106 protein-coding genes and 1 pseudogene (1 of these 107 only partly in view) are annotated in these 114039 nt (G+C 64.0%); 44 read left to right on the top strand and 63 right to left on the bottom strand.

Annotation, left to right across the window (positions count from 1 at the left end):
* The 11 genes from E5X88_RS05850 to E5X88_RS05800 form a co-directional block, all read right to left on the bottom strand.
* Positions 1 to 635 carry the 5' portion of an ABC transporter permease gene (locus tag E5X88_RS05850; protein WP_292159186.1) on the bottom strand. The gene continues 355 nt to the left of window position 1, outside the view, so only the first 635 of its 990 coding nucleotides appear in the window; it begins with the start codon at positions 633 to 635; its stop codon lies beyond the left edge, outside the window.
* Complete coding sequence (locus E5X88_RS05845; RefSeq protein ID WP_292159473.1) at positions 632 to 1666, bottom strand: ABC transporter permease; 1035 nt, start codon at positions 1664 to 1666, stop codon at positions 632 to 634. Before E5X88_RS05845 ends, E5X88_RS05850 begins: the two co-directional genes overlap by 4 nt.
* An 11-nt stretch (positions 1667 to 1677) precedes the next feature.
* On the bottom strand, positions 1678 to 3210 hold the full coding sequence (locus E5X88_RS05840) for a sugar ABC transporter ATP-binding protein (protein WP_292159183.1): 1533 nt from the start codon (positions 3208 to 3210) through the stop codon (positions 1678 to 1680).
* Between the two features lie 200 nt (positions 3211 to 3410).
* Positions 3411 to 4424 (bottom strand): sugar ABC transporter substrate-binding protein, encoded by a 1014-nt coding sequence (locus E5X88_RS05835; RefSeq protein ID WP_292159181.1) that lies wholly within the window; start codon positions 4422 to 4424, stop codon positions 3411 to 3413.
* A gap of 140 nt (positions 4425 to 4564) precedes the next feature.
* Positions 4565 to 5224, bottom strand: coding sequence for an L-fuculose-phosphate aldolase (locus tag E5X88_RS05830; protein WP_292159179.1), 660 nt, complete (start codon positions 5222 to 5224; stop codon positions 4565 to 4567).
* 25 nt (positions 5225 to 5249) lie between these two features.
* Positions 5250 to 6026, bottom strand: a complete 777-nt coding sequence (locus E5X88_RS05825; protein WP_292159176.1) for an SDR family oxidoreductase — start codon at positions 6024 to 6026, stop codon at positions 5250 to 5252.
* Between the two features lie 296 nt (positions 6027 to 6322).
* A complete protein-coding gene (locus E5X88_RS05820) occupies positions 6323 to 7153 on the bottom strand; it encodes a GntR family transcriptional regulator (RefSeq protein WP_292159174.1) in 831 nt (276 codons plus the stop codon).
* 137 nt (positions 7154 to 7290) lie between these two features.
* Positions 7291 to 8547 carry a nitrate/nitrite transporter gene (locus E5X88_RS05815; protein WP_292159171.1) on the bottom strand — a complete coding sequence of 419 codons (1257 nt, stop codon included), beginning with the start codon at positions 8545 to 8547 and terminating at the stop codon, positions 7291 to 7293.
* 8 nt (positions 8548 to 8555) lie between these two features.
* Positions 8556 to 9464, bottom strand: a complete 909-nt coding sequence (locus tag E5X88_RS05810; RefSeq protein ID WP_292159169.1) for a MaoC/PaaZ C-terminal domain-containing protein — start codon at positions 9462 to 9464, stop codon at positions 8556 to 8558.
* On the bottom strand, positions 9461 to 10621 hold the full coding sequence (locus E5X88_RS05805; RefSeq protein ID WP_292159167.1) for a thiolase family protein: 1161 nt from the start codon (positions 10619 to 10621) through the stop codon (positions 9461 to 9463). The genes E5X88_RS05810 and E5X88_RS05805 overlap by 4 nt, the downstream gene beginning before the upstream one ends.
* A complete protein-coding gene (locus tag E5X88_RS05800) occupies positions 10618 to 12570 on the bottom strand; it encodes an acetoacetate--CoA ligase (RefSeq protein WP_292159165.1) in 1953 nt (650 codons plus the stop codon). The genes E5X88_RS05805 and E5X88_RS05800 overlap by 4 nt, the downstream gene beginning before the upstream one ends.
* Before the next feature lie 136 nt (positions 12571 to 12706).
* Here E5X88_RS05800 and E5X88_RS05795 point away from each other — a divergent pair, with 136 nt between their 5' ends.
* Positions 12707 to 13882, top strand: a complete 1176-nt coding sequence (locus tag E5X88_RS05795; RefSeq protein ID WP_292159162.1) for an acetyl-CoA C-acetyltransferase — start codon at positions 12707 to 12709, stop codon at positions 13880 to 13882.
* Positions 13883 to 14020: 138 nt separating this feature from the next.
* On the opposite strand, the gene E5X88_RS05790 is transcribed toward E5X88_RS05795, so the two are convergent.
* Positions 14021 to 14827, bottom strand: a complete 807-nt coding sequence (locus E5X88_RS05790) for an SDR family NAD(P)-dependent oxidoreductase (protein ID WP_292159160.1) — start codon at positions 14825 to 14827, stop codon at positions 14021 to 14023.
* A complete protein-coding gene (locus E5X88_RS05785; protein ID WP_292159158.1) occupies positions 14824 to 15678 on the bottom strand; it encodes an NAD(P)-dependent oxidoreductase in 855 nt (284 codons plus the stop codon). Before E5X88_RS05785 ends, E5X88_RS05790 begins: the two co-directional genes overlap by 4 nt.
* Positions 15679 to 15911: 233 nt before the next feature.
* On the opposite strand from E5X88_RS05785, the gene E5X88_RS05780 reads away from it, so the two are divergent.
* Genes E5X88_RS05780 through E5X88_RS05770 form a run of 3 tightly spaced genes read left to right on the top strand, consistent with a single transcriptional unit; the run spans position 15912 to position 18389 of the window.
* Positions 15912 to 16556 carry an isochorismatase family cysteine hydrolase gene (locus E5X88_RS05780; RefSeq protein WP_292159156.1) on the top strand — a complete coding sequence of 215 codons (645 nt, stop codon included), beginning with the start codon at positions 15912 to 15914 and terminating at the stop codon, positions 16554 to 16556.
* Between the two features lie 48 nt (positions 16557 to 16604).
* Complete coding sequence (locus E5X88_RS05775) at positions 16605 to 17159, top strand: MarR family winged helix-turn-helix transcriptional regulator (RefSeq protein ID WP_292159154.1); 555 nt, start codon at positions 16605 to 16607, stop codon at positions 17157 to 17159.
* Between the two features lie 24 nt (positions 17160 to 17183).
* A complete protein-coding gene (locus tag E5X88_RS05770) occupies positions 17184 to 18389 on the top strand; it encodes an amidohydrolase family protein (RefSeq protein WP_292159152.1) in 1206 nt (401 codons plus the stop codon).
* 7 nt (positions 18390 to 18396) lie between these two features.
* Here E5X88_RS05770 and E5X88_RS05765 read toward each other — a convergent pair whose 3' ends face one another.
* Complete coding sequence (locus E5X88_RS05765) at positions 18397 to 18981, bottom strand: amino acid synthesis family protein (protein WP_292159150.1); 585 nt, start codon at positions 18979 to 18981, stop codon at positions 18397 to 18399.
* Positions 18978 to 19562 carry an amino acid synthesis family protein gene (locus E5X88_RS05760; RefSeq protein WP_292159148.1) on the bottom strand — a complete coding sequence of 195 codons (585 nt, stop codon included), beginning with the start codon at positions 19560 to 19562 and terminating at the stop codon, positions 18978 to 18980. The genes E5X88_RS05765 and E5X88_RS05760 overlap by 4 nt, the downstream gene beginning before the upstream one ends.
* A 252-nt stretch (positions 19563 to 19814) precedes the next feature.
* Here E5X88_RS05760 and E5X88_RS05755 point away from each other — a divergent pair, with 252 nt between their 5' ends.
* From E5X88_RS05755 to E5X88_RS05730, 6 genes are all read left to right on the top strand, one after another.
* The gene (locus E5X88_RS05755) at positions 19815 to 20819 is read left to right on the top strand and encodes a BMP family protein (RefSeq protein WP_292159146.1); all 1005 of its coding nucleotides are present in this window, start codon (positions 19815 to 19817) and stop codon (positions 20817 to 20819) included.
* Between the two features lie 87 nt (positions 20820 to 20906).
* Positions 20907 to 22514, top strand: a complete 1608-nt coding sequence (locus E5X88_RS05750) for an ABC transporter ATP-binding protein (protein WP_292159144.1) — start codon at positions 20907 to 20909, stop codon at positions 22512 to 22514.
* Positions 22515 to 22527: 13 nt separating this feature from the next.
* Complete coding sequence (locus tag E5X88_RS05745) at positions 22528 to 23571, top strand: ABC transporter permease (RefSeq protein ID WP_292159143.1); 1044 nt, start codon at positions 22528 to 22530, stop codon at positions 23569 to 23571.
* On the top strand, positions 23559 to 24545 hold the full coding sequence (locus E5X88_RS05740) for an ABC transporter permease (RefSeq protein ID WP_292159141.1): 987 nt from the start codon (positions 23559 to 23561) through the stop codon (positions 24543 to 24545). The genes E5X88_RS05745 and E5X88_RS05740 overlap by 13 nt, the downstream gene beginning before the upstream one ends.
* 11 nt (positions 24546 to 24556) lie before the next feature.
* Positions 24557 to 25570, top strand: a complete 1014-nt coding sequence (locus tag E5X88_RS05735) for a nucleoside hydrolase (RefSeq protein ID WP_292159140.1) — start codon at positions 24557 to 24559, stop codon at positions 25568 to 25570.
* A 14-nt stretch (positions 25571 to 25584) separates the two neighbouring features.
* A complete protein-coding gene (locus E5X88_RS05730) occupies positions 25585 to 26517 on the top strand; it encodes a nucleoside hydrolase (protein WP_292159139.1) in 933 nt (310 codons plus the stop codon).
* 583 nt (positions 26518 to 27100) lie between these two features.
* Here the strand turns inward: E5X88_RS05730 and E5X88_RS05725 are convergent.
* The 14 genes from E5X88_RS05725 to E5X88_RS05660 all read right to left on the bottom strand — a co-directional run bounded on the left by E5X88_RS05725 (position 27101) and on the right by E5X88_RS05660 (position 44547).
* A complete protein-coding gene (locus tag E5X88_RS05725) occupies positions 27101 to 27481 on the bottom strand; it encodes a hypothetical protein (protein ID WP_292159138.1) in 381 nt (126 codons plus the stop codon).
* Positions 27482 to 27635: 154 nt separating this feature from the next.
* Positions 27636 to 30269 (bottom strand): AAA family ATPase, encoded by a 2634-nt coding sequence (locus E5X88_RS05720; protein WP_292159135.1) that lies wholly within the window; start codon positions 30267 to 30269, stop codon positions 27636 to 27638.
* Positions 30270 to 30462: 193 nt separating this feature from the next.
* On the bottom strand, positions 30463 to 31548 hold the full coding sequence (locus E5X88_RS05715) for an ABC transporter ATP-binding protein (protein WP_292159133.1): 1086 nt from the start codon (positions 31546 to 31548) through the stop codon (positions 30463 to 30465).
* A gap of 12 nt (positions 31549 to 31560) precedes the next feature.
* On the bottom strand, positions 31561 to 32349 hold the full coding sequence (locus E5X88_RS05710; RefSeq protein WP_292159131.1) for an ABC transporter permease: 789 nt from the start codon (positions 32347 to 32349) through the stop codon (positions 31561 to 31563).
* Positions 32350 to 32353: 4 nt separating this feature from the next.
* Positions 32354 to 33232 (bottom strand): ABC transporter permease, encoded by an 879-nt coding sequence (locus E5X88_RS05705; RefSeq protein WP_292159129.1) that lies wholly within the window; start codon positions 33230 to 33232, stop codon positions 32354 to 32356.
* Positions 33233 to 33309: 77 nt separating this feature from the next.
* Entirely contained in the window at positions 33310 to 34464 is a 1155-nt protein-coding gene (locus E5X88_RS05700; RefSeq protein WP_292159127.1) for a PotD/PotF family extracellular solute-binding protein, read from the bottom strand.
* Positions 34465 to 34708: 244 nt separating this feature from the next.
* Positions 34709 to 35389 carry a GntR family transcriptional regulator gene (locus E5X88_RS05695; protein ID WP_292159125.1) on the bottom strand — a complete coding sequence of 227 codons (681 nt, stop codon included), beginning with the start codon at positions 35387 to 35389 and terminating at the stop codon, positions 34709 to 34711.
* Between the two features lie 98 nt (positions 35390 to 35487).
* Positions 35488 to 37125 carry a choline dehydrogenase gene (locus tag E5X88_RS05690; RefSeq protein WP_292159123.1) on the bottom strand — a complete coding sequence of 546 codons (1638 nt, stop codon included), beginning with the start codon at positions 37123 to 37125 and terminating at the stop codon, positions 35488 to 35490.
* Positions 37126 to 37174: 49 nt separating this feature from the next.
* Entirely contained in the window at positions 37175 to 38671 is a 1497-nt protein-coding gene (locus E5X88_RS05685) for an aldehyde dehydrogenase family protein (RefSeq protein ID WP_292159121.1), read from the bottom strand.
* Between the two features lie 82 nt (positions 38672 to 38753).
* A complete protein-coding gene (locus tag E5X88_RS05680) occupies positions 38754 to 39665 on the bottom strand; it encodes a dihydrodipicolinate synthase family protein (RefSeq protein ID WP_292159120.1) in 912 nt (303 codons plus the stop codon).
* A gap of 112 nt (positions 39666 to 39777) precedes the next feature.
* Positions 39778 to 40851, bottom strand: a complete 1074-nt coding sequence (locus E5X88_RS05675) for a Gfo/Idh/MocA family oxidoreductase (protein ID WP_292159118.1) — start codon at positions 40849 to 40851, stop codon at positions 39778 to 39780.
* Positions 40844 to 41428: a DUF1349 domain-containing protein gene (locus tag E5X88_RS05670; protein WP_292159116.1), complete on the bottom strand. Its 585-nt coding sequence runs from the start codon at positions 41426 to 41428 to the stop codon at positions 40844 to 40846. The genes E5X88_RS05675 and E5X88_RS05670 overlap by 8 nt, the downstream gene beginning before the upstream one ends.
* A gap of 42 nt (positions 41429 to 41470) precedes the next feature.
* The gene (locus E5X88_RS05665; RefSeq protein WP_292159114.1) at positions 41471 to 42499 is read right to left on the bottom strand and encodes a proline racemase family protein; all 1029 of its coding nucleotides are present in this window, start codon (positions 42497 to 42499) and stop codon (positions 41471 to 41473) included.
* Positions 42500 to 43029: 530 nt separating this feature from the next.
* Positions 43030 to 44547 (bottom strand): alpha/beta hydrolase, encoded by a 1518-nt coding sequence (locus E5X88_RS05660; RefSeq protein ID WP_292159112.1) that lies wholly within the window; start codon positions 44545 to 44547, stop codon positions 43030 to 43032.
* 372 nt (positions 44548 to 44919) lie between these two features.
* Here E5X88_RS05660 and E5X88_RS05655 point away from each other — a divergent pair, with 372 nt between their 5' ends.
* From E5X88_RS05655 to E5X88_RS05640, 4 genes are all read left to right on the top strand, one after another.
* Positions 44920 to 45480, top strand: a complete 561-nt coding sequence (locus tag E5X88_RS05655) for a response regulator transcription factor (RefSeq protein WP_292159110.1) — start codon at positions 44920 to 44922, stop codon at positions 45478 to 45480.
* A 370-nt stretch (positions 45481 to 45850) separates the two neighbouring features.
* On the top strand, positions 45851 to 49456 hold the full coding sequence (locus E5X88_RS05650) for a DUF5801 repeats-in-toxin domain-containing protein (protein WP_292159108.1): 3606 nt from the start codon (positions 45851 to 45853) through the stop codon (positions 49454 to 49456).
* Positions 49457 to 49560: 104 nt separating this feature from the next.
* On the top strand, positions 49561 to 51273 hold the full coding sequence (locus E5X88_RS05645; protein WP_292159106.1) for a type I secretion system permease/ATPase: 1713 nt from the start codon (positions 49561 to 49563) through the stop codon (positions 51271 to 51273).
* Between the two features lie 3 nt (positions 51274 to 51276).
* The gene (locus E5X88_RS05640) at positions 51277 to 52791 is read left to right on the top strand and encodes an HlyD family type I secretion periplasmic adaptor subunit (RefSeq protein WP_292159104.1); all 1515 of its coding nucleotides are present in this window, start codon (positions 51277 to 51279) and stop codon (positions 52789 to 52791) included.
* A 131-nt stretch (positions 52792 to 52922) separates the two neighbouring features.
* On the opposite strand, the gene E5X88_RS05635 is transcribed toward E5X88_RS05640, so the two are convergent.
* Positions 52923 to 54020, bottom strand: coding sequence for a lactonase family protein (locus tag E5X88_RS05635; protein WP_292159102.1), 1098 nt, complete (start codon positions 54018 to 54020; stop codon positions 52923 to 52925).
* 192 nt (positions 54021 to 54212) lie between these two features.
* On the opposite strand from E5X88_RS05635, the gene E5X88_RS05630 reads away from it, so the two are divergent.
* Genes E5X88_RS05630 through E5X88_RS05595 form a run of 8 tightly spaced genes read left to right on the top strand, consistent with a single transcriptional unit; the run spans position 54213 to position 61752 of the window.
* Positions 54213 to 54764 (top strand): MaoC family dehydratase, encoded by a 552-nt coding sequence (locus tag E5X88_RS05630; RefSeq protein ID WP_095484001.1) that lies wholly within the window; start codon positions 54213 to 54215, stop codon positions 54762 to 54764.
* A gap of 3 nt (positions 54765 to 54767) precedes the next feature.
* On the top strand, positions 54768 to 55928 hold the full coding sequence (locus E5X88_RS05625; protein WP_292159097.1) for a CaiB/BaiF CoA-transferase family protein: 1161 nt from the start codon (positions 54768 to 54770) through the stop codon (positions 55926 to 55928).
* Between the two features lie 5 nt (positions 55929 to 55933).
* Positions 55934 to 57091: an extracellular solute-binding protein gene (locus E5X88_RS05620; RefSeq protein ID WP_292159471.1), complete on the top strand. Its 1158-nt coding sequence runs from the start codon at positions 55934 to 55936 to the stop codon at positions 57089 to 57091.
* A gap of 24 nt (positions 57092 to 57115) precedes the next feature.
* Positions 57116 to 58303: an ABC transporter substrate-binding protein gene (locus E5X88_RS05615; RefSeq protein ID WP_292159095.1), complete on the top strand. Its 1188-nt coding sequence runs from the start codon at positions 57116 to 57118 to the stop codon at positions 58301 to 58303.
* Between the two features lie 57 nt (positions 58304 to 58360).
* Complete coding sequence (locus E5X88_RS05610; protein ID WP_292159093.1) at positions 58361 to 59098, top strand: ATP-binding cassette domain-containing protein; 738 nt, start codon at positions 58361 to 58363, stop codon at positions 59096 to 59098.
* On the top strand, positions 59091 to 59834 hold the full coding sequence (locus tag E5X88_RS05605) for an ATP-binding cassette domain-containing protein (protein WP_292159091.1): 744 nt from the start codon (positions 59091 to 59093) through the stop codon (positions 59832 to 59834). The genes E5X88_RS05610 and E5X88_RS05605 overlap by 8 nt, the downstream gene beginning before the upstream one ends.
* Positions 59831 to 60781, top strand: coding sequence for an ABC transporter permease (locus tag E5X88_RS05600; protein WP_292159088.1), 951 nt, complete (start codon positions 59831 to 59833; stop codon positions 60779 to 60781). The genes E5X88_RS05605 and E5X88_RS05600 overlap by 4 nt, the downstream gene beginning before the upstream one ends.
* A gap of 5 nt (positions 60782 to 60786) precedes the next feature.
* Complete coding sequence (locus tag E5X88_RS05595; RefSeq protein ID WP_292159086.1) at positions 60787 to 61752, top strand: ABC transporter permease; 966 nt, start codon at positions 60787 to 60789, stop codon at positions 61750 to 61752.
* A gap of 6 nt (positions 61753 to 61758) precedes the next feature.
* Here the strand turns inward: E5X88_RS05595 and E5X88_RS05590 are convergent, their stop codons facing one another.
* Both E5X88_RS05590 and E5X88_RS05585 read right to left on the bottom strand, forming a co-directional pair.
* A complete protein-coding gene (locus tag E5X88_RS05590; protein WP_292159084.1) occupies positions 61759 to 62595 on the bottom strand; it encodes an amidohydrolase in 837 nt (278 codons plus the stop codon).
* Positions 62596 to 62661: 66 nt separating this feature from the next.
* Positions 62662 to 63450 carry an IclR family transcriptional regulator gene (locus E5X88_RS05585; RefSeq protein WP_292159082.1) on the bottom strand — a complete coding sequence of 263 codons (789 nt, stop codon included), beginning with the start codon at positions 63448 to 63450 and terminating at the stop codon, positions 62662 to 62664.
* 163 nt (positions 63451 to 63613) lie between these two features.
* Between E5X88_RS05585 and E5X88_RS05580 the strand changes: the two genes are divergently transcribed.
* The 8 genes from E5X88_RS05580 to E5X88_RS05545 all read left to right on the top strand — a co-directional run bounded on the left by E5X88_RS05580 (position 63614) and on the right by E5X88_RS05545 (position 70931).
* Positions 63614 to 64933 (top strand): sugar ABC transporter substrate-binding protein, encoded by a 1320-nt coding sequence (locus E5X88_RS05580; protein WP_292159080.1) that lies wholly within the window; start codon positions 63614 to 63616, stop codon positions 64931 to 64933.
* A gap of 146 nt (positions 64934 to 65079) precedes the next feature.
* On the top strand, positions 65080 to 65976 hold the full coding sequence (locus E5X88_RS05575) for a carbohydrate ABC transporter permease (RefSeq protein ID WP_292159078.1): 897 nt from the start codon (positions 65080 to 65082) through the stop codon (positions 65974 to 65976).
* 2 nt (positions 65977 to 65978) lie between these two features.
* Entirely contained in the window at positions 65979 to 66845 is an 867-nt protein-coding gene (locus E5X88_RS05570) for a carbohydrate ABC transporter permease (protein WP_292159076.1), read from the top strand.
* A gap of 1 nt (position 66846) precedes the next feature.
* A complete protein-coding gene (ugpC, locus tag E5X88_RS05565; protein WP_292159074.1) occupies positions 66847 to 67944 on the top strand; it encodes a sn-glycerol-3-phosphate ABC transporter ATP-binding protein UgpC in 1098 nt (365 codons plus the stop codon).
* Positions 67945 to 67948: 4 nt separating this feature from the next.
* Positions 67949 to 69061 carry a mandelate racemase/muconate lactonizing enzyme family protein gene (locus E5X88_RS05560; RefSeq protein WP_292159072.1) on the top strand — a complete coding sequence of 371 codons (1113 nt, stop codon included), beginning with the start codon at positions 67949 to 67951 and terminating at the stop codon, positions 69059 to 69061.
* 11 nt (positions 69062 to 69072) lie between these two features.
* Complete coding sequence (locus E5X88_RS05555) at positions 69073 to 69402, top strand: L-rhamnose mutarotase (protein ID WP_292159070.1); 330 nt, start codon at positions 69073 to 69075, stop codon at positions 69400 to 69402.
* Positions 69395 to 70471: a Gfo/Idh/MocA family oxidoreductase gene (locus tag E5X88_RS05550; RefSeq protein ID WP_292159068.1), complete on the top strand. Its 1077-nt coding sequence runs from the start codon at positions 69395 to 69397 to the stop codon at positions 70469 to 70471. The genes E5X88_RS05555 and E5X88_RS05550 overlap by 8 nt, the downstream gene beginning before the upstream one ends.
* 1 nt (position 70472) lies before the next feature.
* The gene (locus E5X88_RS05545; protein ID WP_292159067.1) at positions 70473 to 70931 is read left to right on the top strand and encodes a MaoC/PaaZ C-terminal domain-containing protein; all 459 of its coding nucleotides are present in this window, start codon (positions 70473 to 70475) and stop codon (positions 70929 to 70931) included.
* Between the two features lie 21 nt (positions 70932 to 70952).
* Here the strand turns inward: E5X88_RS05545 and E5X88_RS05540 are convergent, their stop codons facing one another.
* The 11 genes from E5X88_RS05540 to E5X88_RS05490 all read right to left on the bottom strand — a co-directional run bounded on the left by E5X88_RS05540 (position 70953) and on the right by E5X88_RS05490 (position 81049).
* On the bottom strand, positions 70953 to 71909 hold the full coding sequence (locus E5X88_RS05540; RefSeq protein ID WP_292159065.1) for a C-terminal binding protein: 957 nt from the start codon (positions 71907 to 71909) through the stop codon (positions 70953 to 70955).
* A gap of 15 nt (positions 71910 to 71924) precedes the next feature.
* The gene (locus E5X88_RS05535; protein WP_292159063.1) at positions 71925 to 72680 is read right to left on the bottom strand and encodes an aldolase/citrate lyase family protein; all 756 of its coding nucleotides are present in this window, start codon (positions 72678 to 72680) and stop codon (positions 71925 to 71927) included.
* A 42-nt stretch (positions 72681 to 72722) separates the two neighbouring features.
* The gene (locus E5X88_RS05530; protein ID WP_292159061.1) at positions 72723 to 73442 is read right to left on the bottom strand and encodes a hypothetical protein; all 720 of its coding nucleotides are present in this window, start codon (positions 73440 to 73442) and stop codon (positions 72723 to 72725) included.
* 20 nt (positions 73443 to 73462) lie between these two features.
* Positions 73463 to 74773: a TRAP transporter large permease subunit gene (locus E5X88_RS05525; protein ID WP_292159059.1), complete on the bottom strand. Its 1311-nt coding sequence runs from the start codon at positions 74771 to 74773 to the stop codon at positions 73463 to 73465.
* Between the two features lie 3 nt (positions 74774 to 74776).
* Positions 74777 to 75289, bottom strand: a complete 513-nt coding sequence (locus E5X88_RS05520; protein WP_292159057.1) for a TRAP transporter small permease — start codon at positions 75287 to 75289, stop codon at positions 74777 to 74779.
* 58 nt (positions 75290 to 75347) lie between these two features.
* Entirely contained in the window at positions 75348 to 76325 is a 978-nt protein-coding gene (gene dctP, locus E5X88_RS05515; protein ID WP_292159055.1) for a TRAP transporter substrate-binding protein DctP, read from the bottom strand.
* Between the two features lie 99 nt (positions 76326 to 76424).
* Complete coding sequence (locus E5X88_RS05510; protein ID WP_292159053.1) at positions 76425 to 76970, bottom strand: flavin reductase family protein; 546 nt, start codon at positions 76968 to 76970, stop codon at positions 76425 to 76427.
* Entirely contained in the window at positions 76970 to 78064 is a 1095-nt protein-coding gene (locus E5X88_RS05505) for an LLM class flavin-dependent oxidoreductase (RefSeq protein ID WP_292159469.1), read from the bottom strand. The genes E5X88_RS05510 and E5X88_RS05505 overlap by 1 nt, the downstream gene beginning before the upstream one ends.
* Positions 78064 to 78780 carry a GntR family transcriptional regulator gene (locus tag E5X88_RS05500; RefSeq protein ID WP_292159051.1) on the bottom strand — a complete coding sequence of 239 codons (717 nt, stop codon included), beginning with the start codon at positions 78778 to 78780 and terminating at the stop codon, positions 78064 to 78066. The genes E5X88_RS05505 and E5X88_RS05500 overlap by 1 nt, the downstream gene beginning before the upstream one ends.
* Positions 78781 to 79150: 370 nt before the next feature.
* Positions 79151 to 79819 carry a glutamine cyclotransferase gene (locus E5X88_RS05495; protein ID WP_292159049.1) on the bottom strand — a complete coding sequence of 223 codons (669 nt, stop codon included), beginning with the start codon at positions 79817 to 79819 and terminating at the stop codon, positions 79151 to 79153.
* Positions 79820 to 79828: 9 nt separating this feature from the next.
* Positions 79829 to 81049 (bottom strand): helix-turn-helix domain-containing protein, encoded by a 1221-nt coding sequence (locus tag E5X88_RS05490; protein ID WP_292159047.1) that lies wholly within the window; start codon positions 81047 to 81049, stop codon positions 79829 to 79831.
* Between the two features lie 138 nt (positions 81050 to 81187).
* On the opposite strand from E5X88_RS05490, the gene E5X88_RS05485 reads away from it, so the two are divergent.
* On the top strand, positions 81188 to 81502 hold the full coding sequence (locus E5X88_RS05485; protein WP_292159045.1) for a hypothetical protein: 315 nt from the start codon (positions 81188 to 81190) through the stop codon (positions 81500 to 81502).
* A gap of 52 nt (positions 81503 to 81554) precedes the next feature.
* On the opposite strand, the gene E5X88_RS05480 is transcribed toward E5X88_RS05485, so the two are convergent.
* The 9 genes from E5X88_RS05480 to E5X88_RS05440 form a co-directional block, all read right to left on the bottom strand.
* On the bottom strand, positions 81555 to 82592 hold the full coding sequence (locus E5X88_RS05480; RefSeq protein WP_292159042.1) for a phosphotransferase family protein: 1038 nt from the start codon (positions 82590 to 82592) through the stop codon (positions 81555 to 81557).
* 31 nt (positions 82593 to 82623) lie between these two features.
* Positions 82624 to 83835 (bottom strand): acyl-CoA dehydrogenase family protein, encoded by a 1212-nt coding sequence (locus E5X88_RS05475; RefSeq protein ID WP_292159040.1) that lies wholly within the window; start codon positions 83833 to 83835, stop codon positions 82624 to 82626.
* Positions 83836 to 83975: 140 nt separating this feature from the next.
* On the bottom strand, positions 83976 to 84854 hold the full coding sequence (locus E5X88_RS05470) for an SMP-30/gluconolactonase/LRE family protein (protein ID WP_292159038.1): 879 nt from the start codon (positions 84852 to 84854) through the stop codon (positions 83976 to 83978).
* Between the two features lie 45 nt (positions 84855 to 84899).
* Complete coding sequence (locus E5X88_RS05465; RefSeq protein WP_292159036.1) at positions 84900 to 85862, bottom strand: 3-keto-5-aminohexanoate cleavage protein; 963 nt, start codon at positions 85860 to 85862, stop codon at positions 84900 to 84902.
* The gene (locus E5X88_RS05460; RefSeq protein WP_292159034.1) at positions 85859 to 86806 is read right to left on the bottom strand and encodes a 3-hydroxyacyl-CoA dehydrogenase; all 948 of its coding nucleotides are present in this window, start codon (positions 86804 to 86806) and stop codon (positions 85859 to 85861) included. Before E5X88_RS05460 ends, E5X88_RS05465 begins: the two co-directional genes overlap by 4 nt.
* A gap of 10 nt (positions 86807 to 86816) precedes the next feature.
* Positions 86817 to 87623, bottom strand: a complete 807-nt coding sequence (locus E5X88_RS05455; RefSeq protein ID WP_292159031.1) for an SDR family oxidoreductase — start codon at positions 87621 to 87623, stop codon at positions 86817 to 86819.
* Between the two features lie 14 nt (positions 87624 to 87637).
* Entirely contained in the window at positions 87638 to 89710 is a 2073-nt protein-coding gene (locus tag E5X88_RS05450; RefSeq protein WP_292159029.1) for an ABC transporter permease, read from the bottom strand.
* A complete protein-coding gene (locus E5X88_RS05445) occupies positions 89707 to 91248 on the bottom strand; it encodes a sugar ABC transporter ATP-binding protein (RefSeq protein WP_292159467.1) in 1542 nt (513 codons plus the stop codon). Before E5X88_RS05445 ends, E5X88_RS05450 begins: the two co-directional genes overlap by 4 nt.
* Positions 91249 to 91327: 79 nt before the next feature.
* The gene (locus E5X88_RS05440; RefSeq protein WP_292159027.1) at positions 91328 to 92455 is read right to left on the bottom strand and encodes a sugar ABC transporter substrate-binding protein; all 1128 of its coding nucleotides are present in this window, start codon (positions 92453 to 92455) and stop codon (positions 91328 to 91330) included.
* A 234-nt stretch (positions 92456 to 92689) separates the two neighbouring features.
* On the opposite strand from E5X88_RS05440, the gene E5X88_RS05435 reads away from it, so the two are divergent.
* Positions 92690 to 93370, top strand: a complete 681-nt coding sequence (locus E5X88_RS05435; RefSeq protein WP_292159025.1) for a GntR family transcriptional regulator — start codon at positions 92690 to 92692, stop codon at positions 93368 to 93370.
* Positions 93371 to 93413: 43 nt separating this feature from the next.
* On the opposite strand, the gene E5X88_RS05430 is transcribed toward E5X88_RS05435, so the two are convergent.
* On the bottom strand, positions 93414 to 94085 hold the full coding sequence (locus E5X88_RS05430) for a GntR family transcriptional regulator (protein ID WP_292159465.1): 672 nt from the start codon (positions 94083 to 94085) through the stop codon (positions 93414 to 93416).
* Between the two features lie 147 nt (positions 94086 to 94232).
* Between E5X88_RS05430 and E5X88_RS05425 the strand changes: the two genes are divergently transcribed.
* The 8 genes from E5X88_RS05425 (at position 94233) to E5X88_RS05390 (ending at position 103028) form a co-directional block, all read left to right on the top strand.
* Positions 94233 to 94820: an amino acid synthesis family protein gene (locus E5X88_RS05425; protein WP_292159022.1), complete on the top strand. Its 588-nt coding sequence runs from the start codon at positions 94233 to 94235 to the stop codon at positions 94818 to 94820.
* A complete protein-coding gene (locus E5X88_RS05420; RefSeq protein WP_292159020.1) occupies positions 94813 to 96618 on the top strand; it encodes an alpha/beta fold hydrolase in 1806 nt (601 codons plus the stop codon). The genes E5X88_RS05425 and E5X88_RS05420 overlap by 8 nt, the downstream gene beginning before the upstream one ends.
* Positions 96619 to 96624: 6 nt before the next feature.
* Positions 96625 to 97677: an LLM class flavin-dependent oxidoreductase gene (locus tag E5X88_RS05415; RefSeq protein ID WP_292159018.1), complete on the top strand. Its 1053-nt coding sequence runs from the start codon at positions 96625 to 96627 to the stop codon at positions 97675 to 97677.
* Positions 97674 to 99149 carry an aldehyde dehydrogenase gene (locus tag E5X88_RS05410; protein ID WP_292159016.1) on the top strand — a complete coding sequence of 492 codons (1476 nt, stop codon included), beginning with the start codon at positions 97674 to 97676 and terminating at the stop codon, positions 99147 to 99149. Before E5X88_RS05415 ends, E5X88_RS05410 begins: the two co-directional genes overlap by 4 nt.
* A 66-nt stretch (positions 99150 to 99215) precedes the next feature.
* The gene (locus E5X88_RS05405) at positions 99216 to 100220 is read left to right on the top strand and encodes an ABC transporter substrate-binding protein (RefSeq protein WP_292159014.1); all 1005 of its coding nucleotides are present in this window, start codon (positions 99216 to 99218) and stop codon (positions 100218 to 100220) included.
* A 69-nt stretch (positions 100221 to 100289) separates the two neighbouring features.
* Positions 100290 to 101150 carry an ABC transporter permease gene (locus E5X88_RS05400; RefSeq protein WP_292159012.1) on the top strand — a complete coding sequence of 287 codons (861 nt, stop codon included), beginning with the start codon at positions 100290 to 100292 and terminating at the stop codon, positions 101148 to 101150.
* Position 101151: 1 nt separating this feature from the next.
* Positions 101152 to 101952, top strand: coding sequence for an ABC transporter permease (locus E5X88_RS05395; protein ID WP_292159010.1), 801 nt, complete (start codon positions 101152 to 101154; stop codon positions 101950 to 101952).
* Entirely contained in the window at positions 101949 to 103028 is a 1080-nt protein-coding gene (locus E5X88_RS05390; RefSeq protein WP_292159007.1) for an ABC transporter ATP-binding protein, read from the top strand. Before E5X88_RS05395 ends, E5X88_RS05390 begins: the two co-directional genes overlap by 4 nt.
* A 197-nt stretch (positions 103029 to 103225) precedes the next feature.
* Here E5X88_RS05390 and soxA read toward each other — a convergent pair whose 3' ends face one another.
* The 8 genes from soxA to E5X88_RS05350 are packed head-to-tail and all read right to left on the bottom strand — an operon-like array spanning position 103226 to position 109513.
* Positions 103226 to 104005: a sulfur oxidation c-type cytochrome SoxA gene (gene soxA, locus E5X88_RS05385; RefSeq protein ID WP_292159005.1), complete on the bottom strand. Its 780-nt coding sequence runs from the start codon at positions 104003 to 104005 to the stop codon at positions 103226 to 103228.
* A complete protein-coding gene (gene soxZ / locus E5X88_RS05380; protein WP_292159003.1) occupies positions 104005 to 104325 on the bottom strand; it encodes a thiosulfate oxidation carrier complex protein SoxZ in 321 nt (106 codons plus the stop codon). Before soxZ ends, soxA begins: the two co-directional genes overlap by 1 nt.
* Positions 104325 to 104807 (bottom strand): SoxY-related AACIE arm protein, encoded by a 483-nt coding sequence (locus E5X88_RS05375; protein WP_292159001.1) that lies wholly within the window; start codon positions 104805 to 104807, stop codon positions 104325 to 104327. The genes soxZ and E5X88_RS05375 overlap by 1 nt, the downstream gene beginning before the upstream one ends.
* Positions 104808 to 104809: 2 nt before the next feature.
* Positions 104810 to 105259 carry a sulfur oxidation c-type cytochrome SoxX gene (soxX, locus tag E5X88_RS05370; RefSeq protein ID WP_292159463.1) on the bottom strand — a complete coding sequence of 150 codons (450 nt, stop codon included), beginning with the start codon at positions 105257 to 105259 and terminating at the stop codon, positions 104810 to 104812.
* Positions 105259 to 106521 carry an NAD(P)/FAD-dependent oxidoreductase gene (locus tag E5X88_RS05365; RefSeq protein ID WP_292158999.1) on the bottom strand — a complete coding sequence of 421 codons (1263 nt, stop codon included), beginning with the start codon at positions 106519 to 106521 and terminating at the stop codon, positions 105259 to 105261. The genes soxX and E5X88_RS05365 overlap by 1 nt, the downstream gene beginning before the upstream one ends.
* Positions 106508 to 106870 (bottom strand): c-type cytochrome, encoded by a 363-nt coding sequence (locus tag E5X88_RS05360; protein WP_292158997.1) that lies wholly within the window; start codon positions 106868 to 106870, stop codon positions 106508 to 106510. The genes E5X88_RS05365 and E5X88_RS05360 overlap by 14 nt, the downstream gene beginning before the upstream one ends.
* Complete coding sequence (locus E5X88_RS05355; protein ID WP_292158995.1) at positions 106857 to 109031, bottom strand: molybdopterin cofactor-binding domain-containing protein; 2175 nt, start codon at positions 109029 to 109031, stop codon at positions 106857 to 106859. Before E5X88_RS05355 ends, E5X88_RS05360 begins: the two co-directional genes overlap by 14 nt.
* An 11-nt stretch (positions 109032 to 109042) precedes the next feature.
* The gene (locus E5X88_RS05350) at positions 109043 to 109513 is read right to left on the bottom strand and encodes a (2Fe-2S)-binding protein (RefSeq protein WP_292158994.1); all 471 of its coding nucleotides are present in this window, start codon (positions 109511 to 109513) and stop codon (positions 109043 to 109045) included.
* Between the two features lie 315 nt (positions 109514 to 109828).
* Between E5X88_RS05350 and E5X88_RS05345 the strand changes: the two genes are divergently transcribed.
* From E5X88_RS05345 to E5X88_RS05335, 3 genes are all read left to right on the top strand, one after another.
* On the top strand, positions 109829 to 110548 hold the full coding sequence (locus E5X88_RS05345) for a response regulator (RefSeq protein WP_145721355.1): 720 nt from the start codon (positions 109829 to 109831) through the stop codon (positions 110546 to 110548).
* Positions 110545 to 112026: an ATP-binding protein gene (locus E5X88_RS05340; protein WP_292158992.1), complete on the top strand. Its 1482-nt coding sequence runs from the start codon at positions 110545 to 110547 to the stop codon at positions 112024 to 112026. Before E5X88_RS05345 ends, E5X88_RS05340 begins: the two co-directional genes overlap by 4 nt.
* Positions 112027 to 112229: 203 nt before the next feature.
* Positions 112230 to 112685, top strand: coding sequence for a c-type cytochrome (locus E5X88_RS05335; RefSeq protein ID WP_292158990.1), 456 nt, complete (start codon positions 112230 to 112232; stop codon positions 112683 to 112685).
* A 134-nt stretch (positions 112686 to 112819) separates the two neighbouring features.
* On the opposite strand, the gene E5X88_RS05330 is transcribed toward E5X88_RS05335, so the two are convergent.
* Positions 112820 to 113059 (bottom strand): hypothetical protein, encoded by a 240-nt coding sequence (locus E5X88_RS05330; RefSeq protein WP_292158988.1) that lies wholly within the window; start codon positions 113057 to 113059, stop codon positions 112820 to 112822.
* A 257-nt stretch (positions 113060 to 113316) separates the two neighbouring features.
* Positions 113317 to 113448, bottom strand: a pseudogene (locus E5X88_RS05325) (alpha/beta hydrolase); the annotation flags it as partial.
* Positions 113449 to 113535: 87 nt separating this feature from the next.
* Between E5X88_RS05325 and E5X88_RS05320 the strand changes: the two are divergent.
* The coding region (locus tag E5X88_RS05320) for a radical SAM protein (RefSeq protein ID WP_292158986.1) at positions 113536 to 114039 on the top strand (504 nt) is incomplete at its 3' end.

The following is a 114039-nucleotide window of genomic DNA, read 5'->3' as shown; positions in this document are numbered from 1 at the left end:
ACCCCCGGCTGCGCGCCCATCGCCTGTACCGCGCGGCCGAAGACCGAACGGTGCAGCAGCAGGTAGACAACGACGATGCAGGCGACTAGCACCAGCACTGGCATCGGGACGCCCAGCAGCGAGGTTCTGGCGATGGCGTTGAACTGGGCGCCGGCATAGCCTGTTATCAGGTAGATCGGCTGGCCGCCGCTGGTCGCCAGCTGCTGCGTGCTCTGGCCGATGAACAGCACGCCGAGCGTCGCCAGGAACGGGCTGATCTTCAGCCTGGTGATCAGGATCGCATTGAGCACGCCGACGGCGACGGCCGCCAGCAGCCCGACGGTGACGCCGAAGACGCCGCCATAGCCGGCGGCCAGCAGCATGACGAACACCATCGAGGCCATGTCGACCGAGACGCCGACCGACAGGTCGATGCCGCCCGACGAGATGACGATGGTCAGCCCAAGCGCGACGATGGCGAGCATCACCACATTGTTGACCAGCACATTGTAGAGGTTCGCCCCGGTCAGGAAGGTCGGGCTGGCCATCGCGAAGAACAAGCAGATCGCCAGAAAGGTGATGACCACGCTGTAGCTGGCGATGAAGCCGCCGATCTTCTGCGCGCCGGTGGCGCGAGTGTCTTGCGAAACGCTCATCGTGATGCCTCCGGTCCGCGGGCGAATGAGGTGACGGCGACCACCAGCAGGATCAGCGCGCCCTGCACGCCGTTGACCCAGTAGCTCGACACGTTGAGGAGCTGGAAGCCGTTGGCCAGGAAGCCGATGAACAACACGCTGAGCAGCGTGCCGCCGATGGTCGGCACCAGGCGCCGGGAAAAGACGGTGCCGAGAAGCGCTGCCGCCAGCACCGACAGCAGCATCTCGCCGGAACCGGGCGTGCTGGCGCTGAGCCGTGAGACGGCCAGGACGCTGGCGATGGCCGCGCAAAGGCCTGAGAACAGATAGGTGAAACTGACATGCAGCGGCACGCTGATGCCGGCGGCGCGCGCCGCTTCGGGATGGCCGCCGACGGCGTAGAGCCTGAGCCCAAATGCCGTCTTGTGGATGAAGACCAGCATGATCGCGGAAAACAGGATCAGGCACCAGGCAAGCGTCGAGATGCCGAGGAAACTGCCCGACACCAGGAAGGACAGCAGCGGCGAGGTGGCGCCGACCACCGTGTTCTGCGTCAGCGTCAGTTCGGCGCCGGCGGCGATGTTCATTACCGCCAGCGTCGCCAGCAGCGGCAGGATGCCAAGCCCGACGACGGCGACAGCATTCAAAGCTCCGATCGCAACGCCGCAGGCGATCGCCGCGAGCACCGCGACCGTATCCGGATAACCCGCTTGCAGCATCGTCGCGAAGACTGCGGCGCATAGGCCCATATTGGCCGCGATCGACAGGTCGATGCCGCCTTCTGTGACGTTCGAGCCGCCGCCGATGATGACCGCCGCCATACCGAAGGCCAGCACGCCGAGGATCGCTGACTGCTCGACGACATTGATGAAGTTGAAGGAAGACAGGAAGCCCGGCGCAAACAGCGCGAAATAGACCAGGATGAGCGCGAAGGTGGCGATTGCGCCGAGGCGCACTGCGACCGTGCCGATGCGCTTGCCGGTGTTTTGCACACGTGGCTGCTTCTCGCCTAGCGCAGCACCTGCCCCGGCGGCTTTCACAGTGGACTTCATCGTGGTTGCGGTCATGAGGAGGCCTCCGCTTTCGGCCCGCGGGCGCCCGACGAGGCGGCAAGCAGCCTGTCGCCGTCGAGATCGGCGCCGGAGAATTCGCCCGACAGCCTGCCGCGATAGACGACAAGCACGCGGTCGCAGACACCGACAAGTTCGAGCAGGTCGGACGACAGGAGCAGGATGGCTGCCCCCTCGCCGGCCAGCCGGTTCAGCAGATTGTAGATCTCGACCTTGGCCCCGACATCGACGGCGACGGTCGGTTCATCGAGGATATAGACGCGCGACTGGCAGCTCAGCCATTTGGCGATCGCCACCTTCTGCTGGTTGCCGCCGGAGAGCTGGCGCACCAGAGTGTCGCGGCCGGGCGTCTTGATCGACAGCTCGCGGATCAGGCCGTCGATCGCCTGGTTCTCCAGCCCCCGCTTGACGAAGCCTCTGCCGCTGTAGCGGCCGAGACTGGCAAGGCTGATGTTCTCGCGCACCGACAGGTCGATCGCCACGCCATGGGCGCGGCGGTCTTCCGGCAGCATGGCGATGCCGCCCCGCACGGCATGGACCGGCGAGGACAGCGACAGCGTCTTGCCCTCGACCATGATCGAGCCGCGTTCGGCGCGCTCCAACCCAAACAGGCATTGCACGATTTCCTTGGCGCCGGAGCCGAGCAGGCCGGTCAGGCCGACGATCTCGCCGCGCCGGACCGAAAACGAGATGTCCTCGAAACTGCCGGCCATGCCGAGATGCGAGACTTCGAGCATCGGCGCGCCGATCTCGACCGAGCGCTTCGGGAACATCTCGCCGACATCGCGTGCGATCATCATGGCGATGATCTCGTCGATCGGCGTCTCGGCCGGATCGACGGTGCCGACATCGGTGCCGTTGCGCATCACGGTGACGCGGTCGCAGAGCTGCTCGATCTCCTGCATGTAGTGCGAGATGAAGATGACCGCGATGCCGTCGTCGCGCAGCCGGCGCAGCACGGCAAACAGGCTGTCAACCTCGCGCTTGACCAATGCCGCGGTCGGCTCGTCGAGCACCAGCACCGACGCCTTCTGCGCCAGCGCGCGGGTGATCTGGACGATCTTCTGCTGCGCCGTCGTCAGATCCTGCACCAGGATGCCGGCCGGCAGTTCAAGGTTGAAGTAACGCTTCAAGAGTTCGGCGGCGTGCCGGTTCATCGAACGGCGGCTGACGAAGGGGCCGAAGCCGAGCTCATGGCGCAGGAACACCGCCTCGCCGACCGTCGCCGTCGGCACCAGCAGGCGGTCCTGATGGATGAAGTGGACGCCGAGCCGTTCCACCGAGGAGGGCGTCAGCGGACCGACGGTCTCGCCATTGACGGTGATGGTACCGCTGTCGGGCTTCAATATGCCGGCCAGCACCTTGATGATCGTCGACTTGCCGGCGCCGTTCTGGCCGACGAGGCCATGGATCGTGCCACGCGCCACCTGAAGGTCAGCATCGTGAAGCGCCTGGACCGGGCCGAAGCGCTTCGAAATAGCGGTCATCGAGATTGCGATTTCAGCTGCTGCGGGTTGCACGGTCATGCCCTGCTCCTTGCGCGGAAAATGTTGCGCATGACCCCGGAATCGGTTTCGGAAAGGATCACGCGCAGATTCAAATTATTAGAGCGTCCTTTGCGCGTCCAATTGGACGCGCGGCGCTCTAACGAGGCCGCGCCATCGAAACGGCGCGGCCTCAACCAGCCGGTGTCTGATGTACCGGCTGGCACGAGGCTTGGGAGGCCTTATTTCACGCCCGCCTTTTCGGCCGCCTCGAGGAACGGCTTGCCGGTGACGGCGGCGTTCTCCTTGTTGATCAGCACGGCGGGCACGAAGGTGAAGGGCGGCACCTTCTGGCCGGCAAGGAATTTTGCCACGTTCTGCACCGAGGTCTTGCCGATCTCGTAGGGCTGCTGGGCGGCAACGGCAGCGGCCGGCGAGTTCTCGTCCATCACCATCTTGATGACTTCCGGGCTGCCGTCGATGCCGTAGGTCTTCAGCTCCGGTCGGCCGGCGGCTTCGGCGGCCTGGGTGGCGCCGATCTGCGGCACGTCCCAGCACGCCCAGACGGCGTTCAGCGAGCCTTTTTCCGGCGACTTTGTCAGCATGTCGGTGACGTTGGAATAGGCGGCCTGGACGGTGTTGGGGATGACGTCGCGCAGCTCCGGCTCGACGATCTTCACGTCCGGGAACGAGGTCAGCACATATTTCATCTGGTCGTAGCGGATTTTGCAGACCGGCACGCTGTAGAAGCCGTTGAAGACCAGTACGTTGCCCTTGCCGCCCATGTCGGCGACCATCTGCAGTGCGATCTCGGCACCGATATTGTAGTTGTTCGAGGTCGTGTTGTTGATCGCGTGAGGCGTGGCCGTGTCGACGGTGAACAGCGGAATCTCGGCCTCGCGGATCTTGGCCAGCCACGGATTCAGCACTTCGAGATTGCCAAGCACTTCGACGATGGCGTCGGGTTTCTGCGCAATCAGCGTCTGCAACTGGGCGATCTGCTGCTGGTCCTTGCGGCCGGCGTCGAGCGCGATCGCCTCGCCGCCAAGCGCCTTGATCTCATCCTGGATGCCGCGGAACGCCATCAGGTCCCAGTAGTGATCGGTACCGACGATGGAAACGCCGATGCGCTTGCCCTTGAGGGAAAGCTCTTCCGCCTGTGCGGCCGAGATGACGAACTGGACACTGCAGGCAGCCGTCAGCGCGATGGCTGCCGCCTTGAGAATGCTGTGTGATCTGCTCTGTTTGTGGGACATTGATTTCCTCCACTTTGCCTTCAAAAACCCTCAGAACCCGCTCTGAAGGACCTCACCGGTGCGATCCGGCATTCATCCGATGCGGTTTCGCTGACCATGATCTTTTCCGAAAACCGGTTTCCAATTTTCGGGATCATGGTCTAGGCCGCGTCGACATCGTCGCGATGGCCGTAGCTCGCCATCCTGCCGAGAACATTCTGGATTTCCGCTTCCGACAGAAGCGGCGGCGTGCCGATCTGCAGGCAGCCATGATACTGGCGCGCCAGTGTCTCGACCTCCACCGCCAGCCACATCGCCTTGTCGAGCGAGGTGCCGACGGCAATCATCCCGTGATGCGCCAGCAGGCAGGCCTTGCGGCCTTCCAGCGCCTTGACCGCGCTGGCCGACAGTTCCGCGGTGCCGAAGGTCGCATAGGGCGCGCAGCGGATGCTGCTGCCGCCGGCGACGGCGACCATGTAGTGGATCGGCGGAATGTCGCGGCCCATGATGGCGATCGTCGTGCAATAGGGCGGGTGGGCGTGGACGATGGCCTGGACTTCCGGCCGTGCCCGCAAGATGTCGAGATGGAAGCGCCATTCGCTGGACGGCGTCAGCGTGCCGTCGACCGAACCGTCGGCGCCCATGAACACGATGTCCTGCGGACGCATAAGGTCATAGGCAACGCTTGTCGGCGTGATCAGCATGCCGTCCCCATGGCGCATGCTGATATTGCCCGACGTTCCCTGGTTGATGCCCATCGCGTTCATCCGGATGCAGGCATCGATGATGGATTGGCGCTTGGCGGTGTCTGTGGTTGGCATGCTAATTCCTTGAGTCCCCTTGATCTCACCAGGCGGTGTAGCCGCCGTCGATCGACAGGATCGCGCCGGTGACGTAGCTCGATGCGGGCGAAGCCAGGAACAGGATCGCCGAGGCGATCTCCTGCGGCTCGCCGCAGCGCACCATCGGCGTCATGTCCATCCACACGTTGAAGAGTTCGGGGCGGTCGCGCATTTTCAGCGTCATGTCGGTCGCGACATAGCCCGGCGCCAGTGCGTTGACGCGCACGCCCATCGGCGCCCATTCGACGGCGAGCGCCTTGGTCAGCATGTGGACCGCTCCCTTGCTGACCATGTAGGACGCCGCACTTTGCGGGCGGTTGACGATCAGGCCCGACATCGAGCCTAGATTGACGATGCTGCCCTTGCCCTTCGCCACCATGTGGCGGCCGAAGGCTCGCGACGCCCAGTAGACACCGTTGACATTGACGTCCATGACCAGCCGCCATTCCTCGTCGGGCGTGTCGAGCGCCGAATTGAGCCGGGCGATGCCGGCGCTGTTGACGAGAATGTCGATCCTGCCGAGCGCGGCCGCCAGATCGGTGGCGGCGGCTTCCATGGCAGTCGGGTCGGTGACGTCGAGATGCCTCGTCGAAACGCCGGTCACGCCGGCATCCGACAGCGCGACGACCGCGGCGTCGAGCGCGCCCTGGTCAAGGTCGATCAGCACGACGTGCGCGCCGCAGGAGCCCAGCGCCCTGGCCGCCTCGAAGCCGATGCCGCCCGCGCCGCCGGTGACCACGGCGACCTCGCCATCGAGATCCAGTTGACGCCTGTAATCCATGCACTTCCTCCACGCCGGGACACGGGTCCGCCTCGCGCAAAGCAACAGCTTTCCGCCCGCCGCCAAACGTCGTGGCGGCGCCTCGCAAATCCGATATTCCGAAAACTCCTCCCGCCACCCCAGGGGATGACGGTCCCCGTCACCCAGGGGATGACGAGTTCCGTCACCCCAGGGGATGGCGGCATGAGCAGAACCCTAAGGTCCTTCCCTGCTCATGTCAATCTGGTTATTACCAGAAATAATATTTCTGCATATGGCGCAGCTAGGCAACGTCTTGCCCTTGCGGTGGAAGGCCCTTACCCGTTCGTGCTGCTGCTCTGCTCGATCGACATGTGAATGCGTGCCACCGACGAGTTGTAGAGCGCCTGATAATATTCGAGCGCGGCGCCGTCGGCGTCATAGGCGATCGATTCGATCGAGATCAGCGGCGTGGTCGGCGCCACGCCCATGCGTTCGGCCTCCTCCAGGGTCGGCATTGCGGCTGTGAACCAGCGCTCGGCGCGCAGCACGGTCAGGCCGTAACGTTCCCTGATCGTCTGGAAGACCGACCGGTTCTCGATGTCCACGGTTTCCAGCCCCGGCACCTTGTGCCCGGGCAGGCTGATATGGGTCAGCGTGATCGGCGCGCCGTCGGTCATGTAGACACGGCCTATGCGCACGACGCTGCCGGTTTCCGGTATGCCGAAGACGCTGCTTTCCTTTTCGCTGGGCGGGCAGCGGTAGAATTCGAAGGTGCGGGTCGAGACGACATGGCCTTTCGCGGTCAGGTCGCCGAACACGCTGAGGTTCGAGGTCATGAAATCGACATGCTCGCGGGGTGCCGCCACGAACATGCCCTTGCGCGGCATCTTGATGACCCGTCCGCCATTGGACAGCGAGCCGATGGCGGCGCGCACCACGGGACGGGACACGCCGAAGAAGTCGCACAGCGCCTGTTCGGACGGGATGCGCGAATTGGCGGCCAGCACGCCGGTGTTGATCGCTTCCTCGATCTGGTTGCGCAATTGCACCCAAAGCGGCGCGGCATTGTCACGGTTCAGCTGGATCTTCTCGCCGATGCCGCGAAAAGTTTCCGCCGCCTCGGCGTCTTCCTGGTCGTAGCGCGGTCTTCCCCGGGTCTTCAGCATCCACCCACCTTGAACTCTCGGCCTCGGTCGGCAAACCGGGCACCAGCATCATCGCCGTGCCTGATACACTCAATCTTTGCGCGAGAAATCAAGTCCGGCAGTGATCCTGTCCCGTGGGCCGGCAAGGCCGATCAGGCCTAGCGCTTGCCGCCAGCCATCTTCACGGCGGCAGGCAGGCGCCGCAGTATCAACATCGCCGCGGCACCGATGAAGGGGCCGGGCACCAGCAGCAGGAATGCCCAGCGCCAGCCGCCAAGCAAGGAAGCGACCTGCGGGACCAGCCAGATCACCAGTACGGTCAACGCAAAGCCGAGCCCGAGTTGGACGGAGAGTGCCGTGCCAACAAAGCGCCGGTCGCCAAGCTCGGTCACTGCCGCTGAAAACTGTGCCGAATCGCCAATGATCGAAACACCCCAGACGACAGTGACCAGAACGAACAGCCAGAGCGGTCCGTCGAAGACGAAGCCGACGGCCAGCGCGCAAATCCCCGAGACGATCATCAGCCCGGCGGTGGTCAGGCTGCGGCCGAAGCGGTCGGAAAGGACGCCGCCGAGCAGGCAGCCAACGAGACCGGCGGCAATCGCCAGGAAGGTCAGCAGCGACGCCAAAGCCGACGAGGCATGCTGCTGCGCCTCGAGGGCGGCGCGCGCGTAGGCGAGCAGCCAGGCCCACATCGCATAAAGCTCCCACATGTGGCCGAGATAGCCGATATTAACCAGCATCAGCGGCCTGTCGCGGAAGACCGCGCCGATCTGGCGGGGATCGAAGATCGCCTTGCCGAACGGATACGGCCCTTCGCCGGCGAAGAACCAGAAGATCGCTGCGCCGATGAGCGTCGCCACGGTCGCGGCAACGACCACCAGTTGCCAGTCGAGCGAGCCGGTCAGGGCCCGGAACAGATGGGGCAGCGAGGAACCCAGCGTCAGCGCCCCGATCACGGCGCCGAGCGCCAGGCCCCTGCCCCGCACGAACCATGTCGAGACAAGCTTCAGCGCCGGCGGATAGACGCCGGCCAGTGCTGCGCCCGTCAGGATGCGCGCGGCGACCAGCCCGACCGGGCCCGGCTGCGTCAGCAGCCAGGCGTTGGCGACCGCCGCAAGCAGGGCGGAGACTGCCATCAGCCGGTTCAGCCTGACGATATCGGGCAGGTTGACCAGGCTCGACGCCAGTGCGCCGGCGACGAAGCCGATCTGCACGCCATTGGTCAGCCAGGCCTCGATCGCGCCCGACAGGTGCCACGCCGCCTTCAGCTCGGGCGTGATCGCGGTTGCCGAAAACCAGGTCGTCAGCGACAGCACCAAGGCGACGCAGAGCAGGACAAGCATGCTCCAGCGGTGCGCGTCTTCGGCAGGGGCGCCTTGCGTCGCATCCGGAACACCCCGCCAGAGCGTCATCTCGAAACTCAGGCCTTGGCCAGCGGAACAGTGAACACCGTCGCGGTGCCGGCCAGGCAGATGTCGCCGGCCTCGTTGCGCACCGACGTCTCGATCTTGCAGATCGGTTTGTCCTGTCGCACCTCCTTGATCTCGACGCGGCCGGTGATCATCTCGTCGACGCCGACCGCCTTGACGAACTTCCAGCCGACTTCCAGGAACACCGTTCCCGGCCCCGGAAGATCCTCGGCCACCAGCGCATTGAGGATGCCTGACGTGACGCCGCCCTGGACGATCAGCTTGCCGAACACCGATGCCTCGGCCAGCGCCTTGTCGTAATGCAGCGGGTTGCGGTCGCCGGTCATTTCGGTGAAGGCCTCGATGTCCTCCAGGCGAGTGCGCCGCGAGCGCTCGGCAAACGCGCCCACCTGCGGCCGCCCCTTGATGACGCCAATCCAGCCGTCCTTCGTCTGCGTGCTCATGAGCGTATCTCCAGTTTGGTTGGGTGTGGTTGAGCCGGCCATGGCCGACGGTTTGAATGCGGGCAGCAGACGTCCGCCGATCCGCGTCGGCTTAAGTACAAGCGATTGGCCGACAGCGCATGCATCTTCGCCTGCCGCGATGAAACTGAGCATCGTCGGGCCTTCGTCCAGTTCGACCAGGCCGACGACATAGGGCACCGCAGGCAGCCAGCCGGGATGGCCGGGCTTGTGAACGGCGGAGAAGGATTTGAGCCGGCCACCGCCCGAGGCCTCGCGCCAGGCGAGGCGATCGCTCCAGCAATGCGGGCAGATCGGCCGGGGATAGAACACCGCTTTGCCGCAGGCCTCGCAGGATTGGATCGCCAGCCGTCCTTCCGACGCTGCCTGCCAGAACGGCGCGGTCAGCGCGGTGATCGTCGGTCCCGGCGTCTTCAACAGATCGAGGTCGACGCTCATTGGTCTGCTCCGAGTACAAGCGCCGTCGCTTCGCTCATCGTCGCGCCATTGCCGGTGACCAACGCCAGTTTTGCATTGGCGATCTGCCGCCCGGTTGCCTCGCCGCGCAATTGCCGCACCGCCTCCACGACATGGGTCATGCCGCCGGCAAGATCGGGTTGGCCGAAGCCGAGCTGGCCGCCATGCGTATTGAGCGGCGCGTCGCCGGAAGGTCCGAGATCGTGGTCGCGGACCCATTGGCCGAACTGCCCCGCAGCGCAGAGGCCGGCATCCTCGATCGTTGCCGCCACCATGATGGTGTAGCAGTCATAGAGCGACAGCAGGTTCATCTCGGCAGCACGCGTGCCGGACTGGGCGAAGGCGCGCGCCATCGCCGGCTTGAGCGGGCCGGAGGTCAGGCTCGGCGCCTGCGAGACGGCGCGATGCGTAACCTTCTCGCCGGCGCCCAGAAGATGCACGGCGGGCTTGGCCAGTTGGCGCGCGCGCTTGGCCGAGACGACGACCACCGCTTCGCCGCCGGCAACCGGCATGACGATCTCCAAGAGATGCAAGGGCGAGGCGACCATCGGCGAGGCCAGCACCTCGTCGATGCTGGCCGGCTTGCCGTGAAAGATCGCATCGGGATTGCGCTGCGCATTGGCACGCGCCCAGGCGGCGATCGCGGCGAAACCCTGTGGCGACGAGCCGTGTTCGGCCATATGCGCCTGCATCAGCAAGGCGTAGGAAATGTTGGCACCGGAGGCGCCGAACGGCACGTCGAATTCGCGGATCGGGTTGCGGTTGGGCGAGCGTGCCGGCACCTCCTCACGGGTGTTGGCAAGAACGCATAAAACCGCCTCGCACATCCCCGCCTCGATGGCCGCCGCCGCCCGCCACACCATGCCGGCGCCGGAGGCGCCGCCGAGGTCGACGACATTGGCCATGTCGGGCTTGAGGCCAAGATATTCGGCCACCGTCGCTGGCACATGCTGCGGCGTCTCGCCGACCTGCGGCCCGACCAGCAGCCCGTCGATGTGGCCGGGTTCGAGCCCGGCATCGAAGACGGCAAGCCTGGAGACTTCGGCGATCATCTCCAGCGTCGTGCGTCCTTCGGTGCGGCGGGTCGGCTTCAACTCGCCGATGCCGGCAATGGCGCCGCGTGAACGAGCAAGGCTCATGCCGCCTGGCTCCGGTCGAGGCGCCGATATTCGTCGAGCGCTTCGGGGTTGGCCAGCGATCCCAGATTCTTCACCATCTTGCCCTCGATCACGGTGCGGGCGGCGCCCTCCACCCGCTTGCCGTTCAGCGTGTAGGGAATGGCCGAGACGGCATGGATGCGATGCGGAACGTGACGCGGCGAGGCCTGCTCGCGAATATGCTTGCGGATACGCTGGGCGAGGTCTGCCGTCAGTTCTCGGCCTTCCTTCAGCTTCAGGCAAAGCAGGATTTCCTCGTCGCCGGTGACCGGCGCGCCGAACACCAGGCAGTCCTCGATCTCGGGGAATTTTTCGCAGGCCGCGTAGATTTCGGCGGTGCCGATCCTGACGCCGCCGGGTTTGAGCGTCGTGTCGGAACGGCCGTGTACGATCGCCGAGCCGTGCACGGTCATTTCGGCGATGTCGCCATGCGTCCAGATTTCGCGGCGGACGGCGAAATAGGTGGAGTGGTAGCGCTCGTCGCCGCCCTCGCCCCAGAAGGTCAGCGGCATCGACGGAAACGGTTCGGTACAGACAAGGTCGCCCTCCGCGGCGATGACCGGCGCGTTGCGGTCGTCCATCACGGCGACCGCCAGTCCGAGCCCCTTGACGGTGAGATGGCCCCGGCGCACCGGATGGAGCGGCGAGCCGAGCAGGAAGCAGCCGATGATCTCGGTGCCACCGGAAATCGAGGCGAAGATCATGTCGCGCTTGACGTTCTCATAGACCCAGTCGAACTGACCTGATGAGACCGGCGCGCCGGCCGACAGCAGCGAACGCAGCGCCGACAGATCATGCCTGGCGCCCGGCGCATAATTTTCGTCGGCGAGCGTCGCCAGATATTTCGGGCTGGTGCCGAAATGCGTGACGCCGGCTCTTTCGGCGACGCGCCACAGTGGGCTCGGGTCGAGACCGCCTGCCGATTTCAGGATCGGCGCACCGTCATAAAGCACGACCGCCGCATCGCAGGCGAGGCCGGAAATCAGCCAGTGATACATCATCCAGGCGGTGTTGGTGTACCAGCTCATGACATCGCCCGGCCGGACATCGCCATGCAGGAGATGTTCCTTGACGTGCTGAAGCAGCACGCCGCCGGTGGAATGAACGATGGCCTTCGGCGCGCCTGTCGTACCCGAGGTGTAGAGGACGTAGGCCGGGTGCGAGAACGGCACCCGTTCGAAGGCCAGATCGCCTTCCCTGCCAAAGGACTCGAAGCCGACGCAGGAAACGCCGGCCGGGGCCGACACCGCGGTCTGGTCGCTGCAGATCACCAGCGTCGTCAGGCCGGGCATGCCGGCGGCGATCTCACCAAGCCGGCCGGCGATATCGTGATCCTTGCCGGCATAGCGGTAGCGCTGCGTGGCGAACAGCACCTTCGGGCCGATCTGGCCGAGCCGGTCGAGAATGGCCGCCACGCCGAAATCCGGCGAGCAGGACGACCACACCGCGCCGATGGATAGCGTGGCGAGCAGCGCCGCCAGCGCCTCGATGCGATTTGGCAGGATGCCGCCCACCCTATCGCCGCGCCCGACGCCGGCCGCCTTCAGGCCATGCACAGTGCGGGCAACCATGGTCCGCAATTCGTCGCGGCTATAGTTGCGGAAATGCCCGGTCTCGTCGGTCTCGACGATGGCAAGCGCTGCGTCGTCGCCGCGCAGCAGGTTCTCGGCAAGGTTGAGGCTGGCCTCGGGAAAGAAGGCGCTGCCGGTCATCGGCGCCGACGGATCGGCCCGAAACGCCACCGCGCCCGGTTCGCCGATGATGCCGGCAAAGTCCCAGACGGCGCGCCAGAAGGCGCCTTTTTCGCCAATCGACCAGCGATGCAGCGTCTCGTAGTCATGCGGATCGAAGCCGTTTTGGGCGGCGAAACGCGCAAGGCCGGAGTTTTTGAACGCGGCTGCCGCCGGCGTCCAAAGCACGCTGGATGTCATCGATTCCTCCCGGAAACTGCCTGGCGCCGACACTTGGCGTTGCGCCCTACATGAATCTAGAATATTGGTTATAACCAGAATGTCAAGAACTGGAGGGGCGGGCGCTGTCCGTCCTCGCCAAGGGAGCGAAAAACGCATGCAGGACGTGTTCATCGTCGCCGCCAGGCGTACGCCGATCGGCAAGCTCAACGGCGCTTTCGCCGGCATCCCCGCCGCCGAGCTCGGCGCGAGCGTGCTTCGCGCACTGCTCGATGACACACAGGTCGAAGGCGGTGCGATCTCCGAAATCATCATGGGCCAGGTGCTGACCGGAGGCGCTGGACAGAACCCGGCCAGGCAGGCGGCGCTCAAGGCCGGCATTCCGGTCGGCGTACCGGCGATGACCATTAACAAAGTCTGCGGCGCTGGCCAGAAGTCGATCCATCTCGCCGCCCAGGCGATACGCTGCGGCGACGCCGACATCGTCATTGCCGGCGGCCAGGACTCGATGACGGAGGCTCCGCATCTCCTCTATGGAGCGCGCCGCGGCATCAGGATGGGCGACCACGAAATCAAGGATTCGATGATCGTCGACGGCCTGTGGGACGCATCCAACCAGGTGCATATGGGGGTGACGGCGGAAGGCCTGGCGCGACGCTATCAGGTCACACGCGACGAGCAGGACCGGTTCGCGCTGGCTTCACAGGAGAAAGCCGGTACCGCCATCGCTGCCGAGCGTTTCGCCGGCGAGATCGCGCCGGTGACGGTCACGGTGAAACGCGAGGAACGCGTCGTTGCGACCGACGAGCATCCCAATCCGGCTTCGACGCTGGAAGGCCTGTCGCGCCTGCGGCCGGTGTTCGACAAGGAAGGCACCGTCACGGCGGGCAATTCGTCCGGGCTGAACGATGGCGCGGCGGCGGTAATGGTGGTTTCGGAAAAGCGCATGGCCGAACTCGGCCTGAAGCCTCTGGCGCGTATCGCTTCCTACGCATCGGCCGGCGTCGAACCGATGGAGATGGGGCTGGGGCCAGTGGCGGCATCGCGCAAGGCGCTGGACAAGGCCGGCTGGACGACATCCGATCTCGACCTCGTGGAAATCAACGAGGCTTTCGCCGCACAGGCCATCGCGGTCGATCGCGAAATGGGCTGGGACAGCGGGCTGATCAACGTCAATGGCGGCGCCATCGCGCTCGGACACCCGCTGGCTGGCTCCGGCTGCCGCATCGTCGTCACGCTGCTGCACGAAATGCAGAAACGAGGCGCCAAGCGCGGTCTGGCCTCGCTGTGCATCGGCGGCGGCCTTGGCGTGGCGATCTGCCTGGAGCGCTGACAGGAAAACCAATCCGCTGCCACCAGCCACATTCAATTTCGTAACGCGGTGGCTCCTCGGACGGCTGTGCGGAGCTTGCCACGAGCCGCCATCGATCATGAGGCAAATGGGGAGCCGAAGGGATGGAGGTGCGACGACTTACCGAAATTTCGGAAAGGCGCTGCCGGCCGGCGCGTTGGCCCAGCTCTGCAAGGTCTGGCCGCCGTCGATCAGCCAATCCGCGCCGGTGACGTGCCTGGCCTCGTCGGACGCCAGGAAGGCCACGGCGGCCGCGACGTCATCTGGCTGGCCGATGCGGCGCAGCGGGATGCGGTCGGCGAAATGCTGCACGCTGCTCTTGAAATCGCCATCGCCGCTCGCCGGCACGCCAAGCGTCGTCTCGATCACGCCCGGGCAGATGGCGTTCACCCGTATGCCGTAGGGCGCGGCGTCGAGCGCCGCGACCCGCGTCAGCCCGACCACGCCATGTTTGGAGGCGACATAGCCGGCGCCACCCGACAGCACGTCCCAGCCGGCCATGGATGAGCCCATGTTGACGATCGAACCGCCATTCCCTGCCTTGATCATCGCCCGAAGCGACGCCTGCAGGACGAGGAACATGCCGCGCAGATTGATACGGATGATGGTGTCCCAGTCCTCGACCGGCAGTTCGTGAACCGGGGCGACGACGCCGGAGATCCCGGCATTGTTGAAGACGGCATCGAGCCGGCCGAACGTCTCGACGGTCGTTTCAACGGCGCGCCGTACATCCGCCTCATCCGTGACATCGGCTTCGATGGCGATAGCGTTCTCGCCAAGAGACCCAACTAATGTCTGCGCCGCAGCGCCGTTGCGGTCGACAATGGAGACCCGTGCGCCTTCGTCGAGGAAACGCCTTACCGCCGCACTGCCGATCGCGCCGGCGCCACCGGTGACGAGGACGCATTTTTCGTCGAATCGCTTCATCTTCCGGACTCCGGCTGGGGATAGGAGCGCCACGAATGGCTTGGCTCGAAACCGATCGTTTCGCGCGCATCGCCCGTATCGAGCACCGCGCCATGGCCGGCGATCGGCTGCGACAGCGCGACATCAGGGTAGACCCGGCGCACCAGCGGCTCGGTTTCCTCTTCCATGAAGGTGTCGGCGGCGCTCAGCAGCACGCGGAGATGACCGTCGCCCTGCCATTCGAGCGCCTGCAGGAAGCCCTGCCCCGCGTCGCGCGCGTCGAGATAGGCCCACAGATCGCGGGCGCTGTCGGCGGTGGCGCGGCGCGGACCTACGCCGGCGAAGAAGGTTTCCGGGGTCTGGATCCAGGGCATGCGGATGCTGACAGCCGAAAAAGCGCCGCGGCGCACCGCAGCATCGACGATTTCCTCGCCCAGCCATTTCGACAGCGCGTAAGGATCCTGCGCGCCGACGGGATGGTTCATGTCGACCGGCAAATAGGGCGGGCGCACCGTCTTCTCGAAAAAGGGATAACCGAAGACGCTGAAGGAAGATGCGTAGACGAAGCGCCTGGCGCCGGCCATGGCAGCCGCCTCGACGACATTGTAGGCGGTCGCGACATTGGTCTTGAACACCTCGCCGCCGGCCCGCCCGGTCGGGCGCGGGATGGCCGCGATGTGAACCACCGCGTCGCAATCGCGCACCAATTGCAGCGTCGATCCCAGATCCGTCAGGTCCGCGCTTGCATGCCGCCATGCCGCTTTATCGGGCGCAACGGCATCGACACCCATCACATCATGGCCGGCTGCGACAAGCGCCGCCGCGACATGACGGCCAAGCAGGCCGCTCGATCCGGTAACGATTGTCCTCATGTCTCAGCCCTCGGCCCGGCAAGTCCGGCGAATTTGAATATCATTGATGGTCATACAAATCGAACACATGATCGTATTCCCTTGTCAATGCCGTTTTCGCGGCGGAAATCGGCGCAAGCCCTTGTCGGTGCGGCTTGCGCACATTTGACAACCGGCTTTGCTTTGAACGGGATTGACTTGGCATCCGCGACGGTTTTTTGTATGAGTATCAACGATCGACAAAGGAGCTCGCCATGCCCGTGGACGTCTTTTCCTCGCATCGGCACGATGACGCGATGCGCCTCGATCCGCAACGCGCGGCGATTATCGTCATCGACATGGTCAATGAATTCTGCAAGCCCGGCGGTGCGATGGTATTGCCGGGATATGAGGTGCTGGTCGCGCCGCAACTGGCGATCATCGAGGCTGCGCGCGCCGGCGGCGTGCCGGTGATCTGGGTGCACGATACCCACCGGGCCGGCATGCGCCGCGAACGCGAATGGGTGAAGCGCACGCCACATTGCCTCGAGGGCGCCTGGGGCCCGGAAATCATCGAGGATCTCGGCGCCCGTGACGATGAAATCCACCTGATCAAGCGACGCTACTCGGCGTTTTTCCAGACCGACCTCGACCTGACGCTCAGGGACATGCAGGTCGACCAACTGGTGATCTTTGGCGTGGTCACCAACATCTGCGTGCGCTCGACCGTGCATGATGCCTTTTTCCAGGGCTATGAAGTGGTGGTGCCAAGCGATTGCTGCGCGGCGACAGGACCGCGCGAGCAGGAAAGCTCGCTCTACGACATAGCGACCCATTTCGGCGTGGTCAGCGATTCGGCAAGCGTCGTCGCAGCCCTTCGCGACGGGACGTCGCTTCAACCGGCGAGTGTCGCGGCTTGAGCGTTTTCGAGCCTGCGGCATCCGAGACAGCGGCACGAGGAGTCCGGCGTGACGACTGACATCGAATCGCAACCCGAACGCGACGCCGCGCCCAAAGGACGGGACGATAGCGCCAGGCCGCTAAGCCGCGAACAGGTGCTGCAGCATTATGCCAAGACCGGCTACGAACTGGATCGCCATCCGGCGCATGTGATCCGCCGGGCGCATCAGCGTGCGACGCTGCGCTTCCAGCAGGTCATGGCCGGCGAAGATCTTTCGCCAACGCAGTTCGCCGCCCTCGCCACCATTCTCAAGCAGGCTGAGGTCTCGCAAAACCACCTCGGCCGGCTGACCGCGATGGACCCGTCGACCATTAGCATCGTCGTCCGCAAACTTCTCAAGAACGGGCTGATCACCCGCAGCGCTTCCGACACCGATCAGCGTCTGTCGATGATCGCGCTGACCGACAAGGGGACCCAATACACGCTCGACCGGCTCGAACGCAGCGTCGAGGTCGGGCGGCGATTTCTGTCGCCGCTTTCGCCCGCGGAACAGGCGACGCTGCTTCGCCTGCTCAACCGCATCAATGACGACGATCCATCGAATGGTGATAGCGGCAAATAACGCGCGTCCCAAGACTTCCTGGAAATGACCGAAGAGGTGCCGATGTCGCCCGACCCCAAACCCAACATGCTTGTCGTGCGCAACATCGGCCTGATGCTAAGCGGCGATCTCGGCCGGCCGATCCTCGACGCCGACACGATCGTCGCGGTCGATGGCAAGATCACCGCCATCGGCAAGGCCGGCGCGCTTGATGTCAGTGCTGCAAGCGGCGTGATCGACGCGATGGGCTGCGCGGTCGCTCCGGGGCTGATCGACGATCACGTCCATCCGGTGGCCGGCGACTGGACGCCGAGGCAGAACCAGATCGGCTGGATGGATTCGACGGTGCATGGCGGGGTCACCACCATGATCTCGGCGGGAGAGGTCCATACGCCGGGCCGCCCGCGCGATCTGGTCGGATTGAAGGCGCTGGCCATTGCGGCCCAACGGACCTTCTCCAACTTCCGCCCGAGCGGCATGAAGATACTGGCCGGCGCGCCGATCCTGGAGCCCGGCCTTGTCGAGGAGGACTTCCGTTACCTCGCCGAAGCCGGCGTGACGCTTGTCGGCGAGGTCGGCCTCGGCGGCGTCAAGGACGGGCCGACCGGCCGGCGGATGGTTGCCTGGGCGCGCAAATACGGCATGACCTCGATGACCCATACCGGCGGTCCGTCGCTGCCCGGCTCCGGCCGCATCGGTGCCGATACCGTGCTGGAGGTCGACGCCGACATTGTCGCGCATGTCAATGGCGGGCCGACGGCACTGCCCGAAGCGGAAATCCGGCAAATCTGCGAGAAGGGTTCGCGCGCGCTCGAGATCGTCCACAACGGCAATCTGCGCACCGGGCTGTTCGTGCTCGACCTTGCCAGGCAGCGCGGCGAGCTTTCACGCATAATCCTCGGCACGGACAGCCCGGCCGGGTCCGGCGTGCAGCCGCTCGGCATTCTGCGGACGCTCACCATGCTGGCTTCGCTGGGCGGTGTCGCGCCGGAATTGGCGTTCTGCTTTGCCAGCGGCAACACGGCGCGCGTACGCGGATTGCATGATCGCGGCATGATCGAGGTCGGCCGCGCCGCCGACCTGATCTTCATCGACCAGGCGATCGGCGGCGCCGGCGACGGGCTGCTCGACAGCGTGGCGCAAGGCAACCTTCCGGGCATCGGAATGGTGGTCATCGACGGCGAGGTGCGGACCGGCCGAAGCCGCAACACGCCGCCGGCAATGCGGGTGCCTGAAGTCGTCCAGGGGTGATGGCGTTTTAGCCGACACCGTCCTTGCCGGCGATCCTGTCCTTGGTCAGTCCGCCGACGCGCGGGTGCGGCCTGCCGGAATCGGTCACGGCGATGGCAACGACGATCTCGTCGGCACGCGGCGCATCGGGAACCCGAACCTCCATGCCGTCGAAATGGCTGCGCACCCGCGCCGCGTCCTTATGGCCGAGCGGAATGTCGAGCGGCACGCCGAGGCCGCCACGCTTCTTCGACGAGGGGATGAGCGCCGCCCCCTTGCCGAGCACGTCGCGGAACGGGGCGCCGAGCTTGGGATGAAGGATGGCGGCGGCGTGTTCGAGTTCGCCGTCGGCGCCGACGGCGGCTGCCTTGCCGAAGCTCTCGACCCGGTTGCCGGGGATGCCGAGTGCTGCGACCGCGCGCTTCGGCAAGATGTCGCCCAGCGCTTCGCCGATGTCGCTCAACGCCGACAGGTCTTCGACATAGGCGCCGGCATAGGGGTTGCGGATCACGGCAACGGCCGCCGCACGGCGGGTCGGCGGGTCGACCGGACGCCCGCCCTCGATCAGGGTTTCCTCGACGATGGTGATGATCCGACGGATTTCTGCGCTCATCTCAATCCGTCCTCGCCCTTGATATCCGCGGCGGCAAGGCCGCCCACCCGCGCGTGAACGCGCGCGCCGGTCGTCATCGCCAGGATGACCGCCATCTCGTCACTGCGCGGCGCATCGTTGACGCCGACCTCGATCGCATCGAAATGGCTGCGCACGTAGGAGGCGTTTATGTGCGTGATCGGAATGTCGATCCGGGTTCCGGGCCCGCCGACCTTCTTGGTCGAAGGCACGATTGCCCTGGCGTTTCCGAGCAACTCGCGCATCGCATAGCCGCCCGGATTGTGCCAGAGCGCACCATGTTCCAGCTCACCGGCGGCGCCGACGATGGCGCCCTTGCCATAGCCTTCGACGGCCGAGGCGCCGTCGCCGATGGCATCGATCAGGCGTCGCGCCATATCGAGGCCGAGCGGCTTCAGATCGTCCATGAAGCCGGCGATCTCCTCGACATACCGCCCGGCAAAAGGATTGGCGATGACGGCGACGACTGCGCCGCGCTTGAGCGGGCGTGCCGCGGGCGGGCCGCCTTCATGGAATATCTCTTCGACCTGAACCAGAAATTTCCTGACGACCACAGCCGGCATTGTCCGCTCCCTCATCTCGTCGTTCACGTAAACTCGTTAGAGTACCAACAATTATCCCCAGCCGATATTTGTCAAGCTTCGACATGGAGGAAGCGAGAAAAGCCACAACGAAACTGCATCGCATGACGATTGACAGCCTGCAGGGCCGCTCATAAACTCATATGACCATCAACGAAAATAGCCGCTGTCTCGCGACATGCGTGGATGGTCAAGGCGTGGCTTCAAAGGCTGAAAAAGCTGAAGGGGAATGACATGAAAAGGGCGCTCAAAAATCTATGTCTGGCCGGCACGATGCTTGCCGTGTCGTTCGGATCTGCCGCGGCACAGGACAAGGTGTCGGTGGCCGCCATCTCGGGGTATTTCGCACAAGGCTTCGGTGTTTCCATCGTCAACGGCCTCAACAAGGCCAAGACCGACTTCGGCATCGATCTCAAGCTGGTCGACACCGGCAATCGCTCGCTCGACTACGAGGAGCAGTTCGAGAACCTAGCTAAGGCCAAGCAATATGACCTGATCTTCGTGATGGGCTGGGAACTGGTGGACTCGCTGCAGAAGGTCAGCAAAGCCTATCCCGACCAGCGCTTCGTCTTCATCGACGGCGTGCTCGACAACCCCAGCATGATCTATGCCAATTTCGCGGAGGAGCAGGGATCCTTCGTCGCTGGCGCGCTCGCCGGCATGATCGAGGCCAAGGGCAGCGAGTTCGACAAGATCGGCGACGGCATGGCGATCGGCTTCGTCGGCGGCCGTGACATCCCCGTGATCCGCAACTTCCTCGGCGGCTACGAGCAAGGCGCGAAATATGCCGCGCCCGACGTGAAGGTGAATTCGGTCTTCGCCGGAACCTTTGACGATCCGGCCAAGGGCAGCGAGCTTGCCCAGGCGCTTTACGGCCAGGGCGCCGACATCGTCTACAACGTCGCCGGTCCGACGGGCGAAGGCGTGATGCAGGCAAGTGCTGCGGTCGACAAATACTCGATCGGCGTCGACATCGACATGTGCGGCACGGCTCCCGGAAATGTACTTGCAAGCATGCTGAAGCGCGGTGACATCGCCGTCTACACACTGATCAAGGACGAGGTCGAGGGCCGCAAGGTCACGGCCGGCACCCGCACCTTCGACCTCGCCTCGGGCGGCGTCGAAGTCAAGGTCTGCGACGACATCGCCCCGACGATCCCGGCCGATGTGACGGCCAAGCTGGACGAGATCAAGAAGGCCATTCTCGACGGCAAGATCGAGATCGCCAAGGCGAAGTGAGACAACAACAGCGCATCCTCCCAGGAAAGCGCCGCGCTGATCCGCTACGGCTTGCCGTGACGGATCAGCGCCCAATCTGCGAGAGCCATGGTGTCGAACGCGCCGGGGTCGTCGACCCGCCACAACGTTTCTACCGGCCACAATCTGGCTGGCCCCAATCTGGCTGGTATGGCCGTCGCGTTGACGGGCATCACCAAGCGTTTCGGCGCGTTCGTTGCCAATGACGGCATCGACCTCGCCGTGCGCCGGGGCGAGATCCACGCCATCATCGGCGAGAACGGCGCCGGCAAGACGACGCTGATGAACATCCTGTTCGGCCTCCTGCAGCCCGACGAAGGCTCGATCCGGCTGAACGACGAGGAGACTGACGTGGCCGACCCCGCCGTCGCCATCAAGGCCGGCCTCGGCATGGTGCATCAGCACTTCAAGCTGGTTCCCTCCCTGTCGGTCGCCGACAACGTTTTTCTCGGCATGGAGATCCGCCGCCATGGGCTGATCGACCACGCCGCGCAGATCGCCCGCACGCGCGAACTGTCGGAGCGTTTCGGGCTGCGGGTCGATCCGACCGAGCGCGTCGGACTGCTCTCGGTCGGCATAGAGCAACGCATCGAAATCCTGAAGGTGCTGGTGCGCGGCGCACGCACCATCATCCTCGACGAGCCGACTGCGGTGCTGACGCCACAGGAGAGCCGTGAGCTGTTCCAGACGCTGCGCAGCTTCGTGGCGGAAGGCATGACGGTGATCTTCATTTCGCATCACCTGGAAGAGGTGATGGAGGTCTCAGACACCGTGACGGTGCTGCGCAACGGCAAGAGAGTGGCGACGCGCCCGACGGCCGAGCTCACCAAGGACGAATTGGTGCGCATGATGGTCGGCCGCGAAGTCAGCTTCGACCGCCGCCCGCGCGAACCGCAGCGGGGCGAGGTGGTGCTCGAAGTCGAGGAACTATGGGCGCGCGACGACCGCCGCTTGCCGGCGCTGCGCGACGTCAACTTCACCGTCCGTTCCGGCGAGGTGGTAGGGATCGCCGGCGTGGCCGGCAATGGGCAGACGGAACTGGCGGAGGTGCTTTCGGGCCTGCGGCCAGCAAGCCACGGCGTTGCCCGGCTGAAGGGCCGGAACCTCGCCGCGTTCTCCCCCGCCGAAATCCGCGCGGCCGGCCTGGCGCATGTCCCAGGCGATCGGATGGCACGCGGCGTCGATCGCAACGCGTCGATTGCGGCAAACATGCTAATGGGCCGCCAGCACCGCGCACCATGGAGCCGCGGCGGCGTGCTCAACTGGAACGTCATCGGCCAAAACGCCTCCAAGCTGATCAAGGACTTCGATATTCGCGCGCAAGGGTCGAGCGATGCCGTCAAGCGGCTTTCGGGTGGCAACATCCAGAAGGTCGTGCTGGCGCGCGAGTTCACCAACGGCGCCGACTTCCTGCTGATCGACCAGCCGACGCGCGGCGTCGACATCGGCGCGCAGGAAGCCATTCATGACGAGATCATGCGCCAGCGCGCCGCCGGCCGCGCAATCCTGCTGATTTCCGTGCAGCTCGACGAACTTGCCGCCCTTGCCGACCGCATCCTGGTGATGTTCAACGGGCGGATCATGGGCGAGGTCGCCGGCGACGATGCCGACGAGGACCGTATCGGCATGATGATGGCAGGCGTGGCCGCGCCCGAATTCGCCGCGGAGACTGCATGATGCCGGAGCCTCAATGATGAACGACCGCTTGCGTGCCGTTTCCGGCCAGGTCATCGCCGTCGCCGTGGCGCTGGTCATGGGCGCGATCATCATCCTCATGGTCGGTGAAAGCCCGGTCCGGGTCTTCATGACGCTGTTGCGCGGCACCTTCGGCGACCAGGCGAAGATTGCCGGGACCTTGCTGCAGACGACGCCGATCCTGATCTGCGGCGTCGCTGCCTGCATCGGCCTGCGCGGCGGCATGTTCAACGTCGGCATCGAAGGCCAGCTTTTCCTCGGCGGCTTCGCCGCCGCCTGGGTCGGCTTCGCCTTCCCCCTGCCCGCGGGCATCCACACGCTGGCGGGACTGGCGCTCGCGGTCGTGGCGGGCGCCGCCTGGGTCGCCATCCCTGCTTATTTCCGGGCCCGCTACAACACCAACGAAGTCGTCTCGACGATCCTGTCGAACTACGTCGCGGTGCTGCTGACCTCCTATTTTACCATCTTCCTGTTCAAGCGGCCGGGTGGCTGGTCAGAGACGCCGCCGATCCTGCCGACGGCCTATCTGCCGGAGCTCTTCGACTTCTCGCGGTTGAACTGGGGCCTGGTCATCGGTCTGGTGCTGGCGATCGGTACGGCACTTGTCTTCCGCTACACCAGCTGGGGCTATGGCGTGACGATGGTCGGCTCGGCGCCGAAATTCGCCGAATATGGCGGCGTCAACGTGAAGCGGCAGGGCTTTGTGGTCCTGCTCCTTTCAGGCGCCGTTGGCGGACTGGCCGGTGGCGTCGAGACACTCGGCGTCCATCACCGCTTCATGGAAGGCTTCGCTCCCGGTTTCGGCTTCGATGGGCTGATCGCCGCACTGCTCGCCAATGGCTCGCCGGTCGCCACCATCTTCACCGCTTTGTTCTTCGGCGCCTTGCGCAACGGGTCGCTGCTGCTCGAGGTCGACACCGGCGCGTCGCGCGAGATCATCACCGTCATCCAGGCGCTGATCATCCTCAGCGTGTCGGCGCAGGTTCTGGTCAGGCGCCGCGGCGACAGCCAGGCAGGGGAGCGGCGATGGAAATTCTAGACAAGCTCGTCAACGTCGCGCTGATCGCCGCGACGCTTCGCACCACAGCGCCCATCCTCCTGGTCGCGCTCGGCGGTTCGTTCACCACCAAGGCCGGCATCTTCAACATCGGCCTCGAAGGGCAGATGCTGGCAGGCGCCTTCTTCGCCGTGCTCGGTTCGATCTGGACGGGTTCCGCATTCGCCGGGGTCGCCTGCGGCGTCGCCGCGGCACTCGTCTTCGCCCTGGTTTTTGCCGTTCTGGTGGTGAGTTTCCGGGCCAATGAAGTGGTCGTCGGGCTGGCGCTCAACATCCTCGCCGGCGGCATGACGATCTCGCTGATGAAGGCGATCTTCGGCACGCGAGGCTCGATCGTCGGCCAAGGTATCGTCGGCCTGCCGAAAGTCCAGTTGCCCGGCGCCCGCGCCGTTCTCGGTTCATGGGCGCCGCTGATCTCCGGCTTCACGCCGATCGTCTATGTCGCCTTCATCGCGGTGCCGCTGCTGGTGCTGTTCTACAACCGCACCCGTCTCGGGCTCTATATCCGCGTCGTCGGCGAAAAACCCGAAGCCGCCGAGGCGCTCGGCATCTCGATCACGCGTGTCCGTTATACCGCCTCGCTGCTGTGCGGATTGCTGGCGGGCCTCGCCGGCGCGCATCTGTCGCTCGGCTATATCACCATGTTCACCGAAAACATGTCTTCGGGCCGCGGTTTCATGGCGGTCGCGATCCTGATCTTCTCCAACGGCGATCCGCTGAAGGTGCTGGCCGGCTGCCTGCTGTTCGGCTTCGCCGATGCCTTCTCGCTGCGCCTGCAGACGTTCGGCTACCCGTCCTATCTGGTTCTCACCGTCCCCTATGTCGTCGCGCTCACGGCGCTGTTCGCGCTCTCCTATCGCGCGCGGCCGAAGATCATCAAGGAGACGCTGGCGTTGATGCAGAAACTGCTGTCGGCAGACAGGAACACCGAACCAGGTGGCAAACATCCCTCATGAAGGAAATCTCCATGGAACGCATAATCCTCGACGTGGATTCTGCCGGTGACGACATTCTCGCCGTGCTGTTTGCCGCGGCGAATCCAAACCTCCGGCTCGAGGGGGTAACCACCGTGACCGGTGCGGCTGGCCCGATCGAGCAGGTCACCAATGTCGTCCTCAACACGCTAGCGCTGGCGGGGCGTGACGACATTCCGGTTCACGCCGGCGCGTGGCGGCCGATCGTCGGCAACGCCAAGGCCGACATGGAGGCGCCGGTCCATTTCGAAAAGCGACTCGTTGCCCGCTTCGGCGACCGCCTGAAGAAATTCAATCCGCCGGCGCCGACCCCATCGCGCCAGGCAACGCCGGGGCACGCCGTCGACTTCATCATCGAAACGGTCATGGCCAATCCCGGCGAGATGACGCTGGTGACGACCGGCCCGCTGACCAATGCAGCGATGGCGCTGCTGCAGGAGCCCCGCCTGACGGAGGCGCTCAAGCGGCTTCTGGTGCTCGGCGGTAATTTCCAGACGCCCGGCAACATCACGCCGCTGTCGGAATATAACATCTGGGCCGACCCGGAGGCCTCGCGCATCGTGCTCAACGCTGATGTCGAGAAGATCCTCGTGCCGCTCGACATCTGCGAGGACAACCGCGTCGCTGCCTCGATGCTGACCCGCGACGACATCGCGGACATGCAAGCCGGTGCCAAGGACAATCCGGTTTTCGACATGATCGCCGACAGCTTCCCGATCTATATCGACATCTGGCGCGAGTTCTTCGACCTGGTCGGGTTCCCGATGGACGACGTGATCACCGTGGCGCTGGCTTTCGATCCGGCCCTTGCCACCATGACCGAGCCGCTGTTCGTCGACGTCGTGCTGGACGGGCGCATCGCACGCGGACAGACCGTCGCCCATCGCGGCCGGCAATTGCTGCCTGGCGGCGGACCGAAGACCACCCGCATCTGCACCGATCTCGACGGCCGCCGCTTCCTCGACATCTTCAAGCAGACTGTCGCGCAGTACGAACGGGCGGCGTGAGGACCGACAAAGAAATGACCACAGCAACACCCATCCTGTTCGATTGCGACCCGGGCCACGACGACGCCATCGCGCTGGTCATGGCGCATCGCTCATCGGCCATCAAGCTGCTCGGCGTCACCACGACCTGCGGCAATGCGGAGGTCGAGAAGACGACCGCCAATGCGCTGCGGATCCTCGAATTCATCGGCGCCGGCGACGTGCCGGTGGCGCAGGGCTGCCATCGCCCATTGGCCAGACCTCTGGTGCTCGGCACCGCCGACGGGCCGAGCGGCCTCGAAGGCTCGCCCTATCTGCCGCAGGCGACGATCAAGCCGATCAAGCAGCATGCGGTCGATTTCCTCGCCGACACATTGCGCGCCGCGCCCGAGCCCATCCTGGTGGTCGCGACCGGGCCGCTGACCAATATCGGCCTGCTGATCCTCAAGCATCGCGACGTTCTGCCCAAGATCAAGGAACTGATCTGGATGGGCGGCGTGTTCTATCGCAGGAGCGAGATCATCACGCCGACGGAGTTCAACGCCTTCTGCGACCCGGAGGCGCTGAAGATCGTCCTGGACAGCGGCGTGCCGCTCCTGATGGTCGGCCTCGACGTCACCATGCAGGTGCTGATCGAGGCGCCGCAATATGCCGAGCTCGCGACCATCGACACGCCGCTCGGCCGGCTCGTCAACGACTGGCTGCTGTTCTACGAGAAGCTGCATCGCAACTCGATGGGCGTCGGCGGGGCGATGCATGATCCGCTCGTGCTGGCGCTTGCCATCGACCCGACGCTGGTGCGCACGCGTCCCGCCCATATCGGCGTCGATCTGTCCGGCACCTACGCATTCGGCGCGACCGTTGCCGATTTCTGGGGCGAACGCGGCCAAAGCGACAATGCCCGCATCGCGCATGAGGTCGATGCGGACCGTTTCTTCAAACTGATGTTCGATCTGCTGCGGGACTAGGGGCGCGGCCTGTCAGCGGCCGTCGGTCACCTGCTGTCACCCATTTTTAGGCGGGCGGTTTCCCGGTTTTCGCCGACGTGTTCTCGCTTTGCGGGACCACCTAATTTTCGTGCGGCTCTGACGCATCGGGGCTACGCGGTTTTGTGCGCGGCGTGCCGAGGTTTCACGACGTTCGCCAAGCGACGGCAAAGCGAAATCGGTTGAGGACCTCAGGCTGAACGCGTTCGACCGTATCGCCATGCGGTTGGCGACAGCGTCGAGGGCGTAGGCGACAGTGGAAAGATGCGATGCGGCGAAGAGGCTCCAGGTCCAACAAGAGACCGCGGTCGCACCGTTCGTGTCCCGGATAATCGCCGCCATCTTGGGAAAATATGCGAGAACGCGAACCGCGTTGAATGACGTAAAGGCAAGGAGCGCCATTTCGATCCTGGTCATGGAAACATCGTGGACTCCAGGGAAGCCCTCGATGTGCGGCGGCTCGGCGGCCAAGGCTTTGGCCTGCCGGGCCGTTCGCGGCCGAGGTCCCGTCGGTGCCGGCCAGCATCGTCTCACCCGCAGCGCCGAGCGGCGGACCATCACCGGCTCATCGGTCGAGAGCGTCCTGGATCGATGCCTGTTTCATCGGATCGGCCACCGGAATGGCGGCGGGCTCTCTCACGAGAACCGTGGTGCCGTACCGCATGAGCTTGAAATCGAGCGATGGCTGGCCGACGGCTTGAGGCAAGGAGATCATCATGTGTTGCCCCGGTTCGAGCGTGGAGACGAACCGCACCGGCTGCACATCGGCCCCGGAAGCCAGGGTCGTAACGACCCGGTAACCGTCCGGCTCGACCGTATAATAGACGACACCTGTGACCTGGCCGAGACGGATGCTGTGGCCGTCCCCCGGCGCAAGTTCCGAGGCAGCGGCCACGCTCGTGGTGGCGAGCAAGACCGTTGCGAATGCGGTGGAATATCTGATCATGGCTATTTCCTCCGATTGGCGAGCTCATGGACTGCCTGACAGTCCTTTCCCAACTCACGAGCTCATCCTGCACGCGGCGGCATCCGCGCACATCGGTGCGGTCACCTAGTTTCCCGGTGGCTGATCTCCTAATTTTCGCGCGTTTGCCTAGTTTTCACGGGCTTGCAGCGTCTGTCGGCGGTAAAAGCCAGGGCTCGCCGCGAAGGCGGAGCAGAATCTCCATCCGGTTTGCCGCGTTGAATTTGCCGAGCACGGCGGAGACCTGGTGCTCGATTGTCCGCGGCGAGCGCGACAGGCGCCGTGCCGCCGCCTTGTTGCCCAGACCTTGAGCAATCATTGTGAGCACCTGTTGTTCTTGCCTCGTCAGTCCCAGCGGATGCTGCCTGGCCACGGTGTACGGCCCCCGGCGCTGCTTCGGCAACTGGCCGGCGGCTCCGATGCGCTGCGCCAGCTTTCGCGCCAGCGCTGCCGCGGGGCGCGCTTCGACGGCCTCGAATGTCGTCACGGCGCGCGCCAGCGCCACACCGGCATCGGTTCCGCGGACCTGCATGAGAGCGAGCGCCGACTCATAGGGAAGACCCAGGCGGGACCATTCGGCCGAGGCCGCCATCGGGTCGCCGCGGAGTTCCAATGCTTGCGGCAAGGGAATGCGGGCGGCCGGCACCGGCAGCGATCCCGCCATTCCGCAGCGCTGCCACCAGACGGCGAGTTCGCCGACATCCCAGGGGCGGAAATTGTCGAGGTCCATTTCGGCGAGGGCCGTCAGCGGCTCGCGGCTGGCGCCGGGCTCCTCGGCAAGCCAGGCGGCCTCGGCCAGCGCCAAGCGAACCGGTATGACGCGTTGAGCCTCGCCGGTCGTCAGGCCCTCCCGCAGCGCCTGCTCCAGCAGCGCCACGCCGTCAGGCTCACCCAGCCGGACCCGCACCCTGCCGAGTTCCGTCAGCGCCGGCAGGTGCATCACCATCGGCAGGCGTTCCAGATTCATGACGCCCTGGGCAATCGTCTCGGCTTCGCGAAAGCGCCCTTGCTCGGTGCGAAGCTGTGCCTGCCGGCCAAGCAGGTATTGCGCCGCCGAATCGAGGTCGTGCCTGGCGCAGTGGGCAATCCCTTCCGCAAGCAGCCGCTCGGCCAAGGCGAAGTCCTTGGCGACCACCGCGCATTCGGCGAAGTTCGTATAGGCTCGCGACGCATGGTCGTGAAACCCGTGAGCGAGCGCCAGGGCGAGGCTTTCCTCCAGCCGCTCACGACCGCCCGGGCGGTCGGCGAACATCAGCGCTGTGCCGACATTGTTCAGGGCGTGGACGCGTGTCTCGACCTCACCCAACCGGTCTGCCAGGCTGATCGCGCGCTCGCCCCATTCGATCGCCTCGTCGAAGCGATAATGCAGCATGTGTAGCTGCGAGCGCGTGCTGTAGGCCATCGCCAGTTCCGGCCCAGGCGGCAGGTTCTCCACTTCGCGCACCGCCTGATCCGCGTAGTCTTCCGCCTCCTGCCCCTCTCCGCGGCGCCAGTGGAGACGCGACAGCCAGCGTAGATTGGCCCCGACCTTGTCGATGCGCCCAAGCTCGCGCCAGATCGCGATGGCGCGATGCCGCGCCTCGATGATCTCATCGTAGACGAACAGCGACAGGCCCGCCTCGTAGGCCCAGTCTTCATAAAGCTGGGCAGCCAACGCCGACGGAGCCTCTGAAACGTATCGGAGCGCGGTCGCCAGATGTGAAGCCGCCTCTCTATGCGCGCCCAGACGCGCCGCCTGCTCGGCGGCCTGCGGTGCGAGTTCCAGGACGCGTTCGCCATTGTCGGCGCCGCCGGCATGGTGCACCCGTCGCGAAAGCAGAGCGCTTGCCTGCGCCGCCGGAAGTTCGGAGAGCGCCGCTTCGACTTTCGCGTGCAGCGACCGTTGGAGAGACGGGGCGAGCCGATCGAGCGTGGCTTCCCTGGCAAGCTCGTGGCGAAACGTCAACGCGCCCTGAGCATCCCGCAGCAGCAATCCCCGTCCCACGCACTGGTCGACAAGCACTTCGGTCTCGTCCCCGAGAAGTGCCCGGATCAACCACGGCTCAACGCTGCCCGGCATGATGCTCATGACCTCCAGCACCTCGCGCTCCCCTGGGGTCAGGCGCGACAGGCGCGACCAGACCGCGTCGCGTATGGAATCGGGCACGCGCCCCGGTTCGGCCTCACTGCTGGACAGGAGTTCGGTGACAAAGAAGGGATTGCCCTCGGTAATGCGATAGAGCCCGTCGGCGGAGCGGCCGGCCTGCTCGGCCAGCACCGTCACCGCCTGGGAAGACAGCGGTTCCAGCGTCACGCGGGTCACCGAGGCCGACGGAAGGTCGCCGAGCACGTGGGTCAGAGGATGATCGGCACTTATCTCGTCTCTGCGCATGCTGAGCACCAGCATCGTGCGCAGCAGGGAGACACGGCGACCGAGGTACCTTACCAGGTCAAGTGTCGCATTGTCGGCCCAATGCATGTCTTCGAAGATGAGCACGGTCGTGCCCTTGGTGTGCTGAAGTGAATTCAACAACGCCGGAAAAAGCCGCTCCGGCGCCGCGGTTTCCTCGAGCAGTGCCGCCACGTGGGGGTCCAGCAGGTGCGCCATGTCCTGGAGAGGACCGAGCGGGCGGGGTGTGAAGAGCGCCTCGCACCAACCCCACAGTATCCGGTAATTCCTGTCGGCGTTCTCCGTGAATTCGCGCAGGAGGGAGGTCTTGCCAACGCCCGCTTCGCCGTCCACCAGCACGGTCCCGCCGTGTCCGGCCGCGGCTCTCTCAGCCCTGGCCAACAAAGTTCCAAGCGGCCCCTCTCGCTCAAGCAGCATAAGAGCTCACGCCTCCATGACCTTTGAAGGTACAGCAGTAAGCCTTGAGTGCAACAACGACATTTCACGTGGATCGACCGGACTGACAGCCTTCGTCTGTTCAGCAGATCGAATTGCTTCGGCTTATCTTCCCGGAGATCCGATCGGCGGCCGGCAATCAGGCTTGCGGAAGGATGACCACATTTTCGGCGTCCCAGAAAATCTCCGTCTTCTCACCCGGTTTCGGCAGGCTTGTGCGGGTGCTCCGTTGGACCTGGACTCGAACGCGAACGCCGTCGGCCAGGCAGATGGTGTAGAACGACCTGCTGCCGATGAAGATGACATCCTCGACCCGTCCCGTCGCCGATTGCGTGGTGTCGTTGTCCCGGTTGAAGCGGAAGGATTCCGGACGGATTGAGACGACCACCTTGCCGCGCAACGCGCCTGTCGGAACGATGCTGCTGTGAAGGCGGAGCCCCGACGCGGTGACGGCGGTCATGCCGGAAGCATCGTCGCTTGCCATTGCCGCCTCGAGCAGATTGGTCTCGCCGAGGAACTTGGCGGCGAACAGCGATTTTGGCGCCGCATACATGATTTCGGGCCGGTCGATCTGGACGATACGGCCTTTCTCCATGAGAACGACACGGTCCGAGAGGATCATCGCCTCGTCCTGATCGTGCGTCACATAGACGAAGGTGGCGCCGGTCTCGGCATGAATGCGCTTCATCTCGACCAGCATATGCTGGCGGATCTTCAGGTCGAGGGCGGCAAGCGGTTCATCGAGCAGCAGGACTTTTGGACCGTTGACGAGCGCCCGGGCAAGCGCCACCCGTTGGCTCTGGCCGCCGCTCAATTCGTTGATGTAGCGGTTGGCGAAGCTGTCGAGCTGAACGATGTGCAGCATGCGCTGGACCCGCTCGCGGATTTCCGCCTTGGGCGTGCCCTTGACCTTCAGGCCGAAGGCGACATTCTCGAAGACGTCGAGATGTGGAAAAAGCGCGTAGCGCTGGAAGACCATGTTGACGGGTCGCCGCTCGGGAGGTTGGCCGGCACAATCCTTGCCGTCGATCCTGACAGTGCCGGCGGTTACCGTCTCGAAGCCCGCTATGAGCCGCATAAGGGTCGTCTTGCCGCAGCCGCTGGGGCCAAGCAACGTGACGATCTCGCCCTGTTCGATGGACAGGTCTATGTCGCTCAGCGCCTGGAACGAACCGAACATTTTCTGGGCGGCGGCGATCTCGATTACCGGCGGGCGAATTGTCATGCCTGTCGATCCTTATGACACGGTGCGGCTGGCGACGGCCGACCTTCTGCGCAGATGGCCGATGAGCCAGGCGATGAAGAGGATGACGATGGAGAACACGAGCGCGAGGCTGGAGATGGCGTTGATGAGCGGCGTCACGGTGCGGCGCATCATCGACCAGATATACATCGGCAAGGTCGTCTCGGTGCCGGCGACGAAGGAGGTCACAACGAACTCGTCGAACGACACCGCAAACGCCAATATGGCCGAGGCGATCAACGTCGGTGCGATCAGTGGCAGCGTCACTTTGCCGAATGTCTGCATCTGACTGGCGCCAAGATCGCGCGAAGCTTCCTCCAGCGATGGATCGAACAATGCAAGCCGGGCGCGCATCGCCACGATCAGGATCGGCAGGGCAAGCACCACATGCGAGATGACGATGGTGACCGTCGAGAGCTGGACGCTGGCCTGGGCGAACAGCACCAGAAGCGAGACACCGACGAAGAGGCCGGGCAGTGCGATCGGCGTCAGGCACAGCACCTCCAGCAAGGCGCGACCACCCTGCCCCAGGCGAAGCCAGGCAAGCGAGGCGGCCGCCCCAAGGACAAGCGTGATCAATGCGGTGAAGCCGGCGACGGTGAGGCTCTTGACCAGTGCCGACCCGAGCTGGGCGTTGCCAAGCACCTCGGCGTACCAGCGCAGACTGAAGCCGGCAAAGGGAAAGGACAGCGAAGGTGTCGCGTGGAAAGAGAACAGAATGATGATCACCAGCGGCATCAGCAAGAACGCCAGGATCGACCAGACCACCAACCTGAGCACCATCGCGCTACACCCCCGCTTTCTTTGCAGGCCGGCGTTTCACGACCAGACCTGTCGCGCGTCCAAGCCCCATCACGGCGAAGTAGATGGCGATCGACACCAGAAACATCAGGAAGGCCTGGGCAGCACCGAGAGGCCAGTTGCCGGTCTTGCGGAACTGGTCGGCGATCAGCAGCCCTGTCGTCTGGCCCGACGAGCCGCCCAGCATCTGCGGCGTGACATAGTCGCCCGCGACCATGACGAAGGTCAGCATGAAGGCGCCGACCAGCCCGTTGGCTGCGTTGGGCGCGATGACACGGAAGAAGGCGCCAAGCGGAGAGGCGCCAAGGTCGCGCGCGGCGTCGACAAGGTCCTTCTTGATCTCGCTCAGCGACGACACCACCAGCAGGATGCAGAACGGCAGGTAGATGTGGATCAACGTGATTGCCACCGCAAACCGGCTGAACAGGAACACGCCGACCGGCGTGTCGACGATGCCGGCCTGGAGCAGGATGGTGTTGAGGACGCCGCTGGTGCCAAGCAAGGTGCGCCAGGCATAGATGCGCACCAGATAGCTGGAGAACCAGGTGATCAGGATCAGATAGAGGATGACCTGCGAGCGGCTGACGTAGACGAGGTAGTAGCCGACCGGGATCGCAAGCACCAGCGTGATCGACGCCGTGACCAGCCCGATCAGGATGGCGTTGATGGTCACCGTCCAGAACAATGGCGACATCAGCGAATTCAGGTAGTTCGAAAACACGAAGGCCGGCACGATCTTGTACGAGGCCGCCGTCCAGAAACTGTAGACGAACAGCATCAGGCTCGGCACGACGAAAAACACGACCATGTACAGAACGGCCGGCGCAGCCAACAGGCTGCCGATGCCAGAGCGCGGTGCCTTCATGAACATTCCCACGGACGCGCTATCGGCAATGATGCCGACAGCCAATTCTCAATTCAGCCGATTCAAAGGCGGGAAGTCTACATTCCCGCCTTGAATTCCTGCCACGCCGCGACCCAGTCGTCATAGGTGGCGTGGGTATCGGACGCCCGCGGCGGAATGCCGGGCAGTCCGGACGCGAACATCGTGTCGATGGCGTCATAATCGATACGACTGCGCGATTTCTCGTCGAGCAGTGCGACCGCCTTCTTCGAAACCGGCGCCTGAACCACCGCCATGGCGACCTTGGCCTGCACCGCGGGGTCCAGCGACTGGTTGATGAAGGCGTGAGCGGCCTCGATGTTGTCAGCCGAAACCGGAATGAACCAGGCGTCCACCCACAGAACCGGACCCTCCTTCGGCATGGCCATCTCGATCTTCATGTTCTGCTGGTCTGTCTGCGTGATGATCGAGGGATCGGCGCAAAGCGCGGCAACGACTTCGCCGGAAACCATGAGGTTGACGAGTTCGCCCTGATTGAGCGCGATGACGCGGGCCTGAGCGCGGTATTTGGAGAATTCCGCGAATGTCTTGCCAAGTTCGTCTTTTGTCAGCAGCGGATACTTCTCGCCGAAACCGGCAACGCGCGCGGCAACCGGCCAGGAACTCACCGTGTCGTCCATGATGGCGATCTTGCCCTTGAGCGAAGGATCGAGCAGATCGGCGTAGGATGCCGGCTTGGCCAGCTTGTCGGCGTTGAACAGGATCGTGTTGAAGCCCCAGATATAGGGCGATCCCCAATGTTGCCCATCGGCAAACCATGTCGGTTGGTCGTAGAACTGGCCGAACAGGTTGTCGGCATTGTAGTTCGGCACTTTGGACATATCGATCGGATTTACGATCTTCATTTCCCGGATATAGAGGTCGGCATAGGCCTGATTGTACTCGGCCAGATCGATGGGCGGCGGATTGCCGGCCACGAACTTTGCCTGCACGTCGTCCTGGTTGGCGATCGAGGTGGCCTCCACCGTGACGCCATTTTCCTTGCGCCAGTCCGAAAGCTCGTTGGTCAGGTCATAGCCTTCCCAGGCCATGACTTGGAGTTCACCACCCACCGCGGCCTGCGCAGGCAGCGAGGACAGCCTCAACAGGAATGCCCCGGCTCCCAGGCCGGCCATTCCGGCGAGTGCGGCTCTCCTGCTGATCGCTGACGTGAACAGGCCTGAATCGACGTCGTCTCCTGCTTTGCGTGTCATTGCGAATTCCCCTTTTTGATGGTGACTTCGAGAAATCTTGTTTTACAGGATATTGGATACAATAATCACGAGAGTCAAACGAAATCGTCCCCCGCCACGTCGCTCGTGTTTATTGTCGTATGAAAACTTGAGGGGGTGTCGCGGGTAGCCAGATCGGCTGCTTCGCGTCAGCCGATTTTGAGCGACACCAAAAAATGCGCGGCCGGCTTCAGCACGACGAAAGCCCGATCCAGCTGGGACAGGATCAGCCGGCGGCCTCGCCTCGCTTCAGCTGGCTGACGATCTCTTCGGCCGCGTCGGCGACATGCTTCTTGAGCAGTCTCGACGTTTCGACCGCGTCACGCAGGCGATAGGCCTCGAAGATGTCACGATGCTCCTGCAGCGCCTTGGTCTGCGCCTTCAATGGTTCGATCTGCAGGCGCAGATAGCGATCCGCCGAACTGTAGAGCGTCTGAAGCACCGCCATCGAACGCGGCCGCATGGAGGGCTCGAGAAGTGCCGTATGGAAGGCCCAGTTGAGGCGGCTGAGCTCCTTCGGGTCGCCCCTGGCGATAGCAGCCTCGTAGTCCTGAAGCGCCCGTTCGACATTGACGATGTCCTGGTTGGACATGCGCGCGATGGCCTTCTTGACGAGGAAGGGCTCCAGCAAAAGCCGTGCGTCGAAGAGGTCGATCGCATCATCGGCCGACAGATCGGAGACGACGGCGCCGCGATGCGTCCTGATCACGACAAGACCTTCAGCTTCCAGTTGCAGAAGCGCCTCGCGCACCGGAATCCGGCTGACACCCAATTCGGCCGCTATCGCCTCCTGGCGAATCTGGTGGCCGCCGGGATATTCGCCGCCGACGATCTTGGCAGCTATGTATTCCGCAACCATCGCGGTGACGGTCTGGCGCTGCAACAGAGGCTTGACGGTGGGCGGCATGGCAGGCGTTTCCAGAATCGTTCTATTTCTTGTACGATCGTATCCAATATTTCATTGCGATCCAATCTCGGCTTTGAATTGAGCCTTTGTTTCCCCGATCAACGCCGATCCGCATAATCAGCGGCTTGTGGCGGCAGCGGCGCGCGTCCCCGCACGCGGTCGACCAGTTTTTCCGCAATCATCATGGTCGGGCAGTGCAAATTGCCGCTGGTGATACGCGGCATGACCGAGGCGTCGATGACACGCAGCCCCTCGGTGTCGTGCACCTTGCCGTCGGCATCGACCACCGACATGTCGTCGACGCCCATCCGGCACGTCGAGCACGGGTGGTATTGCGTGCCGAGATTTTCCTTCAGCCAGCCAAGCACTTCGGCATCGGGCATCGTCCTCAGCCCAGGCGTCAAGGCTTCGCCGCGCATGCCGTCCCAGGCGCGCTGCTGGATGATCTCGTCGGTGTGGCGCACGCCGTCGATCAGATCCCGCTGGTCCTGCGGATGCGCGAGGTAGTTGGAAACGATTGACGGATGCATCCGCGGGTCAGCTGATTTCAACGTAACGGCGCCCCGGCTCTTCGGCCGCATCAGGCAGGTCTGGTATTGGAACCCCTCCTCGATGTTGACCTTGCCGTGCATGAGTTCGCCCAGCATCGGCAGAAACTCGTGCTGGATGTTGGCATAGTCGGCAGCCGCGCTGCTCCTGAAGAACGTGCCGACCTCCCAGAGATTAGTCACGCCGAGCCCGGAGCGCAGGAACAGCCATTGCGCGCCGATCAGGCCCATCTTGAGCATGTTCAGGTCCATGGCGGGCGACACACCTGGACGCGATGCCCTGTAACGCACCGAAACGGCGACGTGGTCGACCAGCCCCTTGCCGACGCCCGGCAGATCCGCGACGGACTTGACGCCCAGGCTGCCCAGTTCGTCGGAGCGACCGACGCCCGATAGCAGCAAAAGCTGCGGCGAGTTGAAGGCCCCGCCGCACAGCACCACCTCGCGGCCAGCCTCGACGGTATGGATCACGCCACGGGACTCGTAGGTGACGCCGACCGCGCGCTTGCCGTCGAAGTTGACCCGGTGCACCAGCGCGTTCAGCCTCAGATCGACATTGCCCTTGCGCAAGGCAGGCCTGAGATAGGCCCTGCCGCCGCTCGCCCGCACGCCCCTGTCGATGTTTGCCTGGTAGATATGGACGCCTTCCTGGCGGTAGGCATTGTAGTCCGGATTGAGGTCGTGCCCCGCCTGCCGACCAGCCTCGAGAAACGCCTCGAAGACCGGCAAATCGCCTTTCAGCGTGGTGATCGCGATCGGGCCATCGCCACCTCGATAGGTATTGGCGCCCCTGTCGTAGGTTTCCAGCTTCTTGAAGTAGGGCAGGCAATGCGCGTACGACCAGTCCGGCAGGCCGTCCTGCGCCCACGCGTCGAAGTCGCGCGGATTGCCGCGCACATAGACCATGCCGTTGAGCGAGCCGGAGCCACCCAGCATCTTGCCCCTGACATGCGTGACCATGCGCCCGCCGAGAGCGGCCTCCGGCCCCGTCTCGAAACTCCATGTCCGGCGCTGGTCGGTCAGCGGATAAGACATGGCGGCCGGCATGCGCACATAGATGGAATTGTCGCTCGGGCCGGCCTCCAGGACGAGAACGCGAACGCTCCTGTCCTCGCCTAGCCTGGCGGCGACAATCGAACCCGCAGCGCCCGCCCCGACGACGATGTAGTCATACGTCTTGGAAGTCATATTGAACTTACCTTCACTTGTGCGAATGCGTCCAAGGCCAGCCCGAACGCTATGTCGCCCACCAGATGCTCTTGGTCCGCGCATATTGGTCGAGCGAATGGATGCCCTTGTCCTTGCCGCCGAAGCCGGATGTCTTGAAGCCGCCGAACGGCGTCGTGAAGTCGCCTTCGCAGAAGGCGTTGATCGCCACGAACCCCGCGTCGAGCATCGTCGATGCCTCGCGAATCGCGTCCGGATTCTCACCGAAGACATAGGCGCTGAGGCCGTATTGCGTGTCATTAGCGCTACGGATCGCGCCGTCGAGATCGTCGTAGAACCTGACGGAGAGAACCGGGCCGAAGATTTCCTCTCTCCAGACGTCCGCACTTTCGGCGACATTGAAGAACACCACCGGCTCGACCAGGCGCGGCGAGGCGCCGGTGATTGCGGCTGCCGATACGCTGAGATCATTGTTGTGCCGCTTCTCGGTGTCGATGGCGCGATTGACCTTGGCCGCATGAGCGTCGCTGACCAATGGCCCGATGCGCGTGGCCGGATCGAACGGATCGCCGATCGGCCATTCCTTCATCTTGGCAATGAGCATGTCGCGAAGATCGCCTTGCAGCGCGCGCGGCGCGAGAACCCTCGATATGGATGAACAGAGCTGGCCGGAATTCATCAGGAAGCCGGTCGAAATGTCGTCGGCGAAACGGTCGAGCGACTTGACGTCCGGCAGGATGATGGCGGGATTCTTGCCGCCGCATTCCAGCGAAATTTCCTTCAGGTTCGAATCGGCCGAATAGTGCAGGAAGCGCCGCCCTGTGGCAGTCGAGCCGGTGAAATTGATCGCCGAAACATCGTTATGCAGGCCCAATGCCTTTCCGGCAACCGCTCCGGTGCCGGGCACGACGTTGATGACGCCGGCGGGGAAACCGATCTCGATCGCCAGTTCGGCCAGCCGCAGCGTCGTGAGCGGCGTGTCGTCGGCCGGCTTGCAGACCACCGTATTGCCGGCGGCCAGCGCCGGGCCGACCTTCAGCGCCAGGGTGGTCAGCGGATAGTTCCAGGGCAGGACGATGCCAACCACGCCTTGCGGCTCGCGCACGATCTGGCTGAACACGCCGTTGCGACGGGCAGGGCTGAGATCGTAGGCGGTTTCGACCAGGCTGGCATACCAGCGCAGCACGCCGACCGTCGTCGGCACGTCGTCATTGTAGGAATGCAGGATCGGCTTGCCGACATCGAGGCTCTCGAGAAGCGCGAATTCGAGCCGGTTCTTCTCGACGGCGTCCGCCAGCGCACGGATCAACGCGGCACGTCCCTCGTGCCTCATCGTTCCCCACTCCGCCTTCAGCGCGCCGCGGGCGGCGCGCACGGCAAGACCCACTTGCTTTTCACTGGCAAAGGCAACTTCGCTGATCGTCTCTCCGTCGAAAGGCGACGCTATCGCTCTGACCTCGCCGCCATCGCGGGAAAACCCGTCGCCGATCCAGGACGTGTCGAGCCGCCGCGCCGTAGCGCGGATCTGCTTCAGGTCGGACACGCCGAACGTTGGAATTCTATCCATGCAATCCATCCCTGGCGCATCCGCCGGCTGCGCTCGACATGCGCAACCGACGATGCGGTTCTTGCAAGCCTATCCCGATGGATCAGGCGGCCCGCCGTGATTGCATCTGCTTGAGCTGCTCGATCGTCGCCTTGATGGTGGCGATGACGCGCTCGCGCTCCTCGCCGGCCAGCGGCAGCCGCGGCGCCCGGGTCCATTCAGGCGCGCCATAGACGAGGTGCTCGGCCATCTTGATGTACTGAACCAGCTTGACATGCGTATCGAGATGGAAGGACGGCGTCATGATGCGGTAGAGCTCGCGCGCCTTGGCAAAATTCCCGGCCGCGCACAGGTTGAAAATCTCGACGCATTCCTTCGGCCAGGCGTTGGTCATGCCGGAAACCCAGCCGATCGCGCCAAGCGACATGCTTTCGACGATCTGATCGTCTACGCCGCAGAAGATATCGAAGCGGCTGCCCAGCGCGATGAACATGTCGGTGACGCGGCGCACGTCGCCGGTCTCTTCCTTGACCGCCACGATGGTCGGGCAATCGGCGAGCACCTTGAGGATGTCGGGCGTGACGTCGACGCCGTAGGCGATCGGGTTGTTGTAGATCATGATCGGCAGATCGCTGGCGCCGGCGATCGCCTTGTACCACTCGGCCGTTTCGCGCGGATCGGTCTTGTAGCCGAGGCTCGGAAATACCATCAGGCCTTCGGCGCCGTAATCCTGGAACTTGCGGGCGTTGCTGGCCGCCCCCGTGGTCGAAATCTCGGCCAAGCCGGAGAGAAGCGGAACGCGCCCGGCGACGACCTCCCTGGCGGCCCGGATGACGGCTTCCTTCTCCTGCGGCAGCAGCGAGGCATTCTCGCCCAGCATCGGCAGGACGATGATGCCCGAAACGCCGTTGTCGATCAGGCGATTGATGCTTGCCTGTGTCGCTTCGAGATTGATCGAACCGTCCTGGTCGAGCTTGGTGGTAACCGCCGGGAATACCCCCTGCCAATGCGTCATAGTCTGGTCTCTCCTTGGACTCGCTTCCGCAATAATGTATCCAATCTACAATATTCTATCTGAAAGTCCACCGTGAAATCCGCCTGATCGCGGCAAGGCAAATGCAGCGAGATCATCCGGGAATGACCGGGCTTCCCTGGAAAAATGGCACGGGCACGCACACCCCCTCTTGCGCCGAGCGTCTGACCGCCAACGCCGTTGCCAGCGACGCGACGCCGTCCCAACCTGTAGCCGCCGGATGTTCGCCGTGAAGCACCGCCGCGTTGAACCGGGCGATCGTTGCGGCGTAGAGGTTGACGGGTTCGACCGGGATTTCCGTCATCTCGGTGCCGCGGCGAATGTAGACCCGGCCGGCCGGCGCCTCATCCAGAATGCCCCGGCCATAGATCGAACCCTCGGTGCCATGGACCTCGAGCGCCGTCTCGTGATGGGCAAAGACCTGGCCCTCATGCATGTAGGCGATCAGCCCGGACGCGAAACGGACGATGGACTGCACCTGGTCCTCCACGCCGTTCTCACCGATCAGACTGCTCGCCTTCATCGACATGACCTCGACCGGTTCGTCCGCAAGCACGAAGCGCAGAACGTCGACATTGTGCACGGTCAGGTCATAGATGACCCCGCCCTGTGCCGTGTCCTTGGTGCGCCAAGTCTGCAACTCCTTGGGCAGATACTCGCAATACATCGCGCGTGCGGCCAGCGGCCGGCCGATCTTGCCTGCTAGCACCAGGTCGCGGATGGCCCTGTGTGTCGCCGCGCCACGCATATGATGGTTCGTTGCCAGGACGACGCCGGCGCGGTCGCAGGCCCTGGCCATCTTGATGGCATCATTCAGCGTCAGCCCGAGCGGCTTTTCGCAGAGCACGTGCAGACCCGAAGCCGCAGCCTCAAGCGTGTCGTCGCAATGCCTGTCATTGTTCGTCGAGACGTAGACCGCATCTATCCCAGTTTCGGCGAGAAGCGATTTGAGGCTGGTCGCGGATACCGGTATCCCGAAATCGTCGGCAAAGGCGCGACCACGAGCAGCACTCCTGCTGACGACCGCCACCAGTTCCGCGTCCGGCACGGACTGGATCGCCTTGGCGACCCATGAGCGCGCGATCTGGCTTGCCCCCACGATTGCCCAGCGGACCTTGCCCGCATCTCGACGGCCCGTAGCCGGTATCGCTTGGGGCGTCTCAGTCATGGAGTTCCCTCGAAATCGCCGGGCCGACCGAAAAATCGCTGAATGTGACCTCGAAGCCCTCGCGCTGCGGCGAACAGCACATCATGCCGACATCGACTGCCTTCGAGGGGGGGAAATAGGCGAGCCGCACCGGCTTCCAGTGGCCGTCGGAGGCATCCAGGTATTGAACGCGGATCGCCTCGGCATGACGGGTCAGCCGGATCCTGACGCCGTCCGGACTTGCCGGAATGCTGACCAGCGACCAGTCGGAGGCGTCGTTGGTGACGACGACGGAAAAATACATCAACCCGTCGGTATACTCGATGCCGGCCTTGACCCAGTGCGTCTCGCTCAGCCGGACCATCAAGCCGGCCTGATCGTAGAGCACCTTGTAGTCGCCCTTGACGGTGACCTCGGCGCTGAAGTCGCCCTCGACCCGGCGATACAGAAAGTGACCGCTGTCGCGCCAGAAATCATAGAACGTCTCGCGCCAGAAATCGGTCTCCTTGCCCGTGCGCACATGCAGGGTGTTGTTGTCGCCGATGGAGTGGTGCGGTGGCGGATTGAGCCAGGTCAGCTCTGCGTTTTGAGATGTCATCGACTTGCGCGCCTGTCCGGTTGGTGTTGCGTTGTCTAGGGCCTATCTGAACCACGTATCCGACAGCCGATAGCCCTCCGGGAAGGGATCCTCCGGATCCATTCCGTAATGGCTTACGCCGGTCAGCCAGGCGCGCCCGGAGACCTCTGTCACCACCGCAGGCACGCCGCCCGCCACGGCCGGCTCAACGATGCGGCAATCGAAAACAGTGTCGAGAATCGAGGTGTGCCGGAAGCGCTCGCCGACATCGAGTTCGCCGCGCGCATGCAGCAGAGCCATTCGCGCCGAGGTTCCCGTGCCGCAGGGGCAGCGGTCGAGCCTGCCGGGAGAAACGACGACGGCGTTCTTCGACGTCTTCACGCCGTCGACGATCCGCAATGGGCCTGCAAACTCCGTCTGGTTGATGGTGTTGATCGACGGGTTCTCCGGATGGACCGACGGAAGCTGTTCGGCGGCGGCGGCCTTGATGCGCTCGCCGAGCCCGACCAGGTCGCGCGCCTCGTCGCGGGCCAGCGTCACGCCGACATCCTCGGCATCGACAATGCAGTAGATCATGCCGCCATAGGCGACATCGACCCGCAGCGATCCGATCCCGGGCACCTCGACCATCCGGTCGCGATGCATGACGAAGGACGGGATGTTGCGGAATGTGATGCGGCGGCACTTGCCGCCGCTGCAGTCCGCCGTCACCTCGACCAGGCCGGCCGGTGTGTCCACCCTGACGATGGTTTCAGCGCCGCGCATCGGGATCATGCCGGTCTCGAGGGCGACTGTGACCGTGCAGATCAGGTTCGAGCCCGACATCGGCACGAAATAGTCCGACTCCATGACGATCATGCCGATGTCGGCATCGGGGCGTATGGGCGGCGTGATGAGGTTGACGGCCGCATTGACACTGCCGCGCGGGTCGAACAGCAGCATGTTGCGGAGCCACGCACTGTCGCGCTCCAGATTTTGCATGCGCTCGAACATCGTTGCGCCGCGTGGCGGCAGGACGCCGCCAGTGATCACCCGACCCACTTCGCCCTCGGCATGGGCTCCGACGACGGTAATGACGCGATCCAGGTTCATTGACGGGTATCCTCAGATTTAGAACGCGACGGTGCGTGATTGTCGACGACCATCACGCACTGGCGACTGGCATGCGAAGCCCTTGCCCGCATGTGAGCGTGCCTGACAGACAGAACAACCAGGGAAAATCTTCCGAGCCTTCCCCGCCTGTAGCCGTCATACCGGACCGAGCCTTTTCCAACTTCACCACTCGCACTCGTCATAAAACGGAGTAAAATTTGTATCCAATATATTGGATTAAAGAGGTCATGGATTTTTGTCAATACTCTCCAAGGGCGTTTGCGTCCGGCATCCCTGGCCTGCGCTGTGCAAAGTTGCGCGCAGTGGTGCCGGCCGACCCGTCCGGTTTGACGAAGGCTATCAGGCGGTGATCACCCAGCCGGCGGAACCATCCGAAATGGCGGCTGAACAAAACTCTCGGCCGCTCATACGACGAGCCTGATTTGATCAAGTGCATCCCGGCTCCACGCGCTCATGGAGATGCACTCTGTCGCTACGACCTCATCCGGATCGTTTTGTGCGCAACCGTTTCATTTCGGCGCTTGGTAAAGCTCGGACGCAGCCTCCCTCAGCGCGCGCCGGCTCTCTGGCCTGAAATACATCATGTGGCCGCCTTCCAGCAGGTCGACGCGGATGGGCTTTGCACCAGGAAGCGAGGGAATCTGGCCGACAAGGTAGCGTGACACCAAATAGGGTGTCACCAGGTCGGTGTAGCCGTTGACGATCAAAACGCCGAGGCCTGGGTTCAACGCGCGCGCCTGCTGAAGGTCATCCATCACGCCGACATAGCCCTGACGCGTCGGCCCCGTCCCGTAATCCCAATTGCCGCTGACTTCACGGTTGAGAAGCCGGTAGCTTAGATCGGTGCGGAATTTCAACTCGTCACGCACATAGCTGACAAAGGCGGAAGTCAGCGCCGGCACGCTTCGGTCAAGCACCGGATCAGGACCGCCATATCTCAGGCTTTCCGGGGCGATGTCCGCCGTTTCGATCATGCCGTCATAGGCGCTGAGAACACTGCCCCTTGTCCGGGCAAATTCCCTGGCGAAGAGCGCGGTGGGAATGCGCGCAAAGTTTCGTTGGACGAGGTCGAGGGGCAGGCCGGTGATTTCGGCCACGCGCTGGCTCGCCAGACGCCCACCCTGTTCGAGGCCACTGGTAAGCGCGACGAGATAATCGCCAAGCGCATAGCGTTCGACTTCGGCCAGCCTCTCCCGCAGCGCGGAACCGCTGACGCCTTCGCTGCGCAGGCGCACTGCCGCCAGCGACGGGAGCTCGAGCGCCCAGTGGAGCGGCTGGAACTCGTCGGGTCGCACGAGCGTGAATTCGAGCGCCGGCGAGATGAGCACGATGCCGCTCGGACTGATGCCGATATCTTCCTGAAGCGTCTTGGCGAGCAGTGCCGCCCGAAACCCGCCATAGCTTTCGCCGGCAAGAAATACCGGCGATGCTGTACGGCCCGCCTGTGCCAGATAGAGCCGGATGAAGGCGCCCATCGAGGCGGCGTCCTGGTTGACGCCCCAGAAGCTGCGCGCTTCGGTGCCGGGGGCTTCGCGGCTGTAACCTGTTCCAACCGGATCGACGAAGACCAGGTCGGTCATGTCGAGCCAGGTGTTCGGGTTGTTCAAAAGTCGCTGAGGCGACGGCAGAAAACTTCCATCGGCCGCTGTCGCCATGATTCGCGGACCGAGCGCGCCAAGATGCAGATAGGCGGAAGCCGCTCCGGGACCACCGTTGAATACGAAAGTGATGGGGCGCTGGGGGTCAGGGTCCCGGTTCGCTTCGGGACGAAGCGTATAGGCGACGTGAAAAATTTCCGCGGTGACGTCGCCCTTGCCGGATGGCAACGACAGAGTGCCGGCCTTTGCCTGATAGTTGAGCGTACGTCCCGCAATCACGATCGAATGATCGGAGATCTGCGGAGGCGGAAGCAGCGACAGAACTCCACCCCTGGATGACGGCCGCTCGGCCACGTCCGCATGACTGGCGGGAACGCCGCCAACCAGCAGCAACACAACAAGGGTGATTTCCAGCAGCTTGGTACGCATGGCGACTCCGGAGCAGAACGACTGGAAGCTACCACGCTGATGGCTCAGCCGAAATCACAGCACCGTGCATGCCCTCGCTGGCCGCGGTCGGAACCGTAGAGCCCGGATGCAGCGCCACGTGGCACAGGCTCGATGATGCCCGCACCGCGTGTGCCCTAAGCGTTGGAGCCGTTTTCTCAGGCATTTGCTGTTATATTAGGCGTTACTTGACAAGCGCCTGAGGCTCTGGTTTCCTGACTTCCTGACATATTTAACAAAGTTCGTTGTGCGTTTACGGACGGTGTTCGCATGTCAACTTTGGTTGTTGCGGACTCGCGGGGGGTCTATCTCGCAGGTCTGGAGTGGGTTCTACGGAAGGCTGGACACACTGTTGTGGCAAACTGCCGCCGCACAGTTGACGTTGTCCCGCATGTGGAGCGCCATCGGCCTGATATTGTCATCGTAGGCTTGGACATTGCGGACTGGCAGACGGCCAGTCTGTCTTTCCGGCTGAGAGCCTGTAACAGCGCTCTGGGCATAATCTTCATCCTGCAACCAAAGAGCGGATTCGACGTCGAGGATATACGGGAACTCGACGCCGACGGCTTGCTGCTGGACGGCGTCAGCCACCGCTGCCTCGTCGAATGTGTGACTGCCGTGGCGGCCGGTCGAAAGTGGGTCGACCACAAGATCCTCCAGCACCTGTTGATGCCGAGCGCGCCGCATCACGCCGCGCGCACGCTTACAGGACGCGAGGCCGAAGTCGCCAGCCTCGTCGCGCGCGGGTTGCGCAACAAGAGCATTGCCACGCAGCTGCATGTATCCGAGGGCACGGTGAAAATGCACTTGCACCACGTCTACGAAAAGCTCCACCTCGGCAGCAGAGCTGAATTGGCCTGGACGCTTGGCGAAGCTGCCGACCATCTGGGGACAGGTCACAAGAGCGGCCTTTGACCATCACTTTCGGCCAGGCGTCAAAGCCGCTTGCGTCGGCATGATACCGGCAGCAGGCCGGAAACCCACAGCATGACAATCGACCCGTCATACCAACGCGGTTACCCGCAAGGGCCTGTCGCGGCTCGACCCTATCAAAGGATGTACATCGTTCGATCAGATAGGGGAATTCACCATAACACTATCGAACCGCGAATGGACGCGTCCTCTTTATCGGCGGCACAATGAGGTTGGAGGGCCGCAATTCAGCGCGCGATTTTCCTTTGAATGGGCCCCTGCAGGAAGCGATCTCTAGCGTGGGGGTGCACTTCGGCGGGGATATTTCAGTGGCCACTCATGCGATTTGCTCATGCGATTGGGGAGAACAGCAATGGCGATCACCTTTATTCTCAACGATGAGGCCGTCAACGACCAGACCACCGGGCTACAAACCGGCGACAACGTCGACGACGCCTTTACGGATACCGATGTTGCGTACTCCACTCTGCCGGCTTCGTTCCGGACTTATCTCGAGACGACTCTCGGGTTGAACTCCGCGTTCCCGACCAGCGTCGGCGTCGCGATCAAGACGAACTCGGTCACTGTCAACGCCACCGCCGGCTCCCAGCTCGTCGGCACTACGTTCACCGACGGCAGCGGCGGCACCCTCGACGGCGATGATAGCGGGCTCAACACCGTCGACGGCAAGGATATCCTGCTCTTCGCTGGTGCAAACGACACCGTGATCGGGAGATATGACAGCGATGGCAACGGCAGTGCCGACGCGATCGCCTTCGTCATCTTCAAGCAGGACGTGATCAACGTCGGCGCGACCAGCGACCAGGTAACCTTCACCATCGTCACCTACGTTCCGATCTACCATGGCGACAGCACCAACCCGGATGACGCGGTCGATCTCGGCAACACCCTCAAGCTCGCGGCGAGTGAGCAGCTCAACTTCGCCTTCGCCGGAGCGCCCTCCGGCAGCAACCTGTTCATGACCTTCGGCGATCCAAACTCCACCCAGATCGTGGTGATCGGGAAAGACCCATTGAATCAATCCGAGGGCGGAAACATCACGACCAAGGATGTGCTCAATATCAGCCAGGCGGGCAGCACCACCTCGTTCGGCGTCAACGGCAACCAGATCAACCCCACTGAGGGGGCGTACATCACCTACGTCTCGGGCACGAATACGAACTTCCTCGTGCCCAATCTGGATCAGAACGAGGCCGATATCGAAGCCAACATCGACTTCCAGAACGTCGTCAATGCGACGGGGGCGTCCTTCACCGTCAACCAGACCAATCCGGGCGTCGGACCCGTCACCGTCAAGATCTCGGCCTTCAGCACCGCCGCAGAACCGGGCACGGGTTTCGTCGACGGGCTCACCAACGACACGCACGTCGCCATCACGTCGTTCTCGATCACCGACTTCGTCGTCAAGACAGGCAATTCGCAATATACTCCGGCCGCCTCGATCGACGCCGACGGCAACTTGATAATCACCGGCCTGAGCACCGGCGACAAGGTGCAGTGGACGACGAGCGGAACCCATGACCGCGTGCTGATCGAAAACATCAGCAACACGGATGGCATTGCGGGCAACGACAACAACACCTTCGACATCGGCGGCTTCGGCATCGTGACATCCAGCGGCGCCTCGACGTTCGTCGGCCAGCAGATCGTCATCGAGGACGACGGACCGACGGCAGCGATCGTCCAAGGCGCTCCGACGGTGGCGCATGACGAGACCGCGGGCAACCAGGCCGATGCCGACGACACCACTGCCGCAGGAGTCATCGCCCTGTTCGCGGGCGTCAGCAATGTCAGCACCGATCTGAGCCCGACCGGGTATGCACAGGACGCGAGCCCGGTGGTGAGCTCAACCGGCAGTTCTACGGGTACAGACGGGGGCACGATTGCGTTCTCGCTGGATGTGTCCGCCGCAGGGGTGGATTCCGGCCTCGACACGACCAACGGCACAAGCATCTTCCTGTTCAAGGAAGGCGACCTGGTGGTCGGCCGCATAGGCTCAGCCGCGGGGGCGGCGGCGTTCGCCGTCGCGATCAACAGCACGAGCGGGGTCGTGAGCGTGGCGCAGTACGCCTCACTGAAGCATCCGGGCACCACCAATCCAGATGATTCGGTGTCGATCACCGACAGCGCGTTGCTGGCGAAGGTCACGGTCACCGACGGCGATGGCGACACAGCGACGGCCTCGACCGGTATCGGCGATGCCGTGCAGTTCCAGGACGACGGGCCGACGGCGGCGATCGTCCAGGGCGCTGCGACGGTGGCGCATGACGAGACCGCGGGCATCCAGGCCGATGCCGACGACACCACTGCCGCCGCGGTGGTGGCGCTGTTCGCGGGCGTCAGCAATGTCAGCACCGATCTGAACCCAACCGGGTACGCACAGGACGCGAGCCCGGTGGTGAGCTCGACCGGCAGCGCGTTCGGTGCGGACCAGGAGGGTGGGACGACGGCGTTCTCGCTGGCGGTTTCCGCCGCAGGGGTGGATTCCGGCCTCGACACGACCGGCGGCACCAGCATCTTCCTGTTCAAAGAAGGCAACCTGGTGGTCGGCCGCATCGGCTCAGCCGCGGGCGCGGCGGCGTTTGCCGTCGCGATCGACAGCACGAGCGGGGTCGTGAGCGTGGCACAATACGCCTCGCTGAAGCACCCGGACGCCACCAATCCCGATGATTCGGTGTCGATCACCGACAGCGCGTTGCAGGCGGTGGTCACGGTGACCGACGGCGACGGCGACACGGCGACGGCCTCGACCGGCATCGGCGACGCCATGCAGTTCCAGGACGACGGGCCGGCCATCGGCCCCGTCGCCGATGGGCTGGTGGACTTTGCTGCTGGCAGCACCGTGACCAAGACGCTCAGCGGGGTGGTCGGGGCGGATGACCCGGCGACCTATAGCATTACGAGTTCGCCGGCGACCCTGACGATATTGGACGGCACATCCTCGCAGGTGACGCTGCTCAGGGACCTTACGAACAGCAACACTGTCGCTACCTACTACAAGGATGTTGACGGCAGTGGCACACACACCGCCGGGGACATCGATTTCTTCAAGCTGACCCTGTCAGGCGGCAATTACACCTTCGATGTCCTCCAGAATCCTCCGCCCGCGGAGCTCAACTTCGCCTTCGCCGGAGCGCCCTCCGGCAGCAACCTGTTCATGACCTTCGGCGATCCAAACTCCACCCAGATCGTGGTGATCGGGGAAGACCCATTGAATCAATCCGAGGGCGGAAACATCACGACCAAGGATGTGCTCAATATCAGCCAGGCGGGCAGCACCACCTCGTTCGGCGTCAACGGCAACCAGATCAACCCCGATGAGGGCGCGTTCATCACCTATGTCACGGGCGCGAACCCGAACTTCCTGGTGCCAAATCTGGACCAGAACGAAGCCGACGTCGAAGCCAACATCGCCTTCACGGGCGTGTTCAATGCGACCGCGGCGTCCTTCACCGTCAACCAGACCAATCCGGGCGTCGGACCCGTCACCGTCAAGATCTCGGCCTTCAGCACCGCCGCAGAACCGGGCACGGGTTTCGTCGACGGGCTCACCAACGACACGCACGTCGCCATCACGTCGTTCTCGATCACCGACTTCGTCGTCAAGACGGGCAATTCGCAGTTTACTCCGGCCGCCTCGATCGACGCCGACGGCAACTTGATAATCACCGGCCTGAGCACCGGCGACAAGGTGCAGTGGACGACGAGCGGAACCCATGACCGCGTGCTGATCGAGAACATCAGCAACGCGGATGGCGTTTCCGGCAACGACAACAACACCTTCGATATCGGCGGGTTCAGCCTCGTCCAGACGCAGCCAGCGCCCGACGAGAAGCTCGACTTCACCGTGCAGATCGCCGACTTCGACGGCGACACGGCGAGCGACAGCTTCTCCATTGGCATCGACGGGACCGGCATCTTCGACGACAACCTCGTAGACGGCGTCGTCATAGCCTGACGCAATACCGGCCGGGCGCCAGCCTTGGCGCCCGGCCGGGCCAATTCAAAGCATCGCAACGGGGGCAATCCGTGACGCAGCCAAGACCGCAGTTTCAGGAGGTGATGCATCTGGCGCGGCGCCAGGCGCCCGCCCTGCTCATCTTCAGCCTGCTTGCCAACCTGCTGATGCTCGCCAGCGCAGTTTACATGCTGCAGATCTACGACAGGGTACTGTCGAGCGGGTCGATCGACACGCTGATGTGGCTCACCCTGGCGGTGATCGGCGCGATCGCCGTCTACGGCCTGCTGGAGCAAGCCCGCCGGATGATCCTCGGCCATATCAGCCAATGGCTCGACGACCAGCTGAGTGTCCCGGTGATCGAGCGAGCTATGGAGGCTCGCCTCGCGGGCAGCAGCAGCCTCGAGGCCGGCCTGAAGGATGTGGCGGACCTGCGCAGCTTCGTTGCCGGTGACGGTGTGCTGACCTTTCTCGATGCACCGTGGACGCCCGTCTTCCTGGCGTTCATATGGCTTCTGCACCCAGCATTGGGCCTGGTCGGAATTGTCGGAGCGATCGTTTTATTCTGCGGCGCGCTCGCCAATGATTTCCTCACCCGCCGCAAGAGCCAGGAGGCGGCGGCAGGGCTGCGCCGTAACCAGGTCGCGGCTGGCCAATACATCGATGGCGCCGAGACGCTGCGCTCGCTCGGCATGTCGGAGCCGGCGCTGCAGCGCTGGGAAGAAAAGCAGCTGTCGTTGATGACCATCCAGGCGCAGATTCTCGGCCGCACAACCATGATCGGCAACCTGTCGCGCTCGCTCCGCATGGCCCTGCAGGTAGCCGTGCTGGGGCTTGGCGCCTACTTTGTCCTGCGTGGCGAACTGACGGCTGGATCGATGATCGCGGCATCGATCCTGCTGAGCCGCGCGCTGGCGCCGATAGAACGCTCGATCGGAGCCTGGCGCAGCCTGGTTGCCGCTCGCACTGCGCGTCGCAACCTCTTGCGCCTTTTCGCCGATACCGGACCCGGGCAAAGCGGTGGCGTAACCTTGCCGCGCCCGCAAGGGCGGCTGAAGTTCGAGGACGTGTACTATTATGCGCCGGGTACACAGCAGGCCCTGATGAACAAAGTATCCTTCAGAGTCGAGGCCGGCCAGACCTGTGGCGTGATCGGTCCGTCAGGCTCCGGCAAAACCACGCTCTGCCGCCTCATGGTGGGAACGCTGCGGCCGTCGCTTGGCCATGTGAGGCTGGATGAGGCGGAGGTCGCGAATTGGCCTTGTGACCAGTTGGGATTGCACATCGGCTATTTGCCGCAGCAGGTCGAGCTGTTTCCCGGGACGATCGCCGAGAACATTGCACGCCTGCGCGATGTCGACAGTGCCGCCGTCATCGCCGCGGCGCAGGCTGCGGGTATCCACGAGATGATGTTGCGGATGCCGAACGGTTATCAAACCGAGGTGGGACCGCACGGGGCACGAATCTCGCGTGGCCAACGTCAGCGCATCGCTCTCGCCCGGGCCCTGTTCGGCGATCCCTCGTTCATCGTGCTCGACGAGCCGAACACCGGCCTCGACGGTGACGGTGAAATGGCACTGTTCAATGTGCTTCGGCATTTGAAGGAACGAGGCTGCACCGTCATTCTCGTCAGCCACCAGACGAACTTTTTGCGCACGGCGGACCATGTTGTTCTCATACACGATGGCGCCATCAAGATGTTCGGCACGCGCGCCGAGGTGCTGGGCGCGCTGGCCGGTCAACGCATCGCGATGCAGGCACAGCGCCCGGACAAGATTGCAGCCAATACGCCGGCAACGCAGAAGGCGGCGGAGTGAGCCATGAGCGGTCAATTTGGCGACCTGTCGAAGACGCTGGACATGCTGATGGCCAGCCTGCGCGACGTCATGGATATGCTGGTCGTCGCTGCCGGAAATCTGGTTGCCGCGGTGCCGGTACGCGTAGCACTTGCGGCAGCCGCCACGGCGCTGTTCCTGCTTATCCTTGTCGGGCTTATCCTTGTCGGGCTTGTCCGGCGGCGGTCGCGCGCGTCTCGCGCGAGCAGCCGCGACCTGAAACGCCGGACGCGGCCAGCGCGTATGCTCGGCTATTTTTCCGCCATGTTCTTTGTCGGCGGTACCGTGGCCTGGGCAAATATGGCCCTCCTGGCAAGCGCTGTCGTGGCCCCCGGCATTGTCAGTCCCGAAAGTTACCGGAAAACCGTTCAGCATCTGGAAGGCGGTATCATCAGGACAATCCACGTCCGGGAAGGCCACAAGGTCACCGCCGGCCAGGTTCTGATAAGCATGAAGACGACCGATGCACAGGGCCGCTACGACGAGCTGCATGAGCGCTACATTCGCTTGCTGGCGATCGAAGCACGCCTGGCTGCGGAGCTTGCCGGAAAAGATCAGATCATTTTTCCCGGAGAACTGGCATCGGCTGACAACGAGGCCGCGCAGAAAGTGGCTGCCGAAGAGCAGGGACTGCTGCGCAGCCGCCTTGCAACCCGCGAGGGTCGCGAGCAGATCCTCCAAAAGCGCATCCGGCAGATAGAGGAGCAAATCCAAGGGTCCAGGGAAGTGATCGCAGCCCAAGGCGAGCAACTGAGGCTGATCGACCGCGAGATCGCTTCGGCGCAGGAGATGTACAAACAGGGCCTGGAGCGCCTGCCGCGGATCCTGGCGCTGCAGCGCGCGCAGGCCGACATCCGGGCAAACCAGGCATCGAACCGGTCGCAGGTTGCGCGCAACGAACAGCAGATTGGCGAGACCGAACTGCAGCTTCTCAATCTGCGACAGCAGGATGGTGAGACGGCAAACGAGGATCTTGGCAAGGTGCGCGGCGAGCTGGCCGAACTGCGCAGCCAGCTGCCCTCGCGTCAGGATGTGCTGGCCAGGACCGCCATCCTCGCGCCGATTGCAGGAACGGTGATGAACGTGCGTGTCACCACCGAATCCGGTGTGATTTCCAGCGGCCAGCCCCTTCTCGATATCGTTCCGGACGAGCCTAACCTGGTCATCGATTCGCGGATCAAGCCGACCGACATCGACATGGTACACCCTGATATGCCGGCACGCGTGGTGCTATCCGCCTACCCCAGCCGACATCTTCCGCAAATCCATGGCTTGCTCACATCCGTATCGGCCGACCGGCTCACCGACGAGAGGACCGGAGAACCCTATTTCCTCGCCAAGGTGAAAGTCGATGCCGCCGAGCTAGGAAAACTCCATGAGGTTCGACTGTCGCCGGGCATGCCCGCGGAAGTCATGATACTGACCGGCGAGCATACGCTGTTCGACTATGTGCTCGCGCCGGTTCGCGATTCGCTCAATCGCGGATTCAGGGAGAATTAGGCCCGCGCAGATCAGCGACCTGTCGCGGCGACAGCTGAACAGCGCGACACCAGAAACAAACCTCTGGCTTATCCTGCTGTCGCCGGCATGCTCCTAAGCAAGTGGTCAAGGCACGATCTTCAAGCACCCGGTCAACGCACGATCTTGACGCACATCGGCGTGCCGACGTCGATGGACCGTCCGGTGTCGGTCAGCCGGCCCGTGGCGGCGTCCCGTGCGAAAATCGAGATGCGGTCGGCATTCTGGTTGGCCGAGAAGAGGTGGCCGCCGGAGGGCGTCAGTGCCAGGTTGCGCGGCGTGGCGCCGCCGCAAGGCGTGTAGTCGACGAGCGCGAGCATGCCTGTCTGCTGGTCGATTGAAAACACCGCGATACTGTCATGGCCGCGGTTGGAGCCGTAGAGGAAGCGTCCGTCGGGCGAGATCTGGATGTCGGCGCAGTGATTGCCGTCGCGCGCCTCCGTCGGCACGGCCGGCTTCGTATCGATGACGGTGAGCCTGGCCGACGCATCGTCGAGCGCAAGCGAGACGACCGTCGAATCCAGCTCGTTCATGACGAACACGAAACGGCCGCCCGGATGCAGCGCCACATGACGTGGGCCGGCACCCGGCGCAAGCATCGACTCGGCCAGTCTGGTCAAGCTGCCGTCAGGCCCGATCCGGTACGAGACAAGCTGGTCGATGCCGAGATCGGCGACAACCGCCACGCCGCCGGAAATCGTCTCGGTGACACTGTGGGCATGGGGGCGTTCCTGACGAGCTGCGTCGGGACCCGTTCCGGCATGGGCGACGCTCGACAGCGGTGCGGTCAGGCCGCCATCTTCGCGCAGCCCATAGACGACGACCGAGCGATCGGGACCGCCTTCGCCCATGCCGTAATTGGCCACCAGCAGCTTCGTTCCGTCGCGCGTGATCGTATTGTGCGCCGTGATGCTGCCGAGGCTCGGCTGCTTGTTGATGTAGGAAAGCGCGGCGGTTTGCCTGTCGAAACGATAGGCCGAGACCACGCCCTCGCGCCAGGCGAACACTTCGGAGTTGGCATAGATGTGGGAGCCGTCCGGCGTCACCGACAGGAAGGTTGGATTGTCGACGTCACCCGTCTCAGTCAGTTTCCTCGTCTCCAGTGTCTCTTCGTCGAAACTGTAGACACCCAGCCCGACGCCGCGCGCGCCCTGAAAATAAGGCGCCTCGCGGTTGAGGCTGCCGACGAAGACCAGACAGGCGTTCTGCATCAAATCCTCCCCTTGTTCCGCCGGCGCAGTCCGCCGCGGATCGGAGCAAAATTTCGCCTGTTCACGCTTGCAACACAACCCCATATGTGAAAATAGTATTCACAAAAGAAGATTGACGGGAGGATCGATCATGCAGTTCGCTGGTCCGCGGCGCGCCCGGACGGATGATCCGTGCTTCCAATGGATGTTGCCATGACAGGTTTCGCGCCGACCGTGGGCGTGGCGTCGACGCACCCAGCCAACATGCCGAAGGATCACGCCGATCTTCCCGTCTGGAACGCGGAGAACTGGTTCTACGAGGACTGGCCGGTCGGCCAGAAAATCCGCTCGCTGCGCAGGACCATGGCCGAGGGCGACAGCCACCTTTTCAACGCGCTGGTGCTCGATATCCATCCTTACGTGCAGGACCAGATGTTCGCCGAAACGGAAGGCATCTTCGGCAAGCGGCTGGTCGCCGGCGCCTTCGTGTTCTCGGCCGGGCTCGGCCTCGTCGCCACCAATTGCGTCAACGCCTTTTCCTATGGCTACGACAAATTGCGTTTCATCAAGCCGGTGTTCATCGGCGACACGATCTATTCGATCCGCTCCAACCTCGACAAGAAGCCCAAATACAAGGAGATGGGGCTGATCCGCGCCAGCTATGAAGTCTTCAAGGGTGAAGGAGAGCTTGTGCTTTATTGCGAGCACCTGCAGACGGTGAAATATCGCAATCCGGCCGATTTCGCCGGCAAGACGGAGAAATAGGCGATGGCCGCCATTGCCGAACTGCCGCTGACTGGGCTCGTCGTCGTCGACATGAGCCAGTTCCTGTCCGGGCCCTACTGCTCACTGCGGCTGCTCGACCTCGGTGCCCGCGTCATCAAGATCGAGCGGCCGGATGGCGGCGACCTGTCGCGCCGGCTCTATCTCAGCGACACCGAGATCGGCGGCGATTCCACCATCTTCCATGCCATCAACCGCGCCAAGGAAAGTCTTGCGATCGACCTCAAGGACGAGGCCGACCTTGCGGCGCTACGCGGCCTGCTGGCCAAGGCCGACGTGCTGATCCAGAACTTCCGGCCCGGCGTCATCGAGCGCCTGGGCCTCGACTACGAGGCGGTGCGCAAGATCAATCCGCGTCTGGTCTATGCCTCGATCAGCGGCTATGGCGAAGAAGGTCCCTGGGTCAAGCGGCCCGGGCAGGATCTGCTGGCGCAAGCCCGTTCTGGCGTCATGTGGCTGAACGGCGACGAGGACCAGGGACCGGTGCCCTTCGGGCTGGCGATCGCCGACATGTTGGCGGGCTCCGCCGCCGCGCAAGGCATCCTTGCCGCGCTGGTGCGGCGCGGCGTGACCGGCAAGGGCAGCCATGTCGAAACCAGCCTGCTCGAAGCGCTTGTCGACTTCCAGTTCGAGGTGCTGACCACGCATCTCAATGACGGACGCCGCCTGCCGCGGCGATCAAGCTTTCGCAGCGCCCATGCTTACCTGTCGGCGCCTTACGGCGTCTATCCGGCCAAGGACGGATATCTGGCGATCGCCATGACGCCGATCCCGAAGCTGGCCGACCTCCTGGGGCTCGAACAGCTTGCGCTTTATCGCGACCAGCCGTCGACATGGTTCAGCGCCCGCGACGAGATCAAGGCGATCATCGCCCAGCGCATCGCGACGAAGACGGTCGACGAATGGCTTGCCATCCTCGAGCCTGCCGACATCTGGTGCGCCAAGGTGCTGACCTGGCCGGAAATGATGGCCAGCGAGGGCTTCCAGGTTCTCGATATGCTACAGACGGTGACGCGCGAGGATGACGTCTCGATCCTCACCACGCGTTCGCCGCTCCGGGTCGATGGCGTCCGCGCCAAGGTCGAGCGCGCCGCGCCACGCATCGGCGAGCACAGCGCAAAGATCCGCAAGGAATTCGGGCTGTGAGCGACATGATGCTTAAAGGCATGACCTGGAGCCATCCGCGCGGCTACGACCCGATGGTCGCCTGTTCGGCGCTGTGGAAGCAGCGGACCGGCGTCACCGTCGAATGGGACAAGCGCTCGCTGCAGGATTTCGAATCCTTCCCGGTCGAGGAGCTGGCCCGTGCCTATGATTTGATCGTCATCGATCATCCGCATGTCGGCCAGATCACCGCCGAGAACTGCCTGACACCGCTCGATGTCACTGGGCGGGAAGCGGAGCGTGCGGCGCTGGCGGCGGGCAGCGTCGGCCGGTCCTATCCGAGCTACACATGGCAAGGGCGGCAGTGGGCGTTTCCGATCGACACGGCGAGCCAAGTGCAAGGGTGGCGCCCGGACATGCTTTCCGCCGCGCCGGCGAACTGGTCCGACGTGCTCGATCTGGCGCGGCAAGGCCGCGTGCTGCTGCCGCTCAGGCCGCCGCATTCGCTGATGGTGTTCTACACGCTTGCCGGCAATCTCGGCCGGCCCGCCGTCGAAGAGCCTGGCAGCCACGTAGACCCTGACATGGGCAGACGCGTTTTCGAGATGATGCGCGAGATCGCGGCTCTCGTCGATCCGGCCTGCCTTGGGATGGACCCGATCGACGTGCTGGAGGAAATGGCCAGGTCCGGCTCGCGGATCGCCTGCGCGCCGCTGATCTATGGCTACGTCTCCTATGCCATTGCCGGATTCCGGACCAGCCGCCTTGCCTTCGCGGACATTCCGGTAGCCGGCAAGGCCGGCCCAGTCGGCTCGGCGCTCGGCGGAACCGGCATTGCCGTTTCGACCTTTTCGAAGGCCAGGCAGGCGGCCATCGACTTTGCCTACTGGGTCGCCAGCGGCGAGGTGCAGCGCGGCCCCTATGCTTCGGCCGGCGGCCAACCTGGCCACGCCGCAGCCTGGGGCGATGCCGCAGTCAACGCAGCTGCCGGCAATTTCTACAAGGACACGCGCGCCACGCTCGAAGGCGCCTGGGTCAGGCCACGGCACAATGGCTACATGGCCTTCCAGCAGGCTGCGTCCGATCGCATCAATCTCGGCCTGGCCGAAAAGCATGATGCCGGTCGCGTCGTTGCCGATTTCAATCGCCTGTTTCTGGAGAGTCTCCCGACGCGGGTGTCCGGCGCTGCCGGCGGAGGAGCCTGAAAAACAACTCAAATGGAGGAGAAAATGAACAGCCTGATCCGCGGACTTATGGCCGCGATCGCCCTTGCATCGATCACGACAATTGCCTGCGCCCAAGATCCCTCGGGCGTGATCGCCGGACTGCCGACCGAACTGAAGGCGCAATATGACGGCGCGCCGCAGAAAATCCTGCCATCGGCCTGGGACAATTTCACGCCGCCGGCGAAGCCGTGGAAATGGTGCCACTCGGAATCCTACCAGGGCAATCCGTGGCGCGTCACCGTCACCAAGGAGCTGAAGCGGCTGGTCGACGGGCTGATCGCCGACGGCACGGTGGCGAGCTTCGAAGTGTCGGACTCCAACAACGATGCGAGCCAGCAGATCAATCAGATCCGTGCCTTCATCGACAAGAAGTGCTCGATCATCACCTCGATCCCTGGCTCGGCAACGGCGCTGGACGACGCCATCGATGCCGCCGCCAAGGCTGGCATCCCCTTCATCACCGCCGCCGGCTCCGTGACCAGCCCGAATGCCATCAACGTCGATTCCAACTATGCCCGCTGGGGCTACGACATGATGACGGCGATCAGCAAGGCGATGCCGGACGGCGGCAGCGTGCTTCTGGTCGAAGGCATCGCCGGTCACCCGATCGTCGTGCAGGAGCGCGAGGGCGCCGACAAGGCGCTGGCCGAGAACCCGAAGCTGACGGTCTCGCGCGGCGTCAACGGCAACTGGACGGCGAACGTCACCAAGACGGCGGTGCTGCAGGCGATCGCCACCAATCCGGCGCCGATCGATGCGGTGTGGACGACGGGCAGCGAAAGCCGCGTCGTCGCCGAGGCCTTTGCCGAGGCCGGGCGCCCTGCCCCGCTGATCACCGGCTCGATCACCGGCGACGCGCTCGGCTACTGGAAGGCCAATCCGGACAAATATCGTTTCGAAGGCCATGCGGTGCTGCCGCACTGGACGGCCGAGACGCTGTTTCGCGTCGGCGCGCGCATGCTCGATGGGCAGAAGCCGAGGCTCAACACGCTACTGATCCCGATTCCGCCGGTCCACAACGCCGACCTTGGCGCATGGTACAAGGACTGCATGACGCCAGACGCCGTCTCGATCTTCCCGGTTCCGCCGCAGGATCCGATGCCGGAAGAATGGCTCGACGCCTATTTCGCCAATCCGGCGTCGACCAAGGGCTGGGATTATTCGAAGGTGCCGGACGCCTGCGCCAAGTAAGTTCGTAGAAGCCGGCGCCGCGCGGGCGGTGCCGGCTTTCCCTATCAGGAATCTCTCATGCTGGACGTCCAGGGTGTCTCGAAACGCTACGGCGAAACGGTTGCGCTGGCGAATGCCTCCATCGCGTTCCGCGCCGGCACGATCCACACCATCCTGGGCGAGAACGGTTCGGGCAAGAGTACCCTGGTCAAGTTGCTGTCCGGCATTGTGCAGCCGGATAGCGGCACGATCCTGCTCAATGGGTCGCCCTTTGCCGGCTTCGGTCCGGCGGCGTTCCAGGCCGCCGGTTTCGCCACCGTGTTTCAGGAGGTGCTGATCGCGCCTGACCGCTCGGTGACGGACAACATCCTGCTCGGCCTCGACGGCTTGCTGACGCGCACCATACCGCGCACCGAGCGGCGGCAGCGTGCGCAGGCGGTGCTGAAACGGTTCGCGGTGACCGAGATCCCGCTCGACCAGCCGGCCGGGCAATTGCCGCTGGCCGTTCAGCAGCTGGTCGTGCTCGCCCGCGCCGTTATCCGCGATCCGCGCATTCTCATTCTCGACGAGGTGACGGCAGCGCTCGACTTCGCCGACAGGGAGGCGGTTTTCGCGATGATGCGCAAGCTTGCTTCGGAAGGCTGCCTGATCCTGTTCATCACCCATCGCATGGACGAGGTGATGGCGCTTTCAGACCGAATTTCCGTCCTGCGCGGCGGCAGCGTGGTGACGACCGGGGAACGCGGCACCTCTACCGCATCCGAACTTCTCAAGGCGATGGCGCCACGCACGGCGGCGGAGCTGGCGCATGGCTGATCGTGCCACCCTTTCGGTGCGCGGCCTGATGGTCGCACCGGGCGCAAGCCCCGTGACACAGACGATTGCGCCGGGCGAGATCGTCGGCCTTGCCGGTCTCGACGGCCACGGACAGGAGCGGTTCCTGAAAGTGCTGGCCGGGCTGGAACAGCCGGCCGGCGGTGGCGTGACCATCGACGCGCCAACCGGAGCGCGCGCGGTCACCAGCTTCCGCAAGGCGGTCGCCAGCGGCATCGCCTATTTGCCGCGTGACCGGCGCGCCACCGGCATCTTTCCGACCCAATCGGTGCTCGACAATTTTGCCGTATCAACACTGTCGCGCGACAGGCGTTTCGGCCTGCTCAGCTTCGCCGCGCGGCGCCGGCGCTATAAGGCTTACCGTGAAAAACTCTCCATCGTCGCACCACGGCCGGATGCCTCGATCACCACGCTGTCCGGCGGCAACCAGCAGAAGGTGCTGCTGGCCAGGGCCCTGGCGCTGGAGCCGGCGGTCCTGCTGCTCAACGACCCGACGCGCGGTGTCGACGTGGCAACGCGCCATGTTCTCTACGACGTGTTCCGGGAGCTGGCGGCGGACGGTATGGCCCTGGTCATCCTGTCGAGCGAGATCGAGGAGATCCTCCTGCTTTGCCACCGCGTGCTGGTGTTTCGCGAACAGCAGGTGGCGGCTGAAATCACGGGCGAAGACATGAAAAGCGATACGGTGATCGCCGCCATGTTCGGACGCGCGGCATGAGCGGGTTCCGGCGCATGGCGCAGCGATGGCGCGGCGCGGGTTTTGCGACCGTGCTGCTGGTCATCCTGATCGCGGTCAATCTGCTGCTCAATCCGACACGCTTCCATCCGTCCGCCTGGGGCGCGCTGATCGGGCTCGCCGCACCACTGATCGGCGCAGCGCTCGCCTCGGCCCCAGTCATCCTCGCCGGGCGCGGCGGCATCGACATTTCCGTCGGGCCGCTGATGGGCTTCGTCAATGCGATCGTGATCCAGCTGCTGTTTCTCAAGCTCGGCATGTCTTCGCCGCTGGTCATCGTGCCGGCAGCACTTTTGATCGGCGCGATCGTCGGCGCCGCCAACGGCTTTCTGGCGACCATCGTTCGCATCCAGCCGATCGTCGCGACACTCGGCACCTATCTGATCCTGACCGGCATGACGCTGACCATCCTGCCGGCGCCGATCGGTCCGGCGCCGGGCTGGCTGAAAGCGATGGCCGGACCCTGGTCGGCGGTGCCGCTGGCGCTGATCTTCCTGTTCTGGTGGCTGGTGCGGCAGACGCCTTACTACGACCAGCTGATGGCGGTGGGCAGCGACGACCGCGCCGCTTACACGGCCGGCGTTCCGGTGACGAAAGTCCGTTTCATCGCCTATGTCATGACCGGCATACTCGCCGCCTGCGCGGGCCTGATGCTGACCGCGCTGATCGGTTCGGCCGATCCCAACATCGGACCGACCTACACGCTGATCGCCATCGCCGCGGTTGCGCTCGGTGGCGTCAGCCTTGCCGGCGGACGCGGCGGGCTCGCCGGGGCCGCGATCGGCGCCATCGACATCTTCCTGCTGCAGAGCGTGCTGACCGCCTTCAACGTCTCCACCTATGTGCTGCAGATCGCGTATGGCGTCATTCTGGTTGTCGCCGTCATCATGACGGCACTGCAGGAACGGCTCTCGGGACGGAAAGGCTGAGAAGCATGCACCAGACCTGGTTTCAGTCCACCAATGCCCGCGTCGCCGGCGCCTTTGCCGTCGCTGCCGGCTTGCAGATCGTCGGCACGCTGCTGATTCCGGGGTATTCCGCGCCGTTCGCCATCCGTGCGCTGCTGGTCATCGCTTCGCTGCTGGCCGTGGCATCGATCGGCCAGACTCTCGTCGTCATCCTGGGCGGTATCGACCTGTCGATCCCCTTCATCATCGGCTTCGCCAATGTCGTCGCGGCGCAACTCTACGGCGGCGGCTGGAACTTCGGTCTGGTCTGCGTGATCGTCGGCGTACTCGCTATGCTGATCGGGGCGCTGAACGGCCTGATCTCGCGCGGGCTCGACATCCACCCGCTGATCGTCACGCTCGGCGGCGGCATGATCGTGCAGGGCGCCGTCCTGTTGTGGACCGGCGGCTTTCCATCCGGATCGGCGCCGCAGGCGGTTTCCGCCTTCGTCTCGATCGGCGGTTCCGTCGGACCGCTGCCGGTGCCGGCGCTGGTACCGTGCGTTGCGGTGCTGACCTTGCTGGTGGCGCTGGTGCTGGCGCGCACGCCCTATGGCCGCCGCCTCTATGCGCTCGGCAGCAACCCAGGTGCCGCCCCGCTGGCACTGATCGATCCGGTCCGCATGTGGATGGTGACCTATGCTGCAAGCGCCTTCTTCGCCGCTGCCGCCGGCGTGCTGCTGCTTGGCTTCACGGGCTCGGCCTATGGCGATGTCGGCCAGCCCTATCTGTTCCAGACGATCGCGGCAGTGGTGGTTGGGGGTGCTGCCCTTGTCGGCGGCCGCGGCAATTATTTCGGCACCATCGCCGGCGTGCTGGTGCTGACGGAGATCAACACGCTGCTGATCGGCCTCGGCTTTCGGCCTTCGACCGTGCAGGCGGCACTTGGCCTAGTCATCGTGCTGCTGGTGTCGCTCTACGGCCGAGAGCGGCACGTCTCGGCGACAATCTGAGCCGGCTTACAAGCTCCACAGCCGCTTCGCGTTGCCGGACAGCAGTTTTTCCCGTTCGTCGGCGCTTGCGCCGCCAAGCAGCGTATGCGTGGCCGCCACCCAGGTCGCCAGCCCGCCGCCAAGTGTGCAGACCGGCCAGTCGCTGCCCCAAACGACACGGTCCCAACCGAAATAGTTGATCGTGTGTTCGACATAGGGGCGCAGGGTCTCGACGGTCCAGGAACCGGCATCCGCATAGGCGACCACGCCGGATACCTTGGCCGTGACGTTCGGACGCCGCGCGATCTCCGCCATATGCTCACGCCAGGGATGCTGGTCGCTGCCCTTGATGTCGGGCACGCCGCAATGGTCGAGCACGAACTGCACGTCAGGTGCGAGATCGGCGAGTGCGATGGCCTTGGGAATCTGATGCGGCAGAACGACGAGATCGAAGGTCAGGCCGGTGCCGGCAAGTCGCTTGATGCTTTCGCGGAACAGCGCGCCTTCCGAAAGCTCGTCCGGCATGACGTGGAGCACACGCCGAAACCCTTTTACGAAAGAATCGGCGCGCTGCGCCTCCAGATAGGCGGCAAAGCTCGGCTCTTCCGGACGGCAAGAGGCGATTGCCCCGCGCAGCAAACTGTCCTTCTGCTGCGACAGCGCCTTCACATGGCCGGTTTCGGCCTCGATGTCGGCCGGATCGACATCGACCTCCATGTGCAACGCGCCCTCTATGCCAGCGCGCCGGGCCTGGATGGCATAGTCGTCGTGGGAAAAATCGCGGTTGAGCGCCGGCACGCCGGAGAGCCAGGGATAGCGCAACGCCGAAAGGTCGATCAGGTGCAGATGGGTATCGAAGATCATGACGGCGCGCTCCTCCTTCGGCGTTTCGAAATCATCTCACGGAGAAATTCTTCATTCAAATAAGAATTACTTCGACTGCCTGACCGCCGATCCCGCCAGTTGCGAGAGCTTTTCGGTCGCTGCCTGCAACAGTTCGATTGTCCTGGTGATATCGGGCGCCTTGGGTGCGTTGACTAGGGTTATATACGGGATCGACAGTGCGGCGATCGCCTTGCCGTCCGATCCCAGCACCGGGGTCGACAGGTTGAACACCCCGGCGGTCTGCATGGACGCCATCATCTCATAGCCGCGATCGCGGATCTGGTCGAGGCGGGCAAAGAATTCCGGCGATTGAGGCGGCTTGTCGGTGCTGCGCAGATGCTCGGAGATCATCATCTGCCGCTCTTCCGGCGAGCGGAAAGCCAGCAGCACATGCCCGGATCCGGTGTCGAACAGGCTGATATGCGAGCCGACGCGAATCGAGATGCCCCAGTAGTCGGGGGCCTCCTGCTGCGCGATCACCACCGCGGAGCCGCGGTCGAAGACGACAAGCTGGTTTGCCTGCTGCGAGGTTTCGGCAAGCTCGCGCATCAGCGGCGTCGCATAGGAAACCAGCCGTCGCACCGGCGCGTGCAGTTGCGCCAGGCCAAACAGCTTGAGCGTCAGCGAATAACGGTCGCCGTCCGGCCGCGTGACGTAGCCGCGCCGCACCAGCCGGTCCAGCATGCGGTAGAATTCGTTGGGGCTGCGGTCGAGTTTCTTGGCGATTTCCGCCTGCGTCAGGCCGCCATCGACGCCGGCCAGAAGCTCGAGGATATCGAGCCCCTTGTCCAGCGCCGGGGCGCGATAACGGTCATCGTCGTCGTCCTCCGCCATAGTCACTCCCCAGTGAATTTATGCTTTTATATACGCACAATGATCCGCATCCGGAAAGAACTTTCAGCTTGACGGCTGCGTAAATGTTTTGTTTGTATATGAATGAAGCGCTGCAAGTCGGATCGATACGAGTTCGCCGACGCAGGCCTTTGGGAGGAATCAAATGACCAGCCTGTTTTACGGCTTGTCGGCCGGCGTGGCGCTGCTTGCACTTGGTGCGGGCGCTGCTTTTGCTGCCGAACTGCCAGGCAAGTTCGACGGCGTCACCATCGACGCCAAGCTGATCGGCGGCCAGCAATATGAAGGGCTCTACGCGCGCATCGGTGAATGGGAAAAACTGACCGGCGCCAAGGTCAACGTGATCTCGAAGAAGAACCACTTCGAGCTCGACAAGGAAATCAAGTCGGACATCGCGTCCGGCAGCATCAACTGGTGCGTCGGCTCGAACCACTCGTCCTTCGCGCCGCAATATCCTGATATCTACACCGATCTCAACGCGCTGCTGCCCAAGGAAGAGATCGACGCCTTCGTGCCGTCGACGATCAAGGCCTCGACACTCGACGAAAAGCTGGTGATGCTGCCGCGCGCTCAGTTCGACGTCTCGGCGCTCTACTACCAGAAGAGCCTCTACCAGGACGAAGCCAAGAAGGCCGCCTACAAGGCCAAGTACGGCACGGAGCTGGTGCCGCCCGACACCTGGGACGAGGTCGCGCAGCAGGCGGAATTCTTCGCCAGCCCGCCGGATTTCTACGGCACACAGTTCGCCGGCAAGGAAGAGGCGATCAACGGCCGCTTCTACGAGATGCTCATTGCCGACGGCGGCGAGTATCTCGACAAGGACGGCAAGCCCGCCTTCAACTCGGAGGCCGGCGTGCACGCGCTCGACTGGTTCGTCAATCTCTACAAGGCCAAGGCGGTGCCGGCCGGCACGACCAACTATCTCTGGGACGATCTCGGCCAGGGTTTTGCCTCGGGCACCGTCGCCATCAACCTCGACTGGCCGGGCTGGGCAGGGTTCTTCAACGATCCGAAGTCGTCGAAGGTCGCCGGCAATGTCGGGGTCAAGGTGGCGCCGAAGGGCTCGGCCGGTATTCGCACCGGCTGGTCGGGACATCATGGGTTTTCAGTCACCGAAAACTGCGCCAGCAAGGAAGCAGCCGCGTCCCTGGTCTGGTTCCTGACCAACGAGGACAGCCAGAAGCTTGAAGCCGCAGGAGGACCGCTGCCGACCCGCACGGCGGTGTGGGACTGGGACATCCAGCAGGCGGCCGGCGATCCTTACAAGGCGGAAGTGCTTGCGGCTTTCCAGGAAGAGGCAAAGCACGCTTTCGCCGTGCCGCAGACGCCCGAATGGATCGAAATTTCCAACGCCGTCTATCCCGAATTGCAGGCCGCCATCCTCGGCGACAAGACCTCCAAGCAGGCGCTGGACGATGCTGCCGCCAAGGCCACCCAGATCCTCGAGGACGCCGGCAAGCTTTGACATTCTCCCACGGGGGCGCCGCGCTTACCGAAGAGCGGCGTCCCCGAACCGTTTCCAGACTGACCCATGCGCAATACGCCTTGTCTTGATCACCGTTCGCCGATCGCGGCCTTCGGCATCCGGGCACCAACCAGAACCGGATCGATATGAAAGGCTGGAGACCCTCGCCGCCATTGCTGCTTCTGCTGCCGGCGGTCATCGTGCTGGCGGCGGTGGTGGTCATGCCGCTGCTGCTTTCGCTCTATTCCAGCTTCACGCCGTTCCGGTTGACCAAGCCTGAGACACTCTGGGTCTTCATCGGCGCGCGCAACTACGTCAACCTCCTGACCAACGGGGATTTCTGGATCGCCTTCGCCCGCACCGTGGTGCTGCTGACGGTGGCGCTCAACCTCGAAATGGTGATCGGGCTTGGGCTGGCGCTGCTGGTGGAGAAGGCCTCGCGCGGACAGCGGGTGCTGCGCACCATCATGATGTTCCCGATGATGTTTTCGCCGATCCTCGTCGGCTTCCAGTTCAAATTCATGTTCAACGACAATATCGGCCTGGTGAACAACGCCTTGCAGGCGCTCGGCCTGACCGACCGCGCCATCCCATGGCTGATCGACGGCAATCTCGCCTTCATCGCCATCCTCACCGCCGAAATCTGGTCGTCGACCTCGGTGTTCGCGATCCTGATCCTCGCCGGGTTGCTGGCCATGCCGCGCGAGCCGGTCGAGGCGGCGCGCGTCGACGGCTGCACGCCGTGGCAGACATTCCGCTATGTCACCTGGCCGTTCATCATGCCGTTTGCCTTCATCGCCATGACCATCCGCTCGCTCGACGTGGCGCGCGCCTATGACATCGTCAAGATCATGACCGACGGCGGCCCCGCCGGCCGCACCGAGCTCGTCTGGACGCTCGTCGCGCGCACCGCCTACAGCGACGCCAGGATGGGCCTGGCCAACGCCATGGCCTATTTCTCAATCCTGCTGTCCATCCTGTTCACCGTCTATTTCTATCGCAAGCTCGCCGCGGCGCGCACGCAGATCGCTGCGGAGTGGTGAGGATGGACCAGAACAGCCTGCATCGCGCCCGCAACAAGGCGCTCGGCATCGCTCACGGCGTTGGATTGTTCCTGGCCATGCTGGTCATCTGCCTGCCCGGCATCTGGATCGTGCTGTCGTCGCTGCGGCCGACCGTCGAGATCATGGCCAAGCCACCGGTGTGGATTCCGCGGGAACTCTCGCTCGACGCCTACGTCGCCATGTTCAGCGGCGTCGGCAAGGGCGGCATTCCGGTGTTCGACTATTTCCGCAATTCGCTGATCATCTCGGTGACCTCGACGGTGATCGCCATCGTCATCGGCATGGCCGGTGGCTATGCCTTTGCCCGCTATCGCTTCCGCGCCAAGTCGGCGATGTTCCTCGGCCTGATGCTGACGCGCACCGTGCCCGGCATCGCGCTGTCGCTGCCGCTGTTCTTCGTCTTTGCGCGGCTCGGCATCATCGACACGCATTTCGGGCTGATCCTGGTCTATGTCGCGCTCAATGTGCCGTTCACCATCTGGCTGATCGACGGTTTTTTCCGCCAGGTGCCGAAGGATCTCGCCGAAGCGGCGCAAATCGACGGCTGCACGCGCTGGCAGGCCTTCTGGCAGGTCGAGTTCCCGCTCGCCGGGCCCGGCATCGCCTCGGCCGGCATCTTTGCCTTCCTCACCTCGTGGAACGAGTTCGCGCTGGCCTCGCAGCTGACGCGCTCGATCAACTCCAAGACGCTGCCGGTGGGCCTGCTCGACTATACGGCCGAATTCACCATCGACTGGCGCGGCATGTGCGCACTGGCCGTGGTCATGATCATACCGGCGCTCACGCTTACCTTCATCGTCCAGAAACATCTCGTCGGCGGCCTGACCTCCGGCGCGGTGAAAGGCTGACATGGCAACCGTATCCCTCAAGAAACTCACCAAAAGCTACGGCCCGGTGGCCGTCGTGCACGGCATCGACCTCGAGGTCGCCGACCGCGAGTTCATCGCGCTGGTCGGGCCGTCCGGCTGCGGCAAGTCGACGACCTTGCGCATGATCGCCGGACTCGAGGACGTCAGCGACGGGCTCATCGAGATCGGCGGCCGCAAGGTCAACGACCTGCCGCCGCGCTCGCGCAACATCTCTATGGTGTTCCAGTCCTACGCGCTCTACCCGCATATGACGGTGCGCGAAAACCTCGGCTTCTCGCTAAAGATCGCTGGTGCCGCAAAAGAAGAAATGGATCGCCGCGTCGCCGAGGCATCGGGCATTCTCGGCCTCGACCAGTTGCTCGACCGCCGGCCGTCGCAGCTGTCGGGCGGACAGCGCCAGCGTGTCGCCATGGGCCGCGCCATCGTGCGCGATCCCGATGTCTTCCTGTTCGACGAGCCGCTTTCCAATCTCGACGCCAAGCTTCGGACGCAGATGCGCACCGAGATCAAGAAGCTGCACGCCAAGGTCCAGTCGACGGTGATCTACGTCACCCATGACCAGGTCGAGGCGATGACGCTCGCCGACCGCATCGTCATCATGCGCGACGGATTCATCGAGCAGGTCGGCACACCCGACGAGGTTTTCCGCCGGCCGCAGACGCGCTTCGTTGCGGGCTTTATCGGCTCGCCGCCGATGAATCTGCACGAGGCGGCCGTCGATGACGGACAGCTGCTGTTCGCCAGCGGCGAGAGGCTGCCCCTGCCCAGCCAGTTCAAGGCCAGTGTCGGGACCGGCGACAAGGTCGTCTTCGGTCTCAGGCCCGACGATATCTACCCGACGGGACACGGCATCAGTTCCGGCGAAGACGCCGATGTCCACCAGATGGACTTGCCGGTGACCGTCACCGAACCGCTCGGTAACGAGACTCTGGTGTTCGCCGAATTCAACGGTAGCGACTGGGTATCGCGTATGCTCAATCCAAAGCCGCTCAGGCCAGGTGATCGGGTTAAGATGAGCCTGGACTTGTCGCAGGCCCATTTGTTTTCTGCTGAAACAGGCAAGACATTGCGAGGTTAGCGTCATGGCAAAGATTGAGAACGTCGAACTGCGCATGGTCGACCTGGTGCCGAAGGTCAAGCGCACCGATGCGATCCAGAGTTTCGTGTCGCAGGAAACGCCGATCGTCACCATCACCGACGCCGACGGCGCGGTCGGCACCGGCTACAGCTACACGATCGGCACCGGCGGCTCCTCAGTGATGCGGCTGTTGGCCGACCATCTTGCACCGCGGCTGATCGGCCGCGACGCCGAGATGATCGAGGCTATCTGGCACGAGCTCGAATTCGCCACCCACGCCACGACGATCGGCGCGATCACGGCAATCGCGCTGGCGGCCATCGATACCGCACTTTGGGATCTGCGGGCGAAGAAGCAAAGCCTGCCGCTGTGGAAGCTGGCCGGCGGCGCCAAGGACCGCTGCCCGCTTTACACGACCGAAGGCGGCTGGCTGCATATCGAGACCGAGGCGCTGGTCGAGGATGCGCTGGCCGCCAAGGCCAAAGGTTTTCGCGGCTCGAAGGTCAAAATCGGCAAGCCGCACGGCTCCGAGGATCTCGCCCGGCTGACGGCGGTGCGCCAGGCGGTCGGCTCGTCCTACGAGATCATGACCGACTGCAACCAGGGCTTTTCGGTCGACGAGGCGATCCGCCGGGCGGAGCGACTGCGCGAGCTCGACCTCGCCTGGATCGAGGAACCGCTGCCGGCCGACGACATTGACGGCCATGTGCGCCTGTCGAATGCGACGTCGACGCCGATCGCCATCGGCGAGTCGCTCTATTCGATCCGGCATTTCCGCGAGTATATGCAAAAAGGCGGCTGCTCGATCGTGCAGGTCGATGTCGGCCGCATCGGCGGCATCACGCCCTGGCTGAAGGTGGCGCATGCGGCCGAGGCGTTCGACATCCCGGTCTGCCCGCATTTCCTGATGGAACTGCATGTCAGCCTGACCTGCGCCATTCAGAACGGCCGATATGTCGAGTATATTCCCCAGCTTGACGATCTGACCGGCAAGAAAATGCGCATCGAGGACGGGCACGCTTTGGCGCCGGACGAGCCCGGCATCGGCGTCGACTGGGATTGGGATGCCGTCAAGGCGAAGAGCATCGCGGAATTCACCACGTCGATAACAAAATAGGGAGCAGGAACATGCAGCGGATGGGAATGGTGCTCGGCCTCAAGCCGGAAAAGGTCGCTGAATATGTGCGGCTTCACGCTGCCGTCTGGCCTGATGTGCTTGCCATGATTTCCGCCTGCAACATCAAGAACTATTCGATCTATCTCAAGGAGCCGGAGCACCTTTTGTTCAGCACTTTCGAGTACCACGGCACCGACTATGCCGCCGACATGGCGAAGATGGCGGCCGATCCCAAGACGCAGGAATGGTGGGCGCTCTGCATGCCTTGCCAGGAGCCGCTCCCGACCCGCAAGGAGGGTGAGTGGTGGGCGACGATGGACGAAGTCTTCCATCATGACTGATGGCGTTTTCGATCCCGCCTCGCTCTCTCAAGGCTGGGCGCAGCCGTCAAAGCCCAAGCCGATCGTGATTTTCGGCGCCGGGTCGATCGTCGGCGATGCGCATTTCCCCGCCTATGGGACAGCCGGCTTTCCGGTCGCCGGGCTTTTCGATCCCGACCATGCCAAGGCGGAAAGACTGGCGGCAAAATGGGGTGTCACCGCTTACCGGTCGGTCGAGGAAGCCGCGTCAATCAAGGAGGCCGTCTTCGATCTGGCGACGCCGCCGGCCCATCATGCCGGGGTGCTCAGGGCGTTGCCCGACAATGCTGTGGCGCTGATCCAGAAGCCGATGGGCAGCGACCTCGGCGAGGCCACCGAAATTCTCGAAATCTGCCGCTCCAAAAACCTGAAGGCCGCTGTGAATTTCCAGCTCCGCTTCGCGCCGATGATGCTGGCGCTGAAGGATGCGATCGCCAAGGGTTGGCTGGGCGACGTGGTCGATTTCGACGCATGGCTGGCGCTGGCGACGCCTTGGCAGCTCTGGGAGTTTCTGCTGAAGGCGCCGCGTGTCGAGATCGCCATGCATTCGATCCATTATCTCGACCTGATCCGGCAATTGCTTGGCGATCCGCATGGCATTCACGCCAAGACGCTCGGCCATCCCGGCCACAAGGTCGCGCAAACGCGCACCAGCGCGATCCTCGACTACGGCGATACCGTGCGCTGTGCGCTGTCGATCAATCACGACCATAAATTTGGCCGCAGGCACCAGGCTTGCGAGTTCCGCATCTGCGGCACCGAGGGCGCCGCCTACCTCAAACTCGGGCTCAATCTCGACTATCCGCGCGGCGAGCCTGATATTCTCGAAATCCATCCGAAGGGTGGCTCCGACTGGGTTACGGTGCCGCTCGTCGGCGAATGGTTTCCGGACGCCTTTGTTGGCCGCATGGCCAATGTCCAGCGCTACGCTTGCGGTGAGGACGCCGAACTTGTCAGTTCCGTCGAGGACGGCTGGAACACCATGGCGCTTGTCGAGGCCGCCTACCAATCGAGCGCGGGGCCGGCAACACCGATCGCGACGAGGCCCTGACATGGAGCAGGCGGTCTACTTTGAAGACTACCAGATCGGCTCGTCGCGCACGACCAGCGGACGCACCATCACCGAGACCGACTTCGTCGTTCATGCCGGCCATACAGGCGATTTCTTTCCCCACCACATGGACGCCGAGTTCATGAAGACGACGCCGTTCGGCCAGCGCATCGCCCACGGTACGCTGGTCTTCTCGGTCGGTGTTGGACTGACGGCAAGCGTCGTCAATCCGCTCGCCTTTTCCTATGGCTACGACAGGTTGCGCTTCATCAAGCCGGTGTTCATCGGCGATACGATCAAGACCCGCACGACCATCTCGGCCAAGGAAGACGACCCGAAGCGGCCGGGTTCGGGCCGGGTCATCGAGCGCTGCGAGGTGATCAACCAGCATGGCGATGTGGTCCTGGTGGCCGACCACATCTATATCGTCGAGCGCCGCGACAAGCCGAAGCGGGGCTGAGCTACTTGCAGCCGCGAGCAGTCATATCCGGTTGACCGGATATACCGGCTTGCCGCCGCGCAGGACCGATGCGACATCGGAAAACACCTTGTTGCGAACCTCGGCGTAAGATTGGGTCGAGTAGTGCGCCGCGTGTGGACTGACCAGGACGGTGTCCAGCGCCAGCAGCGGATTGTCGGGCGAAGGCGGCTCCTGCTCGAATGTGTCGATGCCGGCGCCCGCCAGATGGCGGCGCCGGATCAGATCCGCCAATGCGACCTCGTCGACCAGGCCGCCACGGGACACGTTGATAAGGATCGCCCCTTCCTTCATGCGCGACAGGGCTTCGGCCGACATGATGTTTCTGGTTTCCGGTGTCGCGGGAACGTGGAGTGAGACGATGTCGGCCCTGGCAAGCAGCTCATCGAAACCGACCGGTTCAGCACCACCGGCCGTAATGCGCTGTGCCGGCATGTGCGGGTCGTACGCGATGACATGGTAGCCGAAGACCCGCGCCCGCTCGGCAGTCAGGCGTCCGATCTGGCCGAAGCCGATCAGGCCGAGACTCTGCCTGTCCGGGCGCGTGATGCCGGCACCATCGGCCATTGCCGCCCAGCGCCCTGCGCGGACTGCGCTGTCGAACTGTTTCAGCCTGCGCGTCAGGGCCAGGATCAGGGCCATGGCATGCGTGCTCACCTCCACCAGATTGGCGTCCGGCACATAGGTTACCTGAACGCCGGCACGGCTGGCGGCCTCGATATCGATCGAGTCGAGGCCTACGCCGAACCGCCCGATGACCTTGAGGTTCTTCAGTTCCGCCAGCACGCGAGCCGTGATCGGCTCCCGCAGTATCATCAATGCATCAGCGTCACGGCACTGTTCGATCAGGGCGTCCTCCGTGAGGAGTGTCTTTTCGACAAACTCGGCGTTCAAGCCGTCGAGGTAGCGCAGCTGCTCTTCCTCGACTGACAACACGCCGTCGGTCTTGATTATCTTCATGCCAGACTCTTGCTATCAGGCGCTACGCGCGGAGGCGGTACCGGCGGCAAGGCCGGCGCCGAGAAACATCGTGTCGCTGGCCAGCATGTAGAAGCTGATACCGTGCTTCGACCATTTGCCGACATCCTCCGCCGAAGGGCGAAAGATGCCGACGGTCTTGCGGGCCGCGCGCGCCGCAGCCGCGATCCTGATAATCGCGGCATTGAGCTTGTCCTGGCCGGCTGGCCCCATGGCGTCGATCGAGACCGACAGGTCGCCGGGACCAATGAAGATCACGTCGACGCCGTCGACCTGGACAATGTCGTCAATGTTGGCGAGGCCCTCGGCCGTCTCGACCTGGATCGCGACCGCCAGGGCCTCGTTGGCCGACTTGAGATAGTCCGGAATCCTGTAGCCATAGCCGGCGGCACGGCCTGGACCGACGCCGCGTGCGCCGACAGGCGGATAACGGCAGGCCATGACCGTCATGCGCGCTTGCTCGGCCGTCGAGATGCGCGGCACCAGGACGCCTGACGCGCCGGCGTCGAGCGCGGCCGCAATCCACTCCGGCGTGTGGCCCGGCACACGCACCATCGCAGGAACCCTGTGGACGTCGGCGGCACGGACCAGATCCTCGATCCGCTCGCGGCCAATCTGCGAATGCTCCCAGTCGATGCACAGGAAATCGACCCCGCTTGCGGCCGCAACTTCGACCGCCACTGGATGCGGGATGGCGCAGAAAGTGCCGATCAGGCGATCGAGAGAGAGACATTTTTTTCGCAAGTCGTACATGAAATCTCCAGGGATTCTTCAGTGTCGGCGAGAACTGTTCCGCTAGTTGGCGATGGCCTGCGGCAAGGGATGCACGGCTTCCGTCGACATTGGGAAATGCAAGCTGCCGCCCGAAAAGGGCGGAAAGGTCTTGTAGTCGGCGCGCATCTCCAGCCGCGCTGGCGATTGCAGTGCGTGCGTCAACGCCGCGGGACTGTCGAACATGACCCGGTTGCGCTGCATATGGTCGACCCGCGGCCATGGCAGCGAGCCGCACCAATCCAGCCGCGACAGAACCTCGATGTGGCGAATGCCGGGGAACCCCCGCATCAATTGCGGATGATGCGTCACATAGTGGTAGAGCCAGGTGTTCATGTCCTCGGCCGGTCCGGGGTAGTGGACAAGATAGCTGCAGGGGAGCCCAGACGTCTTCACGCCACCGTCATCGACGGGAAACGGACGCACGCACATTGCCTGTTGGGTCGGTCTCGAACCGGCGATGCTCGACAGCACACCCGGTGCGGCAAATGCCTGCAGATGGCCGGAGGGCGCGAGCGCCGCCTCCATGTCCGCCAGCTCGTCGAAATAGAGTTGGAAGCCAAAGACCGGCGGTGGGCCATCCTTGTTGAACATGTCCGTCGCCACTTCGGGCAGGTAGATGTTTGCAAGTGCAAGACCTGGCGTTGTCGCGATCACACGCCGCACAGCGTCGACGTCTTCATCGGCGATGACCAGGTTTTGCTGGCGGTCGTCGTGGAAGAAAGCGAGATAGGCAAAGCGCATGTGGACACCCGCTGGTTCGGCTAGATCAAGTTCGGAAGGAAGAGGGCGATCTGCGGAAAGAGGACAATCAGCAGGATCAGCAGGAGGGTCAGCGCGATGTAGGGCGCCGCAGACATGGCAACCGTTTTGAGCGACGTGCCTTTTGGCGCAACACCGATCATGATGAACAGCAGCAGACCAAACGGCGGCGTGGTGAAGCCGACCTCGTAGGCGAGCAGCAGGATCAGCCCGAACCATACTGGATCGTACCCGAATTGCTGGGCGATCGGCAGGAAGATCGGCAGCGTGATCAGCATCATCGAGACCTGATCCATGAACATGCCGAGCAGCAGGATGACGAGCACCATCAGGAACAGCATGGAGTACGGTCCAAAATCGTAGCCCACGATGAACTGGATAAAGCCGCTCGACGCGCCGGAGAAGGCGAATATCTGCGAGAACGTTGTCGAAGCCGAGATGATGAGGAAGGTCATACCCGTGACCTTCATCGCATCGTCCAGCGACTTCCAGACGACTGACCAGCTGAATCTTCGGTAGGCGAACAGCAACGCGACGACGGCGGCACATCCGAGCCCCGCCGACTCCGTCGGTGTTGCTATTCCAAGGATGATCGTGCCGACCACCATGAACACGATGACGCTCATCGGAATGATGTTGACGGCAACCGCCCTCACCTTCTCGGCTGCACGAACGGCCGGCACCGGATAGTGCGGAGCAGCGTCCGGGTCGATCTTCGTCTGTGCGAAGATCAGGGTCGCATACATGACAACGAGAAGCAGTCCAGGCAGAGCACCTGCTATGAGCAGCGCGCCAACGTCGATCTGGGCCAGCGAGCCGAGCAAGACCGCCAGCGAGGATGGCGGGATGATGACGGCAAGGCTTCCGGCGCCAAGCACCGGCCCGAAGGCCATGTGCGGCTTGTAGCCCCGCTTCAGCATCTCGGGCACCATCAGCGAGCCCATCATGCCGGTGTTGGCGAGGCTCGAACCTGACAGGGCGGAAAAGATCGTCCCGGCGGCGAGCACGACATAGGCGAGGCGTCCCCGCAGGTTGCCGATGCACAGGTCGAGCGCGTAGATGACTTTCTCGCCGAGGCCCGAGCGGAAGAACAGGCTGCCCATGACGAGAAACATCGGCAGAGGGGCCAGCGCATAGGTCGAGACAGCGTCGGAGAAGTTGGCGACCATCTGCGTCACGCCGATCGAACCGCCGAAGAACAGGTACAGCCCGATCACATTGGTGACGAAGAACGCGAAGGCGACCGGCAACCCAAGGCCCATCAACACAAGGATGGCGCCGACAAGCACGGCGAATGGAAACAGCCAGGCCATCGGTCAGAGCCCTTCCATTTCCAGAGGATCGAGCGTGTACAGCGTGTCATGGCCGAACAGGTATCTGAGCCATTCCAGCGCCGAGAGGTAGAAGGCGAGCGCGATGGGCAGAAAGACCAGCCATTTCGGCATGTCGAAGCTGCGCGTCTCGTATTCGCCGCCCGACACGGCGCTTATCAGGGAGGCGAGCGCGACGCTGCCAAGGTAAAGGCAGACGCCAATGCAGGCGAGATAGACCAGCTTTTCAAGGACCGCCCGAGCCCGCACCGGCAGCGTCTTGCGCAGGAACTCGACGAAGACATGGCCCTTGCTGTGGACCAGCCAGGGCATCGGCAGAAATGCCGCGTAGAGCAGACCATATTCCGTCGCAGATACCGCCCAGGCCAGCGGTCTCAGGCCAAGATTGCGGACGCAAACATCGGCGACCACCGCGACAATGATGAGGCCAAGCACCACCTTTGCCGCCGCAGCCAGCGCAAGGCTCAGCTTGGCAGTCGCTGCAAACAAGTTGTCCATTCTCGACGACCCTCATGCCCGTCTTTGATGGAGCGCGCAGAAGCGCCCTCCCATCGGGTTACTGAAAGAATTTCTTCAGCTGTTCGATGTTGGCGGGATCGCGTTTGGTCATTCTGGCCCAGCTCGCCTGCGCGGCAGCCGCCAGGAACTTGTCGCGGCCGGCGCCGATCAAGCTGATCACCTTCTGCCCGCCGTCAATCATTGCCTGTGCCTGCTTTTCGGACTCGGCAAGGTTGGCGTCATAGCTCGCGCGCTCGTATTCGACGGCCGTGTCGGCAAGCAGCTTCTGCGCCTCGGGCGACAGCGTGTCCCATTTCGCCTTGTTGATCGAGACCAGCACATCGGTTTTGAAGAACTGCGGGTCGACGCGGTATTTGGTGAACTTGTCCCAGCCGAAGGACGCATAGCCGAATACGGTATAGGCGTTGGCATTGACGACGCCGCGCTCGAGCGAGGTGTAGACGTCTCCCGGCGCCTGCACGATCACGGTTGCGCCCAGGGCTTCGAGGAAGTCGCGGTAGAGCGGCGACGAGCGGATCTTCAGACTGCTCCATTCGATGCTGCCTTCATCATCGAGCTTGGGTTCGTCGACGGTGAAGATGTTGAAGCCCGAGCCCGCGTCGACATGCGCCAGCAGATGGGCGTTGGCCTTCTTGTCGAAAATTCCGCTGATGAAATCCCAGCCGCCATTCTCGCGAACCTCCCAAGGCGTCTTCGTCGAGGCGGAGAAAACCTCGCCTTCCGGAACGAGCTCCAGGAACTGACCTGCCGGTGTGTCGATCAGGTCGATCAGGCCGCTCTTGAGTGCCGCGCCCTGCTGAATCGGCGGAATGACCTCCGGCCCGCCGCGCACATTGATCTGAACAACGCCCTTGCCTTTTTCGTTCACCTTCTGAACGAACTTCAGGAAACTCTGTGCGTAGCCGTTCTGCGTCGGTGTAAAATGCACGGCGTTGAGGACAACCTCCTCGGCCGTGGCGATACCCGCTAAACCCGACATGAGTGCAGCCAGAACAAGGGATTTCCAAATGCGCATTGCCGTACTCCCTCTGATAGATCACTTCGCCTAGGGTTAGGGCCTATGGATCGGCCCGATCTGAAATTGCGCCGCTGCGCCGCTATGTGAACGGCAGTTTTAGTTGGCATCATCTCCCACTGTCAGGAACCGCCCATGCGCGTAGAAGACCGGCGATCGGTCAGCGCGATCCAGCGCGACCCCCGAGACGATGCCGATCACGATCATGTGCGATGCCCGCGCGATGATTTCGGCCACCCGGCATTCGAACGTTGCCCGCGCGCCGACAAGCAAGGGCGCGCCGGTCTCGCCGCGCACCCATGATCCGGACGAGAACCGCGCGACGCCCTTGGCTTTGGTCATGCCGCCAAAGGCACGCGCAACATTCTCCTGGTCGCCGGCAGGAAGATTGACGGAAAAGGGCAAGCCTTCGCGAATGGCCAAGCCGAAGGTGCTGCTGCGGTTGACGCAGGCCAGAAGCGAAGGCGGCTCGGCGCTGAACGAGCAGACGGCCGTCGCCGTGATGCCGCAAAAGCCCATCTCGCCGTGCTCCGACGCGAGGATGGCGACCGACCCCGCCACGGCCCGCATCGCCTGCTTGAAGGCGCGCGGATTGATGGCGTCGTGCCCCTGCACCCAAGTCGTCGGACTGGCAGCCGCCGGCATCAATTTATTCGAAGCCCGGCCTGGCGCATCAGCGGCAGCACGCGATCACAGAAGAAGGGTAATTCGTAGGTGTAGTTGACGAATGTGAGGGCAGCGCCAGAATACCCCTGGTCCATGATCTTCGTGAGGTCGTCGACGATCTTTTCCGGCGTGCCGATGAGCGGGAACGTTCCAGCACCGCCGGCGAACCTTTGCCGGTATTCGGTGAAGGCTTTCGCGTCATGCGAATTGGCAAACTCCTTCTTCTTGCGCATATGCTCGTCGACGGCGCCCTCGTCCGCGCATTCAAGCGCATAGTGCCGGTAGTAGTCCTCGGCTTCCTGCTGGGTTTCCCGGCAGACGACGTGGCAGACAGTGTAGACGCCGACTTCGCGTCCGACTTCAGCGGCGCGGTTGGTGATGTCGACCACATGCGCGCGGCCATCGGCAATTTCGGAAAAAGTCGAGAACAGGTAGTCGCAGTGGCGCGCCGCATAGTTGCGCCCCGGCGCGCCGAAAGCGGCGTTCATGGTCACCGGGCGCGGCGCCTGCAGGCTTGGCGGGCGGCTGACGACCCCCTTCAGATCATAGAACTCGCCGCCAAAATCGAACGGCTCCCTGGATTGGTAGGCACGCTCGATGATATCGATCCATTCTTCGGCCTGGTCGTAGGTCCGATCGCCGACCGTCTGACCGAACATGGCGAACTCGTCCGGGTTCCAGCCGCAGACAATGTTCAAGCCGGCACGCCCGTTGGAGATGTGGTCGACCGTCGCCAGCGCCTTTGCAGCCTGCAGTGGATGAACCAGCGGCACGTGCACCGTCATGAACAGACCGATGTTCTGCGTGGCGACGGCAAGACCCGCCGCCCAGGTGAAAGTCTCGAACGACCACTCGCGCACATGCGTCAAACCGCCGAAACCACGCCAGCGCGCGATCGGCAGCAGAAACTCCAGGCCGGCGCGATCGGCGATGCAGGCAGAGTTGAGGTTGTCTTCCCAGCGGGCGCGCCAGCGCTCGGGAACGGTGGTCATTGCCAGGCCGCCATCGGCATTCATCGAGAAGACGCCGAGCTTGAACCTGTTCGGACCTTTCAGCGGATGCTGCTTTCTGATCATGATTTCCCCTGCCGCCGGATGCTCACAGCTTCATCGTTGGCCTGTTGCGACGGTGGGCTCAGCTTCATGAAACGCTCCTCGGCGTTCTGAATGAAGTGGGTCATCCGGTCGTAGGCCGCGACGGCGTCGCGCTTGACGAACGCCTCGTAGAGGGCGCGCATGCCGGCCACGATGACGGCCTGCGTCGGCTGGTGCGACAGCGTCTTCAACCGGACGACGAGCACGTGATCGGCGAACCGGGCAATCGTTTGTGAAAGGCGGTCGTTCTCGACAGCGCCGAGCCAACAATTCCTGAATGCCGAATTGGCCTGGAAAAAGAGGTCGGCATCGCCGGTGGCGGCTGCGGCTTCTGCCTCCTGACGCGCGGCCTCCAGCGTCTTGAGGCCAGCGGCGTCAAGCGTGCGTGCGGCATGCGCGGCGGCCCGCGGTTCGAGCAGGCGGCGGACTTCGAAGATGTTGGAGATATCCGTCGCGGTCAGCGTGGGCAGTGTGAAGCCCCGCGTCGTACCGACGAGATAGCCTTCATGCACCAGTTGCATCAACGCGTCGCGGACAGGCATTCTGGAAATGCCAAGCTGGGCGGCGATATCGACATCGACGAGCTTCTGGCCAGGCGCCAGTTCGCCGCGCTGTATGGTGAGGCGGACCTGCTGATAGACTTGGGCACGCAGGTTGCCCTCGCCAATCCGTTTGAACTCGATCGGTTCCGTCATCCACGCCTTCCCATGCGAAGATTTCGTATATCGTTGTGACTGTGTTCTCGCGGTCACCCCGTTTGAATGCAGCCGAATGGCGGTGAAATTCGACCTGCCAGCTATGTTCCCGACACAAGTGGAGCATAGGCTGGATCGCCTGGCAAGATATTTTAAGTCTATAATGTATACTGTTTTGATTTCCGCGACCGGAAGGGCGGCCGCGAAACGGCGCTATCTGGGCCACCGCCATGAAAAGCGAAGGCGAAGTGACAGGCGATCGGCTGGGGCAAGGGCTCAAGCGATCCATTCCGCCACGTCGATGGCCACCCTGATCTGCTGGGTCCAAGCGGACGGTTCGTCGGGCGGGAGCCCGCGAGGGCCGCTTCGGTTATTTGCTCGTGGGATCGACGGGGGCTTCGGAACCTCGCCTGGGCCGGCGGACGGCTCTCACCTTGCCACTGTTTCCACCGCCGCAGAAGAACTGATCGCCGCCATCGGACTCGAGACCCGACACGCCTGTTCCAGGCGGCATCTCGAGCGTCTCCAGGACCTTTCCCGTTTCAGGATCTATCCGCCTCACATCACTCTCGTCACCTTCCCAGGTGCCGTGCCAGAGCTCGCCGTCGATCCAGGTGACCCCGGTGACGACGCGGTTGCACTCGATGGTGCGAAGAACTGCCCCTGTTTCGGGGTCGACCTGACGGATCTTCCGGCCGCGATACTCCCCTACCCAGAGCGCCCCTTCGGCCCACGCGAGCCCCGAATCGCCGCCGCCACCGGGTGCTGGGATCGTGGCCAGCACTCGGCCGGTCTTCGGATCGATCTTCTGGATGCGATCTTCGGCGATTTGATAAAGGTGCTGGCCGTCGAAGGCTGTTCCTGCGTGCGCGGCGACATCGATCGAGCGCACCGTCTTCCCGCTTACAGGATCTACGGCGTTCAGTCTGTCTCCGGACGCGAACCACACGTGCTCGCCGTCGAACGTAACTCCGTGCACCTGGCTAGCGCCCGGAAAAGGTCCATATTCGCGGAGGATTTCGGCAGCAGATTTTTTCATACGTCCATCCTAGTCACCCGACAGCGGACCTGGGAGTAACAAGATTGTCGGGAATCCCAGCACGGGCGGGGTCATCCAACGACGCGCTCGCCCGCGACCATAAAACTGCACCTTGCCTGCTGCGGCAAGCTGCTCAAGTGCCCGCTGTACGGTGCGCGGGCTGGCTCCAAGCGCAATCGCCAGGGCCGAGCTCGACCACGACTCGCCGTCGGCGAGGAAGGCGAGCACCGCGGCATGCCGCTCGTCGACGGGCGGCGCCAGCACCGCGAGATCGTGTGCGCAGCGCGGCTTAAGCGCAAAGCCTCGCTTGGTCGCGCTCACATCCGCCAGCGACCGCAGCTCCATGCGAAGCCGACCGACTTCGACCCGCAACCGGGCGCGATGCGATTCATCGGCGTGCTTGCCGCCGAAGGCGCGGGCGACGAGCGTGCTCCTCGGCACGTCCGCGGGCCAGGCTTCGCCCAGCGCGCGGGCAAGCGCGAACAAGACCGGGCGCGTCGCGAGCGAGACGACCGTGCCCGCGACCCGCACGACATTGCGGCACGCATCCACGATGAGCGTCCCTGAGGCCAATAGTGCTTCTATCTCCTCGAGCAGAAGTGGGCGCTCCTCGCCACGCGCGATCAGGCGCGCCGCGGGCGTGTTCATCACAAGGGATGCGCTTTCAACCTCGGCTGTCAGCGCGGGGATATCGGCGTGACCCGCGGCGTGCTCGGCCCGATCGAGCGCAGCGCGCGCCGCTTTCGTCTGGAGGCGGCGCATCGCTACTCCCGCGACCGCCAGTTCGTGGGCGACTCTCGACGCGGGCGGGAGCGGTGCGGGGTCGAACCCGGCAAGCGTGCGCTCGGCCTCGTCGAGGCGGCCGACCAGGAGCAGGCGCCGGACCTCGAGATTGCGCGCATGCGCGGCATTTATGCGGTCGCCGTGCTTTTCAAGCGTCGCCCGCGCAGCGTCGAGAGCCTTCGTCGGCCAACCCAGGTCGCGCGAAACGAGCGCGATCTCGGCTTCGGCGACGACGCACCTCGCGCGGGCCACAGCCTCTTTCGGACCGAAGGCCCGCGCGGCACTTTTGAGGAGAGCTTTTGCTCGAACGAGATCGCCGAGCTGCGCCATCGCGATGCCGCGCAACGCCAGCGCGGGCGCATCGTCACGCAGGGCGACCCGTTTCAAAGCGCCGAGGGGATCACCTGCCGCGAGTGCGCGCGCCGCAGCGGTAATCAGCGAGTCCATCGGAATCCCGTCACACTTGTCACTCTCACCTTTCGATATCCGGTCCTAGTCTATCTCAGAACCAACAGCCAGCGCGCCGTATCGAAACGCGCAGTATCGAAACGGCGTGAATGACGCAGGACACGAAGGAGAAGAGCGATGACAGGCGATTTCCCCGGGAGGTCCAGCACGATGGTTGCTGCTCGGCATGAAACTGCGGGTGCCTGTGCCGCAAGCGGCAACGCGGCCACGCTCGGCGCCGCCGATTGGTTATCCCTGGCGGCCGCGCCAACATTCGCGATCATGGCGCTGCTGACGGCCGTTACCGGTGGTGCGGACATGATCTGCTCGGCCGCGCAGGATGCGTCACCGCTGAACGGAATGGCCATGATGTACTTGCTGATGAGCGCCTTCCATTTGGCGCCTTGGTTGAAGCTGGTTGCCAGCCGACGAAGCGCTGCCCGCCGGTCGTGATCCGGCGTTCGCCAGATCAACCCGTAACCGGACCTGGGCGCGAACGCTCCTCTCAGGCGATGCTCCAGGGTCTTGCCCCGTGGATGATCTCTTGAGCGCGTACGGCAAAGCGGCCGGCGAGAGGCCACTTGCTGGCGGCATCGGCCGACGCCGCGCTGCCTGCCCGCGCGCGGTCGGCGATGCCGACGAAGATCACCGCGAAACGGAACAGCGAAAAAACGAGGTGGAAGCGTTCCAGGGGCGCAGTGGGTACGGCATGCACGAAATAATGGTCGAGGAATTCGCGCTGGCTGGGGATGCCGAGTGCGGCATGATCGAGGCCGAGGATGCCGCCATACTCGTCCGGGGTCGAATGCCAGGTCATCGAGCAAAAGCCGAGATCGGCGAGCGGATGGCCGACCGTCGACAGCTCCCAATCGAGAATGCCGATCACCTCCGGCTTCCCGGGATGGAACAGCAGATTTCCGAGGCGGAAGTCGCCATGGGCGATCGACACGCGTCCATCATCCGCGGGCACGTGCTGCGGCAGCCAGTCGGCGACCGCTTCGAGTGCCGGAATTCTATCGCTCGGCGATTCTCTGAGCTGCCTGGTCCAGCGGCCAATCTGGCGCTCGAAATAGTTGCCGGGCCGGCCGTAGTCGCCGAGGCCGACATCGTCGGGATGGACAGCATGCAATTTGGCCATCGCTTCGGCCATGCCGAAATAGATGCCGCGTCGCTGTGCGGGCGAAAGGCCGGGCAGCGAACAGTCGTGGAAGACGCGACCATCCAGCCGCTCCATCAGGTAGAAGGGCGTGCCGAGCGGCTCGACACCGCCGTGATAGAGCACCGGCCCGGGCACCGGGACGTTGGTCGGTGCGAGCGCTTCAAGCACGCGGAACTCGCGGTCGACGGCATGCGCCCCGCGCAGGATCGGCCCGGCCGGCTTCTTGCGCAATACCATGCGACGCGCACCATAATCGACGAAGTAGGTGGGGTTGGACTGTCCGCCGCCGATCCGCTCGAGCGTCATTGCGGCATCGCCGAGGCGGTTCGCGAGAAAGCCCTTCAATGCCGCAGGGTCGAAATCCGCGTTCAACGGCCGCGCCATCTCTTCCTCCTGAGACGCCACCGCGCGCCCCTTATGCCTCGCCTTCGACAGTCCAGCGCCAGAAGCCCTTCTCTTCCTCGTTGAGGAAACGGTTCAGCACCATCTTGTGGACCTCATCGGCACCGTCGACCAGCCGCGCCTGGCGAGCATAGCGGTAGATCCATTCGAGCACCGTGTCCTTGGAATAGCCGCGCGCGCCATTGATCTGGATCGCCACATCGGCCGCGTCATGCAGCACATTGGCGACCTGGACCTTGGCCATCGACACTTCCTTGCGGGCAAAGCCGCCGCGGTCCAGTTCCCACGCTGCCTTCATCACCAGGATGCGGCCGATCTCGATGCGCATGGCGAGGTCGCCGAGTTTCAGCTGGACGCTTTCGCGGTCGGCGAGGCGCTGGCCGAAACTGTGGCGCTCGGCAGCGTAGGCGCGCGCGATCTCGACGCAGCGCTTGGATAGTCCGAGCCAGCGCATGCAGTGGGTCAGTCGCGCCGGACCGAGCCGGACCTGCGTCACCTTCATGCCCCTGCCCTCGCCGGCCAGCATGTCTTCGACAGGGATTTCGAGCCCGTCGAATTCCAACTCGCAATGCCCGCCATGCTCCTCCGGGCCCATGATCTCGATGCGGCGCATGATGCGCCAGCCCGGCTGGTCCTTGTGGAACATCAGGGCCGAAAGGCCGTGGCGCGGATCGTCCGAGGTTCGCGCGATCAGAATAAAATGACTGGCCTCCTCCGCGCCGGTGATGAACCATTTGCGGCCGGTCACCACATATTTGTCGCCGCGCCGCTCCGCACGCGTCATGATCATCGAAGGGTCCGAGCCGCCGCCGGGGTGCGGTTCGGTCATGGCAAAGGCCGAGCGCACCTTGCCCTCGACGATCGGCTTCAGCCATTTTTCCTTTTGCGCCGGCGTGCCGAGCGCCTCCAGAACCATCATGTTGCCGTCGTCGGGCGCTGCCGAATTGAACACTGCGGGTCCGAAGATCGACCGGTTCATCTCCTCGTAGCAGACCGCCATGTCCATCTTGCCGAGACCGGCGCCGCCAGTTTCGGGCTTGAGTTGCAGGCACCACAGGCCCGCCATCCGCGCCTTGGCGCGAAGCCCCTCCAGCAGCGGCAAGGCGATATTTCCATGCGCGTCATAGGACATCTTGTCGGCCTCGAGCGGCAGGATCTCACGCTCGACGAAGTCGGCAATGCGGACACGGTAATCTTCGGTGCGGGCGGGAATGTCGAAATTCATGGACAACCTCTCAGCGATGAAACGAGGTGGCCGCCATCGACCTCTTTGGACGAGATCGCCGAAAAGTATTGGCCATCGTCAAGAAAACCGAGCGAGCGCTCGCTTCCTCTATTGGCCTCTATCCCCTTTTGCAGCCGCCGTCATCCGGCGAAGCGTGGTTCCGCAACGCCTTTGATTCCAAGGCCGGTTATCGCGAACAGGCTGCCGCGCAGAACCCCATCGCCGGGGAACCGCGGCAGCGGCGGTTTTGCCATCGAGGTCACGTACAAGGTGTCGAGCTTCGGTCCGCCGAACATCACGCTGGTGATCTTCTTGACGGGCATGTCGATGATACGATCGACGCTGCCGTCGGGGGCATAACGCACCAGCCGACCGTCATAGACGAGGGCGTTCCAGAGAAAGCCTTCGGCATCGACGGTCGACCCATCGGCAGCGCCGCCCCGGCTGGTGTCGACACGGACGAAGGTGCGCCGGTTGGTGGCAGCGCCCGTCGCGATGTCATAGTCGTAGGCCCAGATCTCGCCGGTCCAGGTGTCGGCGAAATAGAAGGTGTGATCGTCGGGGCTCCAGCAGGGGCCATTGGAACAGATGATGCCGGAATCGATCCTGGTGACAGAAAAATCCGGATCGAGCCGGTAGAGACCGCCGGAAGGGCCCTCTTCCATCGTGTCCATGGAGCCTGCGAAGAAACGGCCGCGCCGGTCGACTTTGCCGTCATTGAGCCGGTTCATCGGCTTATCCGGTTCCGGATCGTGGATCAGCGTCACCTCGCCGGTGGCGAAATCGAGCAGATGGAAGCCGCGCTGAAGCGAGACCACCGCGCCGCTGCCGTCCTTGCGCAGCGCCATCGAGCCGATCTTCATCGGCACATCCCAGCAACGGATTTCGCGCCCGTCGGCGGTCGCCCGAAACACGCGCCCGTCGAAACTGTCGATCCAGTAGAGGCGCTCCTGTTCGACGTCCCACAATGGGCCTTCGCCCAGTGTGGTCTTCACGTCCACCACGACTTCGATCTTCATGCCGTCCTCCTCTGTTTGGCACCGTGCGGCGACAGGCGCGCTGCCTCAGAACGCGACCTTGTCGCCGCCCTTCAATGACAGGATCTCGCGCGCCTCGTCGGGCGTCGCCACCTCCATGCCAAGCCCCTCGATGATCTTGCGGGCAAGCATCACCTGCTCGGCATTCGACTTTGCCAGCCTGCCCTTTCCGGCCCACAGGCTGTCCTCCAGGCCAACCCTGATGTTGCCGCCAAGGGCCGCCGACTGCGCGGCAATGCGAAGCTGGCTGGCGCCGGCACCGAGCACCGACCAGCGGAACTGGTCGCCGAACAGCCGGTCGGCGGTGCGCTTCATATGGGCGACATCTTCGGGATGGGTGCCGATGCCGCCAAGCAGCCCGAACACCGACTGCACGAAGAACGGCGGCTTCACCAGCCCGCGATCGGCGAAGTGCGAGAGGTTGTAGAGATGGGCAATGTCGTAGCACTCGAACTCGAAACGCGTGCCGTTGTCATAGCAGGTCGCAAGAATGTATTCGATGTCTTTGAACGAGTTGCGAAAGACCAGGTCGCGTGTCGCTTCCAGATGCGGCTTTTCCCAGTCGAACTTGAAGGTCTCGTATTTGTCGACGAGATGGTAGAGGCCGAAATTGATCGAGCCCATGTTGAGCGAAGCGACCTCAGGCTTGAACTCGGCTGCCGGGCGCACGCGCTCCTCGACCTTCATGTAGGGGCTGCCGCCGGTGGTGATGTTGATGGCGGCATTGGTGGCCTGCTTGATGCGCGGCAGGAAGCGGGCGAAGGCCTCTGGCGTCTGGTCTGGCTTGCCGGTTTGGGGATCGCGGGCATGCAGGTGCAGGATCGCCGCACCTGCCTCCGCGGCGGCGATCGCCTCGGAGGCGATCTGGTCCGGCGTGATCGGCAGATAGGGCGACATGGTCGGCGTGTGGATTGCCCCCGTCACCGCACAGGTGATAATCACCTTGCCCCTGGTCTGCGCAGCGCTGGGCTTGCGGTTTGTTTCCGTCATCGTCCAAACTCCTGATCCGATTTTCTCTTGTGCGCCGCCAACGCCATCAGCCGGCGGTCGCGCCAGACCTGCCGTTCGCCGAGGCTTTCCCGCGGCAGCCGCTTGCGGCGGTCGGCCTCGACGGTTGCCATGACCTCGCCCGCCCAGTCGACGCGGCGCAGCATTTGCGGGAAGATGTTCGAATAGATCGTCTGATAGCGCTCGACATAGTCGCGTACGCCGCCCGGCGCATTGAGGTCGATCGTCTCGAACGGACCCATGAACGACCAGCGCAGCGCCAACCCGTCGCGAATGCCGATATCGACATCCTCGACGCTGGCATAGCCGTCGGCGACAAGTCGAAAAGCTTCCTCCAGCAGCGCGCCCTGCAAGCGGTTCATGATGAAGCCGTCGAGTTCATGCTTCATCACCAGCGGCGCGTGGCCTGCAGCGACGAGGAAGGCGCGGGTCCTTTCGACCGTGTCCGTGGAGGTCCATGGCGCCGGCACGACTTCCGCGGCCGGGATGAGATAGGGCGGATTGATCGGATGCACGACCAGGCAGCGGTGCCGCCCTTGCAGATGATCGGTGAATTTCGACGGCAGCAGCGCCGAGGTGGAACTGGCGATCACCGCTTGTGGGTCGGCCAGTGCATCGATCCTGGAGAACACCTCGCGCTTGACGTCGAGGTTTTCCGGCGTGTTCTCCTGGATATGAACGGCCTCGGCCAGCGCCTCCTCGAGCTCGGCAACGACGGCGATGCGACCAAGCACGGCGTCGATCGCCTGTCCCCGCAGCAGATCGTTCGCGGCGAGGTCGCCCAGCACCCCGGCGATGTAATCGTGCGCACCGCTCGTCGCGGCCGGCGACTGGTCCCACATCCGCACATCATGGCCGGCGCGGGCGAAGCTGATCGCCCAGGCCCGTCCGATGAACCCGCTGCCGACAATCGCTACCTTCGTCATGGTCCGTTCCTCAGAGTGTTTCGACATTGCCGTCGACGCCGAGCGACTGGCCGGAAATGTTGATGCCCGCATCGGAGAGCAGGAAGGCGACCATCGAGGCAACATCATATGGACTGGTCATGCGCCGCAGCGAGATGTTCTGGAGATAGCGCTCCGTCATCTCCTCGTTCGACACGCCAAGCTGCTTGGCCCGGTCGGCGATGACCTTGTCGATGCGCGGCCCCTCGATGATGCCCGGCAGGATGGCGTTGACCCTTATGCCGTGCGGTCCGAGTTCCTTGGCGAGGCTTTGCGTCAGGCCGATGACGCCGAACTTGGCCGCCGAATAGGGCGTGCGGAAAGCGTAGCCATGGCGGCCGGCGGCGGACGACATCGAGACGATCGAACCGCCGCCCGCCGCCTTGATCAGCGGCACGGCGCGCCGGGCGCAGAGGAACTGGCCAGTCAGGCAGATGTCGATGCAGCGCCGCCAGTCCGCCGGATCGATTTCGTCGACGCCACCGGTCGGGCCAGCGATGCCGGCATTGTTGATCAGCGCGTCGAGACCGCCGAGCTCTTCCTTCACGGTCTCGAACAACCGGTCGACGTCGTCTTCGCGCGAGACATCGGCCTTGACCGCGGCGACGAGCGCGACCTTGTCCGGCGCAGCGGCCAGCGCCTCGTCGGAAACGTCGCACACGACGATGCGCGCGCCGAGCCGCGACAGCGTGTCGGCAATGGCCAAGCCGATGCCGCCGGCGCCCGCCGTCACCAGCACACGCTGCCCCTTCAGTCCGGTCAGAAAATCGTCCGCCGATGACGGTGCCGCTTTACTCATCGTCCTGTCCTTTCTCATTGCAGCCGCCGTTCGCGCAGCGCCATGACAGCGCCCAGAACGACCAGCCCGTACAGAATAGCCCTTGTGGCATAGGGAAGCGTGGTGCCGGCCAGCAGCATCTGCAGCGCCGTGAGCAACAGCACCCCACCGAGCATGCCGAGATAATGACCACGTCCACCTGTGATCAGCGCGCCGCCGACCACGACAACGGCGATGGACGGCAGCAGATAGTCGTCGCCCATGCCCAGGCTCGCTTGGCCCGAAAAGCCGGTGAGCATAATGCCGACGATCGCCGCGCAAACGGCCGAAAGCATATAGACTAGGATCAGCGTTCGCCCGACCGCGATGCCGGACAGCTGGGCCGCGCGCAGGCTGTTGCCGATGCCGTAGATGCGGCGGCCGAAAGCGGTGCGGCCGAGCAGCAGCACGGCAAAGACGACAAACGCGATCATGAACAACACCACCGGCGTCAAGGCGAATAGCTTGCCTGTCATGAACCAGCGCAGCATCGGCGAGGAGAAGCCGGCCGGGGTGCCCTGCGAGTAGAGAAGAGCAAAGCCTTGCAGAATGCCGTTGGTGGCCAGCGTCATCACGATCGGCGAGATACCGAGAAAGACGATGCCGATGCCGTTGGCTAGCCCGATGAAGCAGGCGATGACCAGGACCGTCGGCAGCGCATAGGCAAGTGCCGCATCCGATCCGTTGACCATGCCGGCAAGGAGGATGCCCGAAAGGCCTATCGTCCATGGCACCGACAGGTCGAGCCCGCCGGTGAGGATCACGCTGCCTTGCCCCAGCGCGAGGATGGCGAGGAAGCTCGACAGCACGAACAGCGAATTCCAGTAGGTGACGTTGAAGATGGCGCGTCCGAGCCAGATCTGGGTGACGATCACGACAACGGCCAGGCAGATATAGGCCGGCAGCGCATAGCGCAGCGTCTCGGCATTGCGGACGTGGAAGGGCGGCCGCGGCACCGGCTGGTCGCCGGCGCTGTCCCGTGCGATCCTCAGCCGCCGGTCGACGCGATCGATCTGCGACGGCAGCATTCCGGCTCGCCACGCGGTCAGCCGCGCCCGCGCGGCGCGGAACTGGCGCGCCAGGACGGAGCCATGCGACAGCGAGCCGGCAAGCACCGCAAGGATCAGGATCGTACCCTCGGCGATGGTCGAATAGTAGGCTGAGACGTTGAGCACGAGCAGGATGTTGACGACCATCATCAGGATATAGGCGCCGAACACGGTGCCGACCGGACCGCCCTGTCCACCGCCCAGCCTTGTGCCGCCGACGACGACCGCCGCAAACATCGACAACAGCAGCGGATTGCCGACGAGCGGATCGCCGCTGCCGGTCTGGGCGCTGATGAAGACGCCAGCAAGCCCGTAGCAGCCGCCGGCAACGACATAGACGAGAAAGCGGACGAGAACGACGCGCACACCGACGGAGGCAGCGGCATCCGGATCGCTGCCGACTGCATAGAGAGCCGTCCCGAAGCGCGTCCCCTTCAGCCAGAACCAGGCGAGCAGGACGACGCCGATCACCACCAGCGGCATCGGCAGCCAGCCCGCGACCGCATCGCCGAGATAGAAGGCGCCAAGATCGGGCGAGACGAAGCCGCCCGGCTTGTCCATGACCAGCAACGTGATGCCTTGCAGGATGAACATGGTCGACAGCGTGACGACGATGGGTTGCATGCGCAGGATGGCGATGAAAAAGCCGTTGAAGGCGCCGACCAACATGCCGACGCCAATTCCAACCAGCGTCCACAGGACAACGCTCGAACCGGTCGCCATCGGATCCATGCCCGTCGCCAGGACGACGTTGACCAGCGAGATCACCGCGCCGGCGGACAGGTCGAAGCCGCCGGACAGGATGACCAGGGTCTGGCCGATTGCCGCCAGCGCCGAGGTGGCGCCGCCGCTCGAGAGGAACGAAATGTCGAAATAGGTGAGCCGCCCGGCACTGACCAGATCGACGACGAGCAAAAGCGCTGCGAAGACGACCGCGGCGATGATCGCGCCGCTGTGCCGCGACAGGAGCCGCGACAAGGGTCCGGCTGGCGCGGCGGCGAGGGGACTGATCGCGCTCATTCAGCCGCCTCTCGAACCGCATCGCCATGGCCCAGCGCCGGCCTCATGATCGCGCTTTCCGAAATATCCTTGCCCGCAAGCTCCGCCACCAGCCGGCCGTCGTAGAGGACGAGCACCCGATCGCATTGATGGACGAGCTCGGGAATTTCCGTCGAATGCAGAAGGATCGAACCGCCTGCCGCCACATAGTCGCGCATCATCACATAGAGCTCGTGCTTGGTGCCGACGTCGATGCCGCGAGTAGGGTCGAAGAGCAGCAGGATGCGGCTTTCGGCGACCAGCCATTTCGCGATCGCGATCTTCTGCTGGTTGCCGCCCGAAAACGCCCCCGCCCTCGTCCACAGTGCACGCTGGTCGACCTCGACTGTCGCGAAGGCGGATTGCACGGCGCGTGCTTCCTCGTCCCCCCGGATCAGGCCAAACCGCGTGAAACGACCGACGACCGGCAGCGATGCGTTCTGCCGGCCCGGGAGCTTCAGGAACAGGCCCTCGGTCTTGCGGTCCTCCGGCACCAGCCCGATCGCTATGTTGGGCTTGAGCGCATCGGCCGGCGAACCGAGCCACACCTTGCGGCCGTCGACCACGACATGGCCGCGTTCGATCTCGGCCATGCCGAAGCAAGCGAAGAACAGGTCGAGCTGTCCCATGCCCTGAAGCCCGGCAATGCCGAGGATCTCGCCCTTGCGCAGGTCGAAACTGACGCCGTCGAGCTTTCTGCCGGCCTTGAGATCACGCACGCCGAGCACCGGCGGACCGAAGACGGCCTCGCTTTCAGGTTTCGGCGGAAAGGTCTGGGCGATGCTGCGGCCGATGATCTTTTCGATCACCTCTCCATCCGAGACATCGGCGACCGGCGCGGTGACGATATGACGGCCGTTCCTGAGAATGGTCAGCGTGTCGCAGAAGGCCCGCACCTCACGCATGCGATGGGTAATGAACACGACCGTCGTCCCAGCCGCCTTCAGCCGCGCAATGATGCCGCTCAGCCATTCGACGTCACCGCCCGACAAGGTGGAAGTCGGCTCGTCGAGCAGCAGGATGCGCGGCTTGCGGTAGACGGCGCGCGCAATCTCGATCTTCTGCCGGACGGCAAGATCGAGCGTCGCCACCTCGGCGTCGAGATCGACCGAGAGCCCGAGATCCAGAATGTGCTTGCGAACCGCCTTGCGCGCGGCCGACTGCCTGATCAGGCCGATCGGGCCGACAGGCGCGTAGGGCAGCAGCATATTATCGAGAACGCTGAGATCGCGAACCAGGGTCATTTCCTGGAAGGCTGTCTGCACACCCTTAGCATGCGCGGCGCGCGGCGAGCCGAGCGGCGCCGGTTGGCCAAGGATGGTAATTTGCCCTTCGTCGGGCCGCACCAGTCCCGAGAGCAGCTTGACCAGCGTGGACTTGCCGGCGCCGTTCTCGCCGAGCAAGGCGTGCACGCTGCCCGATGCGATCTCGAAGGAAACGCCGTCGAGGGCGACTGTGGCGCCGAACGCCTTGCGGACGCCCTCTATGCCGACAGCAGTCAAATGCGCTGTTGCGTTCATCATTCCCGATTCCCGACCGCCCTTTCATGAAGGCGGCGCAAGGGACAGTTGAAATGCCCCACGCGCCGCTTCGGAGAGCTCACTCCTCGGGCTGGCCGACAAGCGCGGCGGCAAGGCCGATCTCGGGCGTCTGGTCGGAGAAGATCGACGCGAACCAGCCGGGATTGGAGACCAGCGACGGCTTGAAGGCGTTGCAGCCGGCCTTCATCTCCGCCCAGGTGCCCTCGTCGCAGAGCTTGATCGTCTCGTTGGTGACGACCGGCAACGGCAGGATCGTCTTTTTAGGAACATCCTTGCCTTCAAGAGCCTCGACGGCAAGCGTGAGGGCCAGCGCACCGGAATAGGGCGGCGACGCATAGGAGATGCGCGGCGCGCCGAGCGGCGCATAGGGAGACGAAGCACCCTCGACCTCGGTGCCCTCCGGCAGCATCTGGATACGGCCGCCATTAGAGCCCTCACCAGCGCAGGGCAAGAGTTCGCTGGTCTTCTTGCCGGCCTCGAGCTGCATGGAATTGGCGGTGAAGCAGCCGACCTGCATCCACAGCCCATCGATATCGTCCCAACTGCGCGTCGCCAGGATTTTCGAAAGCTCGGTGCGGGCGACTGCCTGGCTCCACATACCAACGGCCTCGCCGACGATCTTGATGTCGGGGTATTTGGCCAAGACCTCCTTGGCTGCCTTGGTGCGCAAATCGTCGACCGAGGTACCGGGGACACCGGTCACCGCGATGATGTTGCCCTTGCCGTCAAGTTTCTTGACCAGCCATTCGGCCGTCACCCGGCCAGCCTCCTCCTGGTCGATATGAACGTTGTACGCGCAGGGCTCAGTGATCTCGGCGTCATAGGCGAACACCTTGACGCCCTTGTCGCAGGCATTCTTGACCACCTGGTTGAGCGCTGTCGGCGAGATCGGAAAGATCACGATGGCTTCGGCACCTGCCTGTACCATGGCGTTGATCTGCTGGATCTGGCGCTGCGCATTCGGCCCGGCCACCTGCACCTGCAGGTCGACCTTGTCGGCCATGCTCTTATGCGAGGCCATCGCCTTGACCATGTTTGCGGCCTCGGCCTGCCAGTCGTTGCCGATGAAGCTCATGCTCAGAAATATCTTGTGCTTTTCGGCCGCCTCGGCGGCGGACACCCCACAAGCGCAAACAGCCATGCCAGCCAGCAGCGCGAGCCGCCGGGCTTTCGATCCGATACCCATTCGAAACTCCTCCCAATTCAGACGACCGAATGCCTCCCAGGGACCACCAGACGAAGCCCCTTGTCATTCGATGCGGCCGACCGTAGCATGATTTGATCAAAGATCAATGATAGAATGAGCTAATATCAAAACCGGGATGCGCCGGCGCTTGACGTGGCAATCCGAACCTTGCATTCCGGGTAGAGGCGCCGGATAGAGCGACAGCGTCGCCCTTGCGCAGGAAGGTTAATGCAGATGGCTGGGGCAGCGTTCAGGAGGCCGGGTGTCGAGATCACTCCCCTGTCCAGGGATACTCTGCAGGAGAGGGTCTATCGCCATGTCACCGAACTGATCCTCGACGGCAGCATCGTGCCAGGCGAGATGGTGACGGTGCAGAGCCTTGCCGACGCTTTCGGCGTCAGCCCGATGCCGGTCAGGGAGGCGCTGCGACGCCTGACCGCCGCCAACGCGCTGATGGTGGTTTCGGGCCGTTCGATCGGCATCCCGGCACTAAGCCGCGCGCGCCTCATCGATCTCAGGAATGTCAGATTCGAGATCGAGGCGATCGCGGCGGCATGGGCCGCGGAACGTATGGACGACAAAAGCATGGTGCTGCTGCGCCAGCATCTGGATGCGCTCGAGCAGGCCAATGCCGCCGGCGACGTCAAATCCTACCTGCGCGCCAACTACGCCTTTCATTTCTCGATCTACCGGGCGGCGGGCTCCGAGAACATCCTCAACATCATCGAGAACCTGTGGCTGCAGATCAGCCCCTATTTCAACATGCTGCACGATTCCGGGAACTACTCGACCGCCAACGAGCACCATCAGCAGATGTTTGCGGCCTTGCGCGACCGGGATGCGGAAGCGGTTCGGGCCGCGGTCCGTGCCGACATCGATGCGGCTTTCATGGTGCTGGTCGATCTCCTGAAGTAGTGACGAAAGCACTGCCCGCTGGTGCGCCGGGCAATCGCTTACTTCAGCTGTCGCGAAGGGTCTGTTGCGCAATTCGCCAAGCCTGCTCCACATGTCGCCGGGCAGCGGCTTCGGCTTCATCGCCGTTGTGCGACTTGATCGCGTTCATGATGTCGGTCATTTCGGCAATTGCGGCATCACGACGATTCACCGAAGCGATGGTCATGGAACGCAGCTGATTGATGCGGACGTTCAGACCCTGGACGATCTCCCAGGCGATGCGCTTGTCGGCGGCATCAAAAAGCACTTCATAGAACTTTGTCGTCGCCCGCATCACCTCGATCGGATCGGCTGAGGCCCACGCCGTGAGCAGCACATCCAATGCGCGCTCAAGCGCGGCGATCTGGTCGTCCGTCGCCGTGAGAGCGCAGGCGCGCGCCGCGATGCCCTCCATCAGGGCGCGCAGTTCATAAATCTCGTCGGTGCGGCTGAGATCCGGCCGGGCTACGGCAGGTCCATGGCCTGGTATCATCTGGACCAGACCCTCAGTCTCCAACTGCCGCAGAACTTCGCGCACCACCGAGCGACTGACACCGAGTTGATCGCAAAGCGGCCGTTCGACCAACCTTTCGCCGGGTTGGAAATGAAACCCCATGATCGCCTCGCGCATACGCTCCAGCGCCAGTGTTCTGAGCGTCTTGGTGGATCGTTCGATCCTGAGTGTGTCGTCGGCCAATTCATCTACTCCCACCATCCGCAAAGAAACAGATTCGACGATCCGTTGACAAGGGTTTTGGTCTTCAATAGTATGGTATACCATAAGACGATCAGGCAAAAGGGAACTTTTCCGGATGCCCCATCCCGATCGACCACCGAGGATTTGATGAAGCCGGCCATCCGAAAGATCGTCACCTATGTTGAGAACACGTTGATCGAAGGCGGCAAGGTGGCCTCCCGACCGCTGCGCCTGATCGGCGTGGCGGCAGTGCTCGACAATCCTTGGGCCGGGCGCGGTTTCACCGAGGACCTTTCTCCCGAGATCCGCGCCTATGCGCCGGTTTTGGGGGAAGTTCTGACCCGTGAAATCCTCGCAGTCGCGGGATCTGGCGAAGCGATCGAAGGCTACGGCAAGGCCGCAATATGCGGCACATCGGGCGAGATCGAGCATGCCTCCGCGCTCATCCACACGCTGCATTTCGGCAACCACTATCGACGTGCCGTCGGCGCCAAGACCTATCTTGCCTTCACCAATCTGCGCGGCGGACCCAATGCGCCGATCATGATCCCGCTCATGGACAAGAACGATGAAGGCCGACGTTCGCACTACCTGACGGTGCATTTCCAGATCGGCGACGCGCCGGCGCCAGACGAGTTGGTGGTGGCGCTTGGCGCCTCGATCGGCGGACGACCGCATCATCGCATCGGCGACCGCTACCAGGATCTCAAGGAGGTCGGCGATCTGCATGGCTGAGCTGACGGCTCCCGACTGGTATCGAGAAACGGCGCCTGACGGCACCGGCTTCATCCGTGCCGGATCCGGCGCGCCGGTCCTCCTTATCCACGGCGTCGGCATGAATGCGTCGATCTGGGGTCCTCAGATCGAGCTGATGAAGAGCCGATGGGATGTTATCGCGATCGACATGCTGGGACACGGCCTGTCGCCACTACCGCCCGAGGACGCCGGCCTTGCCGACTATGCCGCGCAGGCAATCCGGCTTCTCGATCACCTTGGCTTGGACGCTGTCTCGATCGTCGGCCATTCAATGGGCGCGCTGGTCGGACAGGAGATCGCGCTCAACGCGCCGGAACGGGTCCACCGCATCGTTTCGCTCAACGCGGTCTTTCGCCGGCCGGCGGATCTTGCGCAGGCGGTGCGCGAGCGTGCCGCCGAATTGAATGGCGCGAATAACGCATCGGGAACGGACGCAACGATCGCGCGCTGGTTCGGCAACCCAGTCCCCGACAGCTTGGCCGAGGCCGCAAGGACGACGCGCGCGGCACTGCAAAGCGTCAACCCGGAAGGCTATGCGCACACATATCGACTTTTCGCCCATGCGGATGCGGCGCATGGCGATCATCTTTCCGGTCTCGCGGTGCCGGCATTGTTCATGACCGGCTCCGAGGACAGAAATTCGTCACCTGCGATGTCGGCGGCAATGGCCCGCCTCGCGCCGCGCGGTCGCTGCGTCGTTCTGGAGGGCGAACGACACATGATGGCCGTAGCCTCGCCTGACACGGTCACGCAACGCATTGTCGATTTTCTCGAGAGCAACGGCGGCGCAAGCACATCGGAGCGACCGGCGATGGACACAGCCTTCGACGCAGGTGAATTCAGGCGAGCGCTCGGTTCCTTCCTGACCGGCGTTACCATCGTCACCGCGATCGGGCCAGAAGGAGAGCCTCGCGGCTTCACTGCCAATTCATTTACATCCGTTTCGCTCGATCCGCCCCTTGTTCTGGTCTGCATCGCCAAGAAAGCGCTGGGTCATCCCGTGTTTTCGACCTCGAAGTGCTTTGCCATCAATGTGCTCTCGGAGGAACAGAGAGCCGCGTCCGGCGTCTTTGCTTCGAAATCGCAGGACAAGTTCTCGGCTGTCGAATGGCGCTTCGGCCCGACCGGCAGCCCGCTGCTCGGTGGATCGGTGGCGACGTTCGACTGTGACATGGAGCAGTTGGTCGATGCCGGCGACCATTCGATCCTCATCGGCCGCGTTCGCGAATTTTCTCACAATTCATCGCAGCCCCTCGGCTATTGCCGTGGCGCGTATGTCTCGCCCGGTCTCAGCCAGGAAGCGCTGGCGGCCGCGCCGCCCGACATGGAGGTAGGCGCCATCCTCGAAGATGAAGGCCGCGTGCTGTTCTTCGAAACCGTCGACGGCTTTTTCGAACTGCCGACGGGCCGAGGACTCGGGACGTCCGGCGACACGCGAAGCCTCAAGGGACGCCTCGCCGCGAAAGCTATCGAGGCGCATCTCGGATTCCTGTTTGCAGTCTGGGACGACGCCGCAGATCCATCGCGAACGCATGTCTACTACCGCGGCACGGTAGACGCGCCCCACTCCGGCGATGGTCAGGTCCGGCTCGTCGAGATCGACAGGATTGCCGGACTGAACATCGCCGACGCCGCTGTGCGCTCGATGCTCGCCCGCTACGTTCGCGAATGTCGGGAGGATGCGTTCGGAGTCTATGTCGGTAACGAGGTCGAAGGTGAAGTTCGTCCGCTCGCCAGGCCGGTATCCATGAAACCCTCCATTTCCAATCCGGGGTGAACAGATATGAAGTTCTCGCTCTTCGTCCATATGGAACGCTCGGACCCTGCAAAGCCGCATGCCGAGCTCATCGACGAGCTTGAGGAACTGGTCCTGATCGCCGAGGCGGCAGGCTTCGAGACGGCCTGGATCGGCGAACACCACGGTATGGAGTTCACCATCTCGCCAAACCCGTTCATCAACATCGCCTATCTCGGTGCCAGGACGAAGCGCATCCGGCTTGGCACGGGAACGGTCATCGCGCCGTTCTGGCATCCGATCAAGCTCGCCGGCGAAGCAGCCATGGCCGACCTTATCACGGGCGGCCGGCTCGACATCGGCATCGCGCGCGGCGCCTACAGCTACGAGTATCAGCGCCTGTTCCCGGGGCTCGACGCCTGGGGCGCGGGCCAGCGCATGCGCGAGATCATCCCCGCCATCAAGGGGCTTTGGGAAGGCGACTTCGAGCTGTCCGGAGAGTTCTGGTCGTTTCCCTCCACCACCTCGTCGCCCAAGCCGGTGCAAAAACCGCACCCGCCGATCTGGGTGGCGGCGCGCGATCCGAACTCGCACGACTTTGCTGTGTCCAACGGCTGCAACGTCCAGGTGACGCCGCTCGCCTCCGGCGATGACGAAGTAACCAGCCTGATGGAGCGCTTCAACGCGGCGTGCGCGGCGCATCCGGACATGGCCCGCCCCGACATCATGCTGCTGATGCACACATTCGTTGCCGAGGACGCCGCCGATGCGGAGCAGCTGACGAAGGACCTGTCGCTGTTCTACTGCCAGTTCGGCGCGTGGTTCCAGAACAAGAAGCCTGTTCGCCAAGGCATATTGGAAGCGCTCACCGACGACGAGATCGCGGCCATGCCGCAATACGCGCCGGACAAGATCCGACAGAACCTGGTTATCGGCGAAGCCGAAGAGGTGATTAGCCGGCTGAAGGCATACGAGACGCTCGGCTACGACCAATATTCGATCTGGATCGACAGCGGCCTGCCACACGAGCGCAAGAAGAAGTCCCTGCAGTTGTTCGTCGACAAGGTGATGCCGGCCTTCCGGCACGGGAGGCCGCAATGACCCTTGTGGCCTTCAGGAACTTCATAGATGGGGCGTTCGATACGCCGACGGCCACCTTCGAAAGCATCGATCCGTCCACCGGAGCGCCCTGGGCGACGATGCCCGCTGCAACCGAAGCCGACGTCGACCGCGCCGTCGAGGCGGCGCACCGGACTTTGCACTCCGCCGCCTGGGCTTCGCTGACAGCGACGGCGCGCGGCAAGCTGCTGGTGCGCCTCGGCGATCTGGTCGTCGCCAATGCCGGCCGCCTGGCCGAACTGGAGACGCGCGACACCGGCAAGATCATCCGCGAGACCCGCGCTCAGATCGCCTATGTCGGCGACTACTACCGCTACTATGGCGGGCTTGCCGACAAGCATGAAGGCTCGCATGTGCCTATCGACAAGGCCGATATGGACGTCACCGTCCGGCGCGAGCCGATCGGCGTTGTCGCTGCCGTCGTGCCATGGAACTCGCAACTCTTCCTTTCGGCCGTCAAGCTCGGCCCGGCGCTGGCGGCCGGCTGCACGGTTGTCCTGAAAGCCTCGGAGGACGGCCCAGCGCCGCTACTGGCCTTCGCGGAACTCGTTCACGAGGCCGGATTTCCCGCCGGAAGCGTCAGCATACTGATCGGGTTCGGGCATGATTGCGGCCGGCGCCTGACAAGTCATCCGCTGGTGTCACGCGTCGCCTTCACCGGCGGGCCTTCGACCGCTCGCGCGGTCGTCCGCAACACGGCGGAAAATCTCGCCTACACGACGCTGGAGCTGGGCGGGAAAAGCCCGGTTGTCGTTTTCGCCGACGCAGACCTGGACAGTGCGGTAAACGCGGTGGTGGCCGGGATTTTCGCAGCGTCTGGGCAAAGCTGTGTCGCCGGCTCCCGGCTGCTTGTCGAGCGTTCGATAAAACGCGAGTTCCTGGACAGGCTGAAGCACAAGGCCGAGACCATCAGGATAGGCGATCCGCAGGATCCTGCCACCGAAATGGGACCCCTGGCAACGCTGCGCCAGCGGGAATGGATCGAGAAAATCGTTGCCGAGAGCCTCGCCAAGGGCGGTACGCTGGTCACCGGCGGAAAAAGGCCCGACGGTCATCCGCACGGCTTCTACTACGCACCGACCATCGTCGATGCCGAGGATACAGGACTACCCTGTGTGCGGGAGGAGCTGTTCGGCCCGGTGCTCAGCGTGCTTGCCTTCGACACGGAAGCTGAAGCCCTGGCGCTTGCCAACGATACGCCGTTCGGCCTGGCCTCGGGCGTGTTCACCACCAATCTCGCCAAGGCGCACCGCATGGCGCGCGACATCCATGCCGGCGTCGTCTGGGTCAACACATACCGCGCCGTCTCGCCGCTCGTGCCGTTCGGCGGCTACGGTCGGTCGGGGCTCGGTCGTGAGGGCGGGCTCGACGCCATCCGCGACTACACGCGCTCGAAATCCGTCTGGATACGGACGTCCGACGAGCCGATCCCGGATCCGTTCGTCATGCGATGAGGGCAGCGCCGCGATCGCGCAATTTCATAACAACAAGAAACCTAGCAACCAACAGAGGAGAATGACATGAAACTGATTTTGACCGGCCTCCTGGCCGGGCTCCTGGCAGTCACTGCCGCGCACGCCGATGAAATGGTGTTCACCAGCTGGGGCGGAACCACCCAGGAAGCGCAGACCAAATCCTGGGCTGCTCCGTTCGAAGCGAGTTCCGGCATCAAGGTCCTGCAGGACGGCCCGACGGACTACGGTAAGCTGAAGGCCATGGTGGAAGGCGGTAGCGTCGCCTGGGATGTCGTCGATGTCGAAATGGATTTCGCCATCAAGGCGGCCAAGGATGGCCTGCTGGAGCCGATCGATTTTAACGTCGTGCCGAAAGCCGATCTCGATCCTCGCTTCACCACCGACCATGCGGTCGGCAGCTTCTACTACTCCTTCGTTCTTGCCTGGAACAAAGGGGCCGTGCCGGGCGAACCGACGGGCTGGGCCGACATGTTCGACCTGACGAAATTTCCCGGCAAACGCACGTTCTATAAATGGTCGGCGCCGGGCGTCATCGAGATCGCACTGCTGGCCGACGGCGTGCCGGCGGACAAACTCTATCCGCTCGACCTCGACCGAGCCTTCAAGAAACTCGACACGATCAAGCCGGAAATCGTCTGGTGGGACAGCGGCGCGCAGTCGCAACAACTGATCGCTTCCGGTGAAGCGGCCTTCGGCCAGCTCTGGAACGGACGCGTCTTCGCCCTCGAGCAGGACGGCGCCGATGTCGGCGCATCATGGAATCAGAACATGACCGCCGCCGACGTACTCGTCATCCCCAAAGGTTCTAAGAACAAGGCGAGCGCCATGAAATTCCTGGCCACCGCGACAAGCCCGAAAAGCCAGGCAATGTTTGCCAAAGCAAGCGGCTACGCACCCATCAATACCGCAGCCAAAGCCGAAATGCCGGCCGATGTCGTCAAGTCGCTGCCAGACGCCTATGTCGACGGGCAGATCGACCTCGACATGAACTACTGGGCTGAAAACCGCGATAAGATCGCGGAGCGCTGGTACGCCTGGCAGGCCAAATAGCCGCCGACCTCACCCATGAACCGGCGGGACGCTGCAAGGCGTTCCGCCTGATCTGACGGGACCATCGCCATGTCGGGCAATTTATCTCATCGACCGCCAATCCTCCGAAGGCCAGCTGGCATCGGCGGCGCCCTGCCGGCGCTGATCCTTATTAGCCTGTTCTTCGTGGTGCCGGTCGTTGCGTTGCTGCTACGCAGCGTAACCGAACCCGTACCGGGCCTGCAGAACTACGCCATCCTGTTTGGCGACGGCACCTATGCGCGGGTCTTCCTCAACACCTTTCTGGTCGCCACCGTCGTCACCGCCGTCACTGTCATCGTGGCGTTTCCAGTCGCCTGGATGCTGGCGATCATGCCGCCCGCTTTTGGTTCGATTGTTTTCGGGATCATCATCCTGTCGATGTGGACCAATCTGCTCACCCGCACCTATGCCTGGATGGTGCTGCTTCAGCGCACCGGCGTCGTCAACCGGACGCTGATGGATATCGGCCTGATCAGCCAGCCGCTGCCGCTGATCAACAACCTGACCGGCGTTACCATCGGCATGGTCTACATCATGCTGCCCTTCATGATACTTCCACTGGTCGGAACCCTACGCGCCATCGACCCAATGACGCTGCGCGCCGCCGCTCTGTGCGGTGCGAGCCCCTTCGACGCCTTCCGTCGCATCCTGCTGCCATTGTCGCTTCCGGGAATCGCCGCGGGCGGCCTGATGGTTTTCGTCATGTCGCTCGGGTATTTCGTGACGCCCACGCTGCTCGGCGGCACCTCCAACATGATGCTCGCCGGAATGATCGCCCAGATGATCCAGTCTTTGCTCAACTGGGGGCTCGGGAGCGCAGCGGCCTTCATCCTGCTCCTGGTCACCATGGCGCTCTACGCGCTGCAACTGCGCCTCGTCGGCGCCAAGCGCATGACAGGAGGCATCTGAAATGCTGCTCGACTACGGCCGGCTGGGTTGGCTGCGCGCAGCACTTTTGGGTTTCACCGGCCTGGTTGCGACGTTTCTGCTGCTGCCGGTGGTCTTCATCGTGCTTCTGTCGTTCGGATCGTCGCGGTGGCTGGCATTCCCGCCGCCCGGCTGGACGCTGAAATGGTATGAGGAGCTCTTCGCCGATCCGGCCTGGCTCGAAGCGGCGCTGACCAGCGCGCGGATTGCCGCCATGGCCGCGATTCTTGCCGTCGCCATCGGGCTCCTGGCTTCTTTCGCCCTGGTCAGGGGACAGTTTCGCGGGCGCAATACGCTTCGCGGCCTTCTGCTGACGCCGATGGTGCTGCCGGTCGTCGTCTTCGCCATCGCCATCTATGCATTCTTCCTGCGGATCGGGCTCGGCGGCACCACGGCAGGCTTCGTTATCGCCCACACAGTCCTGGCACTCCCCTTCGCCATCATTCCCATCACCGCGGCACTCGAAGGCTTCGACAAATCCATCGAGGATGCGGCGATCGTCTGCGGCGCAAGCCCGTTCGAGGCAAAAATCCGGGTCACCTTGCCGGCGATCAAGATCGGCATCTTCTCGGCGGCGATCTTCGCCTTTCTCGCCTCATGGGACGAGGTGGTGGTCGCGATCTTCATGGCCAGCCCCACCTTGCAGACCTTGCCGGTCAAGATCTGGGGCAGCCTGCGCCAGGACCTGAGCCCGGTCATCGCCGCGGCCTCCAGCCTTCTCGTTCTTCTGACGCTGAGCCTGATGATCGTAACCGCACTCATTCGGCGGAAATTGTCGAAATGACCGAACCCTTCCTCTCCATTCGCGACCTGCACAAGGCGTTCGGCAGCTTCGTCGCCGTGCACGACGTCACGATCGATATACCCAAGGGCGAATTCCTGACCTTTCTCGGCCCTTCCGGCTCTGGCAAGTCGACGACGCTTTACGCGATCGCCGGCTTTCAGCATCCGACATCCGGCGATGTTCTTCTCGAAGGCAGGTCGCTGCTGTCGGTGCCGTCGCACAAGCGCAATATCGGCATGGTGTTCCAGCGCTACACGCTGTTCCAGCATCTCACCGTCGCCGAGAACGTTGCCTTTCCGCTGCGCGTGCGCCGCCGGCCGGACGCCGAGGTCAAACGAAAAGTCGCCGAGATGCTGTCGCTGGTGCGGCTGGAGAGTTACGGCGGCCGATATCCCGGCGCGCTTTCCGGCGGACAGCAGCAGCGCGTGGCGCTTGCCCGGGCGCTCGCCTACGATCCGCCGATCCTTTTGATGGACGAGCCGCTTTCGGCGCTCGACAAGAAGCTGCGCGAGGAGATCCAGGCCGAAATACGGCGCATCCACCGCGAAACCGGCGTAACGATCCTTTACGTCACCCACGATCAGGACGAGGCCCTGCATCTTTCGGATCGCATCGCCCTGTTTCGAGACGGGCGCATCGAGCAGATCGGCACCGGTGAGGACCTCTATCTGAGACCTGCGAGCGAATTCGTGGCCAGCTTCATCGGAAATTCCAATTTCCTGCCGGCCGAGCATCTTGAAACCGTCAACGGCTCCGCCACGATCCGCCTGGCCGATGGCTCGGTTGTCTCGGGCGTCAGGATCGATCAGGACTTCAGCCACGGCCAAAAGACCAGGCTGATGGTGCGGCCGGAAGCGTTTCGGCTAAGACCCGGCCCGGCCACTACCGGGCTGGCGGTCGAGTTCATCGACACCGCCTTCTTCGGCGAGCGGCGGCGCGTCATCGCGCGCACCGCCGCCGGCCAGGAGATCGACGTCAGGCCGACATCCGACATGGCAGAAGCACATGAAGGCATCGCTTCGAGCAGGCAGCAGATTTTTTTCGATCCCGCCGCCGCATTTCTGTTTCCCGCCTGACAGACGACAGTTTGCGACAGGCCCGACATTGCGGTTCAGTGGGCACCACCGACGCATGCTGACGGCACGACGGTAGCCAGCTTGATGATGCAGGCCGGCAAGATGTCGTTTTGCAGGCACCGTTCTGTTTTACCTACCATTCGACTGTCGCTCCTTCTGGGGCTTCGGAGCATGAGCTTGATCGCTGCAGGCCGGCGTCACGGCCGCACGGCCGGCGTCTCGACCAGCATGCCGCTGGCCCGCTCCGTCAGATGGAGTTCCAGGTCCACGAGTTCCGCTGCGCCGAAGGCGAAGGGCTCGGCCCTGACCCCGATCATGCAGTTGCGCAGGCGCCGTTGCAGCGAACCGACCGTCTGCCACTCCAACCGGTAGAGCGGATAGCCGGTTGGATGCGCTTGCGGGATGGCGCTGCCGCCGAGCCGCTTGCCCCAATTGTCGTCGTGGCAAGAGGCGCAAGAGAGCTCGAGCTGGCCGATGCGGCTCTGGAACAGACGCCGGCCGTTGTCGCGGAACGGCGCGAGGCGGGCATCGGTCGCAGGTGTGATTGGCATGCCGCGCGACTGATGCGCCACATAGGTCGTCAGGGCGAGCAACGCGTCAGACTCCGGCGCCAGCGGCTCGGCCTGCTGCCGCTCCGCGCGGCAGGAGCTGACACGCCCGGCAAGATCGATCGGCCGCTCCGTCGCCTCGTCAAAGGCCGGGTAGCGCGCGGCAACGCCGCGCATCGTCTGGGAGGCATCGCCATGGCAGCCGGCGCAGGCGACATCCGCCCTGCCTTCCGCCTGCTGCCAGAGCTGCTCGCCCTGCAGCACCCACAGCATGCCGGGGTTGCTCATGTCGTCGGACTGCAAAGCCTGTGTCTCCGGCGTCATGAAGTCGAAGCCGGAGCGCTTCTCGCCGTCTTCGATGCCGGCAGCGGAGACAATGCTGCAAACAGCAGCGACACCGACGGTTGCGGGCCGCCAGAGCGCTCGCATCACCCCACCGTGATTGTGGCGGACGCCGTTTGCGTCCTTCCGGCATCGTCGGTCCAAGTGAACTCGATCACGCCGCTCGTCGAAGCGACGAGCGTGAAGGCGATGAACGGATTGGCCGACACTGCCGGATGGAGATCGGCCCAAAACACCTCCTCGCCGTCATAGCTGCAGGCGAAGCGGCGGATGATGTCACGGGGGATGTTGGAGCCGTTCGGGCCGATACGGTAGCCGGTTTCCATTGGATGCGCGATCATCGCCCTGACCTCGACGATTTCGCCGCGCTTGGCCGTCTTCGGCATGTTGATAAGCGCGCGAGCCATTATGAGAGATCCTCGATGCAGGCGGCCAGCGTGACGATCGCGCTCGCCCTGCTCGACCAGAAGCTGCCGTCGCTCATCTCCGCGACCGCGACCACCACCTGGGAGGTCGCAAGCCGTATCCGCGTCGAGACGGCGGCGCGGCCGGAGCGCGGCCCGAGATGGAAAACCGCGACATTCGCCTCCGGGTTCTTCTGGTTGAAGACCGCGATACGCCGGACATAATCGTCCGCGGTCATCGGGCTCTCGGCGGCGACTGTGATCCCGACCGCATTGCCGTTCTCGACCAGAGGCGGCAGGTCAAGCCGGACGCGGCCGTCGAGAACGTCGGCTCCCCCGGTGAAGGTCCGGATCGCTTCGTCGAGGCTCGGACGGGCAAGGGCCCAGCGCGGCAGACTGATCACCAGCAGGCCAGTCATACCGACCCGAAGAAACTGCCGCCGTCCGACCAAGCGTCCGTGAACTCGAAGCGGGTCTTCGTGCATGATCACCCCTTCAGCGTCGTGAGATAGGCGACGATATCCTCGATATCGGCACCGGCCAGGATCGGCTTGCTGCGCCAGACGGTGGCGACGCGCCGGCCTTCCTCCTCCGCGACCCGGTAGTAGGAAGGCATGATCGTATTCGGCGCGAGCCGCTTCATGTCGACCACACGCAGCCGGATCTGGCCTTCCGAAAGCCTTGCCCCGACGCCGGTCAAGTCGGGCGCCAGCGTGCCGTGCAGATGCGCGTCGGGAAACGGCCCGCTGTGGCAGAGCGTGCAGAGGCTGCGCTGCCGGTCCGAGATCAGCGCGGCGCCGCGCGCCGGATCACCCTTGCCGCCGGCCAGAGGCTCCATGATCGCGTCGCCGGTCACGGCATAGGAACCCGCCTCCTCACCGACACCAGGCGAGATCGCAAGCAGCAATCCCGTAAGAGCGGAGCAAGCCATCCTCATCATCCGAACACTTCACTGGTGATCGTCCGGAACCAGTCCTGGGCATAGGCGGCTTCCAGTTCGCGGACGGAGGGCGGTGCTTCGAGCGGGCTGGTGCCGCCCGCACCTTCCACCTCGGCAAGCAGGCCGTCGCGCGGCTGGTAAACGCCGGCGATCGAAATGCCGTATCCGGGTGCGACCAGACTGTAGCAGGTGTTGATGAGCTTCGGCGGCGCCGGCTGCCGCCCCCTGACCAGTGCGGCGACCGCCGCAGCGCAGGCTTTTGCCTGGGCGTTGGCGCTGAAGGCGGATTTCGGCATCGCCCCGCCGATCGCCGCGTCGCCGACGACGTGGATCGCCGGCTGCAGACGGGACTCGAAGGTGACCGGGTCTATCGGGCACCAGCCCGTCTGATCGGCGACGCCGGCGACTTGCGCGATCGCACCTGCCCGCTGCGGCGGGATGATATTGGCGACATCGGCCTTGTGGCTGCCGAACTCGGTCACCAGCGTCTTCGTCGCCGGATCGACCTCCGTCACCCGGCCGCCGGCGGACAGCGGTATCCAATCGATCAAACCGGCATAAAGCTCCCGCCACGCCGCCTCGAACAGCCGCTGCTTCGAGAACGCGTCCTTCGCGTCGAGGATGATCAGCTTGGAGCGCGGCTTGCTGGTCTTGAGGTAATGCGCGATCAGGCTTGCCCGCTCGTAGGGACCGGGCGGGCAACGGAACGGATTGGCTGGCGCGGAGAGGATGACGACCCCACCGTCCGGCATCGCGGCGAGCTGATCGCGCAGCAGCAGCGTTTGCGGCCCCGCCTTCCAGGCATGCGGCATGATCTCCGCCGCCGCTTCGTCATAGCCCGGCAGCGCGTCGAAGCGCAGGTCGACACCCGGCGCCAGGATCAACCGGGTGTAGCCAACGTCCGTACCGTCATCCAGCCGAACGCGCCGGCGCTCGGCATCGACGGCGACAGCGCGCCTGCGAATGAGCCCGATGTCGCTGAACCGGTGATAGCGGAAGGTCTGCGCCTCGATACCGCGCAGCCCTGCAAGCACGGCATTGCTGAACGGGCAGGCCAGATAGGTCGCCTCCGGCTCGATCAGCGTCACGGCAAGGTCGCGATCCAGTTGCTTCAGTGCGCGGGCGCAGCTTGCCCCGGCAAAGCCGCCGCCGACCACGACCACGCGGGGCTGCGCCTGCGCGCGCACCTGCGGCGCGGCAAGGACGGCCGCGGCGACGCTGGCCGCCGCACCGACGATCAAGGTTCTACGGCTGGGCATGGCGTGCCGCCTCCGGCTTGGCGAGCCATTCGGCGATGGCGCGCGTCTCCTCCTCGGTAAATCCCCTGGCGATGCGGTCCATGACCGTCGCCTCGCGCTCGCCGGAACGGAAGGCTTGCATCTGGGCGACGATGTCGGACGCCGCGTGGCCGTCGAGCGAGGGGATGGCTGAGCCGAGCGCCGCCGGCCCGTGACAGCCGGTGCACGCCGTGGCACCGGGCGCCGCGTCGGCCCATGCCGGCGCGCTGGCCACAAGCGCCGCAAGCAGGACAGGCGCCGCAAGCAGGACGGGCGCGAGCGATCGTGCGCCGCGCCTGTTCTTCGAGCGCCTCATGTCATGCGAGGTCATGGTTCTTCAGCGGCAGCGTGCGGATGCGCTTGCCGGTGGCGGCGAAGATCGCATTGAGGACGGCCGGCGCGGCGACCGCGATGGTCGGCTCGCCGACGCCGCCCCAGAAGCCGCCGGACGGCAGGATGATCGTCTCCACCGCCGGCATGTCGGCCATGCGCACGACCTCGTAGCTGTCGAAGTTCTCCTGCTCCATGCGACCGCCATTGACGGTGCATTCGCCGTAGATGCAGGCGGAAAGACCGTAGACGAAGGAGCCCTCGACCTGCCGTTCCACTTGCGCGGGGTTGACGACATGACCCGGATCGGTGGCCGCCACGATGCGGTGGATCCTGAGCTGCCCGTCGGTGACCGAAACCTCCGCTGCCGCCGCCACATAACTGCCGAAGCCCATGATCTGCGCCAGGCCGCGGTGAACGCCGTCCGCGGGCGGGGTGTCCCAGCCGATCCGCTCGGCTACCGCGTCCAGCACGGCGAGGTGCTTGGGATGGTTAGCCATCAGCTTACGGCGGAAGGCGAGCGGGTCGACGCCGGCCGCATGGGCGAGTTCGTCCATGAAACACTCGACGTAGAGCGCATTCTGGTTGAGGTTCACGCCACGCCAGAAGCCTGGTGGGATCGGTGGGTTGCGCATGGCATGGTCGACAAGCAGATTGTCCACCGTGTATCCCAGCGTGCCTTCCGTGCCATTGAGGACGAGGCCCTGGAAGACGACCGGGTCCATGCCGTTCTGCATGCCCTCCGGCCGCACCGAGGCAAGGATCGACTGGCCGGATATGCGCATGTGCAGCGCGGTCAGGTTGCTGTCCGCGTCGAGCGCGCCCCTCAGCCGGCATCGCGTGGTCGGGTGGTAGGCGCCGTGCAGCATGTCCTCCTCGCGCGACCACATGAGCTTTACGGGCGCTCCTGGCACCTGCCTGGCGATGCTGACCGCCTGACGCACATAGTCCTGGAAGTTGCCGCGCCGGCCGAAGCCGCCGCCGAGATGGATCTTGTGCACCTCGCATTGCTGCACCGGCAGGCCGGCGGCCTCGGCTGCCGCCGCAAGGCTCGCCTCGCCGTTCTGGGTAGGCACCCATACCTCGCACCGCTCCGGCGTGTAGAGCGCCGTCGCGTTCATCGGCTCCATGGTCGCGTGGTTCTGATAGGGGAAGGCATAGGTCGCAGTGACCGTCCGGTCGGTAGCGGACAGGGCAGCACCAGCATCGCCTTGCTCGGCGCCGACAAAGGCGTCATTCGCGCCGAGCCCCTCTTCGAGCATCGCCGCGATCGTGGCACTGGTGACCTGCCGGTTGGGACCTTCGTCCCAGACGACCGGCAGGGCATCGAGGGCGGTCTTCGCCCGCCACCACGTATCGGCGACAACCGCAACGGCGGTCTCGTCGACCTGAACGACGGTGCGCACGCCGGGCATGCCCGCGACCGCCGCTGCGTCGAAGCTTTCCACCTTGCCGCCGAAGTACGGGCAGGCCCGGATCGCCGCGTTGAGCATGTTGGGCAGCTTGAGGTCGACGCCGTAGACCTGGCTGCCGTTGAGCTTGTCGGCCGTGTCGAGCCGCGGCAGCGGCTTACCGGCTATGGTCCAATCCTTCGGGTCCTTCAGCGTAACATTTGCAGGCGGCGTCATCCGCGCGGCAGCAGCGGCCAACTGTCCATAAAAGGTGGCGCGATCTGATGCCGGATGCGTGACCATGCCCATCCTTGCGGTGCATTCGCTGGCCGGCACGCCCCATTCGGCGGCCGCGGCGGCGATCAGCATCTCGCGCGCGACGGCGCCACCGATGCGCACATATTCGTGCGACTCGCGGATACCGCGGCTGCCCCCCGTCGAGAAGTTGCCCCACACGCGATCGCGCGCGAGGTTCTGGGCCGGCGACGGATATTCGGTCGTGACCTTGGACCAGTCGCAATTCAACTCCTCGGCGACGAGTTGCGCCAGGCCGGTCAGCGTCCCCTGCCCCATCTCGGAGCGGGCGATGCGGATGACCACCGTGTCGTCGGGCCTGATCACCACCCAGGCATTGATCTCCGCCGCCGTCTCGGCGCCCTCGGCAAGTGCCGGCTTGATGAACGGCAGGTTGAAGCCTAGCGACAGGCCGCCGGCCGTGGAGGCCACGCCGACGATGAAGCTGCGGCGGGAGATGGAAATTATGGCGTTCATGAACGTTCTCCTCAACCGCGCTGCGCAGCTTCGCCGCCATTGGCGGCCAGCTTGATCGCGGCGCGCACCCGGTTGTAGGTGCCGCAGCGGCAGATATTGGTGATCTCGGCGTTGATGTCTTCGTCCGTCGGGTTCGGGTTCTGCATGAGCAGACCCGCCGCGGCCATGATCATGCCGGCCTGGCAGTAGCCGCATTGCGGCACATCGAGCGCCAGCCACGCCTGCTGGACCGGATGCGAACTGTCCGGCGAAAGCCCCTCGATCGTGGTGATTTGCTGGTCCGGCTCGACGGCGCTCACCGGAAGCACGCAGGAGCGCGTGGCGACGCCGTCTATATGGACGGTACAGGCACCGCAGGCCGCAACCCCGCAACCGTATTTCGTCCCGGTAAGCCCAATCTGCTCGCGGATCACCCACAGCAGCGGCGTGTCCGGATCGACCTCGATATCACGTGGCGCGCCGTTGATGGTTAGTCTGGCCATTGTGCAAATCCTTTCGAACAAGGCTGGCGAGGACCGCCGTCCGGATGCCCGCGGCATGGCCTGGCGGTAAAGACCGGAAGTCCCAGCTAGCGACGAGGCCAAGCTAGCCGGAAGCTGTCGCAGAACCTTGTCCCGACGACCGGCAGTTCATCGCAAGCTGTCGCAGGCGCGAGCTCTGATACACTTCGTTACACTTCTCACGTTTTGTTGAACCCGCACGAGCTTGCCGCCATGGTGCGGAAGGTGATCATCCGTGTAGACGTCAACTAGATATCGTCGATACTGGCCGACTATTTGGCGGCCTTGGAGCAATGCATGGAAGCAGCGCAGCACATCGCGGTCGTCGACGACCACAGGGACATCCGCGATCTCGTGGGGAAGTATCTCACCCAGCAGGGCTACCGCGTCAGTGTCGCCGACAGCACCGCGGCGCTCAAGCGGCTGCTCGACCGCAGCCTGCCTGACCTCATCGTCCTCGACATCATGATGCCTGGCGACGACGGCATTACCGCCTGCCGGCACGTGCGCGGGACGGTCGACGTTCCGATCATCTTCCTGACCGCCATGGCCGAGGAGATCGACCGGATCGTCGGCCTTGAGATCGGGGCCGACGATTACCTGACCAAGCCGTTCAATCCACGGGAACTGCTGGCGCGGATCAAGGCCGTACTCAGGCGCGTTCACAGCCTGCCGCCACAGCGCGGCCGTCTCAAGTCGAACGCACTGCGGTTCGACCGCTGGACGCTGAATGTCGGCCGCCGCGAGCTGGTTGGGCTCGACGGCGTGGCCGTCGCTCTCAGCACGGCTGAATTCCGCCTCCTCACCGCCTTCATCGAGCATGTCGGGATCGTGCTCAGCCGGGATCAGCTGCTCGACCTCACGGTCGGGCGCACCGCCGACGGTTTCGACCGGGCCATCGACAATCAGGTGAGCCGGTTGCGCAAGAAGATCGAGGCGGACCCGAAGAATCCAATGCTGATCAAGACGCACTGGGGCGGCGGCTACTGCTTCACGGCCGAGGTGGCCCAGGCATGATGCTGTTGTGGAGACGCAGCCTGGCGGCCCGCTTCCTCATGCTGGTGCTGCTTGCGCTCGCCCTGTCGCAGGCGATCACCTTCCTGATCTCGTGGGACGAGCGCGGACAAGCCTTGCATGCGGCGGCCAAGGGCGAGTTCGTCAGCCGCACGTCCTCCCTTGCCCTTCTGCTGGACACGACGCCGCCCTCGCTTCGGCCCGACATCCTCAACGTCAGCGGCACGGCCTATACGCGCTTCTGGACCTCGGACGACGGACCGAGCAATCCCCTCGCCTGGCAACAGGAAGCCCTGACGCAGCTCGCCAAGCCGCTGCCCGGGATTGCCGGCAAGTATGCCGCCTACATGAACGGACAGACTTCGACCGCAGTCGATGCCGCCGACCCTTCCGTGCCGCCGCGCATGCTGGATTTGTCCGGTAATGGCAGGCCCTTCTCGCGGCCGGCCAAGTTTCTTTATATGGACGGCGCCCCAAACGGCATGGGCCTTTCCGTCCGCCTCGACGATAGCACCTGGCTGAACGCCGCCTACGCCAAGGCGATGCCGAACGCCTTCTGGACGACGCAGTCGGCGATGTCGCTGGCGCTCACCGCGCTCATCCTGTCCGCCATAGCGATTTTCGGGGCGCAGGCAATCGCGCGTCCGCTGCGACGCCTCGCCAATGCCGCTGAACTGTTCGGTCGCGGCGAGGCCGTGCCGCGGCTGCCGGAATCCGGGCCGGACGACATCCGCCAGACCGCCGAGGCGTTCAATCGCATGCAGGAGCGCCTGCAGCGCTTCGTCGAGGACCGCACACGCATGCTGGCAGCGATCAGCCACGACCTGCGCACGCCACTGACCTCGCTCCGGTTGCGCGCGGAGTTCGTCCAGGATCCAGATCTCCAGGAAAAGATGCTGAAAACCATCGAGGAAATCCAGACGATGACGGAAGCGGCGCTCGCCTTCGCGCGCGAGGACGCCGCGGTAGAGGAGACGCGTACCGTCGATCTTTCGGCGCTGGTCGGTAGCCTCTGCGACGATCTCGCAGAGCTAGGCCAAAACGTCACCGTCAGCGACGGTCCCAAGGTGCTGTACCGTTGCCGTCCGGACTCGCTGCGCCGGGCAATCCGCAACCTCGTCGAAAATGCCGTCCGCTACGGCGAGCATGCCGAGGTGAGCCTGGTCAGGAGTGCCGACAGCCTGGACATCGTGATCGAGGACGCCGGATCCGGCATTCCGGCAAGCGATATGGAACAGGTGTTCGCCCCCTTCTTCCGCCTGGAGCAGTCGCGCAACCGGGAGACCGGCGGCGTCGGGCTCGGCCTGTCAATTGCCCGCGCCATCGCCCGCCACCACGGCGGCGACATCGTGCTCGAGAACCGGAGCAAAGGCCTTCGCGCGGTCATCAGGCTGCCGCTGATCGACATGGCCAAGCTGCTTGCCCCCGCGCCTGTACCTGAGACTAACCCTCCGACCGGACTGCGATCCCTGCCGGTTTGACCGAAACCCGACCCGCGATCGGAACACGCGCTGCCGCGCCACGATCCGATCGCCGCCGCGGCAACGAAGGACAAGTCACCACCAGCATCCTCACCAGCACCTTCCTTGGCCCGGCCGCCGCTCTCGCTGGTGAGCGGCCGGTCCTGCCCGGAGCTTCCGGCCACCAGCAAAGCCCCTCCCCAACGTCCCGCAAAGGTCATCCGATGAACCGTTCACAAGCCACCAAAGGCAACCACATCATTTCCGCCGGAGTTGCGGCCGCATCCCTGACGACGTCTGTCACGCGAGCGCGTGCGTTCGTGGCTGGGCTTTTGGCCGCAGCGGGCCTGCTGTTGCCGGCCGCCGCTTCCGCGCAGCAGGTGGACGGGGAACGGCTGTTCCGGCAGCGCTGCGGCACCTGCCACAGCCTGGAGCCCGGCCAGAACAGGGTCGGCCCGCATCTGTCAGGCGTCATCGGCCGCATGGCCGGCAGCGTGGAGGATGGCCGCTATTCGGCCGCGTTGCGGGAGTCGGGTATCGTCTGGGACAGCCAGTCGCTCGATGCCTTCCTTGCAGCGCCGCGCCAAAGGGTGCCTGGCACGTCGATGACAGTGGGCGTTCCCAATGCCGCCCAGCGCGCAGCGATTATCGTCTATCTGGAAGGTGCGGTCACGCGGTAGCGTCCGGCCGGCACACTCAGCGACCTGCGAGATTCATCGATGGCGGCACGATTTTCTTGCGCCGCATGTCCAATCACCCTCGTTGCATGGAGGGTGATTGGACATTTTTTGCATGGGTGGACAAGTTCAGTATATTAGCGGCCCGCCCATGGGGCACGACCCTTATGAACCTTGCCGGGCTGTGGTTGTCCTTCTTGCGAGGCCACCACGGGTAGAGGCAAGGAAGCCGTATGACTGGTATCCAAGGTCATTTCGCTGCTGTCGACATCAGGAGCGAAGCCGCGGGTCGGGTCGCGGTCCGGGTTTTGATTGGCAGCGAGAGAAACCCCTGTCGACAAGGCAAGGAGGGCGAAAGCCGCTACAAGTTTCTTCATCGTATTTTCCTTTCTTGAATGAGCAGATCGCCAACCGGCGCCTCGCGCGGGATTGACTCCCGCTTGCGAAACCGCTGTCGTCTTTCTGTCTCGTCACCATGACGAGGCTTCCTGCTCACGATTGAAACTTACGCCACGCCTGTCGCAGGGGTTTGCCCGAGTACGATCGAAATGTACCCGAATGTATGCGAATCCACGCGAGAGCCGCGTTTCGGGTCGCTTCGACAAATTTGGCTACAATTTTATCCGGCCGCCGGACCCGCTTTCTCGAACGATCGACACAACGCCCTGAGGCGTTCCGGCCTCGTGCGCTCAGCGTCGTTGGCTCCCAGCATGCAATGGGTGCCTTCGACATGGGTGATTTCCCAGGTTTCCAGGTCGACATCGCCGGCGCTTGATATTTCGCAAGGAATGACACCGGCGGCGCGGGTAGATTGAATGGACAGAGCCGGTGCAGCACAGGAAATCCGTTACAAGTGACCATTTTGCGGAAATATGGGGAGGCTCGCCTGCCCCGCTACACCAGCTACCCGACAGCGCCGCGCTTCTCTCAGGCGGTCAGTGCCGATACTTATCAGGGCTGGCTGAACGACCTTCCGTCCGGCGACCCGGTGTCACTCTACCTCCACATTCCGTTTTGCCGGTCCATGTGCTGGTACTGCGGCTGCCACACGACCATCTCGAGGAAGGACCAGCCGATCCTCGATTATCTGGACGCGCTGCGCGAGGAAATCCGCATCGTCGCGGACCGCGCACCGAAAGGATTGCAGGTCGGCGAGGTCCATTTTGGCGGGGGCACGCCAACGATCATCGAGCCGGCGGAGTTCACCTCGCTGATGGAACTCCTGCGCCAGCGCTTCGAGTTCACCGCAGCGGCTTCAATCGCCATCGAGATCGATCCCCGCACGCTCACGGCCGATATGGCCAAAGCCCTGGGCGCCGCCGGCGTCGGCAGGGCAAGCCTTGGCGTGCAGAGTTTC

Source organism: Mesorhizobium sp. (assembly GCF_004962245.1).
In the GTDB taxonomy this organism is placed as follows: Bacteria; Pseudomonadota; Alphaproteobacteria; order Rhizobiales; family Rhizobiaceae; genus Mesorhizobium.
The sequence above is the reverse complement of the archived record's forward strand: the minus strand, read 5'-3'. Positions and strand labels throughout refer to the sequence as shown.

Excerpts from the sequence above, each read along its gene's own strand:
- E5X88_RS05845 (WP_292159473.1), bottom strand. The coding sequence starts at position 1,666 with ATGAAGTCCACTGTGAAAGCCGCCGGGGCAGGTGCTGCGCTAGGCGAG.
- E5X88_RS05840 (WP_292159183.1), bottom strand. The coding sequence starts at position 3,210 with ATGACCGTGCAACCCGCAGCAGCTGAAATCGCAATCTCGATGACCGCT.
- E5X88_RS05835 (WP_292159181.1), bottom strand. The coding sequence starts at position 4,424 with ATGTCCCACAAACAGAGCAGATCACACAGCATTCTCAAGGCGGCAGCC.
- E5X88_RS05830 (WP_292159179.1), bottom strand. The coding sequence starts at position 5,224 with ATGCCAACCACAGACACCGCCAAGCGCCAATCCATCATCGATGCCTGC.
- E5X88_RS05825 (WP_292159176.1), bottom strand. The coding sequence starts at position 6,026 with ATGGATTACAGGCGTCAACTGGATCTCGATGGCGAGGTCGCCGTGGTC.
- E5X88_RS05820 (WP_292159174.1), bottom strand. The coding sequence starts at position 7,153 with ATGCTGAAGACCCGGGGAAGACCGCGCTACGACCAGGAAGACGCCGAG.
- E5X88_RS05815 (WP_292159171.1), bottom strand. The coding sequence starts at position 8,547 with ATGACGCTCTGGCGGGGTGTTCCGGATGCGACGCAAGGCGCCCCTGCC.
- E5X88_RS05810 (WP_292159169.1), bottom strand. The coding sequence starts at position 9,464 with ATGAGCGTCGACCTCGATCTGTTGAAGACGCCGGGACCGACGATCACC.
- E5X88_RS05805 (WP_292159167.1), bottom strand. The coding sequence starts at position 10,621 with ATGAGCCTTGCTCGTTCACGCGGCGCCATTGCCGGCATCGGCGAGTTG.
- E5X88_RS05800 (WP_292159165.1), bottom strand. The coding sequence starts at position 12,570 with ATGACATCCAGCGTGCTTTGGACGCCGGCGGCAGCCGCGTTCAAAAAC.
- E5X88_RS05795 (WP_292159162.1), top strand. The coding sequence starts at position 12,707 with ATGCAGGACGTGTTCATCGTCGCCGCCAGGCGTACGCCGATCGGCAAG.
- E5X88_RS05790 (WP_292159160.1), bottom strand. The coding sequence starts at position 14,827 with ATGAAGCGATTCGACGAAAAATGCGTCCTCGTCACCGGTGGCGCCGGC.
- E5X88_RS05785 (WP_292159158.1), bottom strand. The coding sequence starts at position 15,678 with ATGAGGACAATCGTTACCGGATCGAGCGGCCTGCTTGGCCGTCATGTC.
- E5X88_RS05780 (WP_292159156.1), top strand. The coding sequence starts at position 15,912 with ATGCCCGTGGACGTCTTTTCCTCGCATCGGCACGATGACGCGATGCGC.
- E5X88_RS05770 (WP_292159152.1), top strand. The coding sequence starts at position 17,184 with ATGACCGAAGAGGTGCCGATGTCGCCCGACCCCAAACCCAACATGCTT.
- E5X88_RS05765 (WP_292159150.1), bottom strand. The coding sequence starts at position 18,981 with ATGAGCGCAGAAATCCGTCGGATCATCACCATCGTCGAGGAAACCCTG.
- E5X88_RS05760 (WP_292159148.1), bottom strand. The coding sequence starts at position 19,562 with ATGCCGGCTGTGGTCGTCAGGAAATTTCTGGTTCAGGTCGAAGAGATA.
- E5X88_RS05755 (WP_292159146.1), top strand. The coding sequence starts at position 19,815 with ATGAAAAGGGCGCTCAAAAATCTATGTCTGGCCGGCACGATGCTTGCC.
- E5X88_RS05750 (WP_292159144.1), top strand. The coding sequence starts at position 20,907 with ATGGTGTCGAACGCGCCGGGGTCGTCGACCCGCCACAACGTTTCTACC.
- E5X88_RS05745 (WP_292159143.1), top strand. The coding sequence starts at position 22,528 with ATGATGAACGACCGCTTGCGTGCCGTTTCCGGCCAGGTCATCGCCGTC.
- E5X88_RS05740 (WP_292159141.1), top strand. The coding sequence starts at position 23,559 with ATGGAAATTCTAGACAAGCTCGTCAACGTCGCGCTGATCGCCGCGACG.
- E5X88_RS05735 (WP_292159140.1), top strand. The coding sequence starts at position 24,557 with ATGGAACGCATAATCCTCGACGTGGATTCTGCCGGTGACGACATTCTC.
- E5X88_RS05730 (WP_292159139.1), top strand. The coding sequence starts at position 25,585 with ATGACCACAGCAACACCCATCCTGTTCGATTGCGACCCGGGCCACGAC.
- E5X88_RS05725 (WP_292159138.1), bottom strand. The coding sequence starts at position 27,481 with ATGATCAGATATTCCACCGCATTCGCAACGGTCTTGCTCGCCACCACG.
- E5X88_RS05715 (WP_292159133.1), bottom strand. The coding sequence starts at position 31,548 with ATGACAATTCGCCCGCCGGTAATCGAGATCGCCGCCGCCCAGAAAATG.
- E5X88_RS05710 (WP_292159131.1), bottom strand. The coding sequence starts at position 32,349 with ATGGTGCTCAGGTTGGTGGTCTGGTCGATCCTGGCGTTCTTGCTGATG.
- E5X88_RS05705 (WP_292159129.1), bottom strand. The coding sequence starts at position 33,232 with ATGAAGGCACCGCGCTCTGGCATCGGCAGCCTGTTGGCTGCGCCGGCC.
- E5X88_RS05700 (WP_292159127.1), bottom strand. The coding sequence starts at position 34,464 with ATGACACGCAAAGCAGGAGACGACGTCGATTCAGGCCTGTTCACGTCA.
- E5X88_RS05695 (WP_292159125.1), bottom strand. The coding sequence starts at position 35,389 with ATGCCGCCCACCGTCAAGCCTCTGTTGCAGCGCCAGACCGTCACCGCG.
- E5X88_RS05690 (WP_292159123.1), bottom strand. The coding sequence starts at position 37,125 with ATGACTTCCAAGACGTATGACTACATCGTCGTCGGGGCGGGCGCTGCG.
- E5X88_RS05685 (WP_292159121.1), bottom strand. The coding sequence starts at position 38,671 with ATGGATAGAATTCCAACGTTCGGCGTGTCCGACCTGAAGCAGATCCGC.
- E5X88_RS05680 (WP_292159120.1), bottom strand. The coding sequence starts at position 39,665 with ATGACGCATTGGCAGGGGGTATTCCCGGCGGTTACCACCAAGCTCGAC.
- E5X88_RS05675 (WP_292159118.1), bottom strand. The coding sequence starts at position 40,851 with ATGACTGAGACGCCCCAAGCGATACCGGCTACGGGCCGTCGAGATGCG.
- E5X88_RS05670 (WP_292159116.1), bottom strand. The coding sequence starts at position 41,428 with ATGACATCTCAAAACGCAGAGCTGACCTGGCTCAATCCGCCACCGCAC.
- E5X88_RS05665 (WP_292159114.1), bottom strand. The coding sequence starts at position 42,499 with ATGAACCTGGATCGCGTCATTACCGTCGTCGGAGCCCATGCCGAGGGC.
- E5X88_RS05660 (WP_292159112.1), bottom strand. The coding sequence starts at position 44,547 with ATGCGTACCAAGCTGCTGGAAATCACCCTTGTTGTGTTGCTGCTGGTT.
- E5X88_RS05650 (WP_292159108.1), top strand. The coding sequence starts at position 45,851 with ATGGCGATCACCTTTATTCTCAACGATGAGGCCGTCAACGACCAGACC.
- E5X88_RS05645 (WP_292159106.1), top strand. The coding sequence starts at position 49,561 with ATGCATCTGGCGCGGCGCCAGGCGCCCGCCCTGCTCATCTTCAGCCTG.
- E5X88_RS05640 (WP_292159104.1), top strand. The coding sequence starts at position 51,277 with ATGAGCGGTCAATTTGGCGACCTGTCGAAGACGCTGGACATGCTGATG.
- E5X88_RS05635 (WP_292159102.1), bottom strand. The coding sequence starts at position 54,020 with ATGCAGAACGCCTGTCTGGTCTTCGTCGGCAGCCTCAACCGCGAGGCG.
- E5X88_RS05630 (WP_095484001.1), top strand. The coding sequence starts at position 54,213 with ATGACAGGTTTCGCGCCGACCGTGGGCGTGGCGTCGACGCACCCAGCC.
- E5X88_RS05625 (WP_292159097.1), top strand. The coding sequence starts at position 54,768 with ATGGCCGCCATTGCCGAACTGCCGCTGACTGGGCTCGTCGTCGTCGAC.
- E5X88_RS05620 (WP_292159471.1), top strand. The coding sequence starts at position 55,934 with ATGATGCTTAAAGGCATGACCTGGAGCCATCCGCGCGGCTACGACCCG.
- E5X88_RS05615 (WP_292159095.1), top strand. The coding sequence starts at position 57,116 with ATGAACAGCCTGATCCGCGGACTTATGGCCGCGATCGCCCTTGCATCG.
- E5X88_RS05610 (WP_292159093.1), top strand. The coding sequence starts at position 58,361 with ATGCTGGACGTCCAGGGTGTCTCGAAACGCTACGGCGAAACGGTTGCG.
- E5X88_RS05605 (WP_292159091.1), top strand. The coding sequence starts at position 59,091 with ATGGCTGATCGTGCCACCCTTTCGGTGCGCGGCCTGATGGTCGCACCG.
- E5X88_RS05600 (WP_292159088.1), top strand. The coding sequence starts at position 59,831 with ATGAGCGGGTTCCGGCGCATGGCGCAGCGATGGCGCGGCGCGGGTTTT.
- E5X88_RS05595 (WP_292159086.1), top strand. The coding sequence starts at position 60,787 with ATGCACCAGACCTGGTTTCAGTCCACCAATGCCCGCGTCGCCGGCGCC.
- E5X88_RS05590 (WP_292159084.1), bottom strand. The coding sequence starts at position 62,595 with ATGATCTTCGATACCCATCTGCACCTGATCGACCTTTCGGCGTTGCGC.
- E5X88_RS05585 (WP_292159082.1), bottom strand. The coding sequence starts at position 63,450 with ATGGCGGAGGACGACGACGATGACCGTTATCGCGCCCCGGCGCTGGAC.
- E5X88_RS05580 (WP_292159080.1), top strand. The coding sequence starts at position 63,614 with ATGACCAGCCTGTTTTACGGCTTGTCGGCCGGCGTGGCGCTGCTTGCA.
- E5X88_RS05575 (WP_292159078.1), top strand. The coding sequence starts at position 65,080 with ATGAAAGGCTGGAGACCCTCGCCGCCATTGCTGCTTCTGCTGCCGGCG.
- E5X88_RS05570 (WP_292159076.1), top strand. The coding sequence starts at position 65,979 with ATGGACCAGAACAGCCTGCATCGCGCCCGCAACAAGGCGCTCGGCATC.
- ugpC (WP_292159074.1), top strand. The coding sequence starts at position 66,847 with ATGGCAACCGTATCCCTCAAGAAACTCACCAAAAGCTACGGCCCGGTG.
- E5X88_RS05560 (WP_292159072.1), top strand. The coding sequence starts at position 67,949 with ATGGCAAAGATTGAGAACGTCGAACTGCGCATGGTCGACCTGGTGCCG.
- E5X88_RS05555 (WP_292159070.1), top strand. The coding sequence starts at position 69,073 with ATGCAGCGGATGGGAATGGTGCTCGGCCTCAAGCCGGAAAAGGTCGCT.
- E5X88_RS05550 (WP_292159068.1), top strand. The coding sequence starts at position 69,395 with ATGACTGATGGCGTTTTCGATCCCGCCTCGCTCTCTCAAGGCTGGGCG.
- E5X88_RS05545 (WP_292159067.1), top strand. The coding sequence starts at position 70,473 with ATGGAGCAGGCGGTCTACTTTGAAGACTACCAGATCGGCTCGTCGCGC.
- E5X88_RS05540 (WP_292159065.1), bottom strand. The coding sequence starts at position 71,909 with ATGAAGATAATCAAGACCGACGGCGTGTTGTCAGTCGAGGAAGAGCAG.
- E5X88_RS05535 (WP_292159063.1), bottom strand. The coding sequence starts at position 72,680 with ATGTACGACTTGCGAAAAAAATGTCTCTCTCTCGATCGCCTGATCGGC.
- E5X88_RS05530 (WP_292159061.1), bottom strand. The coding sequence starts at position 73,442 with ATGCGCTTTGCCTATCTCGCTTTCTTCCACGACGACCGCCAGCAAAAC.
- E5X88_RS05525 (WP_292159059.1), bottom strand. The coding sequence starts at position 74,773 with ATGGCCTGGCTGTTTCCATTCGCCGTGCTTGTCGGCGCCATCCTTGTG.
- E5X88_RS05520 (WP_292159057.1), bottom strand. The coding sequence starts at position 75,289 with ATGGACAACTTGTTTGCAGCGACTGCCAAGCTGAGCCTTGCGCTGGCT.
- dctP (WP_292159055.1), bottom strand. The coding sequence starts at position 76,325 with ATGCGCATTTGGAAATCCCTTGTTCTGGCTGCACTCATGTCGGGTTTA.
- E5X88_RS05510 (WP_292159053.1), bottom strand. The coding sequence starts at position 76,970 with ATGCCGGCGGCTGCCAGTCCGACGACTTGGGTGCAGGGGCACGACGCC.
- E5X88_RS05500 (WP_292159051.1), bottom strand. The coding sequence starts at position 78,780 with ATGACGGAACCGATCGAGTTCAAACGGATTGGCGAGGGCAACCTGCGT.
- E5X88_RS05495 (WP_292159049.1), bottom strand. The coding sequence starts at position 79,819 with ATGAAAAAATCTGCTGCCGAAATCCTCCGCGAATATGGACCTTTTCCG.
- E5X88_RS05490 (WP_292159047.1), bottom strand. The coding sequence starts at position 81,049 with ATGGACTCGCTGATTACCGCTGCGGCGCGCGCACTCGCGGCAGGTGAT.
- E5X88_RS05485 (WP_292159045.1), top strand. The coding sequence starts at position 81,188 with ATGACAGGCGATTTCCCCGGGAGGTCCAGCACGATGGTTGCTGCTCGG.
- E5X88_RS05480 (WP_292159042.1), bottom strand. The coding sequence starts at position 82,592 with ATGGCGCGGCCGTTGAACGCGGATTTCGACCCTGCGGCATTGAAGGGC.
- E5X88_RS05475 (WP_292159040.1), bottom strand. The coding sequence starts at position 83,835 with ATGAATTTCGACATTCCCGCCCGCACCGAAGATTACCGTGTCCGCATT.
- E5X88_RS05470 (WP_292159038.1), bottom strand. The coding sequence starts at position 84,854 with ATGAAGATCGAAGTCGTGGTGGACGTGAAGACCACACTGGGCGAAGGC.
- E5X88_RS05465 (WP_292159036.1), bottom strand. The coding sequence starts at position 85,862 with ATGACGGAAACAAACCGCAAGCCCAGCGCTGCGCAGACCAGGGGCAAG.
- E5X88_RS05460 (WP_292159034.1), bottom strand. The coding sequence starts at position 86,806 with ATGACGAAGGTAGCGATTGTCGGCAGCGGGTTCATCGGACGGGCCTGG.
- E5X88_RS05455 (WP_292159031.1), bottom strand. The coding sequence starts at position 87,623 with ATGAGTAAAGCGGCACCGTCATCGGCGGACGATTTTCTGACCGGACTG.
- E5X88_RS05450 (WP_292159029.1), bottom strand. The coding sequence starts at position 89,710 with ATGAGCGCGATCAGTCCCCTCGCCGCCGCGCCAGCCGGACCCTTGTCG.
- E5X88_RS05445 (WP_292159467.1), bottom strand. The coding sequence starts at position 91,248 with ATGAACGCAACAGCGCATTTGACTGCTGTCGGCATAGAGGGCGTCCGC.
- E5X88_RS05440 (WP_292159027.1), bottom strand. The coding sequence starts at position 92,455 with ATGGGTATCGGATCGAAAGCCCGGCGGCTCGCGCTGCTGGCTGGCATG.
- E5X88_RS05435 (WP_292159025.1), top strand. The coding sequence starts at position 92,690 with ATGGCTGGGGCAGCGTTCAGGAGGCCGGGTGTCGAGATCACTCCCCTG.
- E5X88_RS05425 (WP_292159022.1), top strand. The coding sequence starts at position 94,233 with ATGAAGCCGGCCATCCGAAAGATCGTCACCTATGTTGAGAACACGTTG.
- E5X88_RS05420 (WP_292159020.1), top strand. The coding sequence starts at position 94,813 with ATGGCTGAGCTGACGGCTCCCGACTGGTATCGAGAAACGGCGCCTGAC.
- E5X88_RS05415 (WP_292159018.1), top strand. The coding sequence starts at position 96,625 with ATGAAGTTCTCGCTCTTCGTCCATATGGAACGCTCGGACCCTGCAAAG.
- E5X88_RS05410 (WP_292159016.1), top strand. The coding sequence starts at position 97,674 with ATGACCCTTGTGGCCTTCAGGAACTTCATAGATGGGGCGTTCGATACG.
- E5X88_RS05405 (WP_292159014.1), top strand. The coding sequence starts at position 99,216 with ATGAAACTGATTTTGACCGGCCTCCTGGCCGGGCTCCTGGCAGTCACT.
- E5X88_RS05400 (WP_292159012.1), top strand. The coding sequence starts at position 100,290 with ATGTCGGGCAATTTATCTCATCGACCGCCAATCCTCCGAAGGCCAGCT.
- E5X88_RS05395 (WP_292159010.1), top strand. The coding sequence starts at position 101,152 with ATGCTGCTCGACTACGGCCGGCTGGGTTGGCTGCGCGCAGCACTTTTG.
- E5X88_RS05390 (WP_292159007.1), top strand. The coding sequence starts at position 101,949 with ATGACCGAACCCTTCCTCTCCATTCGCGACCTGCACAAGGCGTTCGGC.
- soxA (WP_292159005.1), bottom strand. The coding sequence starts at position 104,005 with ATGCGAGCGCTCTGGCGGCCCGCAACCGTCGGTGTCGCTGCTGTTTGC.
- soxZ (WP_292159003.1), bottom strand. The coding sequence starts at position 104,325 with ATGGCTCGCGCGCTTATCAACATGCCGAAGACGGCCAAGCGCGGCGAA.
- E5X88_RS05375 (WP_292159001.1), bottom strand. The coding sequence starts at position 104,807 with ATGCACGAAGACCCGCTTCGAGTTCACGGACGCTTGGTCGGACGGCGG.
- soxX (WP_292159463.1), bottom strand. The coding sequence starts at position 105,259 with ATGAGGATGGCTTGCTCCGCTCTTACGGGATTGCTGCTTGCGATCTCG.
- E5X88_RS05365 (WP_292158999.1), bottom strand. The coding sequence starts at position 106,521 with ATGCCCAGCCGTAGAACCTTGATCGTCGGTGCGGCGGCCAGCGTCGCC.
- E5X88_RS05360 (WP_292158997.1), bottom strand. The coding sequence starts at position 106,870 with ATGACCTCGCATGACATGAGGCGCTCGAAGAACAGGCGCGGCGCACGA.
- E5X88_RS05355 (WP_292158995.1), bottom strand. The coding sequence starts at position 109,031 with ATGAACGCCATAATTTCCATCTCCCGCCGCAGCTTCATCGTCGGCGTG.
- E5X88_RS05350 (WP_292158994.1), bottom strand. The coding sequence starts at position 109,513 with ATGGCCAGACTAACCATCAACGGCGCGCCACGTGATATCGAGGTCGAT.
- E5X88_RS05345 (WP_145721355.1), top strand. The coding sequence starts at position 109,829 with ATGGAAGCAGCGCAGCACATCGCGGTCGTCGACGACCACAGGGACATC.
- E5X88_RS05340 (WP_292158992.1), top strand. The coding sequence starts at position 110,545 with ATGATGCTGTTGTGGAGACGCAGCCTGGCGGCCCGCTTCCTCATGCTG.
- E5X88_RS05335 (WP_292158990.1), top strand. The coding sequence starts at position 112,230 with ATGAACCGTTCACAAGCCACCAAAGGCAACCACATCATTTCCGCCGGA.
- E5X88_RS05330 (WP_292158988.1), bottom strand. The coding sequence starts at position 113,059 with ATGAAGAAACTTGTAGCGGCTTTCGCCCTCCTTGCCTTGTCGACAGGG.